This is a genomic window from Acetomicrobium flavidum (assembly GCF_900129645.1).
In the GTDB taxonomy this organism is placed as follows: domain Bacteria; phylum Synergistota; class Synergistia; order Synergistales; family Acetomicrobiaceae; genus Acetomicrobium; species Acetomicrobium flavidum.
Genome location: NZ_FSQZ01000001.1, coordinates 804326 through 915955, shown reverse-complemented (window position 1 = coordinate 915955; position 111630 = coordinate 804326). Strand labels below are relative to the sequence as shown.

General features: G+C 48.8%; 129 protein-coding genes, 10 tRNA genes, 5 riboswitches and 1 other annotated feature (1 of these 145 running past the window's edge). Of the genes, 106 read left to right on the top strand and 33 right to left on the bottom strand.

Annotation, left to right across the window (positions count from 1 at the left end):
• Positions 1-112: 112 nt before the first annotated feature.
• A complete protein-coding gene (locus BUQ78_RS04790; protein WP_074199452.1) occupies positions 113-1306 on the bottom strand; it encodes a DUF3798 domain-containing protein in 1194 nt (397 codons plus the stop codon).
• Positions 1307-1480: 174 nt separating this feature from the next.
• Here BUQ78_RS04790 and BUQ78_RS04785 point away from each other — a divergent pair, with 174 nt between their 5' ends.
• Complete coding sequence (locus BUQ78_RS04785) at positions 1481-1996, top strand: hypothetical protein (protein ID WP_074199451.1); 516 nt, start codon at positions 1481-1483, stop codon at positions 1994-1996.
• A 175-nt stretch (positions 1997-2171) separates the two neighbouring features.
• Here BUQ78_RS04785 and BUQ78_RS04780 read toward each other — a convergent pair whose 3' ends face one another.
• From BUQ78_RS04780 to BUQ78_RS04760, 5 genes are all read right to left on the bottom strand, one after another.
• Entirely contained in the window at positions 2172-2525 is a 354-nt protein-coding gene (locus tag BUQ78_RS04780; protein WP_074199450.1) for a zinc ribbon domain-containing protein, read from the bottom strand.
• Between the two features lie 12 nt (positions 2526-2537).
• Positions 2538-2921 carry an RNA-guided endonuclease InsQ/TnpB family protein gene (locus tag BUQ78_RS04775; RefSeq protein WP_318259646.1) on the bottom strand — a complete coding sequence of 128 codons (384 nt, stop codon included), beginning with the start codon at positions 2919-2921 and terminating at the stop codon, positions 2538-2540.
• A 167-nt stretch (positions 2922-3088) separates the two neighbouring features.
• The gene (locus BUQ78_RS10175; protein ID WP_084532219.1) at positions 3089-3361 is read right to left on the bottom strand and encodes a type II toxin-antitoxin system RelE family toxin; all 273 of its coding nucleotides are present in this window, start codon (positions 3359-3361) and stop codon (positions 3089-3091) included.
• A complete protein-coding gene (locus tag BUQ78_RS04765; protein WP_074199448.1) occupies positions 3358-3636 on the bottom strand; it encodes a helix-turn-helix domain-containing protein in 279 nt (92 codons plus the stop codon). Before BUQ78_RS04765 ends, BUQ78_RS10175 begins: the two co-directional genes overlap by 4 nt.
• Before the next feature lie 276 nt (positions 3637-3912).
• Complete coding sequence (locus BUQ78_RS04760; protein ID WP_074199447.1) at positions 3913-4212, bottom strand: DNA polymerase; 300 nt, start codon at positions 4210-4212, stop codon at positions 3913-3915.
• Positions 4213-4692: 480 nt separating this feature from the next.
• On the opposite strand from BUQ78_RS04760, the gene BUQ78_RS04755 reads away from it, so the two are divergent.
• From BUQ78_RS04755 to pssA, 14 genes are all read left to right on the top strand, one after another.
• Positions 4693-5184, top strand: a complete 492-nt coding sequence (locus BUQ78_RS04755; protein ID WP_074199446.1) for a ParA family protein — start codon at positions 4693-4695, stop codon at positions 5182-5184.
• Positions 5185-5472, top strand: a complete 288-nt coding sequence (locus BUQ78_RS04750; protein WP_074199445.1) for a hypothetical protein — start codon at positions 5185-5187, stop codon at positions 5470-5472.
• Complete coding sequence (locus BUQ78_RS04745) at positions 5444-5653, top strand: hypothetical protein (protein WP_074199444.1); 210 nt, start codon at positions 5444-5446, stop codon at positions 5651-5653. Before BUQ78_RS04750 ends, BUQ78_RS04745 begins: the two co-directional genes overlap by 29 nt.
• A 225-nt stretch (positions 5654-5878) precedes the next feature.
• Positions 5879-6370: a glycine betaine ABC transporter substrate-binding protein gene (locus BUQ78_RS04735; protein ID WP_318259502.1), complete on the top strand. Its 492-nt coding sequence runs from the start codon at positions 5879-5881 to the stop codon at positions 6368-6370.
• 13 nt (positions 6371-6383) lie between these two features.
• Entirely contained in the window at positions 6384-6503 is a 120-nt protein-coding gene (locus BUQ78_RS10110) for a glycine betaine ABC transporter substrate-binding protein (RefSeq protein ID WP_318259501.1), read from the top strand.
• 122 nt (positions 6504-6625) lie between these two features.
• A riboswitch (cobalamin riboswitch) is annotated at positions 6626-6788 on the top strand.
• A 108-nt stretch (positions 6789-6896) separates the two neighbouring features.
• The gene (locus BUQ78_RS04730; RefSeq protein WP_074199443.1) at positions 6897-8807 is read left to right on the top strand and encodes a TonB-dependent receptor plug domain-containing protein; all 1911 of its coding nucleotides are present in this window, start codon (positions 6897-6899) and stop codon (positions 8805-8807) included.
• Positions 8808-8976: 169 nt separating this feature from the next.
• A complete protein-coding gene (sdaAB, locus tag BUQ78_RS04725) occupies positions 8977-9648 on the top strand; it encodes an L-serine ammonia-lyase, iron-sulfur-dependent subunit beta (RefSeq protein ID WP_084532217.1) in 672 nt (223 codons plus the stop codon).
• Positions 9645-10529: an L-serine ammonia-lyase, iron-sulfur-dependent, subunit alpha gene (sdaAA, locus tag BUQ78_RS04720; protein WP_074199442.1), complete on the top strand. Its 885-nt coding sequence runs from the start codon at positions 9645-9647 to the stop codon at positions 10527-10529. The genes sdaAB and sdaAA overlap by 4 nt, the downstream gene beginning before the upstream one ends.
• Positions 10530-10567: 38 nt before the next feature.
• Positions 10568-11350 (top strand): ATP-binding protein, encoded by a 783-nt coding sequence (locus tag BUQ78_RS04715; protein ID WP_074199441.1) that lies wholly within the window; start codon positions 10568-10570, stop codon positions 11348-11350.
• A complete protein-coding gene (locus BUQ78_RS04710; protein ID WP_014806076.1) occupies positions 11347-13314 on the top strand; it encodes a methyl-accepting chemotaxis protein in 1968 nt (655 codons plus the stop codon). The genes BUQ78_RS04715 and BUQ78_RS04710 overlap by 4 nt, the downstream gene beginning before the upstream one ends.
• A 17-nt stretch (positions 13315-13331) precedes the next feature.
• Positions 13332-13862 carry a nitroreductase family protein gene (locus BUQ78_RS04705; RefSeq protein ID WP_074199440.1) on the top strand — a complete coding sequence of 177 codons (531 nt, stop codon included), beginning with the start codon at positions 13332-13334 and terminating at the stop codon, positions 13860-13862.
• A 118-nt stretch (positions 13863-13980) separates the two neighbouring features.
• Positions 13981-16422, top strand: coding sequence for a DNA gyrase subunit A (gene gyrA, locus BUQ78_RS04700; RefSeq protein ID WP_014806078.1), 2442 nt, complete (start codon positions 13981-13983; stop codon positions 16420-16422).
• A gap of 1 nt (position 16423) precedes the next feature.
• Positions 16424-17077, top strand: coding sequence for a phosphatidylserine decarboxylase (locus BUQ78_RS04695; RefSeq protein ID WP_074199439.1), 654 nt, complete (start codon positions 16424-16426; stop codon positions 17075-17077).
• On the top strand, positions 17058-17804 hold the full coding sequence (gene pssA / locus BUQ78_RS04690; protein WP_084532215.1) for a CDP-diacylglycerol--serine O-phosphatidyltransferase: 747 nt from the start codon (positions 17058-17060) through the stop codon (positions 17802-17804). Before BUQ78_RS04695 ends, pssA begins: the two co-directional genes overlap by 20 nt.
• Before the next feature lie 28 nt (positions 17805-17832).
• Here pssA and BUQ78_RS04685 read toward each other — a convergent pair whose 3' ends face one another.
• The 13 genes from BUQ78_RS04685 to BUQ78_RS04625 form a co-directional block, all read right to left on the bottom strand.
• On the bottom strand, positions 17833-19116 hold the full coding sequence (locus tag BUQ78_RS04685; protein WP_014806081.1) for a dicarboxylate/amino acid:cation symporter: 1284 nt from the start codon (positions 19114-19116) through the stop codon (positions 17833-17835).
• Between the two features lie 194 nt (positions 19117-19310).
• Entirely contained in the window at positions 19311-20078 is a 768-nt protein-coding gene (locus BUQ78_RS04680; RefSeq protein WP_074199438.1) for an energy transducer TonB, read from the bottom strand.
• Positions 20075-20467, bottom strand: coding sequence for an ExbD/TolR family protein (locus tag BUQ78_RS04675; RefSeq protein ID WP_074199437.1), 393 nt, complete (start codon positions 20465-20467; stop codon positions 20075-20077). Before BUQ78_RS04675 ends, BUQ78_RS04680 begins: the two co-directional genes overlap by 4 nt.
• Positions 20464-21342, bottom strand: a complete 879-nt coding sequence (locus BUQ78_RS04670; RefSeq protein ID WP_074199436.1) for an ABC transporter substrate-binding protein — start codon at positions 21340-21342, stop codon at positions 20464-20466. Before BUQ78_RS04670 ends, BUQ78_RS04675 begins: the two co-directional genes overlap by 4 nt.
• A 5-nt stretch (positions 21343-21347) precedes the next feature.
• Positions 21348-21968 carry a MotA/TolQ/ExbB proton channel family protein gene (locus BUQ78_RS04665; RefSeq protein WP_084532213.1) on the bottom strand — a complete coding sequence of 207 codons (621 nt, stop codon included), beginning with the start codon at positions 21966-21968 and terminating at the stop codon, positions 21348-21350.
• A 47-nt stretch (positions 21969-22015) separates the two neighbouring features.
• Positions 22016-22528 (bottom strand): energy coupling factor transporter S component ThiW, encoded by a 513-nt coding sequence (gene thiW / locus BUQ78_RS04660; protein WP_074199435.1) that lies wholly within the window; start codon positions 22526-22528, stop codon positions 22016-22018.
• Between the two features lie 27 nt (positions 22529-22555).
• Positions 22556-23482, bottom strand: coding sequence for an ABC transporter substrate-binding protein (locus BUQ78_RS04655; RefSeq protein ID WP_074199434.1), 927 nt, complete (start codon positions 23480-23482; stop codon positions 22556-22558).
• A gap of 36 nt (positions 23483-23518) precedes the next feature.
• Complete coding sequence (locus tag BUQ78_RS04650) at positions 23519-24265, bottom strand: ABC transporter permease (RefSeq protein WP_074199433.1); 747 nt, start codon at positions 24263-24265, stop codon at positions 23519-23521.
• On the bottom strand, positions 24258-24992 hold the full coding sequence (locus BUQ78_RS04645) for an ABC transporter ATP-binding protein (RefSeq protein WP_318259645.1): 735 nt from the start codon (positions 24990-24992) through the stop codon (positions 24258-24260). The genes BUQ78_RS04650 and BUQ78_RS04645 overlap by 8 nt, the downstream gene beginning before the upstream one ends.
• Before the next feature lie 74 nt (positions 24993-25066).
• A riboswitch (TPP riboswitch) is annotated at positions 25067-25176 on the bottom strand.
• 38 nt (positions 25177-25214) lie between these two features.
• A complete protein-coding gene (locus tag BUQ78_RS04640; RefSeq protein ID WP_074199431.1) occupies positions 25215-26300 on the bottom strand; it encodes an ABC transporter ATP-binding protein in 1086 nt (361 codons plus the stop codon).
• Positions 26287-26928, bottom strand: coding sequence for a molybdate ABC transporter permease subunit (locus BUQ78_RS04635; protein WP_074199430.1), 642 nt, complete (start codon positions 26926-26928; stop codon positions 26287-26289). Before BUQ78_RS04635 ends, BUQ78_RS04640 begins: the two co-directional genes overlap by 14 nt.
• A complete protein-coding gene (gene modA, locus BUQ78_RS04630) occupies positions 26925-27686 on the bottom strand; it encodes a molybdate ABC transporter substrate-binding protein (protein WP_014806092.1) in 762 nt (253 codons plus the stop codon). Before modA ends, BUQ78_RS04635 begins: the two co-directional genes overlap by 4 nt.
• Before the next feature lie 104 nt (positions 27687-27790).
• Positions 27791-28987, bottom strand: coding sequence for a coenzyme F420-0:L-glutamate ligase (locus BUQ78_RS04625; protein ID WP_014806093.1), 1197 nt, complete (start codon positions 28985-28987; stop codon positions 27791-27793).
• Positions 28988-29243: 256 nt separating this feature from the next.
• Between BUQ78_RS04625 and BUQ78_RS04620 the strand changes: the two genes are divergently transcribed.
• The 6 genes from BUQ78_RS04620 to BUQ78_RS04595 all read left to right on the top strand — a co-directional run bounded on the left by BUQ78_RS04620 (position 29244) and on the right by BUQ78_RS04595 (position 34968).
• Positions 29244-31250 (top strand): oxidoreductase, encoded by a 2007-nt coding sequence (locus tag BUQ78_RS04620; RefSeq protein WP_074199429.1) that lies wholly within the window; start codon positions 29244-29246, stop codon positions 31248-31250.
• 5 nt (positions 31251-31255) lie between these two features.
• Positions 31256-31813, top strand: a complete 558-nt coding sequence (locus tag BUQ78_RS04615) for a hypothetical protein (protein WP_074199428.1) — start codon at positions 31256-31258, stop codon at positions 31811-31813.
• 132 nt (positions 31814-31945) lie between these two features.
• Positions 31946-33031 (top strand): pyridoxal-phosphate-dependent aminotransferase family protein, encoded by a 1086-nt coding sequence (locus BUQ78_RS04610; protein ID WP_074199427.1) that lies wholly within the window; start codon positions 31946-31948, stop codon positions 33029-33031.
• Between the two features lie 87 nt (positions 33032-33118).
• Entirely contained in the window at positions 33119-34018 is a 900-nt protein-coding gene (locus BUQ78_RS04605) for a lysophospholipid acyltransferase family protein (RefSeq protein WP_014806097.1), read from the top strand.
• Entirely contained in the window at positions 34018-34458 is a 441-nt protein-coding gene (locus tag BUQ78_RS04600; protein WP_041459721.1) for a RuvC family protein, read from the top strand. The genes BUQ78_RS04605 and BUQ78_RS04600 overlap by 1 nt, the downstream gene beginning before the upstream one ends.
• A 24-nt stretch (positions 34459-34482) precedes the next feature.
• The gene (locus BUQ78_RS04595) at positions 34483-34968 is read left to right on the top strand and encodes a chemotaxis protein CheX (RefSeq protein WP_014806099.1); all 486 of its coding nucleotides are present in this window, start codon (positions 34483-34485) and stop codon (positions 34966-34968) included.
• 11 nt (positions 34969-34979) lie between these two features.
• Here the strand turns inward: BUQ78_RS04595 and BUQ78_RS04590 are convergent, their stop codons facing one another.
• Together BUQ78_RS04590 and BUQ78_RS04585 are read right to left on the bottom strand one after the other, a co-directional pair.
• Positions 34980-35534: a chromate transporter gene (locus tag BUQ78_RS04590; RefSeq protein ID WP_074199426.1), complete on the bottom strand. Its 555-nt coding sequence runs from the start codon at positions 35532-35534 to the stop codon at positions 34980-34982.
• A complete protein-coding gene (locus tag BUQ78_RS04585; RefSeq protein ID WP_014806101.1) occupies positions 35527-36060 on the bottom strand; it encodes a chromate transporter in 534 nt (177 codons plus the stop codon). The genes BUQ78_RS04590 and BUQ78_RS04585 overlap by 8 nt, the downstream gene beginning before the upstream one ends.
• Before the next feature lie 121 nt (positions 36061-36181).
• Between BUQ78_RS04585 and BUQ78_RS04580 the strand changes: the two genes are divergently transcribed.
• Positions 36182-37252 carry a hypothetical protein gene (locus BUQ78_RS04580; protein WP_074199425.1) on the top strand — a complete coding sequence of 357 codons (1071 nt, stop codon included), beginning with the start codon at positions 36182-36184 and terminating at the stop codon, positions 37250-37252.
• Here the strand turns inward: BUQ78_RS04580 and BUQ78_RS04575 are convergent.
• Both BUQ78_RS04575 and BUQ78_RS04570 read right to left on the bottom strand, forming a co-directional pair.
• A complete protein-coding gene (locus tag BUQ78_RS04575) occupies positions 37249-37959 on the bottom strand; it encodes a cysteate racemase (protein WP_074199424.1) in 711 nt (236 codons plus the stop codon). The genes BUQ78_RS04580 and BUQ78_RS04575 overlap by 4 nt on opposite strands.
• 21 nt (positions 37960-37980) lie before the next feature.
• Positions 37981-38715: an SDR family NAD(P)-dependent oxidoreductase gene (locus BUQ78_RS04570; protein WP_014806104.1), complete on the bottom strand. Its 735-nt coding sequence runs from the start codon at positions 38713-38715 to the stop codon at positions 37981-37983.
• A gap of 95 nt (positions 38716-38810) precedes the next feature.
• Between BUQ78_RS04570 and BUQ78_RS04565 the strand changes: the two genes are divergently transcribed.
• The 6 genes from BUQ78_RS04565 to BUQ78_RS04540 all read left to right on the top strand — a co-directional run bounded on the left by BUQ78_RS04565 (position 38811) and on the right by BUQ78_RS04540 (position 42735).
• Positions 38811-40892, top strand: a complete 2082-nt coding sequence (locus tag BUQ78_RS04565; RefSeq protein WP_074199423.1) for a patatin-like phospholipase family protein — start codon at positions 38811-38813, stop codon at positions 40890-40892.
• Between the two features lie 74 nt (positions 40893-40966).
• Positions 40967-41052: transfer RNA gene (locus BUQ78_RS04560), tRNA-Tyr, on the top strand.
• Between the two features lie 4 nt (positions 41053-41056).
• Positions 41057-41132: transfer RNA gene (locus BUQ78_RS04555), tRNA-Thr, on the top strand.
• Between the two features lie 114 nt (positions 41133-41246).
• Positions 41247-42452, top strand: a complete 1206-nt coding sequence (tuf, locus tag BUQ78_RS04550; RefSeq protein WP_014806106.1) for an elongation factor Tu — start codon at positions 41247-41249, stop codon at positions 42450-42452.
• Positions 42453-42481: 29 nt separating this feature from the next.
• Positions 42482-42631 (top strand): 50S ribosomal protein L33, encoded by a 150-nt coding sequence (gene rpmG / locus BUQ78_RS04545; protein ID WP_009201747.1) that lies wholly within the window; start codon positions 42482-42484, stop codon positions 42629-42631.
• A gap of 27 nt (positions 42632-42658) precedes the next feature.
• Positions 42659-42735: transfer RNA gene (locus BUQ78_RS04540), tRNA-Trp, on the top strand.
• A 154-nt stretch (positions 42736-42889) separates the two neighbouring features.
• Here the strand turns inward: BUQ78_RS04540 and BUQ78_RS04535 are convergent.
• Entirely contained in the window at positions 42890-43792 is a 903-nt protein-coding gene (locus BUQ78_RS04535; RefSeq protein ID WP_074199422.1) for a hypothetical protein, read from the bottom strand.
• A 174-nt stretch (positions 43793-43966) separates the two neighbouring features.
• Between BUQ78_RS04535 and BUQ78_RS04530 the strand changes: the two genes are divergently transcribed.
• The 5 genes from BUQ78_RS04530 (at position 43967) to BUQ78_RS04510 (ending at position 46940) form a co-directional block, all read left to right on the top strand.
• Positions 43967-44197, top strand: a complete 231-nt coding sequence (locus BUQ78_RS04530) for a helix-turn-helix domain-containing protein (protein ID WP_074199421.1) — start codon at positions 43967-43969, stop codon at positions 44195-44197.
• Positions 44194-44550, top strand: a complete 357-nt coding sequence (locus tag BUQ78_RS04525) for a hypothetical protein (RefSeq protein WP_074199420.1) — start codon at positions 44194-44196, stop codon at positions 44548-44550. Before BUQ78_RS04530 ends, BUQ78_RS04525 begins: the two co-directional genes overlap by 4 nt.
• A 47-nt stretch (positions 44551-44597) precedes the next feature.
• Positions 44598-45530: a hypothetical protein gene (locus BUQ78_RS04520; protein ID WP_074199419.1), complete on the top strand. Its 933-nt coding sequence runs from the start codon at positions 44598-44600 to the stop codon at positions 45528-45530.
• An 84-nt stretch (positions 45531-45614) separates the two neighbouring features.
• Entirely contained in the window at positions 45615-46031 is a 417-nt protein-coding gene (locus BUQ78_RS04515; protein ID WP_074199418.1) for a sigma-70 RNA polymerase sigma factor region 4 domain-containing protein, read from the top strand.
• 402 nt (positions 46032-46433) lie between these two features.
• Entirely contained in the window at positions 46434-46940 is a 507-nt protein-coding gene (locus tag BUQ78_RS04510; protein WP_074199417.1) for a hypothetical protein, read from the top strand.
• Between the two features lie 56 nt (positions 46941-46996).
• Here BUQ78_RS04510 and BUQ78_RS04505 read toward each other — a convergent pair whose 3' ends face one another.
• Positions 46997-47206 (bottom strand): hypothetical protein, encoded by a 210-nt coding sequence (locus BUQ78_RS04505; protein WP_074199416.1) that lies wholly within the window; start codon positions 47204-47206, stop codon positions 46997-46999.
• Positions 47207-47227: 21 nt separating this feature from the next.
• Complete coding sequence (locus BUQ78_RS04500) at positions 47228-48115, bottom strand: tyrosine-type recombinase/integrase (protein WP_318259499.1); 888 nt, start codon at positions 48113-48115, stop codon at positions 47228-47230.
• Positions 48116-48590: 475 nt separating this feature from the next.
• Between BUQ78_RS04500 and secE the strand changes: the two genes are divergently transcribed.
• From secE to nfi, 7 genes are all read left to right on the top strand, one after another.
• Positions 48591-48773: a preprotein translocase subunit SecE gene (gene secE / locus BUQ78_RS04490; protein WP_014806107.1), complete on the top strand. Its 183-nt coding sequence runs from the start codon at positions 48591-48593 to the stop codon at positions 48771-48773.
• Between the two features lie 62 nt (positions 48774-48835).
• On the top strand, positions 48836-49396 hold the full coding sequence (nusG, locus tag BUQ78_RS04485) for a transcription termination/antitermination protein NusG (RefSeq protein ID WP_014806108.1): 561 nt from the start codon (positions 48836-48838) through the stop codon (positions 49394-49396).
• A 34-nt stretch (positions 49397-49430) separates the two neighbouring features.
• The gene (gene rplK, locus BUQ78_RS04480; protein WP_014806109.1) at positions 49431-49856 is read left to right on the top strand and encodes a 50S ribosomal protein L11; all 426 of its coding nucleotides are present in this window, start codon (positions 49431-49433) and stop codon (positions 49854-49856) included.
• A 59-nt stretch (positions 49857-49915) separates the two neighbouring features.
• Positions 49916-50626, top strand: a complete 711-nt coding sequence (gene rplA, locus BUQ78_RS04475) for a 50S ribosomal protein L1 (protein WP_014806110.1) — start codon at positions 49916-49918, stop codon at positions 50624-50626.
• A gap of 63 nt (positions 50627-50689) precedes the next feature.
• Positions 50690-50834, top strand: a sequence feature (ribosomal protein L10 leader region).
• 13 nt (positions 50835-50847) lie between these two features.
• The gene (gene rplJ, locus BUQ78_RS04470; protein ID WP_014806111.1) at positions 50848-51381 is read left to right on the top strand and encodes a 50S ribosomal protein L10; all 534 of its coding nucleotides are present in this window, start codon (positions 50848-50850) and stop codon (positions 51379-51381) included.
• A gap of 33 nt (positions 51382-51414) precedes the next feature.
• Entirely contained in the window at positions 51415-51798 is a 384-nt protein-coding gene (gene rplL, locus BUQ78_RS04465) for a 50S ribosomal protein L7/L12 (protein ID WP_074199414.1), read from the top strand.
• A 64-nt stretch (positions 51799-51862) separates the two neighbouring features.
• Positions 51863-52540 (top strand): deoxyribonuclease V, encoded by a 678-nt coding sequence (nfi, locus tag BUQ78_RS04460; RefSeq protein ID WP_318259644.1) that lies wholly within the window; start codon positions 51863-51865, stop codon positions 52538-52540.
• Here the strand turns inward: nfi and dcd are convergent.
• Together dcd and BUQ78_RS04450 are read right to left on the bottom strand one after the other, a co-directional pair.
• The gene (gene dcd, locus BUQ78_RS04455; protein ID WP_014806114.1) at positions 52522-53130 is read right to left on the bottom strand and encodes a dCTP deaminase; all 609 of its coding nucleotides are present in this window, start codon (positions 53128-53130) and stop codon (positions 52522-52524) included. The two genes, nfi and dcd, sit on opposite strands and share 19 nt — an antisense overlap.
• A 6-nt stretch (positions 53131-53136) precedes the next feature.
• A complete protein-coding gene (locus BUQ78_RS04450; protein ID WP_074199413.1) occupies positions 53137-54012 on the bottom strand; it encodes a hypothetical protein in 876 nt (291 codons plus the stop codon).
• A gap of 91 nt (positions 54013-54103) precedes the next feature.
• Here BUQ78_RS04450 and BUQ78_RS04445 point away from each other — a divergent pair, with 91 nt between their 5' ends.
• The 18 genes from BUQ78_RS04445 (at position 54104) to BUQ78_RS04360 (ending at position 66569) form a co-directional block, all read left to right on the top strand.
• Positions 54104-56527, top strand: a complete 2424-nt coding sequence (locus BUQ78_RS04445) for a homocysteine S-methyltransferase family protein (RefSeq protein WP_074199412.1) — start codon at positions 54104-54106, stop codon at positions 56525-56527.
• Complete coding sequence (gene metF / locus BUQ78_RS04440; RefSeq protein WP_014806117.1) at positions 56524-57438, top strand: methylenetetrahydrofolate reductase [NAD(P)H]; 915 nt, start codon at positions 56524-56526, stop codon at positions 57436-57438. The genes BUQ78_RS04445 and metF overlap by 4 nt, the downstream gene beginning before the upstream one ends.
• Positions 57425-58285: an amidohydrolase family protein gene (locus tag BUQ78_RS04435; protein WP_074199411.1), complete on the top strand. Its 861-nt coding sequence runs from the start codon at positions 57425-57427 to the stop codon at positions 58283-58285. Before metF ends, BUQ78_RS04435 begins: the two co-directional genes overlap by 14 nt.
• Positions 58286-58312: 27 nt before the next feature.
• Positions 58313-58414: riboswitch (SAM riboswitch) on the top strand.
• A gap of 84 nt (positions 58415-58498) precedes the next feature.
• Positions 58499-59782, top strand: coding sequence for an O-acetylhomoserine aminocarboxypropyltransferase/cysteine synthase family protein (locus BUQ78_RS04430; RefSeq protein WP_074199410.1), 1284 nt, complete (start codon positions 58499-58501; stop codon positions 59780-59782).
• Positions 59783-59805: 23 nt separating this feature from the next.
• A complete protein-coding gene (gene metX / locus BUQ78_RS04425) occupies positions 59806-60918 on the top strand; it encodes a homoserine O-acetyltransferase MetX (protein ID WP_074199409.1) in 1113 nt (370 codons plus the stop codon).
• 38 nt (positions 60919-60956) lie between these two features.
• Positions 60957-61031 (top strand) — tRNA-Val (locus BUQ78_RS04420).
• A gap of 15 nt (positions 61032-61046) precedes the next feature.
• Positions 61047-61123 (top strand) — tRNA-Asp (locus BUQ78_RS04415).
• 22 nt (positions 61124-61145) lie between these two features.
• Positions 61146-61221: transfer RNA gene (locus BUQ78_RS04410), tRNA-Phe, on the top strand.
• Positions 61222-61251: 30 nt separating this feature from the next.
• A tRNA-Gly gene (locus BUQ78_RS04405) sits at positions 61252-61326 on the top strand.
• Positions 61327-61334: 8 nt separating this feature from the next.
• Positions 61335-61409 (top strand) — tRNA-Cys (locus tag BUQ78_RS04400).
• Positions 61410-61422: 13 nt separating this feature from the next.
• Positions 61423-61498 (top strand) — tRNA-Asn (locus BUQ78_RS04395).
• 90 nt (positions 61499-61588) lie between these two features.
• Positions 61589-62071, top strand: a complete 483-nt coding sequence (gene rnhA / locus BUQ78_RS04390; RefSeq protein WP_074200165.1) for a ribonuclease HI — start codon at positions 61589-61591, stop codon at positions 62069-62071.
• Between the two features lie 115 nt (positions 62072-62186).
• A riboswitch (TPP riboswitch) is annotated at positions 62187-62286 on the top strand.
• Between the two features lie 113 nt (positions 62287-62399).
• Complete coding sequence (locus BUQ78_RS04385) at positions 62400-63179, top strand: sulfide-dependent adenosine diphosphate thiazole synthase (protein WP_074200164.1); 780 nt, start codon at positions 62400-62402, stop codon at positions 63177-63179.
• Positions 63180-63324: 145 nt separating this feature from the next.
• Entirely contained in the window at positions 63325-63732 is a 408-nt protein-coding gene (locus BUQ78_RS04380; protein WP_074199408.1) for a thioesterase family protein, read from the top strand.
• A 68-nt stretch (positions 63733-63800) separates the two neighbouring features.
• Positions 63801-64049 carry a 4Fe-4S dicluster domain-containing protein gene (locus BUQ78_RS04375; protein ID WP_014806127.1) on the top strand — a complete coding sequence of 83 codons (249 nt, stop codon included), beginning with the start codon at positions 63801-63803 and terminating at the stop codon, positions 64047-64049.
• Positions 64042-65181 carry a 2-oxoacid:acceptor oxidoreductase subunit alpha gene (locus BUQ78_RS04370; protein WP_143228327.1) on the top strand — a complete coding sequence of 380 codons (1140 nt, stop codon included), beginning with the start codon at positions 64042-64044 and terminating at the stop codon, positions 65179-65181. Before BUQ78_RS04375 ends, BUQ78_RS04370 begins: the two co-directional genes overlap by 8 nt.
• Positions 65178-66020 (top strand): thiamine pyrophosphate-dependent enzyme, encoded by an 843-nt coding sequence (locus tag BUQ78_RS04365; protein WP_074199406.1) that lies wholly within the window; start codon positions 65178-65180, stop codon positions 66018-66020. The genes BUQ78_RS04370 and BUQ78_RS04365 overlap by 4 nt, the downstream gene beginning before the upstream one ends.
• Before the next feature lie 6 nt (positions 66021-66026).
• Entirely contained in the window at positions 66027-66569 is a 543-nt protein-coding gene (locus tag BUQ78_RS04360) for a 2-oxoacid:acceptor oxidoreductase family protein (RefSeq protein ID WP_074199405.1), read from the top strand.
• A 92-nt stretch (positions 66570-66661) separates the two neighbouring features.
• Here BUQ78_RS04360 and pdxS read toward each other — a convergent pair whose 3' ends face one another.
• On the bottom strand, positions 66662-67507 hold the full coding sequence (pdxS, locus tag BUQ78_RS04355; RefSeq protein ID WP_074199404.1) for a pyridoxal 5'-phosphate synthase lyase subunit PdxS: 846 nt from the start codon (positions 67505-67507) through the stop codon (positions 66662-66664).
• 193 nt (positions 67508-67700) lie between these two features.
• Positions 67701-67799: riboswitch (TPP riboswitch) on the top strand.
• 60 nt (positions 67800-67859) lie between these two features.
• Here pdxS and thiC point away from each other — a divergent pair.
• Positions 67860-69143: a phosphomethylpyrimidine synthase ThiC gene (gene thiC / locus BUQ78_RS04350; RefSeq protein WP_318259495.1), complete on the top strand. Its 1284-nt coding sequence runs from the start codon at positions 67860-67862 to the stop codon at positions 69141-69143.
• Positions 69144-69182: 39 nt separating this feature from the next.
• On the opposite strand, the gene BUQ78_RS04345 is transcribed toward thiC, so the two are convergent.
• Positions 69183-69725 (bottom strand): type 1 glutamine amidotransferase domain-containing protein, encoded by a 543-nt coding sequence (locus tag BUQ78_RS04345; protein WP_074199403.1) that lies wholly within the window; start codon positions 69723-69725, stop codon positions 69183-69185.
• Positions 69726-69799: 74 nt separating this feature from the next.
• Positions 69800-70276 (bottom strand): ferritin family protein, encoded by a 477-nt coding sequence (locus BUQ78_RS04340; protein WP_074199402.1) that lies wholly within the window; start codon positions 70274-70276, stop codon positions 69800-69802.
• Between the two features lie 175 nt (positions 70277-70451).
• Here BUQ78_RS04340 and BUQ78_RS04335 point away from each other — a divergent pair, with 175 nt between their 5' ends.
• Positions 70452-71849: an MATE family efflux transporter gene (locus BUQ78_RS04335; protein ID WP_074199401.1), complete on the top strand. Its 1398-nt coding sequence runs from the start codon at positions 70452-70454 to the stop codon at positions 71847-71849.
• Here the strand turns inward: BUQ78_RS04335 and BUQ78_RS04330 are convergent.
• Together BUQ78_RS04330 and BUQ78_RS04325 are read right to left on the bottom strand one after the other, a co-directional pair.
• Positions 71832-72728, bottom strand: coding sequence for an ROK family protein (locus BUQ78_RS04330; RefSeq protein WP_074199400.1), 897 nt, complete (start codon positions 72726-72728; stop codon positions 71832-71834). The genes BUQ78_RS04335 and BUQ78_RS04330 overlap by 18 nt on opposite strands.
• A 29-nt stretch (positions 72729-72757) precedes the next feature.
• Positions 72758-72845, bottom strand: a tRNA-Ser gene (locus BUQ78_RS04325).
• Between the two features lie 131 nt (positions 72846-72976).
• Between BUQ78_RS04325 and BUQ78_RS04320 the strand changes: the two genes are divergently transcribed.
• From BUQ78_RS04320 to flhA, 46 genes are all read left to right on the top strand, one after another.
• A complete protein-coding gene (locus BUQ78_RS04320) occupies positions 72977-73363 on the top strand; it encodes a hypothetical protein (RefSeq protein WP_074199399.1) in 387 nt (128 codons plus the stop codon).
• Positions 73360-73851: a CoA-binding protein gene (locus BUQ78_RS04315; RefSeq protein ID WP_074199398.1), complete on the top strand. Its 492-nt coding sequence runs from the start codon at positions 73360-73362 to the stop codon at positions 73849-73851. The genes BUQ78_RS04320 and BUQ78_RS04315 overlap by 4 nt, the downstream gene beginning before the upstream one ends.
• A 127-nt stretch (positions 73852-73978) precedes the next feature.
• Positions 73979-74392, top strand: coding sequence for an acyl-CoA thioesterase (locus tag BUQ78_RS04310; RefSeq protein ID WP_014806139.1), 414 nt, complete (start codon positions 73979-73981; stop codon positions 74390-74392).
• 21 nt (positions 74393-74413) lie between these two features.
• Positions 74414-76273, top strand: coding sequence for an indolepyruvate ferredoxin oxidoreductase subunit alpha (iorA, locus tag BUQ78_RS04305; RefSeq protein ID WP_074199397.1), 1860 nt, complete (start codon positions 74414-74416; stop codon positions 76271-76273).
• On the top strand, positions 76273-76833 hold the full coding sequence (locus BUQ78_RS04300) for a 2-oxoacid:acceptor oxidoreductase family protein (RefSeq protein WP_074199396.1): 561 nt from the start codon (positions 76273-76275) through the stop codon (positions 76831-76833). Before iorA ends, BUQ78_RS04300 begins: the two co-directional genes overlap by 1 nt.
• Positions 76834-76882: 49 nt before the next feature.
• Positions 76883-77353, top strand: a complete 471-nt coding sequence (locus BUQ78_RS04295; RefSeq protein ID WP_074200162.1) for a type II secretion system protein — start codon at positions 76883-76885, stop codon at positions 77351-77353.
• 92 nt (positions 77354-77445) lie between these two features.
• Positions 77446-77952 carry a signal peptidase I gene (lepB, locus tag BUQ78_RS04290; protein ID WP_014806143.1) on the top strand — a complete coding sequence of 169 codons (507 nt, stop codon included), beginning with the start codon at positions 77446-77448 and terminating at the stop codon, positions 77950-77952.
• Positions 77952-78779 (top strand): YlqF/YawG family GTPase, encoded by an 828-nt coding sequence (locus BUQ78_RS04285; RefSeq protein WP_318259494.1) that lies wholly within the window; start codon positions 77952-77954, stop codon positions 78777-78779. The genes lepB and BUQ78_RS04285 overlap by 1 nt, the downstream gene beginning before the upstream one ends.
• Positions 78776-79342, top strand: a complete 567-nt coding sequence (locus BUQ78_RS04280) for a ribonuclease HII (protein ID WP_014806145.1) — start codon at positions 78776-78778, stop codon at positions 79340-79342. Before BUQ78_RS04285 ends, BUQ78_RS04280 begins: the two co-directional genes overlap by 4 nt.
• Entirely contained in the window at positions 79327-80322 is a 996-nt protein-coding gene (locus BUQ78_RS04275) for a hypothetical protein (RefSeq protein WP_318259493.1), read from the top strand. The genes BUQ78_RS04280 and BUQ78_RS04275 overlap by 16 nt, the downstream gene beginning before the upstream one ends.
• Complete coding sequence (locus tag BUQ78_RS04270; protein WP_074199393.1) at positions 80319-80627, top strand: EscU/YscU/HrcU family type III secretion system export apparatus switch protein; 309 nt, start codon at positions 80319-80321, stop codon at positions 80625-80627. Before BUQ78_RS04275 ends, BUQ78_RS04270 begins: the two co-directional genes overlap by 4 nt.
• Positions 80617-80985, top strand: coding sequence for a YraN family protein (locus tag BUQ78_RS04265; protein WP_041459864.1), 369 nt, complete (start codon positions 80617-80619; stop codon positions 80983-80985). Before BUQ78_RS04270 ends, BUQ78_RS04265 begins: the two co-directional genes overlap by 11 nt.
• On the top strand, positions 80986-82488 hold the full coding sequence (locus BUQ78_RS04260) for a YifB family Mg chelatase-like AAA ATPase (protein ID WP_074199392.1): 1503 nt from the start codon (positions 80986-80988) through the stop codon (positions 82486-82488).
• On the top strand, positions 82478-83584 hold the full coding sequence (gene dprA, locus BUQ78_RS04255; protein ID WP_074199391.1) for a DNA-processing protein DprA: 1107 nt from the start codon (positions 82478-82480) through the stop codon (positions 83582-83584). The genes BUQ78_RS04260 and dprA overlap by 11 nt, the downstream gene beginning before the upstream one ends.
• Before the next feature lies 1 nt (position 83585).
• Positions 83586-85661 (top strand): type I DNA topoisomerase, encoded by a 2076-nt coding sequence (gene topA, locus BUQ78_RS04250; protein WP_318259492.1) that lies wholly within the window; start codon positions 83586-83588, stop codon positions 85659-85661.
• Positions 85633-86973, top strand: a complete 1341-nt coding sequence (gene trmFO / locus BUQ78_RS04245; protein ID WP_074199389.1) for a methylenetetrahydrofolate--tRNA-(uracil(54)-C(5))-methyltransferase (FADH(2)-oxidizing) TrmFO — start codon at positions 85633-85635, stop codon at positions 86971-86973. The genes topA and trmFO overlap by 29 nt, the downstream gene beginning before the upstream one ends.
• Before the next feature lie 159 nt (positions 86974-87132).
• Complete coding sequence (locus BUQ78_RS04240) at positions 87133-88026, top strand: tyrosine-type recombinase/integrase (RefSeq protein WP_074199388.1); 894 nt, start codon at positions 87133-87135, stop codon at positions 88024-88026.
• Entirely contained in the window at positions 88019-88555 is a 537-nt protein-coding gene (gene hslV, locus BUQ78_RS04235) for an ATP-dependent protease subunit HslV (RefSeq protein WP_074199387.1), read from the top strand. Before BUQ78_RS04240 ends, hslV begins: the two co-directional genes overlap by 8 nt.
• On the top strand, positions 88548-89969 hold the full coding sequence (gene hslU, locus BUQ78_RS04230) for an ATP-dependent protease ATPase subunit HslU (RefSeq protein WP_074199386.1): 1422 nt from the start codon (positions 88548-88550) through the stop codon (positions 89967-89969). Before hslV ends, hslU begins: the two co-directional genes overlap by 8 nt.
• Positions 89970-90000: 31 nt before the next feature.
• Complete coding sequence (codY, locus tag BUQ78_RS04225; protein WP_052312726.1) at positions 90001-90825, top strand: GTP-sensing pleiotropic transcriptional regulator CodY; 825 nt, start codon at positions 90001-90003, stop codon at positions 90823-90825.
• A gap of 73 nt (positions 90826-90898) precedes the next feature.
• The gene (gene flgB, locus BUQ78_RS04220; protein WP_014806157.1) at positions 90899-91306 is read left to right on the top strand and encodes a flagellar basal body rod protein FlgB; all 408 of its coding nucleotides are present in this window, start codon (positions 90899-90901) and stop codon (positions 91304-91306) included.
• Positions 91306-91716 (top strand): flagellar basal body rod protein FlgC, encoded by a 411-nt coding sequence (gene flgC, locus BUQ78_RS04215; RefSeq protein ID WP_074199385.1) that lies wholly within the window; start codon positions 91306-91308, stop codon positions 91714-91716. The genes flgB and flgC overlap by 1 nt, the downstream gene beginning before the upstream one ends.
• 207 nt (positions 91717-91923) lie before the next feature.
• The gene (gene fliE / locus BUQ78_RS04210; RefSeq protein WP_084532211.1) at positions 91924-92226 is read left to right on the top strand and encodes a flagellar hook-basal body complex protein FliE; all 303 of its coding nucleotides are present in this window, start codon (positions 91924-91926) and stop codon (positions 92224-92226) included.
• Between the two features lie 15 nt (positions 92227-92241).
• A complete protein-coding gene (gene fliF, locus BUQ78_RS04205; RefSeq protein WP_074199384.1) occupies positions 92242-93798 on the top strand; it encodes a flagellar basal-body MS-ring/collar protein FliF in 1557 nt (518 codons plus the stop codon).
• A 22-nt stretch (positions 93799-93820) separates the two neighbouring features.
• Positions 93821-94834 (top strand): flagellar motor switch protein FliG, encoded by a 1014-nt coding sequence (gene fliG / locus BUQ78_RS04200; protein WP_084532210.1) that lies wholly within the window; start codon positions 93821-93823, stop codon positions 94832-94834.
• Positions 94827-95696, top strand: a complete 870-nt coding sequence (locus tag BUQ78_RS04195; RefSeq protein WP_074199382.1) for a FliH/SctL family protein — start codon at positions 94827-94829, stop codon at positions 95694-95696. The genes fliG and BUQ78_RS04195 overlap by 8 nt, the downstream gene beginning before the upstream one ends.
• Positions 95686-97026, top strand: a complete 1341-nt coding sequence (gene fliI / locus BUQ78_RS04190; protein WP_074199381.1) for a flagellar protein export ATPase FliI — start codon at positions 95686-95688, stop codon at positions 97024-97026. Before BUQ78_RS04195 ends, fliI begins: the two co-directional genes overlap by 11 nt.
• Positions 97023-97472 (top strand): flagellar export protein FliJ, encoded by a 450-nt coding sequence (locus tag BUQ78_RS04185; RefSeq protein WP_074199380.1) that lies wholly within the window; start codon positions 97023-97025, stop codon positions 97470-97472. The genes fliI and BUQ78_RS04185 overlap by 4 nt, the downstream gene beginning before the upstream one ends.
• Positions 97469-98029 (top strand): lytic transglycosylase domain-containing protein, encoded by a 561-nt coding sequence (locus tag BUQ78_RS04180; RefSeq protein WP_074199379.1) that lies wholly within the window; start codon positions 97469-97471, stop codon positions 98027-98029. Before BUQ78_RS04185 ends, BUQ78_RS04180 begins: the two co-directional genes overlap by 4 nt.
• Positions 98029-98715, top strand: a complete 687-nt coding sequence (locus BUQ78_RS04175; RefSeq protein WP_074199378.1) for a MotE family protein — start codon at positions 98029-98031, stop codon at positions 98713-98715. Before BUQ78_RS04180 ends, BUQ78_RS04175 begins: the two co-directional genes overlap by 1 nt.
• Positions 98716-98726: 11 nt before the next feature.
• The gene (locus BUQ78_RS04170; RefSeq protein ID WP_143228325.1) at positions 98727-100088 is read left to right on the top strand and encodes a flagellar hook-length control protein FliK; all 1362 of its coding nucleotides are present in this window, start codon (positions 98727-98729) and stop codon (positions 100086-100088) included.
• Positions 100089-100101: 13 nt separating this feature from the next.
• Positions 100102-100533: a flagellar hook assembly protein FlgD gene (flgD, locus tag BUQ78_RS04165; RefSeq protein WP_074199376.1), complete on the top strand. Its 432-nt coding sequence runs from the start codon at positions 100102-100104 to the stop codon at positions 100531-100533.
• A 46-nt stretch (positions 100534-100579) separates the two neighbouring features.
• Positions 100580-102499 carry a flagellar hook protein FlgE gene (locus BUQ78_RS04160; RefSeq protein WP_074199375.1) on the top strand — a complete coding sequence of 640 codons (1920 nt, stop codon included), beginning with the start codon at positions 100580-100582 and terminating at the stop codon, positions 102497-102499.
• A gap of 26 nt (positions 102500-102525) precedes the next feature.
• Positions 102526-102741, top strand: coding sequence for a flagellar FlbD family protein (locus tag BUQ78_RS04155; RefSeq protein WP_074199374.1), 216 nt, complete (start codon positions 102526-102528; stop codon positions 102739-102741).
• 2 nt (positions 102742-102743) lie between these two features.
• Entirely contained in the window at positions 102744-103523 is a 780-nt protein-coding gene (locus BUQ78_RS04150; protein WP_074199373.1) for a motility protein A, read from the top strand.
• Between the two features lie 17 nt (positions 103524-103540).
• Positions 103541-104260 (top strand): OmpA/MotB family protein, encoded by a 720-nt coding sequence (locus BUQ78_RS04145; protein ID WP_074199372.1) that lies wholly within the window; start codon positions 103541-103543, stop codon positions 104258-104260.
• A gap of 119 nt (positions 104261-104379) precedes the next feature.
• Positions 104380-104754 carry a flagellar basal body-associated FliL family protein gene (locus BUQ78_RS04140; protein ID WP_318259489.1) on the top strand — a complete coding sequence of 125 codons (375 nt, stop codon included), beginning with the start codon at positions 104380-104382 and terminating at the stop codon, positions 104752-104754.
• A gap of 16 nt (positions 104755-104770) precedes the next feature.
• Positions 104771-105796, top strand: a complete 1026-nt coding sequence (gene fliM, locus BUQ78_RS04135; protein WP_074199370.1) for a flagellar motor switch protein FliM — start codon at positions 104771-104773, stop codon at positions 105794-105796.
• On the top strand, positions 105789-106898 hold the full coding sequence (gene fliN / locus BUQ78_RS04130; protein WP_074199369.1) for a flagellar motor switch protein FliN: 1110 nt from the start codon (positions 105789-105791) through the stop codon (positions 106896-106898). The genes fliM and fliN overlap by 8 nt, the downstream gene beginning before the upstream one ends.
• 19 nt (positions 106899-106917) lie before the next feature.
• The gene (locus tag BUQ78_RS04125; RefSeq protein ID WP_074199368.1) at positions 106918-107280 is read left to right on the top strand and encodes a response regulator; all 363 of its coding nucleotides are present in this window, start codon (positions 106918-106920) and stop codon (positions 107278-107280) included.
• A gap of 22 nt (positions 107281-107302) precedes the next feature.
• Positions 107303-107686 carry a hypothetical protein gene (locus BUQ78_RS04120; protein WP_074199367.1) on the top strand — a complete coding sequence of 128 codons (384 nt, stop codon included), beginning with the start codon at positions 107303-107305 and terminating at the stop codon, positions 107684-107686.
• Between the two features lies 1 nt (position 107687).
• Positions 107688-108455 carry a flagellar type III secretion system pore protein FliP gene (gene fliP / locus BUQ78_RS04115; RefSeq protein WP_014806178.1) on the top strand — a complete coding sequence of 256 codons (768 nt, stop codon included), beginning with the start codon at positions 107688-107690 and terminating at the stop codon, positions 108453-108455.
• Between the two features lie 2 nt (positions 108456-108457).
• Positions 108458-108727 carry a flagellar biosynthesis protein FliQ gene (gene fliQ / locus BUQ78_RS04110; RefSeq protein WP_318259488.1) on the top strand — a complete coding sequence of 90 codons (270 nt, stop codon included), beginning with the start codon at positions 108458-108460 and terminating at the stop codon, positions 108725-108727.
• Positions 108724-109509 carry a flagellar biosynthetic protein FliR gene (fliR, locus tag BUQ78_RS04105; protein ID WP_074199365.1) on the top strand — a complete coding sequence of 262 codons (786 nt, stop codon included), beginning with the start codon at positions 108724-108726 and terminating at the stop codon, positions 109507-109509. The genes fliQ and fliR overlap by 4 nt, the downstream gene beginning before the upstream one ends.
• The gene (flhB, locus tag BUQ78_RS04100; RefSeq protein ID WP_074199364.1) at positions 109500-110633 is read left to right on the top strand and encodes a flagellar biosynthesis protein FlhB; all 1134 of its coding nucleotides are present in this window, start codon (positions 109500-109502) and stop codon (positions 110631-110633) included. The genes fliR and flhB overlap by 10 nt, the downstream gene beginning before the upstream one ends.
• Positions 110620-111630: the 5' portion of a flagellar biosynthesis protein FlhA gene (flhA, locus tag BUQ78_RS04095; RefSeq protein ID WP_074199363.1), read on the top strand. It continues 1062 nt past the right edge of the window; only the first 1011 of its 2073 coding nucleotides appear in the window; it begins with the start codon at positions 110620-110622; its stop codon lies beyond the right edge, outside the window. The genes flhB and flhA overlap by 14 nt, the downstream gene beginning before the upstream one ends.

Here is a 111630-nt window from a genome sequence, read left to right as displayed (position 1 = left end):
TCACCTCTTACCTGTCACCAATTTAACTAAAAATACTGCGTTATAGAACCGCTTGGGGGGAAGCTGCAGCTTCCCCCCAAGCGGTATTTACTAAAGACAATAGCGCAGGGAATTACTTAATCTTCAGGTATTTGTCGGGCACCTTTACCTTGGTCATTTCGAGGAAGCCCTTTCCGAACACATACGTATCTTCATATACCAACATGTGGTTGGTCTTCTTGATGCCGGTATTGAGGTCCACGTAATATCCGCAGTTCCATGTTGCACCTGGTGTAAACTTCTCGTAGCAAGCCACCAGGTCATCCAAGGATATCTTGGCCTTGCCGTCGATGATGCGTTTCGCCAATTCTCCGAGACCCGCCGTGGTCGTATATCCGTAGGAATATACCCAGGTTCCGAGCCGTCCGGAGGCACCCTTTTCCTTGAGGACCTGTTCGATCTTCTTCGTAATGGCCTGGAAATCTCCCTTCTCAGCAGACAGGTCTATTCCCAGCGCTCCGGGGTATCCCATGAGAGGGGAAGGAAGATCGGCCTCGACGAAATAACCACCGTAAGCCACTATCTGTCTGATCAAAGGTTCGGTATGGGCATCGTTGGTGCAGAAAAATGCCGTGTTTTTGCCGTACTTCTGCAGCCATGCAGGGACCTTCTCGAGTATGAACTGCTGAGCTCCGGCTACTCCTACGTCGCTGACCGGGTCCGGTGCCGTCTCGAAGTGGAACTTGAGGCCTAGATCATTACATGCTACCTCCATGATGTTGCGCCTTCTTGAAAGAAGCTCATAGCTCATGTGGCGGGGGAAGGAGATGTGGACGAAGTCGGTCGCGCCCATCTTTTTAGCTGCCAGCGGGATAAGGTAGCCTCTGTAAATGTTGTGTACGTTTATTGCCAAGTCGGCAGATGACTCGATGACTCCCGGATCCTCATGGGCTTCGCCGGCGAAACACAGGATATCAGGCCTTTTTTCCTTTACGCGCCTGAAGGCCTCGGTAGTACCGGGAATGGCCTGGTTAACTATTATGGCCTTCATCATTGGGTCGTCTGCAAGCCCTACGATCTGGCTAATGGTGGTCTCCATCTCCTGCATGAAGTTATCGGGATATGTGATGTGTTGGATCATGCCGCCCTTAGCTGCATCGCCGTACTCCTGGATGAGCCGCTCCGCTCCTCGCAGGTCATCTTCCGATTGCGAAACCGTTCCTGTAACAATGCCGATATGGTACGGTGCCTTCGCGAATGCATGTCCTGCGCCGAGCATGAGAAATGCGACCAATGTTAAAACTAACAAGCCCCCAACCTTCCTCATTTACTGACCCTCCTCCTTATTTTAAGCTACATTACTCGAATAAAATTATCCCATTATGTTAAGATGAGGTCAATCGTTCAGGGCATCTTAAACTCTTTGACAAAGATATGATCTTGCGTTTATATTTAAAACGATTAATCATATCGGCTTGAGTTTTCTTTAATTAGGCTCATCGTGACTGCAATACTGCTGCCAAATGAAGAAAAAATCGAAGAAAGAAGACGTATCCCGCTGCAGGAAACGGGCAAGTACGTGATGCTCGTCAGCCTTCATCTGACGGGCTTTCCTTTGAACGCGGTTACGGGAAGCCTGATGGACGCTGTGAAGGGAAAAGACCCGGAACTCGTTGTTGCCTTCTGGATTTACGCCAGGACGAGCGCGGGCAAGATTAAGTCTCCGGGTGCGTATTTGATGAAGGTCCTTGAAAACAACGACACGGGAAGCCTGTCGGGCGAGATCATGGAGAAGGCAAAGATATGCGTCATGGCGGCTCAGACGATCGTTCACGAGACGTACGACGAGCCGGAACTGGCCTTTCTTAAGAACCTTGCACAGAAGTTGTCGCTAACCGATGCATACTACAAAGACAGGACGTCGCTTACGGCGGAACTTAAAAGCGCGGGAAGAAAGCTGATCGACGAGTGCGAAGAAATATTAAGGAAACTGCCAAATGGCAAAAAGCAATCCTGATTGCTAAATTTACACTGGCCTGTTGTCTTCGGATTGCTTGCAACCCGTCTGAGACGGCGCATAATGTATGTAACTTATCTCGGATATAGTTTTTTTGGAAAAAGAAGACACAAAATAAGGCATCCTGGAAGCAGGTTTGTGAACTACCCTTTCCTTACGGAAAGAGCTTCCTGTTTCATAGTGGCCCTAATAGACCAGCTCCACAGGCGCAACTTTCCGTGGTTCCCACGGTAGGAAAGTATTTAGGCCGCTTCCAGAGCCAACACCTTCTACAAAATATTCCGGCAGCGTTTACATCCCTGTCTAGAGTCAACCCACAATAAGCATAATGGTGAGTCCGCTCGGATAATTCTTTAGACACGGTCATCTCACACTTACTGCATTCCTGCGAAGTGCCGGAAGGGTTCGTTTTGACCAGCCTGCTACTGGTTTCTTCCGCTTTGTACTCAAGCATGGTCATGAACTCACCCCAACCAGCGTCAGAAATTATGTACAGATCTTCTATGGCAACCAGGCTGTAAGTGTTCACCAGCCTACGGGATTACTTGTGTGGAAAGTCCCTTCGCTGGCTATGGATGTTAGTGTATAGCTTCGCCAGCTTTTGTCTGGCCTTTTTCCAATTGTGGGAACCCTTCTCCTTGCGGGAAAGGACACGTTGGGCATGTTTTAGGCGTTTTTCCGTTCTTCTAAGGTACCTAGGATTTTCGATGATACTACCATCAGAAAGGGCTGCAAACTTTTCTAGACCAGCATTAAGACCTATGACAGATCCGTTATTAGTCTGTGATTGGGTTAGTTTTATTTCTACAGCAAAAATAGCCCACCACCTGCCCGCAGCATCCTGTTTGATGATTAGGGTCTTGACGATACCGGATATTTCCCGGTACAGTTTTACCTTCATCAGGCCGATTTTTAATAGTTTCAGCTTGCCGTCTTATAAAGAAGCACCTTTCCCTTTCCGAAACTGGGTGAATGTGATAGATTTATGCCGTCTTCTGCCCCTTGAAAAGGGGATATCCCGGCGTTTCTCCGTCCCTGACCCTGCAGAAGAAGGCAGCAAAGGCCATTCTACCCTAAACAATACTTCTTGGGCTACCTGTGTAGATTCCTGTAAGCCTGCCCGCGCGGTCGCACGGCTATTACAATTACCGCATTAGCGGAGTTATCTATTGTATAAAGTATTCGCCACCCGCCCACGCGGGACGAACGCAGTCCTTCCATATCCGTCAACGGCTTGCTTAACCGCGGATCGAGCGGATCATCGGACAGTTCGTGCAGCCGACTGCGGATACGTTTTTCGGTTTTAGAGTCCATGCGATCCAGAGTTTTTACGGCTTCACGGGAGAGCCTTACTTCATAGCTCACGGCCTTTTATCTTGCTCGTACTCTTCCAGTGTTACGTACCTGCCGGCTTTGATGTCTTCCAGGCCGCGTTTTACAGCTTCCAGGTCATCCCTGCTCAACTTCTCTTCATCGTCATTGCCTGTCCTTAGAAATGCCTTTAGATCGCTTTCTTTGATCCGCCATACGCTGCCCACTTTGATTCCTTTTAATTTTCCCTGCCAAAGCCATTTTTTTATCGTCACAGGCGAAAGCGAAAGGATTTCGGCCGCATCCTTGGGTGTAAGCAGCTTTTCCATTTCTATCACTTCCTAATGATTTATATTTACTGTTAATAATTGTTATTTCCATCTTTTCAAGTATATCATATCATATATCGATTTGCCATTAATGACGCAAGGTATTCACCGTACCGGGGCAACAGCGCTGCTTATGACAGCGGTGTGTCCCATGTATTCATATAAAGATAAAGACCCGCGGTCTGCGGGTCTTTATTATCCGACATTTGAACAGAATTTCACTCCTACTGCAAAACCCTTTCCGCAGGCTTAACAGGTTATAGCGCGCAGGCCGGGTTAATGAGCATCAGCCCATGTAGGGCCTATCTTTGCTTCGGCTTCCGCAGGCACGACGGTCACATACTTGCGTTCCACGTCAAGCATAATGGTTTTTAGAACTTCCTTTGCCTGCTGCGCTTCATCTTCGGGAACTTCGAGCAGAATTTCGTCATGCACCGGCAGAATGATCCTATAGTCGGTCTCCCGGTGCAGGCGCGTTAGTGCTTCCTTCAGCATATCTGCACCGGTTCCCTGATCGGAGTGATTCACGGCGTTATTGACGTACTCCCTAAATTCATTTACGGGATTCCGGTTCATCGAAGGATGCCCATGCAGGTCTTACGTCCTTCCCCCCGCAGGTTGATGCCCCAACCAATGTTTAAAAACCTGGGCTTTCCCGGTTTCTGTGGTAAATGATCTATCGCCATTATGACTAACTTGGTATATTTGTCCCTGTGATAGAAATGAGATTCTCTTGTTTTGACGAAAAAGCCTTAAATATGCAATAACCATGCGTATCTTTTTATATTTACGTACTAGGAATACCTCTTTTTAAGAATCTAAGAATTTGACTGTCGTGTTCGAGTTTATATCCTTCCAGTCAAAGATGTAACAACAGACTCCATAGACCAAACATCTCTTCGTTTGAAGGGATTTTGTCAAAACTTGTCCCGTAAACTGGCAATTTTTTGAACGTGCCGTTCTTGTAGGCCATTTCGTCGTAATATCCCGATATTTCCTGCCAGTCGAAGGCCTTCACCTGCACCAGAACCTTACGTGCACAGGCTGGCGGGAGAGATGGACGGAGCCATGAGACTCTCCGTCGTCGTAAAACACCTGTCCGACAGGTATCCCCTGATACTCGTGGACACCCCGCCCAATCTGGGACTTTTCACGCAGAACGCCCTTGTGGCCGCCGACGGGGTGCTCGTGCCCATATCCCTGAGCAAGCATGCCATCATGGGGATACAGAACCTGATGAGCATAATCGCCACGGCACGCCGTTTCAGGACGTCTCGCCTGCCCGCCCTTCTGGGATATCTCATCGTCGGTCTTGACAGAAGGTACAACCTGCACCAGTCCCTTGAAGTGGTCGTCAGGCAGACCTTCGGGTCCGACGTGTTCGACGCCGTCATACCTACGCAGGCTAAGGTCGCCGAAAACATCAGCAAAAGGAGAAACATACTGCACAGCCTTACCCTGCAGCAGAAGGACGAGTGGTTTTCCTTCCTGAAGGAGCTTTTCGAAAGGGCGGAAAGGACGATCTTTGCCGAAAAGAAGGCGGTCTAAATGGCTAAGGCAAGGAAAAGGAAAAAGGACAAGGAAGACGAAAAACTTGCCTTTGAGATCGCCGAGATAGCGGGCGTCGTCAACTACATGCAGAAGGTCTCGGGCGAAGAAGTCGAGAAAAAGGGAGACCTGTATCTCAGTCAGGGCAGAATGATCGCCGAGATGAGCAGGCCCAATGCACTTATTTCCGAAAAAAGTGCAACACATGTACCTATTCCGGAAGACACGGAAAAAACAGGTGCAACAGCTGAACCTGATCATGAACATTCTGTATGCTCCCGGCATTGACAACAGAACCAAGACTTTTCTCATTGCCGTCCTTTACAAGTCGGCGCTGACGGGAGAAAAGACGATAAAGGTGCGGAGCAACGACATTTTGAAGGCTCTGGGCATACACAAGAAAAACCAGAAAAAGATACCCGAAGAAGCGGAAAAAGCGGGCCTTGCCGTCTTTAACGTCAAAAGATAAGGCTGGACTGAAGTAACGTTTAACGAAGAAATATTTAACCCTGACGGCAAATATGGTTCAATCTATCTATCAAAAAAAATAATAGCGAATATATTAGTTGCATGCTCGAGAGACAGGATCAAATAATGGAATTAACGGCTCAACATGTATATCTTACGTTTATAGCCGTCATATTTGCGATTTTGGTGGCTGTGCCGTTGGGCATATTTATAACCAGGCACGGGCTTGGTCAACATCCTCAAAATGGAGACGAAAAAGGACCCCGAGGAAGTGTATGAAATAGTCAAGAGGGAGTTTCAAGATAGATGGAACTTGATTTGGCTTGAGCCTTGGGGTTTTAACAATACTTACACCCTTGCCGTTAAGGAAGAATTTGCAAAAAAACACAACATTGAGACCTTTTCCGATCTGGCTAAACTCGCCGACAAAATCGTTTTCGGTTGCACCATGGAATTTGCAGAGAGGCCAGACGGATATCCCGGCTTCCAAAAGGCATATGGCTTTTCTTTTAAAGAAGTGAAAGCAATGGATCCGGGCTTGATGTACTCGGCGATCGACAACGATTTGGTGCAGGTGATAAGTGCCTTTGCGACGGACGGATTGCTCATAGCCCATAAGCTTAAAATCCTAAGGGACGACAAAAATTTCTTCCCTCCCTACTATGCGGCTCCCCTTGTCAACGGCGATGTTTTTGGAAAAACATCCGGAAATCGCTGAGGCCCTAAATAAATTGGCAAATTCCATAACCGATGAGGACATGCAGAAGCTGAACTACCAGGTCGATGGCGAGGGCAAGGACCCTGCCAAAGTTACTAGGGAATTTCTGAAGGAAAGAGGGCTGATTCGGTAAGTTGGGGCATAAAGCTTAAAAATTGCCTGAAAAGTTTCATAGATTTGTTTTTTGAAAATATTTGAATATTATGGTCAAAGTTGATTTTTCCAGTCTCAAAAGTTAAGATAGCAGGCAAGAGAAAATAATATAGTCGTTTCGGTGTCGGGAAATCCGGTGAGAGACCGGTGCGGCCCCGCCGCTGTAACCCCGATGAAATCGCAGGTTTGCCACTGCCTTTTGGTGGGAAGGCGCGAAAGTAAGATGAAGGGAAGCCAGAAGACCGGCCGAAACGCGTGAGTGCTAGCGTCATGCGAAGGGCATGGCTTGGCAGGGAAAAAGGGGTAACCTGTCCGTTTAGGCAGGTTACCCCTTTTTAATATCAAAAAATAATTAACGAATGGAGGCAGAGGAATGAAGTCGGTCACGCGTTTTCTCGTTTTAATAATATCTTTATGTGCATCTTTGTTTTTTGCACATGCGCTTTTTGCTCAGGAAGGCCCTGTTACGGTAGCTCCGGAGCTTGTCACGGGAAGCAGGCTGGCAGAGTCGCTCGATGAGGTTCCGCAGGCAACATACGTGATTACGGCAGACGAGATAGAAAGAAGCGGGGCTAAGAGCTTAAGCGAGGTATTAGACAAAATTCCAGGTATATCCACTTTAAGGAAAAATTCGTGGGCACAAGATGATTCGTTGAGAATGAGGGGCGTTGCGACGGAAATATTGGTATTGGTTGATGGCGTTCCATATTACAACGCAAGCTACGGAGCGGATATGTTCAATGTTGATTTAAGGTCCATACCCTTAGAATCGGTCGAACGGATTGAAGTCGTCAAAGGTGCGGGATCTGCACTTTACGGTTCAATGGCTGCAGCAGGCGTCATCAATATCATTACGAAGACGCCTGACAAATACAAAGCGTCCATATTGGCCGAAGGCGGCAGCAACGACTGGCGCAGGTATTCAGCCTCGGCAGGAATTAAAGGAGATATTTTTGATGTCGGGATTCGCTACAATCACAGAGAAGAAGGCGAAGTGCCTGTTAGATACGATGTTTTTTCTAATAAAATACTAAAAGCACTTGATTACGACGAAGATTCGGCAAGCGTAAATCTTTCTAAGGGCAACTGGCGCTTTGGAGCCGATTTCGGTTCCTACGATTCAAAATGGGAAGCTGGTAACCCCTTAATTGATAAGCAGAAAAATGATTACAAGAGGTTTTATTTGAAGTACGCAGACCTCAGGAATGAAATCGTAGCCTATGCCCATTTCCTTGATAAGGAATATGATCAAGGGGGAACTGAAGTTTTTTATGATGATTTTACTTCTGAAAAAGTAAAAAGATTACTTCCATATGATTACAATGAAGACATTTGGGGGTTAGAGTTTACTCAAAAATCTTCGATTGGAGAGGTGCCGCTTGCCTGGGGAGTTGCCTATCGCTTTGAAAAACTTTCCGCGAATGGTGATGGTTTGATAGTTGATAATGACAAAAAAACTTATTCAATAGACAAATTTTCTTACAAAGGGGAACGATATAATATAGCCCCCTTTGCGCAGTTTTCCTTTGCGTTAGGCGATGTGCTCATGGACATAGGTTTAAGATATGAAAATTGGGATGTTGATGGCGGAAAAGACGAGTCTGAATTTACGCCGAAGATATCTTTTTACAGGCAGGATGACAGTGGAAAGCTGTGGTATTTGACGGCGGGCAAATTTTTTGCCATGCCAAGCTTGTATCAATTGTATGCAAAAGAGGCTATGGTTGAACCCAATCCTAATCTAGTCCCAGAAAAAGGCTATGCATATGATTTAGGTCTCAAAGACCCCAACAATAAATGGAATATAGGTTTATTCTATGTTGAAATAGATGATAAGATAAAATGGGATGATGGTAAATATATTAATTTAGCTGAGTTTCGCTCTTGGGGCATAGAAGGATACTTTGAAAAACCATTTACTTCTAACCTAAAATGGGTTAACGGGATAACCTGGCAAAATGCAGAAGAAAAGCGCACCTCAAATACCCCATGGCAAAAGGGCGGCACGCCGCAACTGGAGCTTTACAGCGAGCTTAATTACGACAGCGGCCCGTGGTTTGGAAGCTTGAGCGCTCATTATTACGGAAAGCGCGAGAAAGATGGATACGATGGCCCGGCAGATGATGATTTCGTAATAGTCGATGCCTTGCTTTCGTACAGCGCGAAGAATGATAAGATTAGCTTGGTTGCCTACAACATTTTCGATAAGGAATATATAGTTGATACTTATGGGTTCATCGGTCCAGAAAGAAGGGTCTATTTGACCTTAGAGCATTTGTTTTAGCTAAAATTAGGCTCCCACAAAAGTCCATCGTCCCAACCATAAAGGGCCCTCAAGTTGAGCGGCCCTTTATGGTTTATAATTTTAACCATAATGTGGTGGCTTTTTATGATAAAATTCACAATATCAGAAAACGATTATAGATAAACTTTTGAACGGAAGGTGAAAGGTTGTGCTTTCTGACATAATAGGACCGGTCATGGTTGGCCCATCATCGAGCCATACGGCGGGGGCAGCTAAGCTGGGCAGGCTCGCAAGAAGGGTTTGGAACGATGAGGTTTCCAAGGTCGACATATATTTGAGGGGCAGTTTTGCCGCGACCTATTGGGGACATGGTACGGATAAGGCCCTGGTAGGTGGATTGCTTGGATTTCTGCCACATGACGAACGGATAAAGGACGCATTGAACATCGCTCGCGAAAGGGGAATGGAATATCGATTTTTTGCGGAGAATATAGATGGTGCGCACCCCAATTCCGTTAGGTTTGTGCTTTACGGCAACGACAGGACCATGGAGGTCGTCGGTGCTTCTTTGGGTGGTGGGGTCGTCGAACTTCAGGAAATAGATGGTTTTAGGTTGTCCTTAAAAGGAGACCTCGCTGCTTTGGTCACATTTCACGTGGATAGGCCCGGAGTGGTTGCAGCGGTTACCGGATTGCTGGCCAAACATGACGTCAACATCGCTACGATGCATCTCTATCGTCAGGGAAGAGGTGGCAAGGCCGCCATGGTGATCGAGATCGATGGAGACCTGAAACAAGAAGCTAAAGAGGAATTGCAGCGTTCCCATCCTGCCTTGATGCGGGTCATCTTCATCCCGCTTGCGGAAGGTGATTTGATATGAGGTCGTTTGAAGAAATTTTGAAACTTTGCGATGTGGACCTTGAATTTTACGAAGCGGTCATGGAGCTCGAAAGCCGTGAAAGCGGCAAAGACTTTGACTCCATATACTCCTTTATGGCTTCTATGCTCGATGCCATGGAACAGTCCGTAGATTCGGCATTGAATACCGAATTTAAGGGTCGTCTAATGGAAGACGAGGCAAGAAGGTTTGGCAAATATATATCCCAGACCGAGGATCTTTTATCCGGAAAATTTATCGCAAATGCATCTCATATTGCGTTGGCGGTATCTCAGTACAATTCAAACATGGGGCGCATCGTGGCTGCCCCTACGGCAGGAAGCTGTGGGATACTACCAAGATTGCTCTTTGCCTATAAGAATTTATATGCGCCCTCCAGGGATGCGTTGGTAAAGGCCCTAATCGTCGCAGGAGGCGTGGGGGAGGTCATTCAAAAGCGAGCTACATTGGCTGGAGCTGAAGGGGGATGTCAAGCCGAATGTGGTGCTGCTGCTGCCATGGGGTCGGCTGCCTTAACTTACCTTAAAGGGGGCAGTGCCGAAGCCTCCGCGCATGCGGCTGCCCTGACGATAAAGTCCGTAATGGGCTTAGTGTGCGATTCGGTTGCCGGTTTGGTCGAGGTGCCTTGCATAAAACGAAACGGCACGTTGGTCGCCTTGGCGTCCATATGTGCCGATATGGCTTTAGCCGGAGTCAGGTCCGTCATCCCGCCTGACGAAGTGGTGGATGCCATGAGGCAGGTTGGTAAGGCCTTGCCTGAAACGTTAAGGGAGACATCAAAGGGAGGGCTAGCTGTAACTCCAAAGGCCAGGGCCATTGAAAAGAAAATATTTAGCCAGATAACTCCTCTGACGGAGAGCTAAACCCAAGACAATAAGAGAAAAGGGGTGCCTCTGCAATCATGACAAAGGTGTTCGTTTGCGGTCGGGGGGGAAGCGGTAAAAGCACGCTGACTGCTATATTGGCAAAGTTTTTGATCTCCGAAGGCATGCGCGTGCTAGTGATAGACGCCGACGAAAGCAATCGTAGTTTGTACAGGATGCTGGGCCTGCAGGCTCCCTACAGCACCCTGATGGAAGATTTGGGCGGTAGGGTCGCCGTAAAAAAGGCGGTGTTTGAGAGGCAAAATGGCAGTGATTCCGAAGATGCCAAGTTACACGTTGATGATCTGCCGCGATCTTGCGTCAGCAGGCGCGATGATCTGGCTTTTTTGGCGATAGGGAAGATCTACAAGCCGGATGAAGGTTGCGCCTGTCCCATGAGTGCTCTTGAGAAGGGTTTCTTGGAGAGGTTGTATGTACCCGGATGGTGGGTTTTGGTAGATTGCGAAGCCGGTGTGGAACATATTGGACGCGGGGTGTGGCGACATGCCGATGTCTTTTTGGTAGTGTTGGAGCCTTCCCATGAATCGATGGAAATGGCCAAGTTTATGAATGGTCTCGCAAAAGAAGTAAATCGTCCCATTGTAACGGTGGTGAATATGGTAGATGAGGATATAGCAGAGGACGTTAAAACGTCCGTGGAGTCCCTCGGCATCAGCGTTGACGCCATTTTCCCCCGTGACAGGAGGGTCGCTTCTGCAAATCTAAGCGGACAACAGGTGCCCTTGTTGCCCGATTTCGTGCCATCGCTTAGAGCTTGTACGGAGGCAATTTTAAACAAGGTCAAGGAGGGTGCATCGTGAAAAAAGAAGGCTCCTTCGCATGGCTCATGTTTGGTACGTCTGTTGCTTCGTGGGCAATAGGGTTGTGGCTTTTCTCTCGCCTTGGAGGTGGCCGCAAGGCCATCCTTTGGCCGGCTGTCGTGTTTGCCGTAGCTACGGCAGCCTTGTTAGTGGAGGCTTACCTCAGTAAGCGCGAAAGGATAAGCTTGGTTCGAGTGCTTTTGAGCCTAAATCAAAAGCTCAGCGCTAAGGACTTAAGCGTCGATAAGGGCAAAAGCTTTTTATCCTGGGTGGCTGACGGCTTAAATAATACGATACAAGCTATTTTAGGGGTTCGCATATTTGCCGGCAAGGTGGGTATAGCTACGGAAGATGTTGTAGAATCCGCAAAATTCAGCAGTGACACCATGCATAGCATTGCCGCTTTTGCTTCTGAGATAGCCCAAGCAGCGAGCGAGATAAGTTCACTGGCAAACGACGCCAGCTTGCGTATACAGACTTTTTCGGCGGGCATTCAGGAGTCTTCGTCCACGATTGAAAACATTGCAGCGCAGGGCAAGTCCGTCGAATCGGAGGCCGGAGAAAACGTGAGACTGGTCCAAGAGACGACGCAAGGGATAGGAGCCGTGGATGAGGCAACAAAGCGTGTTTCCGAGGCAATCGGTCAAATGCAGAGGGTTTCTAAAGACATAGTCGATATAGTCGGCAGCATCAAGGGGATTGCAGCGCAGACCAACTTGCTTGCGCTCAACGCTGCCATTGAGGCAGCCAGGGCAGGCGAGCACGGAAGGGGATTTGCCGTTGTCGCTGAAGAAGTTCGCAGCTTAGCCGAAGAATCTTCAAGGGCGGCGTCAAGCATAGAGAACCTGGCAAACAATATCAGAGCCTTGGCTGAAGAGGGCGTTAAAAGTATCGATGTAGCAAGCAGGAAGGTAATGGAGGCCAACGAAAAGGCAAGGCGCATGGATGAGAGCAATAAAAAGGTCCTGTCCATCGTTGGAGATTTGATCAGGGAGATAGGGCTTACTTCGGAGACCTTCCAGACTCAAGCCGAATCAAGCGTAGAGATGGCCAACTTTATAGCAGGCATAACTGAAAAGGTGGATCGTCAGACCAAGAGGTTGGACGAGATGAACGCACTGCTTCAGGATGAGGCAATCTCCTCGGAAGCCATGGCCGAGAAAGTAGAGGTCATCCTTTCTTCGGCCAATGCAATGGAAAAGGCGTTATTTAAGTTTAAGCTTAAGGAAGAAGAGCTATCGTCATCCCTGGTAAAAGAAAGAGCCGTGATGCGAATAGGCATCGAAAACCGCGATTGGGGACGTTTTCACTTCTGGAGGGGTGGCAAGGTTCAGGGGCTCGACGTCGACCTGGCCAACGAGATAGCAAAGGCTTTGAACGTAAAAGCTGAATTTGTGCCCACCACGTGGGGCAACGGTGAAAAGGGCACACTGTCTGGTACCTGGCTGTCAGAGGATTGGAGCGAGTTTGATATGGTGATCTCGGCCGTTACCAAGCTCCCATCAAGGGCTGAGAGGGTGGTCTTTTCAGTCAGCTATGCAGCGGTAGGACAAAAGATCCTTTTCAGGAAGCAAGACGAATTAAACTCATTGAAGGATCTTGTTGGCAAAAAAGTTGGGGCCCAGAAGGGTACCACCAGTGAAGCCATAGCCAGGAAAAAACTTACGGGCTCTACTGTTGTGCCTTATCCCAGTTGGCAGGATGCCCTGCAGGCACTTAAAAAAGGCGATATCAGCGCAGCTGTCATAGATAGTCCTACCGTACAGAGTTGCCTGGACGAAGATCCTTCGCTATCATCTCTAAGGACAGTCCTGACGTGGGAGCATTTCGGTGTAGTATTGCCCAAGTTTGTCTCAGGGGAGTTCAAGGAGATCGTCGATGACGTGGTCATGAAAAACAGGGAGCAGTTGGCCAATAAATGGCTAAAATCGACGCGTGATAGCTCTTATTTGGCTACTTTATAACTTAGGAGGTGTTCGATATGTCGTTGCGCGAAGATCGTGCTATACAGGTTATCTTGGGCAGAAGGAGCATAAGGAAGTTTCAAAAGGACAGGAAAGTCGAGCCCGAAAAGCTTGACATCATTTTGGAGTGCGCTCAAGCTGCTCCTACAGCTGGGGGTGGAAGGCCGTGGCATTTCGTGGTCGTTGAGGACAGGCATATGTTAGATGCCTTGGCGGAAGCCCATCCCTACGGAAAGATGCTACACGAGGCGCCCTTAGCCATCGTGGTGTGCGGAGATCCCAAGTTAAATGATTTTGCGAAGCGGTATTGGGAAGAGGATTGCTCGGCAGCGATGCAGAACATATTGCTTGCATCTCATGCTTTGGGTTTGGGATCTGTGTGGCTTGGAGTGAGCAACTCCTCCGGACGTCCGGAAGCCGTTAGAAAGGCTTTAGGAATTCCGGATGACATTCAGGTTTTGGCCATAGCGGCGATCGGCTATCCTGCCGAAACGAAGGAGCCTCACAGCGGTTATGACCACAGCAGGATCCATCGCAATAGGTGGTAAAAGCCTCGCTTAATGTGGAATATGTGCTATAATCAATAAATAAGCGACGGGCCCTCAGTACCGTCGCTTATTTATTGTTTGACATATCATATTCATCGACTTTGTTGGAGGTATAGGCATGACAGAAAGCGGCAACATTGGCAAAGTATTAAGGCTACCACTTGAAGAAGAGATAAAATACAGTTACCTTGATTATGCTATGAGCGTCATAATCGGCCGTGCGCTGCCCGATGCCAGGGACGGACTGAAGCCTGTCCAACGCAGGATACTTTACGCGATGATGGAGCTGGGCTTAAAGTCAAGTCAACCGTACAGAAAATCGGCAAGAATAGTCGGCGAGACCATGGGTAAATACCATCCTCACGGGGATGCTGCCATCTATGATGCCATGGTGAGAATGGCCCAAGAGTTTTCCATGCGATATCCTCTCGTGGACGGACAGGGGAACTTTGGCTCTATTGACGGAGATCCCCCTGCAGCCATGCGTTACACAGAGGCTCGTCTTTCCCCTCTTGGAGAAGAGATGTTAAGGGACATAAACGAAGACACGGTAGATTGGGGGCCAAACTTCGATGAGACCTTAAAAGAACCGCTGGTCTTGCCTTCGCTGCTTCCAAATCTTTTGGTGAACGGCAGCTCCGGTATTGCTGTAGGCATGGCTACCAATATGCCCCCTCACAACTTGGCCGAGGTGGTCGATGCGGTTTGCTTGCTCATCGAGAAGGGTGAGGACATAGAGCTTGGAGATATAATTGAGGTCTTGCCTGGCCCCGATTTCCCCACGGGTGGAGCCATAGCAGGCAGAGATGGGATTATAAGCGCTTACAAGACCGGACGGGGCAAGATCATATTGCGGGGCAAGGTCTCCATTGAGCAGATGAAGCGCGGCAGGACAAATCTTCTCATAACGGAGATTCCCTACATGGTCAACAAAGCCTCGCTGATCGAGATCATAGCAAGAGGCGTACAGGAAGGTTACATAACTGGCATAGCTGACCTTAGGGACGAATCCGACAGGGATGGCATCAGGATAGTGGTCGAATTGCAGCGAGACGCCGATCCCCACTTGGTCTTAAGGCAGCTTTACAGCAGAACGCCTCTTCAAACTACCTTTGGCGTAATAAACCTTGCCTTGGTAAATGGCGTACCAAGGGAACTCAGCCTTATAGAGCTGCTTAAGATATTTTTGGATCATCGTAGAAATGTAGTCCGTCGCAGGACAAGTTATCGACTGGGTAAAGCGCAAGAGAGGGCCCACATAGTTGAAGGCCTCGTCAAGGCGTTAGACGTCATAGACGAGATCATCACCCTCATAAGGGGATCGCAGGATATCCAGAGCGCTAAAGTCGGCCTGACGGAAACCTTTGGCTTTACCGAGGTCCAGGCGCAGGCCATCTTGGACATGAGGCTCCAGCGTTTAACTAACCTGGAAAGGAACAAACTGGAAGAAGAATTAAAACAGCTATTGCAAGACATAGAGAAATACCGTACCATCCTTGACAATCCCTCTGCCCTCGATTCTGTCGTTCGCGAGGAATTGTTGGAGCTGAAAAAGCAATTCGGCGATGCGAGGAAGACAGAAATTATAGACGAAATTGTCGATGTGGATGAAGATGAGCTCATCCCCGAGGAAGACATAGTAGTAGTATTGACAAAGGATGGCTATCTGCGACGGGCCCCATTGGGCGACTATCGTTTGCAGGCCAGAGGAGGCAAGGGCATCAAGGGCTTTAATCCGAGAAACGAGGATGAGGTGGCGATGTTCGCTGCAACCACGACACATCATGACATCTTCCTGTTTACGAACAAAGGGCGCGTATTTGCCATAAAAGGATACCTGCTTCCTGAGCCCAAAAACGGCAAGGGCAAACACGTGAGTTCCTTTTTTACGCTGGAGGAAGGCGAACGCGTTGTGGCTATAAAAGACGATACGATGCATGGGGCGAAATTCGTGCTTTTCGCCACTAAAAATGGTATCGCCAAGAGGGTTGACGTAAGAGAGCTCGGCAACCTGACTCGTGCCGGCAGGCGCATCATAAACCTGGATGAAGGTGACGAAATTGCTAGGGTCAGGTTTACATCCGGGAGCGATGACCTGCTCTTCGTCTCTGCCAAGGGACAGGCATTGAGGACCAGCGAAGAGGAATTCAGGCCCATGGGGCGGCAGGCCAGGGGAGTGAGGGCCATAAGGCTTTCGAAAGGTGATATTTTGGTTGGCTGCGAACCTCTGCGTGAGGATACGATGATATTGCTCATAAGCGAAAAGGGAGTTGGCAAGCGCACCTCCTCCGATGAATTTCCTTTGCATCATCGTGGCGGGTCGGGCGTAAGGGCAATGAGGTTATCTGGGCGCACGGGGTTGATAGTGGGCGCCTGGAGCGTTACCGAGGATGATGAATTGATGATAGTGACGAGCAAAGGGCGTGTAACGCGCATAACTGTTAAAGACGTTCCCGTGCTGTCTCGAACGGCGACGGGGAACATCCTAGTTAGGCTTGATCAGGGCGACGAGGTGGCTGACGTCACCGTAATTCGCGAGGATGCCATGGAGGAGATCTGATATGGGTTTAGCTCGCGAGGGGGTTGTGCCTGTAGTTACAGCTCTTTTTATGACGATGGGAGCCTGGTTAATATCTCCTGTGTTAGGGGTCATTTTGGGCTTGTGTACTGCCTTTCTGGCATGGTTTTACAGGGAACCTCACGTCGATGTTCCGACGGATCCCCTTTCCTTCGTGAGTCCGGCAAACGGGAAGGTCGTCGAGCTCGAAGTCGTCGACGCTCCCTTTGCCGGCAAATCTACCAAGATAGGCATTTTCATGTCTGTCATGGACGTGCACGTTAACCGAATACCTTACGATGGGAAGATATCCTTTTTGGATTATAAAAGAGGCAAACACCTGGTGGCCTTTGCTCCCAAGTCGTCTGAGGTCAACGAAAGGTTATATGCCGGCCTTGAAACTAAGTATGGCAACGTGTTATTGGTGCAGATAGCTGGATTGCTGGCCAGGAGAATAGCATGCCGCGTAAGGGTCGGTCAAAGGGTGCCAAAGGGGGATGCCTATGGCATGATAAGGTTCGGTTCTAAGGTTGACGTATATCTGCCGCTTGCAATAAAGCCCATGGTCAAGATTGGAGATAAGGTTAAAGCCGGAAGCAGCGTCATAGGTTTAGCTTCAGACGAAGGGAGTGAGCTCAGTGGGCAAGAAAGTATATAGAAAACGAATGATAAGAAAGCCGATCCCCATCCGCAAATTGTTACCTAATATGATAACCAGCGGAAGCATCTTGTGTGGAGTGATGTCTTTGGTCTTGGCTTTTCATGGCCATTTAGTGCCGGCTACTTGGTTGACCTTCATGGCTGCATTCTTCGACCTGATGGACGGCAAGGTAGCTCGATCGCTTGGCGGAGACAGCGCCTTTGGAGTGGAATTTGACAGCCTTGCAGATGTGGTGAGCTTTGGGGCTGCCCCTGGCATGATATTTTATATCTCTTATTTATATGCCTTTGGCGGAGTTTTGGGAGCATTGGCCACGGCATTTTACGTCCTGTGCGGGGCGCTGAGGTTGGCTCGCTTTAACGTGGTACATTCGAGCGGGAGATTTCAAGGGCTCCCAATCCCTGCAGGTGGATTATTTTTGATGTCCTTCATAGCATCGGGAGTGGTTTTACACCCCCTAATTGCAATGATCATCGCCATCATCGCAGGGTCGTTGATGATCTCAAGCATTCCCTACGGCAACCTTAAACATTTAAGCAAAGATAACATCAATATTCTCAGGCTTTTATTTCTTATCGGTTGTTTTGTTACCATATCGGTAGTTTTTAAGGAAAAGATTGCGCTTGTTTGTGCATCGGTGTATGTCTTAAGCGGGCCCCTGGGAATTGATTGGGGAAGGTGGCTTGCCTTAAGGGACGAAGAGGAAGTAGCAGACAATCAGTAAATAATTAAGGGGGCGCTTGCCCCCTTAATTATTGCCATTTCGAGATATCCAGCTCTCCTTCGCTTTTGGCAACTACGCTCGTTCCCACGAGATCGCCGGTTACGTTTATACAGGTCCTGCCCATGTCAAATATGGCATCGACTCCAAGGACCATAGCATAAGCAGCAGCTACAGGAGTGCCCGGTTCAACTGGTAGCCCGATCGAATCTAGGACCAACAGCAACATGATGGCTCCGGCTCCGGGGACCCCGGCAGTTCCTATTGACGCAAGCAGTGCAGTAAGTATGATGATGAGCTGATCCGAGAGGGTCAGATCATGACCTACGGCAAATCCTATGAACAAGGCGCAAACTCCCTGATAAATGGCCGTTCCGTCCATGTTGATGGTTGCCCCAAGCGGGAGCGTAAAGGAATATATGCCTTTGGGTATCCCCATATTTTCTGCACATGCCATGGATACGGGAAGGGTCCCGTTGCTGCTCCTGGTGACGAAGGCGGTTATCATGGCCTCCTTGGCATGGGATAAAAATTTTGTCAGACGTAAGCCGAAAAACTTTAAGATCAATCCATAAATTACTGCCACATGCACAACTATGGCTAAATACTCCGCTGCAACTGCCGTAGCTAAAGGTCCAATTACGCGCGATCCTTCCTTGGCCAGTATCACCGCTACCAAGGCGAATACGCCGATAGGAGCATACTCCATTATGCCGCGCACGATCTTGTACATTACCTCGGCTGCGCCGTTCGCAAATCCGTAAACTATGTTGGCAGAATGTTTTAGCTCCTCGTTTTCGCTCTCTCGAAGGAAGGAAAGCCCTATGCCGAAAAGAAGCGCGAAGAAAATGATGGGAAGCACGTCACCCTTGGATAAAGATTCGACCGGGTTTGTGGGCACTATGTTAAGAAGCGTGTTTGTCAGCGACGGTTTAGACAAGGTGACTCCTGCCACTTCGCCTCCGGCAAGCTCTAAGCCCAATCCGGGCTTAAACAGGTTGCCGAAGATCAGGCCTATGGCGACGGCAAAGACGGTTGTGAGCAAGTAGTAGACGATTATCTTGACGCCAACCTTGCCCAAGCGGTAAGGGCTAATGCTTGCCGTACCTACGATCAGGCTGAACAGTATCACAGGAACGACTATCATCTTTAAAAGTCGGATGAATAAATCCCCAAAGGGTTGAACCCAGAGTATCTTTTCCTTCAATAAGAGACCCGCGATAACGCCTAATATGAGCCCTGCCAATATCCGCTTCAGCAAATTTGACCCGAAATACCAACTCATAAAACCGCTTTTCTTGCTCTCTTCCTCCATCGATCCAATCCTCCTTTTCCAAGTTTTATTGACCGCGCCTAATCTTAATTATATTAATTATACATCTTAAAAATCAAGGGCACTGTTACGCCTATAAGATCAAATTTTTTGAAATTGGCAAAAAGGGGATTTCGTTAGATGATACTAACTTTTAACGTGATAATTTCGCATTAATTGTAATGATTTTACATAATCTAAGGATTTAGCTTGAATATCACTGGCACCAGCAATTCACTTTCCTTCGAGGTCTTGAAAACCCACCTTTTGACGGCCTTAAGAGCACTTTCGTCCAGTTGTTCGTATCCGCTGGATTTGTATACCTTGGCCTCGACGACGGCACCGTCATGCGAAAGGCGCACATATATAAGTACCGTTCCCTCTTCTCCGCGTCGCCTGGAAGCCAGGGGATATACCGGCTTGGCGCCTCGAACGATATCGAGGTCGCTTGCAATTGGAGGCACTTTCTCTTCCTGCTCAAGCGATCCCTCGTTTGCAAAATTTAAAGCATCGGAGGGTCCGCCCTTGCCTTCTTCGTATTCTGCAGAGGCACTAAGATTTTGTCCCCTATCCTTTAAGTCGCTATCCGCGTTCCCTAAGGCTATCTGATCGCCTTTGTTTTGATCCGTTACGTGAGTCTCGGAAGGTATTTTTTTATCGTCGGTCTTGACTGGAGGCTTTGGCTTGTCGATGCGTTTTTCCTTGTTGATGGCAGCTTTAGGGGCTTTATCGGTTGCCACGGCAGGAGGGTTGTTCGTCTTTCTTGACGGCAGGGTGTTTGTGGCAATGACTTTGCCTTTTGCAGCGTTCGTCTCTATCGATACGAGTTTGACGTTAATCGTCTTTGCAGGCGTCGAAGATCTGACCTGCAGTTTTGGCGGAACATTGATCGCTAAAACTGCAGCGCAATGGATAATGAGGCTCAACAAGATGGGAAGCGCCCATCTTCTGACATTATCGCTCATTGGCCGTTCCCTTCGCCTCCTCCTACCGCAAGGGATACTTCATCGATGCCGGCTTGTTTTAAGGCATCCAAGACGTTAACTACCTTGCCGTAGGTCGCGCTTTTGTCTCCCGCAAGAAGTATCGTCCGCCCCTTGGAATTGGCATCCTGAGCCAACTTTACCGCTTCGTCAATGTCTACCGCTTTGCCGTTATGCACTATAGTTCCGTCATGGTTGACGTTAATGACAAGAGGGGTGTTCTTTAGGGGATCTCCCTTGCCCTTGGGCAGAGCTACGGTAATGCCCCCTTCGACGAAAGTGGTGGCTATGACGAAAAAGAGGATGAGTTGAAATATGATGTCCACTAAAGAGGTCAATTCGACCTCGGGAATATCCCTCTTTGACCTCATTTATTTGCCTCCTTGGATGCCATATCAATAGCTTTGATTAAGACGTCTGCACTTTCAAGGACCCTTGGCCCGGGATGAAGCAGGACTTCCGATTCAAATGAGACTATTTTTGCCTTTAACGGCAGATTTCCGGTGACCTTCATGAATTCCTCTGCATTTATTGACATTCCCTTCTTAGTCTGAACCAGGAGTATGACATCGGGGTTCCAAAGCAACAACTCCTCCCTGCTGATCACCGGAAAGGAGAACTTTTTGCTGTCGGCAGCATTTTTAATGCCTATCGCATTCATTATATCGCCGATGTAGCTCCATCCTCCGGCCACTATCAAAGGGTCATGCCACACTATTACCAGCATGGATGTCGGCTTATTGATCCTTGCCGCAAGTTGCGACCTTCTTTGCCCCAATCCACTATCGATGTCTTGCCATACCTTTTTTGCTCTTTCGATCCTGTTAACTTTTTCTGCTATCTTAAAAAAAGCCTCTTTAACGTGGCTTAGCCTATGGTGCAACGTTAATTCCAACGTATCTATATTGAAGGCCTGAAGTCGATTTAGTAGATCATGGTGAAAAATTTTCTCTCCTATGACGAGGTCCGGCTTTAGGTTGATTATTTTTTCAAGGGAAGGGTCTACGTTACCTCCGACGCTTGGCTTGTTTGAGACGTCAGGCGGGAATGTATCGTAGTCGGTCACTCCTACTACGGAATCAATGGAACCCAGAAAATACAGAGATTCCGTGACGCTTGGTGCTAAAGAGACTATCCTTTTATAAGTTTTAAACGCAAAAGCTGAATTTGGAAAAAGTAATCCCAAAATCACCCAAGATAGGAAAGCTAACAGCAATGTCGAGCTGATTTTTTTTAGACCGACCATGCCCCTTAGCCTCTTAAGATCTTTTCGCGGAGGATAAAATCGCTTCCCCTACATAAAGCCTCTTCTGCTGCCTCGATCTTGGAGGAAAACCACGTGTAACACAACACGGCAGGTATGGCCACGACCAGCCCTGCAACTGTCGTAAGTAAGGCCTCCCAAATTCCCGAGGCAAGCATGGCCATGTTGGCAGAACCTTCAGCGGCAGCAGCAACGGCCCGAAAGACCTCCACGATTCCAAGCACCGTTCCAAGCAACCCGAGCAGGGGTTCCACCCTGGCAACGGCGGAAAGCAACATGAGGCCCTTTTCCCACCTGTATATCTCGTGACGTACCTCCTGTTCGAGGAGCATCTTGAGCGCATCGGGAGGTGCTTGCCAATGATCCACTGCTGCACGAAACAGACGATGTAGGGAGGTCTCCCTTTCGCGGACTAGCCTGGAGGCCCCTTCTGCGTCTCCTTTGTAAAGAAGCTCTCCAAGCTTGCGCTCGAGTGGTCCGGGATTGACCCAGGATTTCTTGTAAAACCACAGGCGTTCTATGACTACCGCCAGCCCCACTATGGAAAGTGCGATTATGGGATACATGCAGGGTCCGCCAAGCTCTATGATAAGCATAAAGTTCTTCAACGATTACCACTCCTAATAACGACCGTTTTATGCAGATAAGATTAGCATTACACAGGGGATCTGCCAACGTTTTTTTGAAGCCAATGTGTCTTGTTGAGCGCGACAAGAAGGGCGAATCCCATAATGGAACCGGGGATGCTGCTCAAAAGAAAGGCGGACATTATGAGCCACAGGGTCGTCTCCCTTCCCATGGCCGGTGCCAGTATATAAACGCTTATCGCAGCTCCGATAAACCCCGTGCCCAACGGCTCCGTCAACGCTGCGTAGCGCCTTTTGTCCTTAAACAATCTTGCCATGAAGCCCACCACTAAAGCTCCGGGGATGCTTCCCGGAAAGGCAAAAAGCGTTCCCGTTCCCAACGTGTTTCTTATAAGGCTTGCAGTAAAAGCTGCACCGGCTGCCCACCATGGACCGAGCATTACCCCTGCTATTGCGTTGACCGCATGTTGAAAGGGAAAACAACGGGTTGGTCCTACGGGGATGCTAAAGCCCGAAAGCAGCACTGCCATGGCGGCGAACAAAGCCGCCATGGCCATGTTTTTTGTGGCAGTCCTCGTCATGTTTCATACCCCCTAAATTTTTAATTTTCATTCCGTCCACAGTATTGGTTCTACCTCAACCGGGCGGCTTATGAGTCCGACTTTAAGGGCAAAATCAGCGAAGGTCTTCCATCTATCGACACTTAAATTTTGGTCTTCTGCATAAAACGGCAATGTCTTTTCCAAGGCGAGCCTTTCAAGCTTTTTGTCGGATTCCGGTATGGCTTTGAAGTAATCCGTCAATGCGCTTTGGGGGTCTTTTTTGATCTCGGCGATGGCCTTGGATAGGGCATTTCTAAATGAGACTATCGCCTTTTCGTTTTCTTTGACAAATTGGGGGTTGGCTATCACCACGAGCTCGTCGTAATCGGGAAAACCGTGTTCTTCCAGGGCAAAATAGCCGGGCTTGTAGCCTTGAAGCTCAAGCTCCACGACTTCGTAGTTTCTAAAGCCGCCCATAACTGAATCAACCTTTCCGGAGATGAGGGATGGCACTATGGCGAACTCGAGATGGACCAACTTATAATCTTTAATCCCGTTCAGGTCGCAAAAGGCCTTGGCCAATACGTCCTCCATCCCGGCTACGGTGTATCCCATGGGCCTTCCGCTAAGGTCTGCAGGTTTTCCTATGCCGCGGCCCTTTATGTAAAGGACGGTTGACAGAGGGTGGCCTATGAGCCTTCCAACGACGGTCACGGGAACTTTTTCGGACGTGGCGACCAGGACCTGCGGTTCATAGCTTATTCCAAGCTCCGATTTGCCTGCAGCCACCAGTTTCAGGGCATCGGCAGTTTCCGATGGCGATACTATGTTTACCTTCAGGCCTGCTTCGGCAAAAAATCCCCTTTCTTGGGCTACGTAAAGCGGCAAATGGTCTATATTGGGGAACCAATCGAGCACCAATGTCAAGCTTTCCCCGCATGCCGGAACAGAGAGAAGAATAACCACTAGCAATGCCAAACCTACTCGTTTCACTTTAAGATCGCCTCCCCTTAAATTTCTCCTTTTTGCCTAACCCTTCGTGTTGTTGAGCCAAAACAGGAAACGCTTTTCCAGCTTGCTCACCACAAACCAAAGCCCCATGCCCATGGCACTTAACCATACCAGGGCTGCAAAGAGCATATCCGTCCTGAGCCTGGCGTTCATCTGGATCATCAGGTACCCTAAGCCCCTTTGAGATCCCACCCATTCCCCTAGCACTGCTCCGATAGTTGCGACGGCGACGGCCATCTTAAGGCCGGCAAAGAAGGATGGCAGCGCGGCAGGCCAATAAAGCAAGCGCATCTTCTTTCGGAAGGGCGCGTCAAGCAAGTCAAATAACACCCCGTAATCGGGATCGACCTGCTTAAAGCCGGAGTGCAAAGAGACGGTGAGAGGGAAAAATATGACTATCGTTGCCATTACAACCTTGCTTATGAGGCCGTATCCGAACCATATCACTAGCAGCGGAGCCAGGGCAAATATGGGGATGGCCTGGGATATCACCAAAAAGGGAGTTACCGCGGCTTCCATGCCCGGAAAGCGAAACATCGCTATAGCAAGCGGTATGGATATGGCAAGGCTTATAAATAGCCCGAGGAAAATTTCAACAGCGGTGATTAGCGTATTTTCAAAAAGCAAGGGCGCTTGATAAAAGCAAGTGGATAATATGAGGCTTGGAGGAGGAAGGATGAACTTGGGGATTCCCAAAGTCCTTACTAGAGCTTCCCAAGCCAGGAGGACTACAACCACTACCAAAAGGGAGGTTCGCCTATACATCGACGAGCTCCCCCTTTAGCGTGGAAAATATATCCTCTGCCATCTCGGCCAGTTTTGAGTCAAGATGATATCTGGGTTTCGGCAAGTCTCTCAGGTTGATCTCTTTTATGATGCGCATTGGCAGATGAGAGAGCAAAAATACCTTATCAGCCAGCATCAAGGCTTCCATCACGTCATGGGTGATCATCAATACGGTCTTGTTAAATTCGAGTTGAATGCGCATGATTTCGCTTTGAAGCATTCGCCTGGTTAAGGCGTCAAGGGCAGAGAGCGGTTCATCCAGCAAAAATACTTCCCTGTCAAAGAGCAATGTTCGCACTAAAGCAGCTCTTTGGCGCATACCACCCGAGATTTGATTGGGAAAGTAATGTTCGAACCCCGACAGGCCAAATCGCGAGAGTAACCGTTTTGCCTCTGATTTTCCTGTATTTAAGTCTTTGTTCAAGGTCTTTATGGGGATCAAGACGTTATCCAAGATGTCGAACCAGGGAAGCAGCAGATCCTTTTGAAGCATCATCGCGGCATTTTCTTTCAAGTTTTGTACCCTTAAGCCCTTCCATTCCATGGAGCCTCCGTCAAAGGGCTCTATGCCCGCGATTACGCGAAACATGGTGCTTTTGCCACACCCTGAAGGGCCAAGAAAGGCGGTAAAGCTTCCGCTTTCTACCGTGAAGCTTAAGTTCGTAAATACCGCGAGATCTGGATAAATCTTGCTTATATTACACACCTTTAACAAACTTAAGCCGACCTCCTTAATGATAAGGATCAGTCGGCACATCGGGAAAGCAACTCATTTTAGAGGATTAAAGCTAGTACCTTCCCTACGCCGGCATGACCCGGATCAGGTTCTAGGGGTCGAAGCAGCCTCAAGCTTCCTCTCAGTCGGTTAACCGACTCCCCCAGGATACTAGGATTTTACCACAAATTCTGCTAAAAAGAGAAGTTCATTTTAACTTACTGAATTAAAACATGGCGTCAATAGGGATATCTTGGACGGCGCTATGCTGAACAGCACGCTTTGGCCCTCTTTAATCTCAAGCATCAAGTAGGAATCGCCTGGATATTCTGCATGCCACTCTATGCCGGAACCTTTTATGTAAAGTCGCACCGAACCGTTGATCTCTATCTTTTCGATTATCTTCCCCTCTATAACGTTAGCCTCAAGCTCGGGGTCGACAGGAACATCAGGATATAGAAGCTTAACGTGGTTGGGGTGTATGAAGACGGACGCCTCTCCGATCAAGTGACGAGAACACGACACTTTAAGCCTGCCCTTGTCCCATTTGAAATAGAGGCTTCCTCCATCTTCTTCGATCTTGCCGTGTATCAAAGTCCCCCATCCAAGGGAATGCCAGATGCTTTCCTGAGCATGAGGATCCCATAGCTTATCGACGTCAATTGAGGCAAGCGTCTTGCCGTCACGTATCAAAAATACCCTGCTTGCCAACGAGCATACATCTTCTATATCGTGGGTGACGTATATGGTCGGCGTCTGACTTTCTAGTGATAATTTTTTAAGCTCCCTTCTCAGGGCCCTCCGCATGGGGCCATCCAGTGCGCTAAAGGGCTCATCTAACAGCAGAAGATCCGGCTTAGGGGCCAGGGCCCTGGCCAGTGCGACGCGTTGCCTTTGCCCGCCCGAAAGCTGGTTTGGCATCCTGTCATAAAGGCCTTCAAGTTTTACCCTATCCAGCCACTGTCTTGCAATCTTCCATTTGTTTGGCCCTTTAAGTCCATAGGCAACATTTTCAAGTGCAGTCATGTGGGGGAATAACGCCAACTCCTGGAAGACCAACCCTATCCTTCTTTGGCATGCCTTGACGAAGACGGAAGAAGCGGAGTCATACAGGACGCGGCCGTTTAGGACAATTCTGCCCTCTTTGGGACGATCCAGTCCGGCCAATATCTTTAAAGTTAAGCTTTTGCCTGCGCCGCTTGGGCCAAAGAGGGCAGCTATTTCCTCTCCCAACTCAAAGGAGATCCTTAAAGAAAAGCTTCCCAAATCCTTTGAGAAGCTTGCTTCAAGACAGTTCAATATGCCTTCCCTCCAGTTTCTTTACGATCAATAAACTTGCTATCCCAAGAATCGTGAGCAGCAAAGCTGCTATGTTTGCTTCAAGAAAATTCATGGCTTCCACGTTGCTGTATATAAATAGCGGCAAGGTCTGCGTCCTGCCGGGGATGTTGCCAGCTATCATCAGGGTAACCCCGAAGTCCCCAAGGGCCCTCATGGATGCCAGAGCCAGTCCTGCCATGATGGAAAGGCGCGACAGGGGAAATGTTATCCTCCAGAAGATCTTGAATTCGCTGTCACCCAGCGTCCTTGCTGCCTGCTCAAGCTGCCTGTCCACCGATGAGAACCCGGACCTGGCGGCCTGTATCATTATGGGCAACGACGGAAAAAGCGGGGCCAAGGCAGCTGCAGGGAAGGAAAAAAGGACCTCCGCTTCTCTGATGAAGGGGATATGGCTTAAGGTCATCAGAAGATAAAGTCCAAGAACGGAGGGAGGCAGGGCTATAGGAAGTATTACCAGCACGTCGAGGAGGTCCTTTCCCTTAAATTCGGTCTTGGCCAGGATCCAACCCAAAGCTACGCCTATTATCAACAGCAAGGGGACATCTATGGCCAAGACCTTTAAGCTGATGATGAGGGAAGATATCATTTGCCGTGCACGGGCTCAAAGCCCCACTTCTTCCATATATCGTCGGCGGCTTCAGACCTCATGTAGCTCCAAAAATTCTTGAGATTCTCCGTGTCCTTGCCCTTTACGAGCCCGCCGCTGTTTTCCAGCGGATCTACGGGAAGGATCACATAATTTCCCCCGTTGAGCTTCTTGGCTATGGAAAGCGAGAATATCCCAATGTCGGCTCCGCCGCTTTTTGCAGCTAAAGCTGCCTGCTCGACGCTTCCCATTATTACCAGCCTTTTTTCTTTCATGAGATCATCGTAAATTCCTTGGGATTTGAGGTATTCTACGGCAGCCTTGCCAAAGGGAGCAGACGCAGGATCGGCAATGGCTATATGAAGACCCTTGTTCTTCAACGTATCGGTCGAGATGGGCTCATCCTTCTGCCACCAGGCTACTACTGGAGCTGTCGCCATTGGGTGTACATCATAAAGGTGTCCCTCATCTGCAAGCTTCTTGGTCCATTCGGGACTTGCGGACAAAAACAGCCCGAAGGGTGCACCTGCAATTATCTGTGAGGCAAGTTTGCCCGATGCTCCAGAGACGACTTCGGGAGCTTTCCCCAGGCCCTGCTTTTCGTATTGAGAGGCCAAGTCGTTGATGCACTCATGGATGCTTGCCGCTACGGCCACGACGTCTTTGTATGAAGCGGCAAAGACGAAGGACGTCAGAAGCGACGTGATAAACACCACTCCTATTGCGATCAGAAAGCCCTTTTTCATGCCCGATAACATTAAAGATACCCCCTTGTTTGAATGGATGGCATTCGACCTCTTTAGTATAGGGAATTCGAGAAAAAATGCAACAGTGTTGCAAGGAGGTATTTATCCTAATATGCCTACCATTCTTTGGTGTAATCGTCGAAATACCCCTGCACGAGCACTATGGGTGTGCCTTTGTCTCCGCTTCCGCTGACCAAGTCACACAGGCTTCCTATGAGATCTGTATACATGCGCGGTGTGGTGCCCAAGGACTCCTCTTTATCTGTTGAGATTCCCCTCTTTTTTTGAAGTATGCGGCCTAACACCGCGTCTTCTACGGCGTTGCTTTTACCCCGATCAAGCTCGCTATCTATCAGATACTTTAGCTTGAGCTCATTGGGTGTACCTATTAAGCCCTTGGTGAAACCGGGTGAGACCACCGGGTCGGCCAACTCCCAAATGCCGGTCTTGGGGTCTTTGAAGGCCCCATCGCCGTAAACCAGGACTTCCACATCGACGCCGTATTCTTCCCTGATCCTTCGCTGAATTTCCGCGCATATTTGTTCGCAGTCATGGGGAAAGAGCTTGAGCTTTTCGCCAGAGGCCATATTGGAGCCCAGGAGGCCGTATTCGGGATTGTAACCGCTTCCGTTAATGGGCTTTGTAAGCAGGTCATCCAGCCCCAATACGTTGCTGGCGCCCGCTTGCCTTAAGATTTTCTTGGTCCAAGCCCTTTCGTGGATATTGGCAACAAGTATTTCTTTGCAGTATTTTAGGGCAATCCTCGGGTCGTTGGAAAAGTATATATGTACCCTTCCTTCGGGAAATACACCTTTGTATAGCTCTACGTAATCGACGCTAGTGAAAGGATGCCTGATGGACAGCCCTTCGATGGACCTGTAATCGTGCTCGGATAGCAAATCGTTGTAGGGATTTATGCCCCTTTCGTACATCACGTTTCTGTCCATCAGGGGATTGCCCACCTCGTCGTTGGGGTAGTTCAAAAAGAGATGGACAGTTTTTCCCGTGAGCGCAATGCCCTTTAGGATCAAATAAAAACGGTTACGGCTCAAGATGGGGAATAGCACCGCAATTTCCTGTCCGGACATCTTGGCCGATAAGTCATGAGCTATGTCGTATATCGTAGCGTAGTTTCCTTGCGTTCTGGCAACGAATGACTCGGTGATGCCTATCACGTCTTTATCTCGCAGGGAAAAACCCTCTTCCTTGCATGCTTTTCCTATGGAATCCATGACGACTGAGATCACATCGTCACCTGCTTTTACCAAAGGTGCTCTTATACCTCGCGCTATGGTGCCAACCCTACGCGCCATGGCGATCACTTCCTTTCGTCTGATTCAAAACCGTTGGATAATATAGCATAATTTGCCTCCCTTTGTTATCTCGAGCGACAAATTTGAGGCAACGCAGCTTGGGTCGTTTGGCGCTATTTTAGATGCTCAAACGGTTAAGTGTGTCTATGCTATAATAACTGTAAAAGCAATGATCGTGAAATATTGTTTAAGCTTCCAAATCTTCTTTGTTTAGCCCTATCTGAATTTAATATATAAGCCTAAGGAGGTGCTCTAAATGACTAAAGGGCGTGAGAGGCTCTTTGAGCCCATGAGGATCGGAAGCGTGGAGATCCCAAACAGGATCGCCATGGCTCCCATGGGCATCATAGGGCTGGTAACCGAGGATGGCTGTTATACGGAACGCGCCGTAGAGTATTATGTTGAGCGAGCACGCGGCGGTACGGGGCTTATAATTACCGGGGCGGTGAAGCTTGAAAACGAGATAGAAAAGCTTAAGATGCCTACCTTTCCGTGTATAACGTTAAACCCGCTTCATTTCATCACCAGGGCTGCCGAGCTCACCGAAAGGGTCCATGCCTACGGATCCAAGATCTTCATTCAAATTACCGCGGGACTGGGGCATAACGCACATCCCATAATGCTCGACGGCCAACCCGTCGCCCCTTCTGCCATCCCAAACTACTGGGAACCCAACGTAACATGCAGGGAGCTTAAGACCGAGGAAGTGGAGCGCCTGGTCGAGAGGTTTGCAGAAGCGGCAGAGATCGCCGTGGCTTGTGGTTTCGACGGCATCGAGATACACGCCATGCATGAAGGCTACCTCCTGGATCAGTTCACCATGAGCTTCTTCAACAGGAGGACCGACAAATACGGCGGAGACCTGGAGGGAAGGCTTACGTTTCCCATCGAGATAATTAAGGCCATTAAGTCCAAGGTGGGCAGAAACTTCCCTGTCATCCTTAGGTTCAGCGTAAAAAGCTACATAAAGGGATGGAATAAGGGAGGTCTGCCCGGAGAGCAGTTCGAGGAAAGAGGAAGGGACTTAAAGGAAGGCCTCATAGCGGCCAAGATACTGCAGGAAGCAGGTTACGACGGCTTTAACGCCGACGCAGGTTCCTACGAAGCCTGGTACTGGGCCCATCCGCCGAACTACATGAAACACGGCTGTTACATGGACCTGATTAAAGAGCTTAAAAAGGTGGTAAGCGTTCCCGTGCTCATGGCCGGAAGGATGGAGCTGCCGGATCTTGCCGTCCAAGCTTTGGAGGAAAAGACCGCCGACGCTATAGTCTTGGGAAGGGGTCTGCTTGCGGACCCCGAGTGGCCAAACAAGGTAAGATCAGGCCAGGAAGAAAGGATCAGGCCCTGCTTGGGATGTCAAGATGGCTGTCTGGGCAGGATATTTGAGGGAAAACCGCTGTCCTGTGCGGTCAACCCCGCCTGCGGCCGAGAAAAAGATGCGGCCATCACCCCGACTACGACTCCCAGGAAGGTTGCCATCGTGGGCGGCGGCTTAGCCGGTATGGAATCGGCAAGGGTCGCTGCTTTAAGGGGACATAAGGTGACGATATATGAGAGGTCAGGACATCTCGGGGGCCATATCATCGAGGCCTCGGTGCCCGACTTCAAGAAGGACGAGGAAAGGCTGCTTAAGTGGTACGAAAATGAGCTTCAAAGGGCAGGCGTCACCGTGAAGCTCAACACGACGGTAACGCTTGATCTGCTTCGAGAGGAAGCTCCCGATGTAGTTATCGTGGCCACGGGCTCAAGCCCCAGGGATTTAAACGTTCCCGGCGTCGATAAGAACAACGTCGTAAAGGCAGAGGACCTGCTCCTGGGCAAGGGTAAGGCAGGACAAAACGTATTGGTCGTCGGAGGTGGCCTCGTGGGTTGTGAGACGGCCCTTTGGCTGGCCCAGCAGGGCAAGTCAGTCACGATAGTTGAGATGCTGGACGAGCTGATGTCGGCAGGCATGCCGCTGTGCCATGCCAACAAACAGATGCTGTTAGACCTGCTCTGCTTCCACAATGTAAAAGCCATAACCGGCACAACCGTAGCCGAGGTTACTTCCAAGGGGGCTGTGCTGATCGACAAGAACTTCAGGAAGACGGAGCTTGAGGCCGACACCATCGTCGTAGCCATAGGCCTTAAGGAGGAAAACAAGCTCTACGACTCGGTGAGGAAGGAATTTCCGAACTCCTACCTCATAGGAGATGCCATGAAGGTGCGTAACTTCATGTTCACGATATGGGATGCCTTCGAAGTGGGGAGGCACATATAGGCAAGTTGCATGATGCAAAAGGGAAATTTGCCTTTCTATGCGAGGGCTCAAATGACGTATTGGTAGTCAAAAGCATCATAAGGCAATTGATGCCGGATGGCGTCTTTGCCATGACAAAGCAACTTGGAGGGGTGAATAGGCTTCTTAAGGAGGCTGTCAGCGTAGCACGCAAACTGATTGCCAAAGGATACGTCGTAGTAGTGGTCTATGATGAAGCGGACGAGAAGGACGACAAGGCCATTGAGGAACTTGAGGGTCCAAGCTTAATTGTGGCGCCTGCAAAACGCAAGATAGAAGCCTGGCTTTTGGCGGATGGAGATGCCGTTTACAGGGCCTCGGGGTTAACCTTCCGAGGCCCTTTCCCTACTGATTTGATCGAAGATCCCAAGTACGCATTTCTGCATCATTTTCATCGGGCCGTGCGCGAGAGGAAACGATCATACATATTCAGAGAGCGTGACTTCTTTAAGGCCACTTTGCTTTATTGGGATGTAGGCAGGGCAAGACAACACAATGAATCCCTCAATGAACTCTGCAGGAAGATCGATGCCTTAAAGAGATAATGTTGTGGCTAAAGATGGGTAGGGATGCCAGATTTGTCCCATTTTGTGCGAAATAGGTCCTGGACAAAGAAAGCAATACTGTCAATGATAGCAATGGACTTTATTCTGAAGGTTTAGGAGGTTGAGGGGGACATGAAAACCTATCCCATCGGACTGGTGCCGGGACCTGTATCGGTGCCGCAGGATATTAGGGATATTTACACGATCAATTTCGGGAGCGCAGACCTTGAAGACGATTTCTTTGAAACTTACGATGAAGCCGGCAATTTGCTCAAAGAAGTTTTATCTACGAAAAATGACGTGGTCATCATGTCAGGAGAGGGAATGCTGGCGCTTTGGGGGGCATTAAAAAGCACGTTGCCCTCGGGCAGCAAGGTGCTTGCCGTCTCAAATGGGGTATTTGGCTCAGGCGTAGCCGACATGGCAAGGGCCTTAGGGTGTGATGTCCGCGAAGTCAAGTTTGATTACGATCGCGTGCCCGATATCGACGTAATTCGAGGCGAAGCCCTGGATTTCAGGCCCTTTATGATTACGGCTGTTCACTGCGAGACGCCCAGTGGCATTTTAAACCCCATTGAATCCATTGGGGAAATAGCCCGCGAAGTTGATGCACTATTTTACGTGGATTTTGTCTCAAGCGCCTGCGGAGTTGAGGTCCTTGTGGACGACTGGAATATAGATTTGGGCTTGCTCGGAAGCCAGAAGGCCTTAAGCCTCCCGCCTGATCTGGCGATGGTGACGGTAAGCGAAAAAGCCTGGGACGCCATAGCATCAAGGCGTTACGATGGTTATGATGCCCTGCTTCCGTGGCGATACGGGCCGAAAAAGAAAGAATTGCCCTATACTCACAATTGGCATGCCGTAGCCGCGCTTGCGATGTCGGCACGAAAATTGCTCGATGAGGGCTTAAAAAACGTCTACATGCGCCACGAAAGCGTCAGTGCCTACTGCATAAGTCGAGTCGTGGATATGGGGCTTAAGTTGTTTCCTCGCGATGAGGGTTATTCCTCGCCAACGGTTACGGCAATATATGTGCCTAATGGATGGAGTTGGAAGACGCTTGACGGCAAACTTCGAGAAAGAGGCGTGGTCTTCGGTGGCAGCTACGGCATCCTGAAGGACAGAGTTTTTAGGGTGGGTCACATGGGTAGCCAGGCCGATCTCGATCTTGTCTCTCGTGCCCTAGACATACTGGAAGATATTTTAACCTCTAGGTAAACTCACGTTTGTTCGATACCAGGGAAATTGCCGATATATCTATCGCTGATTTTGAGATAATCTACGTGTATTAAATTTAGAGGATATATGGACGGTGATAAGAGCTTAATGCCCAATGAACTGATATGGTTAAGCATACAATATTTGAGCATTCAACTACGGATGTTACCTCACTCTATTGCATTATCACTAGGAGGCAACCTGGGGCGCATGGTATTCCTGCTGAGCGGGAAGAGAGCTTCTAAGGCTGTATGCAGATGTTCCAAGATTTTGGGATGCAGTTTAGCTGTTGCAAGGGATATCGTTGCTAAATCCTACATCAATTTAGGGCGAAGTTTGGCGGAATTCCTGAGCTTGTCGAGGCTGCGGGATAGAATTGATGAATTGGTAACTGTCCATGATATAGAAAATCTAAACGATGCCCTGGCTTACGGCAGAGGCGTGATATTGCTTACGGCCCATCTGGGCAATTGGGAGCTGGCTGCGGCTTACTTGGGACTGAAGGGATATCCCATGAAGGCGATAGGTGCCGATCAAAGAGATCCTCGCATTACTCAGTTGATCGCCGATATACGATCTTCGTGCGGGGTCGAAACTATCGGAAAGGGCTTCGACCTGAGGGGCGCCATTCGATGCCTCCGGGAGGGCAATATCTTAGGCGTACTTTTGGATCAAGATGCCAAGGATAAGGGAATAGTCGCGCCTTTTTTGGGGCAGCCGGCTAGCACTCCCTATGGTCCCATAAAGATGGCCTTGAAGATGCGATCCCCCATAGTGCCCCTGTTTATAATTCGCAGAAAGGACAACGTCCATCACGATTTGTATTTCTTGCCCTCTTTGGAGGAGAGCGTGGAAAATTTTTATGAAAGACCTCTTGAAGAGAACGTGTGTATATGTAATGATATCTTGTCAGACTGGATCTCGAGGCATCCCGAGCAATGGCTGTGGCTATATCCCCGATGGGCATCTACGTTAGGTGACAAATGATGTATCTTGGTCTAGATCCTGGAAGGGATAAGGTGGGGTTTGCCTTCGTAGATGAGGAAGGCAAACTTATTTATTCGGGCATTTTGCCGGCCTCAGACATCGATTTGTTTTTGTCGATCCTTATGAAGGATGATTGGGAAAGGCTAAAGCCATACGGGCGCGAAGGCGAAGTTAGCTTGCTTTACGATGAGAGGCTGAAAGGCATATTGCTTGGCGGGGGAACCACCTCCGAAAAAGTTGAGCTTGCACTGAAGAGATTAGGCTTAAATTACGAGGTCGTAGACGAGTCATTCTCGACGGAGAGGGCAAGGGGTTTATATTTTCAAATTCATCCTCCAAGGGGATTACGCAAATATTTGCCACGATCCCTTTTGGTTCCTAATCGCGATGTAGATGACCTGGCAGCGTGGGAGCTCGTAAAAATGTGGCTGCAGAGATAAATCTTGACGGAAGGTGCGTTATACATGGATCCTAAGCTTTTTACGAAGATCGTTAACGGTTTTGCTGGGGCTTTAGTATCTGTTTGCAAGAGCATGGGCCTGGAGATCACCCTTGATAAGGAGGCCATCACTTCCGATGTCAACGTCGGAGGAAGTAGAGCCGCTGCATTGGTTGGCTTTGTAACTACGACAGTAAAGGGCACGGTGGCCATAATGGTCGACGATGATGGATTTAATGAGCTTGTAACGGCAATGTCGGGGGGCGCTATAACTCCCAAGTTAGGCGATCCGTTGGCCATGAGCGCACTGGGCGAATTGGCCAACATGGCAAGCGGTCAAGCTTTCATTAAGCTCAGCGAGCTGGAGGGTTTGAACTTAACCCCTCCGCAGTTGCTTGTGGGCGAGCACATAAGATCCATTCCTTCCAAGGAAAAATCCACACAAAATTTTACCCTCCCTTTTAGGCTAAGCAAGAAAGGGACTTTGTACATGGTCTTGGCGATGAGTTGAGCAAAATATCTCTACCCTTGGAATATCTGCAGCATGAGCGTTATTATAGCGGCTGCCAGTCCACAGGATACGATTGCTAGGGAAGGGTTTTTGCCTGTCCTGCCGTTTAGCAACATGAAGAAGGCCAATGGCACTAGCAATAAGTAAATCGGCCTTTCCAATGTCGATGAAAACAGCCTCAGGGTGCTGGCAGTCAAAAGCGCTGCTACGCCTGGTCGAAGCGAAAGCCGGGCCTTTTGTTTCGTCTCTTCCCTTAGCGGAAGGAAGCGTATGGTTGACGACACTATGAACAACAAAATCAAGGGGGTGGCGACTACTGACGTCGTTGCCACAAAGGCGCCAGGAAATCCTGCGAGCTTTTTGCCTACATAGGTAGCGGCATTGACGGCGATTGGGCCGGGAGTCATTTGGGCCAGGCTGATCATCTTGCTGAATTCTTCATCGGTAAACCACTGATAATGTACTACAATTTCATGATATATTAAGGCTATTGAAGCCAATCCGCCGGCAAAACTCCCCAATGCAATTCTGCCGAAGGCAACAGCTAAGAGAAAGAGCTCACTCATTTTCTGTATTCCCTTTAAGGAACATGTTCATCGAAAAACCTACAAGAAGGGCGATGAGCGGATGGATGCCAGCCAGCATTAAAATTGTCATAAGTGCAAAGCTTGCAAAACTTACAATGCCAAAATTATATGCTCCCCTTATCCATCGATAGGCCGTTAAAAAGACGAAGACCATAACGCCAACCAGGCCACCGTAGAAAAAGGAGCTCACAAAGGCCTGCGAAGACCCTTGATCCAGCAGAAACGGAGCCAAAAGGTATATAATTATAAAAGGTGGCAGGACAGCTCCTACAACGGCAGTAAGGCCTCCAACCATTCCAGCCAGATTCTTGCCGATTAAGAACGACAGATTAGTAATTATGGGGCCGGGCAGAGAAGTAGCGATTGTAATCAGAGAGTTTACGTCGCACAACGAATCCCAGGACTTCTTTTTGATCTCGATCTCTATTAGACCCATGAAAACAAAGCCTCCACCCAAGGCCCATAGGCTCGCTTTCAAAAAGAGAAAGAAGATATCTGTTAGCATGGCGTACCCGCTTTCGTAAAAATTTATCGATCGTATCGACATTTTGGCTTTAAGTTTAGTTTAAAATACCCTGTAAGGCAAAGGGGAAAATATAGAGATCAAAATGACGGGGAGCCCAAAAATGTCCGAATGGTATACGAAAGGCTTATTGGCTTATATGTTAGGCCTCAGCGAGGATGAGGTAGACAGGCTGATGAAGAAGTACATAGACGAGGGTGGCAAGGAAGACCCCAGGGCTTTATTTGCTTATTTGATGCGAGAAAGCAGGGAATATATCGTCATGTGGGCTATAATGTCCTATTCTGACCAAATTTCCCTGCTCCAGGTGGCCATAATAGGTCCGGATGGCAATATAGTATGGACATCGCAAGCGGCTTTACCTTATGCCGCGGAAAGCATCTCATCGAGCGGATGGCCAACCATATCTAACATTTTGACAAAAGGAACAAGTCCGCTTCCTGAGTCGGTAAACGATGTGGAGTTCATAGCTGCCCAACATGTCAATCAGCAATTAAGAAAGATATGGCCTGATATTGCAGGCGATGCTTACGGCGAGTTCCTGCGAAAGGAGGAGTCCGATTTATCGGATAACGATGAAGAGTGCCTCTCAAGGGAGAGGTTAATGGAGTTCGAAAGAAGATTTCGCGAAGCCACCGGGAGAACTTTGCCTATCGTTGCCTTTAAATTTGTTAAATTGTCCTTACCTGATCTTAGGGAAAAAAGCGTCAATTTAATCTCCCTCGATAATGCCATAACTAGATATTTAACGCAGTTGATGAGAAAGGAAGAGGACAGTTCAACCGCAGAAAGGGAATCAATGGATTTAATGGGATCTACAGATGATGTAACCCCGCTTGTTGAAGTTGACCCCTTTGTTGATCCCGTTGACGGGGTGCCCTTGTCCGAGCTTCACCCCGGAGATGTCATCTATGTAATAAGAGATGAAGTTGAAGTACCCGCAACGATATACATGTTGAGGCTGCTTAAGGACGGTCAGTACGAAGCTCATGGCACGATAAAAGAAGCTGACGAACCTGAATCTAAGGAGTCATACTTCAGATTTATCTCGCCGGGAGACATAAAGGTAAAGGTGCATGAGATGCACAAGCAAAGAGGGCCAAGCAGGGCCTTGGTGGTAGCTTTACTGATCGTAATTTTCATATTTGCGGCGATCCTGTTTTTACCATTTTAATAAGGGTTATAGACGTCAGAATAAATGACGGAAATGCACTTCACTGCCAGAGCCTCCAAACTTGAGATCATTAAATTGTTCCCAAGGCCCGTCGCCTCGAACGCTAAAGGTATTTCAGTGCATGCTGCTATGAACGGCACGTCGTTTTTCTTTTGCAGGGAGGCAAGGATCTCCTTCAATGCCCGACCAGCTGCCTGAGAGTCGTTTTTCTTGACAAGCTCGATGCAACTCTGTATCTTGTCCTGCTCCTCTGAATCGGGCAAAAGAAGCTTAACTCCCATTTGATTGGCGTATCTTTGATATAGCCCTGTCCTTATGGTCCCCTTCGTGGCTATAAGCCATGCCCCCGAAGGTGACTTTTGTTTGGCCTGTTCCAGAGTTGACTCTACTATGTGTATTAACGGCCTAGGTATCTGATCTTTCATTTTATCGATGAAGTAATGTGCTGTGTTGCAGGGCACGGCCAAAACATCAGCTCCCCATGCTGCGAGCTTATTAAGCCCTTCAAGCAGATAAGCAGAAGGATCCTCTCCGCCTGAAAGTATGGCCTTTGTCCTGTCGGGTATTTGTGGCCAAGAAAGCAATATTACCTTTGGGTGCTCCTGATCACAACTTGCCGGAGCAAATCTTGTCAAAAGCACCATAAACTCAGCCGAAGCCGCAGGTCCCATCCCGCCCAATACACCAAGAGTTTTCTTAGGTATCATCGCAAACCCTCTTTTCGTCTGTTAGTCCATATAACGGCCGGCATTGATGTCCAATACCTCGCCGTTAACATAATCGTTTTCGATTAAAAACCTGACGGCATGGGCTATCTCCTCCGGATTCGCCAGCCTGCCGTTGGGCGAAAGGCGTGCAAGCCTTTCCTTGTCTTCAGAGCTTAAAAGATCGGTATTCACTGGTCCGGGGGCGACTGCGTTTACTTCTATGTTATGTTCCATCAATTCCCTGGCCAGGTGGAAGGTCATACCGATTAAGCCTGCCTTGCTGGCGGCATAGTGCACCCCCATGGTGCCCCCGTCCTTGCCCGCGACGCTGCTTATATTGACGATCTTTCCTCCTCCGTTGCTAATCATGTAGGGTAGGACGCATTGGGTTATGAGAAATGCACCCTTTAGGTTCACGGTTAAAACTTCGTCCCACTCATCTTCATCTATCTCGAGTAAGGTGGAATTTTCTCCTATAGTGCCGGCGTTGTTGACAAGTATGTCCACGATATCGAAATCGTCGATTATCCCTTGAACGGCTTTGCTTATCTCGACCTTGTCGGCGAGGTTGACCTTATAACAGCCCGCTCTTTTACCCAGGTCTTCAATTTCTTTGACAGTATTTAAAGCCTTTGTCTCATTTTTATTGTATGTGAGTACGACATTGGCACCATGCCTTGCCAGCTCCAGACAGATGGCTCTTCCTATGCCCCCACTTCCGCCCGTAACTAAAGCTACCTTATTCAGTATATCCATGATCTTCTTCCTTCCTTTTTTGAAACGGAAAAATATGAATTACAATCATACATATGATAAACCAAAGTATCAGCTTTGAGTTGGAGGATGACGTCATGTTCTCAGGAAAAAAATTTGTGCAGATTTTCATGCTCGTCCTGTTTTTTACCGCGTCTTTTTTGCCTACGGTGGCTTTGGGCAATGACGGAGGAGTTGTCTTGGTGCTTTCGGGGGGAGGTGCTAAGGGCTTGGCCCACGTGGGAGTCATTAAGGCCCTTGAAGAAAGGGGAATAAAGATATCCGGGATCGTTGGCACTAGCATGGGCGCGATAATCGGGGGCCTTGCCGCGAGCGGATATGATGGAGCCGAGCTAGAAAAAATATTTCTTGAGCTCAACATGTTCGCGCTCTTTTCCGATGCGGAAGACAAAAATCTGCATGCCCAATCCTCAAGTAAGCCCGTCATAAAGTTATCCTACGATGAAAAGGGCCGACTCATCGGCAGGATGGGACTGATGGAAGGAAAGAAAATATATGAAGAAATGTTAAAATACACGTCCCACGTCAAATGTTATGATTTCATGAGCTTGCCTGTACCATTTGCTGCCGTGGCTACCGACCTCGAAACGGGCGAGGCCGTCGTTATTACGAAGGGAAATCTCGCATCGGCCATGAGGGCATCCATGTCCCTGCCAGGCATTTTTGCCCCCTGGCCATATGAGGACAAATTGCTGATCGATGGCGGTCTGGTGGCAAACCTACCCGTCAGGATAGCAAAAGAGCTATTCCCGGATTGTCCCGTTATAGCCGTAGATGTGACCGGAAAACTGATGCAAAAAGAACAGGTAAGGTCGATGATAGACGTATTGGATCAAACGGTAAGCATGATGACTGCGAAGAATGTACAAGAGGATTTGCAGTATGCCGATGTCGTCATCAGGCCGAATGTGGAGGATGTATCGCTGATGAGCTTTGCAAATACCGGGGAGATAATGGACCGTGGATTTAAGGCAGCCCTTGAGCAGATGGATACAATAACGGCGCTTGCCCCAAAGGCTACCGGAGTGGAGAGGGCTCATAAAAGTTTGATCGTAAAAGATGTTAGGCTTACCGGATTTCCCGATATGGAGAAGTCATTTTTGGAAGAAAGGAGGTCTTGGGTGGGTCGGCCGCTGGACATGGCAAAGGTCAACGATTCCGTTCTGGAGCTCCTATCGAATGGCAGAGTTGCCATGGCCGATTATCTTCTTGTAGAAGAAAATGAATGGGTGATTATCGAATTTGTTGTAAAAAGGAAAGCTCAAAGGGAGTATTCCCTTTCTGGTTACAGCACCAATATATCTTCGAATGACAGATGGATATCCCTGGAATACGGCGAGAGAGACTTGTTTGATTTGGGAGATGAGGCCAAATTGCAAGTCTGCCTTGGGGAAAACAGTTCCGCAAGGGTCGATTATATGGGCAAAGAGGGTAGCAATTGGCAGTTCGAATCAAGTTTTGCCTTTCAAGATTGGGAGATAAGTCCGGAAAATTACGGCAAGGTCAGCTGGAAGAGGTATTTTGCCTATCTTGGGTTTGATAACGTCGGAGAGGACAATATGTCCTTTGGCGGCGGTATTGCCTTTGATCGCACAGACGATGGCCGAGACGAGAGCCATTGGGGACCCATGGTCAAATTTGCCTACGAAAATAAAAGGGACGACAAATTAGAAAGCTATTTCGAGGCTAGCGGGTTGTTGTGGTACCCAGAGGGGGAAACGTTACTCGGGCGGATGGTATTTGCTTCTTCTTTACCCGTGGAAGACAAATGGCGCATCGTACTTTCCGGCGGAGTTGAGAAGGGCGACTCAAGCAATCCTGCATGGGCTGCATATTTGGGTGGATACGGAGAGTTTCTAAGCAGGATGGGGCATCCGGTCATGGCAGATAATGCAGCTTGGGTCAGAGTAGGCGTGCGAAGCGCCTTGGTCAGGGGATGGTGGGGTAGATTGGAGCCGGAGCTTTTCGGTGTTTTTGGTTACGCAATGGATGACAGTTGGAGCCGCACCCAGGAGCTGTGGGAGATTGGAATTGGATTAAATATTCCCAACAGGCTTATTGACTTGAGCGTATTTGCTTTATATGATGATCGTGACGACTGGACCTTTGGATTTTCGGTTGGTAAGCCGCCTGTTTCATATGGACCGGTTAGACCGTGATTTTACTTTCAAGTTGACAAACTACCTAGTCCTTGTATAATCATTGACGCGAGCCGGTGTATGTGGTTGGCAGCGGGGGGATAGCCAAGTGGTCAAAGGCAGCAGACTGTAAATCTGCCGGCGGACGCCTTCGCAGGTTCAAATCCTGCTCCCCCCACCATAGAGCCGACTTAGCTCAGCAGGCAGAGCACTTCCATGGTAAGGAAGGGGTCGCCGGTTCGATTCCGGCAGTCGGCTCCAGGATGCTAGAGGTCCGAGACGTGCGATATGTTTCGGATCTCTTTTAGTATGTTATATCATATTACCCGAGGGCTATGTTGCAGTGCACGATTAGGATAAGGGAGGCTGACAAGCATGGCAAAGTCTAAGTTTGAAAGGGTAAAACCGCATCTAAACATAGGAACCATAGGACATATCGACCACGGCAAGACCACCTTGACCGCAGCCATAACGAGGGTACTGTCCACGGCAGGGTTTGCCGACTTCACCCCCTTCGACCAGATAGACAAGGCCCCTGAGGAGAGGGAACGCGGCATAACCATTAGCATATCCCACGTGGAGTATCAGACCGAACACAGGCATTACGCCCACATCGACTGCCCCGGACACGCCGACTACATAAAGAACATGATCACCGGAGCAGCCCAGATGGATGGAGCCATACTCGTCGTATCTGCCGCAGACGGCCCCATGCCCCAGACGAGGGAACACGTCCTTTTGGCAAGGCAGGTAAACGTCCCCGTCATAGTGGTCTTCATGAACAAGGTGGACATGGTTGACGACGAGGAATTGCTCGACCTGGTCGAGATGGAGGTAAGGGAGCTGCTTTCAAGCTACGGATTTCCCGGAGACGAAGTGCCCGTGATAAGGGGCTCTGCATTGAAGGCCCTCGAGTGCGGTTGCGGCAAGAGGGATTGCCCCTGGTGCGGAAAGATATGGGAGCTCATGGACGCCTGCGACAGCTACATACCTCTTCCCGAGCGACCGGTGGATCAGCCCTTCCTGATGCCCATAGAGGACGTATTCTCCATAACGGGCCGCGGCACCGTCGTGACCGGCAGGGTTGAGCGCGGAAGGATAACCCCCGGCGAGGAAGTAGAGATCGTGGGGATGAGGGAGGACAAGATAAAGACCGTGGCCACTTCGCTCGAGATGTTCAGGAAGGTCTTGGACGAGGCCATAGCCGGAGACAACATAGGTATACTTTTGAGGGGCGTCGACAAGGAGGACGTGGAAAGAGGGCAGGTCGTCGCAAAGCCCGGCACCATAACCCCTCACAAGCACTTCAAGGCGGAGATATACGTCTTGAAGAAGGAGGAAGGCGGAAGGCACACCCCCTTCTTCAACGGATATAAGCCGCAGTTCTACTTCAGGACCACCGACGTCACCGGCGAGATAACCCTTCCCGAGGGAGTCGAGATGGTCATGCCCGGCGACAACGCCAACATAGAGGTAAAGCTGATAGTCCCCGTAGCCCTGGAGAAGGGCTTGAGGTTTGCCATAAGGGAAGGCGGTCGTACGGTAGGTGCCGGCGTAGTGACCGATATACTGGATAAGTAATCCCCTAAAAGATGAAAGGGGGGATATAAATGGCCGATGTAGTTGGATTGGAGTGCACCGAGTGCAAGCGCAGAAATTATGTGACGACGGTAAACAAGAAAAAACAGTCCAAGAAACTCGAAAAGAAGAAATTTTGCCGTTGGTGTAACAAACACACCTTGCACAAAGAGACGAAGTAGGCTAAAATAATTGCACAATGAATGAGCAGGTCCGTAGCTCTAATTGGCAGAGCACCGGACTCCAAATCCGGGGGTTGCAGGTTCGAATCCTGCCGGGCCTGCCATGATTCAGTCTCCGACGGCCTTCTTGGCCTGTCGGGATTTTTTTTGTGCAAATTTAGGAGCGTCGGACTAACTCTTTTGATGTGCTGTGTCAGCTCCCCAAATTGCCTCTTTTTGTAAACTGCAGGGCTTCCCTCCTTTCAATTTTTCTCTTTTTTAAGAGTTTAAGTTCGCATTCTTTTTTCGTCGGTAATATGCCCGCTTTGCCCCTTTTTTCCCGCATTGTGGGCAAAAATTGAATTTCCCCTCCGCAGGCTTCTTTAAAGCTCGCACATAAACATCACCGCAACCGTCACAAACGTAAATCCCACGCATGGCCGTCATCGCCTGTGCCAGCTGCAGCCAGGCTGCACGTATAAATCCCAAATCAGAGACAATCTGCAGTTTCAAATCCTGCGGGTCAATTGAAAAGCCTACTTCGCTTAACCTGCTTTCAACAAACCCGCAAAGAAACATTTTTTTAATAAACTTCTTTTCTTCAGCCGATGCGGTGTCAGCAAATTTAAGCTTGCCCGAAAAGCCCAAAGTGGCCCAGTCGGTTGGGTCTTCCTCTTTTTCGAGCTTAAGGCAGGTGTAAATGGAAAGGGCTGCCTTGGCACGCTTGGCCTCTTTAACAAAATTTGAAACATCTTCGGCAGGCACCCAGCTGCACCAAGAAAAGCCCAAGGCAGCGTCGCCGTGGAGGGGGCCAAGGGGATGGATGAAAGAAACAATTTCAACGCCCATCATGCCCGCTAAGTCGGGGTTATGGGTGCTGTGCGAGACACAAACCCATAAAGGCCCCCATTTTTTGACAAACTTTAAAACCCTGTTTGGCGTGGCATTGGCCAACTTTACGAAGTCATCCAAAAGCTTGTCGGTGCTTTCTTTATAGGTCCAGCCAAGTTTCTTCAACTCCTCGAAGTTAAGTTGTTGGATTGAAATTGTTGAGGGCCAATTTTTGGGCACGGGGTAGAAAATATAAGGTTTTCCCTCCACAAAATCCAGCTTGGCATCGGGAGGCACCCAAATACCCCCTCTTGCCCCCACGGGGCTTGCGAGCCGTCCCTCGTCGTCCATAAGTCCTGCTTCCCCAAAGCCAACATCTTCTGCCGTCTCAAACTCCCCCTTTTTAGAACTAATTGGGACCGTACCGCCTTGATTGTGTTTGCAATAGATTATACCCTAAACCTTAGAGTGTCAAGGGCTACTTTGGCCCTTGGCTGAAAATCCAAAGAGGGGGGGTAATCGAAAATGGCAAAAACTATTTTGACTACTTTAATGGCCAAGAAAGGTATTCGGAATGGGGATGTAGCGAGAAGTCTCAATATAACGGAAATGGAAGTCTGTCGTTGGAAGGGGTGTCGAAGTTATGTCCCGCCCAAACACCGTCAAAAACTTGCCGACCTGCTTGGGGTCAATGTCGAGGACATTCTCGATGAAAGAGGCATCGCCAAGCTTGCCGAGGAGGCAACCTTGAAATGAGGCACAAGGTCGAAATAGCTTCGCAAAACAAAACGGTCGGCATTGAAATCTTGAACGAGGGCGACAAGGTAGTTGCCGTTAGAAGGGCGTTGCCCAACCATATGCTTAAAAAACCGCCTGCGTGGGCATTTTCCGAGGAAGTAATAAAATTCCTGCAGGAACGTGGCGTGGAAGAAATAAAAATTGTTTGCAACAACATGCTTTATGCCTGCAAGATGAGCGACTTCCTGAAACTTGCCGTTAAATTCTCGAGGGGCTTCGGCCCTCAACGACATCTCCCCTTACGTTACTGGACGACGACAAAGCTTGGGACGCAAAGGCCAAAGGAAAAGCAATTGAATTTGTTCGCCTAGGGGGTTGGCCAACTTGGCCCGCCCCTTCTTTTAAAGGAGGTGTAAATATGAACAACACACCAAGGATTGGAGTTTTCCCCTGCAAGCTGTGGCGTGAGGCATCCAAGGAGCTCGACTTAGAAACGCTTTGCGTTTTGGCCTACCTGTGGACCTGCCCGCATCGAAAAATCGAAGGTTTATTCGAACTGCCACTAGGCTACGTGGCAAGCGACTTAAATGTTTCCGTTGCCGTCGCAGAAGAAAAAATAAAGCTGCTGGAAGAGAAAGGCTTCATCGTCTACGAAGATGATGTAATTTTCGTCAAAGGCTACATGGGCGTTCAAAGCAAATTACAAGGTAAGGTACCTAATGACACAATAAAGGGCATCATAAACAATCTGACGGAGCTTCAGCCTTCAAAGAAACTTTTAGAGCTTTGGGCCAATGAGGCAAAAAACATCCCCCAATTATGGCAAGGACTGCAGGAAAACGGCCTAAAATTACAAGAAGTCAGTCCAGGACTGGAATCTGAGTACATACTCAGTACATACCCAGTAAGTACCGAGTACGTTCGGGGTGGAAGTGGAAGTGGAACTGGAATTGGAACTGGAACTGGAAATGGAAGTTACAAAGGCTCATCTGTCGATGAGCGTACGCCTGCTTCAAATCCTTTAAACATTCAACAACACAACGAAAAATGCATAAATACTCTTTTAGAGCAAGGACTAATAAGCAAAGACCTTGCAGCTAGAGCACAAAGGTTTGTACCAACTACAACGCTGCCTCTGTCCAAAGAACGATGGCTTGAAGAAATAAACAAGCTTGCATACATCCCAGCGGATGTGTACAATCACTTTGACTGCAACGTGGAGCTTGACGAACTGGACCAATTAATAGACCGCTTTTTTGAGATTGATTTCGACAGCAACGACAAGAGTATTTGTTTGTTCAACGACGAGAAAGTCAAGCAACGGCTTGCCTATAGGCTGGGTATTACCTAACCATTACTTGCAACGGAAATTCCACGGCTTGCCGTGAAAAGGTATTGCATGGCAACGGAAACATAAAAGTTAAGGAGGCCAAACATGCGAAATCTGCGTCGCAAGAAGTTGGAGGGCTTATTTTACACCTACCCCCGCAACAAAAAGGCCTTACAGTTTAAGCAAGAAAAGATTGAGTCATTAACAAGCTCTGTACCGTCGGGTTGGAAACTCGAGGTTTTACGCAATAAGACCCATGCAGAACCCGACACTTTCATGGTCAACAGGGTTAGCTTGATTGAAAAGGTCGAGGAGGAGTTTAAGGAGTTACAAGAACGAGTTGAGTTAGTGGAGACGTTATTGTCCCTGCTGGATGATGACTACAAGGAATTCGTAAGGCTGAAGTACTTTGAAAACAAACGATGGGATGTTGTCGCCGATGAGCTATGCATAGGCGTTAGGACCGCCTTTCGTTGGAGAGACCGCATTCTTGAAATTTGCAGTCCCTTTTTGACGCTCTAGGATGCCCTATATTCAATTTGAAAACGTGGGGTAAGTGTTTTATACCTGCAAAACAAGTTTGATGCCTTGTAGGGCCTATAAATGGCCTTGTAGGCGAAAGGAGGAGCATAGATGAGCAATGACGAAAGAATAATCTGTCCTAAGTGCGGACGGGATTTAGGGCCAAAGCAACCATTACCGCATACACTCACGCTTTGCAAAGCTTGCCGTTTGTGGGTAAACAATGACGGCCAAGAGGCGAGAACATAGGAAATACGATGCAGGCACCGTACAAGCACTGTGCTGGCACCATGCTGGCTAGCGGGTCCTTCCACGAGAAAAAGGTGAAGCGATGGCGTCGAGCCCCGAACAAAAGTTAGGCATGACAAACAAAAACTCGCTTTCTTGGAGGTGTAAGGTGAAGTGAAAGAAGAGCAAGAATTCATAAACGACATTCAAGAGCTAAAAACTCGCATGGTCAACGCCCAAGAGCTTGCCAACTTGTTGGCCTGCACTACGCAATATATTTATTTATTGGCCAAGCAAGGAATATTGGTCAAAGAAGGCCCTTCGCAATTTCCGTTAGCTGAAAATATTCAAAAATACCTGCAATACTTGTTGAAAAGTGAGAAGGGGAGCGACAAAGTGTTGTATTGGTCGGAAAAGGCCAAACACGAACGAGCGTTGCGTCAAATGAGCGAACTAAAACTTGAGCAACTGGACAACAAGCTCCACGATGCCAAGGCCGTAGAAGTGGTGATGAACGACATGATGTCATACTTCAGAAAGAGGACCTTGGCCATTGCTGACGAGACGCCCTCAAAGCTCGTCGGCATAAAAAATCCTGCCGAAATCTGCGACATCCTTACCGACGCCGTAAAGGAGGCCTTAAGCGACATGAGTAATTACAAGTTTCACGGGGAGGTATAAGACATCCTTTTTGGAAACTTAAGGGCCTCCTGGAGGCTCCTAAGAGGCCCTTTTTGTTAATCTTCGCAGTGGCGGTCCATGAATTCTTGGAAATTAGCGGGTTCGTCGGGTAATGTTTCTAAGGGGATGCCTTCCTCCGTCTCCACGTCGGCGTCGGGGTACTGCACAAAAAAATTACCCCTTCCCAAGTATTGGCCCAATAAATACAAACCAACTTCGAAATCCCCTTCATACCCCGACCACATAAGAAATTCCCTAGCTGTCATATTCCATCCCTCCTTTGTGCCTTACCTGACTCGTTTTTTATTGCCTATGAACTTTTTTATAGGCGATGCCGTCTCGTGGGCCTCTCTTATGTCGGACTCGGCAAGAGCTATATAACGCTTCGTCATGTCAAGCGTGGTGTGTCCCATGATTGTTTGCAACGCAAAGGGGTGCATGCCGTTTCTAAGAAAATGAAGGGCTGCGTCATGTCGCAAATCGTAAGGAGAAAGCCTTTTTAGGCCAAGTTTAGGTGCATAGTTTTTCTGTAATCTCTGTCTCCAGCCAGAGACGGTCAGCCTGTCTCCTTCGTAATTGGCAAAAAGCAGGGTAGTTTCCCATTCCCTTGGCCTGGAGGCGATTAACGCCTGCAACGCCTTGGCCGTCTCCAGAGAGAAGGGCAATGTCCTGCTTTTTCTTGTCTTTGCGATTGATGCTCTGATTAGCACAACCATTTCTTTTAAGTTGACGTCGTCAAGCTCCAAGGCCAAAGCTTCGCTAGGCCTAATGGCCGTGTCTATTGAAAGGCACAGCAAGGCGTAGTCCCGCTTTCCACAGTAAGTTGTCTTGTCTGGTAGCTTTAAGAGCTTCGTCAATACTTCCGCCGAATGCTGCACGATTCTTGGCTCGGCCTTTCTGGTTTTTATTCCTTCAAGCGGGTTTCCTGTGTAAGCTCCTTCATTTACCAGCCAGGAAAAGAAGGATTTGAGGTACCTCAATCTTATGTTAAACGTAGCTGGTGCGATGTCATCTTGACCGAGGAAGGACAAAACGGCCATTCTCGTCTTGTTTGCGTCTTGAGGGTCCCAGGCCTGCGGGCATTCGCTAAAAAATAAGGCCACATGGTAGCGGTAATCCTTTATGGTGCGGGGCGAAATCCCGTTGGCCTTCTTCAAAAATATAAAGGCTTCCAATGCCTCTTCCCATGAAGGAAAAACCTCTCTAAACAAAACTACTCGACTTGTTTGATGCATAACTTCGCCTTGCAGTTTCCAATAAAAGTTGCAATTTAGGAGCTTCGGACACCACGGTTTTTTATGCGATTTTGGCTAAGAGCTATTGAACATAAACATGCATATATGCTATATTTAAAGTTTAGTAGCTCAACTGGGCAGAGCACCGGACTCCAAATCCGGGGGTTGCAGGTTCGAATCCTGCCGGGCCTGCCAGTTTTTAGCGGTGTTTAACAATGCCCCTTGCCCTAAATGGCAAGGGGCATTGTTACGAACGTTGCCTGCCAATATGACTTAAGCCAGGACAAGGCCCGACTCCGCTTGACTTGTAAAATATATGCATGATAATATACAGCGGCATGTAGGGTATTTATTGCCAACCTAGTGGATGTCGGGGTTCGTTGTGTCTTACTTTGTGCGTCAGGGGGCAAAAGGTTTGGATAAGATAATGAATTTTTTGAGAGAAGCACGGGCAGAGCTTAAGAGGGTTACGTGGCCTAATAAAAAGCAAGTGTGGATATCCACGTTACTGGTCATTGGAGTAACGTTGTTGGTTTCGGCATATTTAGGTATTTTGGATTTGATATTTACTGCGTTTTTCTCTAGGGTCATAGGTTAAACTATTTAATCTCTTAAAAGTGCCTGTTAAGATATTACAATCAGGGGGGTGAGGGGGCCCGAATGGCCCCCTTTTCGGTGATGAGTGACAAAAACGAACGTCGGTGGTATGTTATTCAAACGTACGCAGGATATGAAAACAAGGTCAAGGCGAATTTGGAACAGCGCATAGCCACCATGGGCATGGAGGATAAGATATTTAGAGTCCTGGTGCCGACGGAGGAGCGCGTTTATGTCAAGGATGGGAAGCATAAAAAGGTCAAGAGAAAAGTGTTTCCCGGATATGTGCTCGTGGAGATGATCCTTGACGATCAGTCTTGGTATGTGGTGAGACATACTCCTGGCGTTACTGGTTTTGTCGGTGCGGGAAACAGCCCCATTCCCCTGTCCGAACGAGAGGTGCAGGAGATATTCGCCAAGATAGGCAAGGAACAGATGAAGCCCAAGGTGGAGATTGACCTTAAGCCGGGAGATGTCGTCCGCGTTAAGAGCGGACCCTTCGAAGGTCAGGCAGGGACGGTAGTCGAGGTTGTCCCCGAAAAGGGAAAGGTCAAATTTTCGGTCACCCTTTTTGGGCGTGAAACTATAGTGGAAGCGGACTATAACGATTTGACAAAATTATAAAAGTAATCGAAGGTCATTTAGGAGGGAAATTTATATGGCTAAAAAGGTGGTAGCACAGATAAAGTTACAACTTCCTGCCGGCAAGGCAACGCCGGCACCGCCTGTCGGCCCGGCGCTGGGCCAGCATGGCGTGAACATCATGGAGTTCTGCAAGCAGTTCAACGCCAGGACCGCAGACAACGTGGGCATGATAATACCCGTCGTGTTGACCGTCTATGCCGACAGGAGCTTTACCTTTGAGTTGAAGACGCCGCCGGCTAGCATATTGCTCAAGAAGGCTGCGGGCGTCGAAAAGGGTTCCGGTGAGCCGAATAAGGTCAAAGTCGGCAAGATCACGAGGGAGCAGCTAAAGGAAATTGCTAAGACCAAGATGAAGGATCTGAACGCCAACGATATAGAGGCGGCCATGCGCATGATCGAGGGTACCGCTCGATCCATGGGAATAGAAGTCGTGGGCTAACGCCCAGAACTTAGTGGCAGGGCAAAGGCCCGTTACAGACCACAGGGGGGTATTTAGATATGGCAAAGAGGTCTAAACGTTATTTAGCTATGTTAGAGAAGGTCGATAAGACCAAGCTTTATGGCCTTCGCGAAGCTGTAGAGCTTTTGAAGGAGCTGCCACCTGCAAAGTTTGACGAGACAGTGGAAATGCACATTCGTTTGAACGTGGATCCCAGGCATGCCGATCAACAGGTCAGGGGAACCGTAAGCCTTCCCCATGGCACAGGTCAGGAAAAGAGGGTCCTCGTTATAGCATCGGGCGAAAAGGTCAAAGAGGCCGAGGAAGCAGGAGCTGACTTCGTGGGCGGAGAGGATATCGTGCAGAAGATAGAGGGAGGATGGCTGGATTTCGATGCTGTAATAGCCACTCCCGACATGATGCGTGTAGTTGGGCGCCTGGGGCGCATCCTGGGTCCTCGCGGCCTCATGCCCAGCGCCAAGACGGGTACGGTCACCTTCGACATAGCCGATGCGGTGAAAGAGATCAAGGCAGGACGTATAGAGTTCCGCGTGGATAGGTATGGTATAATTCATGCCGGCATAGGCAAGATGAGCTTCTCTGCCGATATGTTGTTCGATAATGCCAAGGTGTTACTGCGTGCCGTGTTGCGCGCCCGCCCTGCAGCTGTCAAGGGGCAATATGTAAGGAGCCTTGCCATGGCGCCCACAATGGGCGTTGGGATCAAGATAGATCCAGCGAGGGCTCAGAAAGAGATAGTGGAAGAATAAGACGGCAAGGCGTCGGTAGTCTATCGGCGTCGAGGATATTTAGCTAGATCCAATCAATAATATAATTAGTTTACCATTGGGCTTAAGACAGCGGGTGATATCTTAAATGGCCTTACGGTCGGCCCGCCGAGGTCCAGGAGAGTGCATTATGCCTTATATTGCAAATAAAGCTCCTGGGTGGAAGCCCGGGAGCTTTATCTTTTTAAAAAGGAGGTGAAGGGATGCCATCTCAAGCTAACGTCCAAGAGTTACAGGAATTGGTAAAAGTACTCGAGGGAGCGCAGGCAGTGTTCTTCTGCGAGTACAAGGGCTTGACCGTCGAACAGATTGGTGAGGTCAGAAATAAGATAAGGGAAGCTAAGGGCAATATGAGAGTTGCAAAGAATACGCTCTTTAAATTGGCTTTAAAGGAACATGGATTGCCCGTTCCCGAAGAGGTGTTTTCGGGGCCTAACGCTTTTACCATAGCTTACGGAGATCCCGTCGAGGTCGCGAAGGCTTTGACAAATTATGTCAAAGCTTCGAAAAGCGAAGCTTTAAAGCTCAAAGGAGCCCTGCTAGGCAGAAGGTTTATCGATGCCAATGGAGTCGAGGTGCTCGCAACATTGCCCGCGAGGGATGTCCTGTTGGCTCAAGTGCTGGGCACCATGGAAGCGCCCATACGAGGTCTGGTTACCGTATTGTCCGGAACCGTGCGCGGTTTGGTGACCTGTTTGGACCAGATAGCAAAGGAAAAGGAAAAACAAGCAGCTTAAAAATACTTTAGATTGAAGGGGAGGAATTTGACAATGACCAAAGAGGAAATCATTAAGGCTATAGAGGAAATGACTGTTCTTGAGTTGTCGGAGTTAGTCAAGACTTTAGAGGAGCGTTTCGGCGTGTCTGCTGCAGCTCCCGTGGCAATGATGGCAGCAGCTCCCGCAGCAGCAGGAGCTCCCGCCGCTGCCGAGGAGGAGGAAAAGACGGAATTTGACGTCATCCTTAAGGCAGCCGGGCCCAACAAGATCAATGTAATAAAGGTAGTTCGTGAAGTGACCAGCCTTGGACTAAAGGAAGCCAAAGACCTCGTGGATGGCGCACCTAAACCCGTAAAGGAGGGCGTCTCCAAGGAAGAGGCCGAGCAGATAAAGAAGAAACTGGAAGAGGCCGGTGCCGAAGTAGAGATAAAGTAAGCTATCTAAAAAGATGCGAGATGGAGGAATTTCATCTCGCATCTTTTTGTCTATTCATTTAGGAGTGAACGATTTGCATCAATTGCCAAATGATCCTGGAGAAGCTATCAAATTACAAAATGAAGTTCGTAAACTTGTTAAGATAGGAGGCTATATCGATATCGCAAGCGTTAGGCTCGTAGGCGGTGTAGATGTGGCCTATCTCGGCAAGGGGGCCTCACAGGCCTGTGCCGTGGCCGTCGTGTGGGATCGTCTGTCGGGTGAAGTGTTGGAAAGCGTTTACGCTCAAGATGAGGTTATTTTTCCCTATATCCCCGGCCTGCTTTCGTTTAGAGAGCTTCCCGTAGTGATGAAGGCATGCGAGGGATTGTCAAGCAATGTGGATGTCTGGATGGTGGACGGAGCAGGCATAGCCCATCCGCGAAGGTTGGGCATAGCAGCACATTTTGGCGTCTTACTGGATCGGCCATCGATAGGAGTGGCCAAGAGCCGGCTCATTGGAAGCCACCTGCCCGTCCCTAGAAGCAAGGGGTCATGGGTGCCCTTACGTCATGACGGAGAAGTGGTGGGACATGTCCTTCGAACGCGAAACGATGTAAAGCCCCTCTACATAAGCCCTGGACACAAAGTGTCTTTGAGGCAGGCAGTTGAACTTGTCTTGGCCTGTTGCACCAAGTACCGGCTGCCTGAGCCGACGCGGATGGCACATAATTTGGTAGAACGCTACGCCCACTTTTCGTGATCGTTCCTTGTCAGCTTTGCTATCTCCTCGTCCTCGTATGCCCTGCTTGCCGTGGCCTTAGTGTCAAAGGCGTACTTGCCCTTGTAGGGTTGCACCTCTTCTTCTAACTGGTGAAATACCAATTGGGCGATGCGCGTTCCGGGATATAAAGACAATGGTACCTCTCCCTCGTTGACCAGTTCTAGTGTGATGACACCTTGAAATCCAGGGTCGACAAACGTCGCGGTAGCTATGACGAGCCCAGCTCTCCCCCAGGAAGACCTTCCAATGACGTAAGCCATTACGTTGCGTGGCAAGCGCAGGAATTCCAGGGTCGAGCTTAAGACGAACTGTCCAGGATGAAGGATGAAGGGCTGTCCATATTCTGCTCTAATGTGGTCGTAATAATCTGCCCAAGAAGCATTGCCCAAACTGCCCTTAACATCCATGACAGGTATCTGCCCTTTGCGAAAGAGAACGAAATCCTGCCCAAGCCTCACGTCAAGGGAGGCCCTTCCAATCTGACGATTCAGGTCAAGTAAAGGCGTGACTATAAGTTCGCCATTTTCCAGCATTTGCCTTATCGCGTTTGAGCCCAATACACCTTTCACGCGCCATCAGCTCCTCTTTTGATATTGAGATAAAAACAGGCTGCCGTCGCAGGCAAAGGCTATCAGCCTTTCAAGAGAGATCATCTCCTCGAAGGAAGTGCGCAGGTAAGTCTTGTAAGAGCCCACGATGGCCCCGGCAATGAGGATGTCTATTATATCCAAAGCTTTATCCTTAATCTGGCAGGGTGGAATGTTTTTGAGCAACATGTCGACAGCGTAGCAAATTTGGTTCCAATTCCATTCTTGACCCGTTTGGCCAATTTCGCTTTTTTGTGAGCCCACTACGACCTCCTTTATCCATTCCTTTATTTCATCCGGCCAGTTCATTTCTGTAACGGCTGCCCAGTTGAAGGCGGCATAGTCGGATGTCAAAAGAGAGATCGCCGGAGCAAACATAAGGCTAAAGCGGCTTGAAGGTTTTTGATCGTACATGCTCCATCCTTCATCCAGAAGCCTTGAAAAAAGCTCAACGTTGAAGGGAGAATCTCCCTCTCCTGCACTAAAGGGAAAGAAATACCACTCGCAGGGTTGTCTCCACTGTGGCAGATATTGTCCAATGTCGCTCATGGCCATGTGCTTAGATACGAAGGGAATGACGATGTACTTGACTGGCGGCCCATATAATTTCAGCACTTTGTTTGGCCATTCCGGCTCTCCGTAGTCTATTCCCGAGATTACCTCGTTTATTAGGGATAATCCCTTTGTCAAATCAAATGGCATATCTCCCGTTATTTTCATGCTGCTCAAATTATCGTATATGATATCTAAGACCTTTCTGCCCCTTGGGGAAATTGAGGGCTTTTCCAAAGTGCTTTTAAGTTTCTTTAAGGCAAAGAATATATGCCATGGAAGGGCCTTTTCGTCATCGTTTGTGTATTTCATGTAAAAATCTCCCTTCATTTAGAGTAAAATACAACTCACCATAGGGTCTTGATCGAGTATATATCATAACAGGGAAAGGTGTGATTTTGTCTTGCCGTTAGGGCTTTCTGGCAAAATTTTCGCTGGTCGTAAAGTGCTTATATTGGACGGTGCCATGGGCACGATGCTTTCCGACAAGGGATGGCAACCCCCTGCATTGCCTGAGGAGATGAATCTGACAAATTCGGACGTGGTGGCAGACATCCACAGGCAATATCTGAAATCTGGGGCAGATATAGTTGAGACGAACTCCTTTGGCTCCAATCCGATCAAACTATCATATAGAGGCCTTGAGGGCATGACGCAGCGAATAAACGAAGAAGCTGCCCGCATAGCCAGACGTGCTGCCGACGAGTTTGGCGCTTACGTCGCAGGTTCAATGGGGCCCTTAGGGGAATTGATCGAACCCTTAGGCCGGCTCACCTTCGATGAAGCCTATGAATCCTATAAAAAACAGGCATTAGGGCTTATAAGCGGTGGGGTTGACTTCTTTTTGATCGAGACCCAGCTTGATATAAAGGAAGCGAAGGCGGCCGTCTTGGCCGTAAAGGACGTTGCACCCCATATTCCATTTGTCGTTTCCTTTACTTTTGAAAAAAACGGGCGCACTGTCACTGGAAGCTCGCCTGACGTCATCGCCCATTGGGCGCGCATGATAGGCGCCAGCGCAGTAGGGCTAAATTGTGGCTTTGGGCCTGATCTCGCAGAAAAGGTAGTCAAAGACCTTTATGACAATGCCGGCATCCCGGTATTTGCCTATCCTAACGCCGGCACCCCGGGTAGCAAAGACCTCGAACCTCATGAGTTCGCAGAAAAAACTGCAGCTCTCATAAAAGCCGGTGCCTGTGTGGTCGGCGGATGTTGCGGCACTACTCCTGAGCACATCGCCTGCCTAAGGAAAATGGCAGGTGGCTTAGAGCCGCCTTGCCCGGTAGAAATAAAAAAGGCAGCCTTGGCAAGTAGAAGCCGGCTTGTCTTGGTCGGTGACGACGAGCCAATAGCCGTGATCGGCGAGAGGATAAACGTATCCAGGAAGTCCCCCATAAGGGAAGAGGTGGCCCGCTACAAGTGGGATGCCTTATCCGAGGAAGCGCGCAGGCAAGCCGAATGCGGTGCCAGCGTGATAGACATAAACGTGAGCCTTCCGAACGTAGACAGGAAGAAAGCCATGCGTGAGGCAGTAAAGGCCGTAGAAAATGCCTGCATGCTTCCCCTTTCCCTGGATAGCGACGAACCTGAGGTATTGGAAGAAGGCCTCATTCATGCTTCTGGAATTCCCCTGATCAACTCGGTCACGGCAGAAAGGCAAAAGCTTACGAAGGGCATCGAACTTGCAAAGAGGTTTGGAGCTTGCCTGGTTGTGCTTGCCATCGACGAGGATGGTATAGCCGAGACTCCCGAAAGAAGGCTGGCAGCCGTCAGGAAGGCTTGCAACATAGCTGATGAGCTTGAATTCCCGAGGAACAGGATGCTCGTCGATCCTCTGACGATGTCGGTGGCGGCAGACAGGTCTTCCGGGATAGTGGCTCTTGAGGTCTTGAGAAACTTAAGAAAGCTTGGCCTTTTTACCGTAATGGGCATAAGCAACGTCTCTCACGGCCTTCCCGAGCGATCGCTTTTAAACAAGACGTTTCTTACCATGGCAGCAGGAGCAGGGCTTGATGCAGTCATCGCAAATCCTTTAGACGATGGATTTACCCCCATGATGATGGCTTGCAACCTGCTTGCCGGACGCGACGAAGGAGCTCTTCGCTACATATCGTGGGCGAACTCGTTAAAAGGAAAGGTCGAGCACATCGCCCGGCAAGGGCAAGGAGATTTGCTCGGGCCCATAGAGCAGATGAGACGATGCATAGTTCAAGGCGATAAAAGCGGTATTTTGGAAAAGGCAAGCCGATTTCTTGCAGAAGGAGGCGACCCTCTAGGCCTCATAAATGACGTCGTCCTTCCGGCATTAGAGGAAGTGGGCAGGTTGTATGAATGCGGCGAATATTTCTTGCCTCAGCTTATCTCCTCCGCGGAGGCCGCTCAAGGGGTATGCGACCTCGTCGAAAAGACGGTCTTAAGCAGGGGGGGTAAGCTTAAAGACAGAGGATGCATCATCATGGCCACCGTCGCCGGCGATATCCACGACATAGGCAAAAACATCGTCTCCATGGTATTAAAAAGTCACGGATTTCGGGTGATAGATCTGGGCAAGGATGTCCCCCTAGAGCGGATATTGCAGGAAGCCAAAAAGGGAGAAGCCCAGATCGTGGGATTGTCGGCCTTGATGACCACTACGATGCGCGAGATGGAAAGGGCTGTAAAGACAATAAAGCAAGAAAATTTACCCGTGAAGGTTATAATAGGCGGGGCAGCTGTATCGCAAGGCTATGCGGACGCCATAGGTGCGGACGGTTATGCCCCCGATGCTTTGAGCGCAGTTCGCTTAGTGGAGAAGCTGTTAACTGGAGAGGAGGTAAAAGGCAGTTGAAAATAAAAGAACTATTCGAGAAAAAGAGGTTCGTCTTTTCTTTTGAAATTTTTCCGCCCAAACCCACTACTCCTTTGGAAAGGATATATAACACTTTAGACGAACTAAAAGGGCTCAAGCCTGACTTCATAAGCGTTACCTATGGTGCGGGAGGATCTACACGCGACAGGACGCCGCAAATAGCTATAGACGTTAAGAATAACTACGGCATTGAATCGCTGGCCCATTTAACCTGTATCGAGGCTACTCGAGAGGAAACGTGCGATCTGATAAATTTCCTGATAGGCAACGGCGTGCACAATATTCTGGCCCTCAGGGGCGACCTTCCTCAGGGTCAAAGCGCACCGAAGGGGGATTTCAGGCATGCCGTGGACTTGGTCAGTTTTTTAAGGGAAAAGTATGGACAGGCCATTTCCATCGGAGGGGCCGCATATCCCGAGGGGCATATAGAGTGCGAAGATCCCATTAAGGACCTGCGCTATCTGAAACAAAAGGTCGATGCAGGTGTGGATTTCCTGATAACCCAACTTTTCTTCGATAACGAACTGTTTTATCGTTTCATGGAAAGGGCAGATATAGCAGGTATAAACGTTCCCATATCGGCCGGCATAATGCCCGTGGTCAATAAAAACCAGATAGAAAGGATAGTAACCCTGTGCGGAGCGTCGCTTCCACAGAAATTTGTTAGGATACTTCACAGGTACGCCGACGAGCCGCGCTCCTTAGAGGAAGCAGGCATCGCCTATGCGACCGACCAGATAGTGGACCTCATTGCCTTCGGCGTCAGGGGAATCCATTTATATACAATGAACAAGGCGCACGTTGCTCGAAGAATAGTATCGAACGTCTCGACCTTGCGCGAGACGATGCATGGCCCAAAAGGAGAGGAGGCCCTTTATGAGGGTCGTTGATAGTCATGTTCACATCTACCCTCCCGAGGTGATATCCGATTGGGAGAAAATAGGCGAGAAGGAACCTTACTTTAACGTGTTGGTACGGGGTAAAGTTCATAAGTGGGCAACGGTCGAGGACCTGATCGCCCAGATGGACTCAGACGGCATATCGCAAAGCCTGATCTTTGGCTTTGCCTTCAGCGATTTGGCGCTTTGTAGATTGTGCAATGATTATGTTATATCTGCCGTAAAACGATACCCCGATCGCCTTAAGGGGTTGGCCGTCGTTCCTCCCCTTGTCAGGGGCGCCATAAGCGAGATAGAAAGGTGCAGGCAAAATGGCCTTATAGGCGTGGGAGAGCTGTTTCCCGAGGGGCAGGACTTTGACCTGGCTGATGCCAGAGAAACGTGGAGGCTTGTGGGTGCCTGTCATGAGATGGGGATGTTTTTGCTCGTCCATACGGCAGAACCAGTGGGTCATGATTACCCCGGAAAGGGCAATGTGGGGCCGAAGGAAGCTGCTGCCTTTTGTCTTAACCATCCTGAGATCACGGTCATATTTGCCCATTTCGGAGGCGGGCTTTGGATGTACGAGCTCATGCCAGAGATGAGATTGGCCCTGTCCAACGCTTATTACGATACGGCTGCTGCGCCGTTTTTGTACGAGCCGCAGATATTTAAGGCCATAGAAGCAAGTGGTCTTGCTTATAAATTCCTTTACGGAAGCGATTACCCCATACTTTCCTTGAATAGATATAAAAAACTCTTTAAAGGGATCGATATAGGTAATAGTGTATTAAAGTCCATCTTTTCCGACAATTTCGAGCATGTATACCAAGACGATGGACTTTCGATGAAAAGATGATATCATTAGGCAACGTATATTAGACGACTCTTATCCAGAGCGGCGGAGGGACTGGCCCTACGAAGCCCGGCAACCTGCCCTAACAGGCGTGGTGCCAACACCTGCAACCGAAAGGTTGGGTGATAAGAGGGATTGGCAGAGGCCTTTTTCCTCTTGAGCGGGAAGAAGGCCTTTTTGTTAACGTTACTTTATCGAATGAGGGGGTCATCTGACTTGGAGAAAAGATATAAGGGATTTTCGACGAAAGCACTACATGCCGGTTGGGATCATGACCCGACCACGGGAGCATTCGGGCTTCCGATTTACTTGACGGCCGGATACAAGTTTGATTCGGTCGAGGACGCAATTTCCCTTTTCGAGTTGAAAAAAGAGGGATTTACCTATTCCAGGATTGGTAATCCTACAGTAAATGCCTTTGAGAGCGTCATCTCCGAACTGGAAGGCGGAGTTGCTGCCGTTGCCACATCCTCGGGGCAGGCGGCTTTCAATCAACTCCTTGTTCTGTTGTGCAAAAAGGGCGATCATGTGGTAGTGGGACGCAAGGTTTACGGTGGCACCCTGACGCTTCTTTTAAACACAATGTCAAAGTTCGGTGTGGAAGTAAGCGTTGTCGACACCGACGACCCAAATGAAGTGGAAGAAGCAGTGCGCGCAAGCACCCGTTGCATAATTACGGAGTCAGTGGGAAACCCCGGACTTAACGTCGCCCCCTTTGAGGAATTGGCCGCTATCGCAAGGGATAAGGATGTATTGTTGGTCGTGGATAACACCTTCATGTCCCCTGCTTTGTGTCAGCCCATCAAGTGGGGCGCAAACGTGGTGGTTCATTCTGCAACTAAGTATTTAAGCGGCTTTGGTAATATCATAGGCGGAGTCGTGATTGACGGAGGAAACGTAGACTGGCGTGCTTCGAATAAGTGGCCGGAGTTCACCGAGCCGGACGCGGCATATCACGGCGTGGTCTTTGCGGAGCACTTCGGCAACCATGCTTTGGCCGCTAAACTTCGTGCGTGTACCATGCGGGATTTAGGGGGATGCATGTCACCCTTCGAGGCATACCTTCTTTGGATGAGCATGGGGACTTTGTCGCTAAGGATGAAAAGGCATAGCGAAAATGCCTTAGCCGTGGCTCAGTTTTTACAAACCCGCAAGGAAGTTGCCTGGGTCTCATACCCGGGACTTGAAGATCATCCCCATCATGCAAGGGCCAAAAAATATTTTCAGGGCGGCTTTGGCGGGATGGTCGCCTTCTGTCTGAAGGGCGGCATAGAAGCCGGGAAGAAGTTCTTAAATAATTTGAGCCTCTTTTCCATAGTAGCCAATCTGGGCGATGCCAGGAGCATGGCCATACATCCGGCCTCGACTACCCACAGTCAGCTGTCCAGGGAAGAACTGCAAAAGGCCGGCATAGAGGAGGGCTTGGTACGGCTGAGCATCGGCCTTGAAGACGTTGAAGACATTTTGGAAGATCTGGATAATGCTTTAAACTCAATTTAAAGAGAAAGCGAGAAAGACCTGCGGTGTTGGGAAAAGTTGTGGAAGAGACTATAGGGGCTGTAGAAATCCCTGAACTTCATTTGGAATCGGGCAAAGTCTTAAAAAACGTGAAACAGGTTTACGCGATGTACGGCTCCCCGAATGCGGATGAGACGATCCTGGTGTGCCATGCCTTGACGGGTAGCCATCACGCAGCAGGCTCCGATGTGCCTGGTTTGCCAGAGGCGTGGTGGGATCCCTTGATAGGTCCTGGCAAGGCAATAAATACAGATAGGTTTCGCGTGATGTGTTTCAACGTCCTGGGAAGCCCCTACGGCAGCACGTCGCCCTTAAGCATCCATGACGACGGGAAGCCTTATGGGATGCGTTTTCCAGTCATATCCGTAAGGGATATAGTGAAAGCGCAACGCGAAGCCCTAAAGATTTTGGGGATAGACGAGCTTACGTGTGTAATAGGCGGATCTTTGGGCGGGATGCAGGCATTGGAGTGGGCGGTAAGCTATCCGGAAGCTGTAAAAAGCGCCATAGTAATAGCGGCTCCTGCCTATACATATCCGCAGGCCATCGCCTTCAACGAAGTGCAGCGGCAGGCCATTATGGCGGACCCCAGATGGAATGGGGGAGACTATTATGGCGGTTCTCCTCCGGAAAGGGGGTTGGCCATAGCCCGTATGCTAGCGATGATAACCTACAGGAGCGAGGAGAGCTTCGTAAAGAAGTACATGAGGGAATTGGCCTTTGGCGCCCCGTGGGATTGGAACGGCAAGTTCAAGATAGAGACATATATCCATCACCATGGCAAAAAGCTGGTCCAGAGGTTCGATGCCAATTGCTATCTGTATCTTACGAGGGCCATGGACTTGCACGATATCGGCCAAGGAAGGGGCGGCGTTAAAGCTGCACTTTCAAGGTTTAAAGGGCGTCTTTTGGCCATAGGGATATCGAGCGACCTGCTTTTCCCTAACTGGCAGGTGGAGGAGATTGCGCTTATGGCGAAAGAGGTAGGGCTGCGGGCCTGTTACGACGAGATAGAAAGCGGCAACGGTCATGACGCTTTTTTGATAGATTTTGACCAGCTCGATGAGATGATCCGCGGCTTTTTGGCCAGGTGTACCAAAAATGACCGTCGAGATTGACAGAATTAATGAATCGTGGTTATACTAGTACGCGCCTAGGGCGGATAGCTCAGCGGAAGAGCACCTGCCTTACACGCAGGGGGTCATAGGTTCGAACCCTATTCCGCCCACCATGAGTAGCGTTAAGCGGGGCTGTAGCTCAGTCGGTTAGAGCGCTGGCCTGTCACGTCAGAGGTCGCGGGTTCGAGCCCCGTCAGCCCCGCCAGAGATTACGTCAGGTGGCGAGAGGCGAGATAGCTCAGTAGGTAGAGCAGCGGACTGAAAATCCGCGTGTCCCCAGTTCGATTCTGGGTCTCGCCACCATCGAAAAGGTTTAGGTTAGTTTTGATAGATGCGGAAGTAGCTCAGGGGTAGAGCACCACCTTGCCAAGGTGGGGGCCGCGGGTTCAAATCCCGTCTTCCGCTCCAGAATATCCGGCGGCATAGCCAAGTGGTAAGGCAGGGGACTGCAAATCCCTTATACCCCGGTTCGAATCCGGGTGCCGCCTCCAAATAAAAGCCCATTCCGGCGTAGCTCAATCGGCAGAGCGGGTGGCTGTTAACCACTAGGTTGCAGGTTCGAGTCCTGCCGCCGGAGCCAGATTAAACGATTAGGCCTCCCTGAGTTCGATCAGTGAGGCCTTTTATATTTATTGTCAAGTTGGGATTGAGTGGGGTTATCGATTTGGAGATGAAAAAGGTGACAATTTATACCGATGGAGCATGCCTGGGAAATCCAGGCCCCGGGGGATATGGTGTTGTTTTGCTTTATAACGACCATAGGAAAGAAATATCTGGCGGCTTTAGGCTCACCACCAACAACAGGATGGAGATATACGCAGCCATAGCAGGGCTAAGTGCCCTTAATTGCAGTTGTGAAGTGACGCTTTTTACCGACTCCAGATATCTCGCCGACGCCATGAACAAGGGATGGGTCAGGCGTTGGAAGGCCAATGGCTGGATGCGAAACAACAGGGACAAAGCCTTAAATGTAGATTTGTGGGAAAGGCTGTTGGAGCTGTGCGAGAGGCATAAAGTCAAGTTTGTTTGGGTTAAAGGTCATGATGGCAATCCCGAAAACGAGCGCTGTGACGAGTTGTCCACATCAGCGGCAAGGTTATCTGATTTGCCGGCGGACGAAGGATATGAGCGTTCGGCGAAGGAGGGCAAGTAATCCGTCTGATAGAGGTATTTGGCTACCAAAGAACCCTTTTGGCAGTTTAAAAATATGGCCTCAGCTTGCTTGACTATAGTGCAAAAAGTAGTAATATTTTTAACGAAAAGTTAAATATATCGCCAGGGGGTGCTTCGGTAAAACCGAGGCTGAGAGCATACCCCTACTACTTGATCCAGGTAATGCTGGCGGAGGAATTGGCGAGCAAGAGAAGTTGCACGAAAGATTTTCTAGGAGAACTTTGAAGCCGCCAACAGGCGGCTTTTTTGTTCCCTTAGCTCCCGTCACTTCCCTCGCCAAATATCAATATATAGGGAGGCTGTTGGCAATGAGGTTAGATGAGCTTGTGATAACTAGAGCAATAGTCGACGGGTATTTCAAGAAGCTGACCGACAATCTCGATGTTGATGTGGCCGTGGTTGGCGGTGGGCCGTCGGGCTTGGTGGCGGCCTATAAGCTTGCTAAGGCCGGCAAAAGAGTGGTCATTTACGAGCGCAGGCTCAGCGTAGGCGGCGGAATGTGGGGAGGCGGAATGCTTTTTAATGAAATAGTCGTACAGGAAGAGGCCAGAAAAATTTTGGACGAGCTCGATGTGAGGACTGCTCCTTATAGGGTTGCGGGTTACTATACTGCAGATTCTGTGGAAGCGGTAAGCACAATTACCAGTAAAGCGGTCAAAGTTGGGGCCATCGTGTTTAATGGCATTAGCGTAGAGGACGTCGTGGTCCATGAAGATGGCCGCATTCAGGGCCTCGTGATAAACTGGACGGCCGTGGAGATGGCGGGCCTTCATGTCGATCCCCTGTCGATTCACTGTAAGTATGTCATTGACGCTACCGGACACGATACCGAAGTGGTCAAGGTGGTTGCTCGAAAGATGCCAGGTAAACTGTTGACCCCTACCGGCAATATAGAAGGCGAAAAGTTCATGTCGCCTGACAGAGCAGAAAAGCTGACCATAGAAAATACCCGCGAGGTCTTCCCAGGGCTTTACGTCGCGGGAATGGCCGCCAATGCCACGTTTGGAGGTCCTCGGATGGGTCCCATCTTTGGAGGGATGCTGCTTTCCGGAGCAAAGGTTGCGGAGGAAATTTTGAGCAAGCTATGACCTGAAGGTGTGTAGGTTGGGGGCAAGCCATATTTCACTAGAAGGCTTGCCCCCAATTTTATGCTTGGTTAAAGATTAATCGATTGGAAGAATTACGCTGTTGTGGTAAATTTAATAGGAAATATAAGCATAGGAGGTGTGAGAGATGCTAGATATAACGAAATATGTCTCGCCCGGTATGGAAAGGACCGTCAAGAAGGTCGTATCAGCTGATGATACTGTGGGCAATTCGTCGCTATATCTTGAGCAGTTCTTATCAACTTCGGCTTGCATAAACATGATTGTGCGAATGGCGACGGACATGGTGGACAAAGCTCTGCCTCAAGGTTTTATTTCTGTCGGCTATCATACGGAAATTACCCACGAAGAACCGACGATGATGGGCGCTGAAGTGTCATATAAAGTTGCCCTTGAGGAGATAAACGGGAATAGGTTGATCTTCAATTTTCAGGTGACCGACAAAAGAGGCACAGTTGGTTACGGAAAGCACGTTAGGGCTGTTGTTAATTATCCTAAATTGCTCGAAAAGGCAAAGGAAAGAATGGAAAAGTAAAGTTTTTTGTTCTCGTTGAAGTCCAAGCGGGCAGTTTACGGGGTTTCAAGACAGGGGGGGAATCTATTTTGACGTTACCTGAGGGCGAAGTTGAGGTGGCTGAGGGGAAGGCTTTCCGAATAGAGATAAGACGAGATAGGTGCAAAGCATGCGAAATTTGTGTGGAATTTTGCCCCAAAAATGTCTTTGAGCCGGACGAGCTGGGTCGCCCTATTCCCAAGAGAGTGGATGATTGCATAGGGTGCGGTACTTGCGAATTGCGCTGTCCTGATTTCGCCATTGAAATAAAGTCGAAGGAGTGTCATGACGTTGATTGAAAGAAGAAGGTTTATGCTTGGAAACGAGGCCATCGTGGAGGGGGCGTTGATGGCAGGTGCCAGGTTTTTTGCAGGTTATCCCATCACGCCTTCCTCCGAGATTGCTGAAGGGGCCTCCAGGAAGTTGCCTCAAGTTGGAGGTTACTACCTTCAGATGGAAGACGAGTTGGCCAGCATTGCTGCCGTCATAGGCGCCTCCATAGGCGGACTTAAGGCCTTTACAGCCACCTCCGGTCCCGGCTTTTCTCTCATGCAGGAAAATATCGGGCTTGCCGTAATGGCCGAGGTGCCTTGCGTGATCGTAGACGTTCAAAGGTCCGGTCCAAGCACGGGATTGGCCACTCGTCCTGCACAGGCCGATATGATGCAGGCCCGCTGGGGTCGACACGGGGATCAGTCCATAATCGCCCTGTCTCCCTCTTCGGTGCAGGAATGTTTTGACCTCATTATATATGCCTTTAATTTGGCAGAAACTTACAGATGTCCAGTGCTTTTTATGGCAGATGAGACGGTCGGTCACTTGCGCGAAGATTGCCTTTTGCGCACGGAAGCCGACATCGAGATTGTAAACAGAAAATGCCCGCCAGAAGATATAGATGAATATCTACCTTACAAGCCGGACCATGACCTTGTTCCGCCGATGGTTGCACCTGGCGGGAAACATTTGACGAGGTTTCATTCTTCAACCCATAACGAAAGGGGCTTGCCTACCAGTTCTCCGGAGGAAGCGGACAAGTTGGTAAGGAGGCTTTACGATAAGATAGAAAAAAACAAGGACAGGATCATCAAGTACAAGCAATACGATGTGGATGAGAGCGAATATTTGCTCGTAGCCTTCGGAGGGGCGGTTCGTGCCGCAAGGCAGGCCGCTGCAGACATGAAAAAACAAGGGCTTAAGGTTGGCGTTTTGGAGCTTCAAACAGTATGGCCTTTTCCGACCGAATATGTAAGCGAGCTAGCCAAGGGCAAGCGTGGGATTGTGGTGCCTGAGATGAACCTGGGGCAAATTATCGGAGAGGTCAAAAAGGCCGTCTGCGGAAGGGTTCCCGTCGTTGGAGCAAATAGGTGTGACGGTGAGCCGTTGAGCCCGCAGGAGATAGTAAAAGCCCTGGGCGAGGTGGTATCTCGATGAATAAGAGATCGTGCGAAGTAAGTTGGAAGGCCTTCTTGAGGGAAGAAAACCTTCCCCACCAATGGTGTCCCGGTTGCGGGTACGGCGTTATATTGAAGAGCATGCTTTTTGCCTTCGAGAAAGAAGGCCTTGCCCCAAAGGACGTGGTCGTAGTCACGGGTATCGGATGCTGGGGAAAGGCTGATGATTATCTCTACACCAACACGGTGCATGTGACGCATGGAAGGGCTTTGCCTGTGGCAACCGGCATAAAGGTAGCAAATCCCTCTTTAAAAGTGGTGGCTTTGATGGGTGACGGCGATAGCGCTACGATCGGAGGAAATCACCTGATTCATTCGTCTAGAAGAAACATCGATGTTACGGCAATAGTAGCGAATAACCTTAACTACGGGATGACTGGCGGTCAGTATTCCTGTACTACCCCGCTTTATTCCAGGACTTCTACTTCCTGGTACGGAGATCCCGAGCCGGCGCTGGATATATGTAGGGTAGTTGAGGCGGCGGGGGCAAGCTTTGCCGCCAGGACGACCGTCTATCATGTGGCCATGATAGAAAAATACGTCTCGATGGCCGTAAGTCACGAAGGTTTTTCTCTGGTCGAGGTGATATCCCCATGTCCCACGTATTTTGGAAGGTATAACAAGGTGGGCAGTGCCCCGGCCATGCTCAACTGGCTCAAGGAAAATGCCGTGCCTGTTGAACGCGCGTCCAAGCTATCCGACGAGGAGCGTAAAGAGACCTTTGTAACCGGCATATTTGCGGACAAAAAAGGGCAATCCTTCTTGTCGCGTTATGGGGAGATACAGTCTCGGGCAAGAAGAGAGCTTGAAAGAGAGTGATCATCCGTGAGATTTGAAGTTATCTTTGCGGGCATTGGCGGACAGGGCGTGATTTTGGCCGGCACACTTTTAGGCGAGGCTGCGGTACGGTGCGGCTTGAAGGCCACACAGACGCAGGCCTACGGTGTATCTGCAAGGGGCGGATTTACCAAGACCGACCTCATCGTATCAAGCGAAGAGATTTTGTACCCCTACTCGCTAAATCCGGACCTTATCATTGCCTTGGCAGAGGAAGCTTTCGTGCGCTATATCGATGTCGATAAGGATACTTGCAAAGTGATATACGATTCCGGTCTCATCGATGTCGATTCACTGGGCCTTGGCCTCGACAAAAGGTTCGTCGGAGTTCCAATTACAAATATGGCCATAGAGCTTGGCTCTCCAAGGAGCGTGAATATACTGTCTTTAGGCATTGCTGTTAGCTTTATAAAAGATATCTCCTTCGATGCATTGCGTGAGATTTTATCTGAGACATTTTCTGCCAATACCTTGGAGAAAAATATCGAAGCGTTGAGCAAGGGAATGGAGTTGGGCAAATCTATTTTTTAAGCGGTATCGAGGCATCTTAGTGGCGCATATATAGATAGGTGTTTTTGCGTTGGGAATTGCTTTCTAAGATGCCTCTATTGTTTGGTATTTTGCTAAACTAATACAACTCCTTCCATTGCTTCACCTAATCCCTTGGAGACCTCCGCTAGCACCTTGGGATCCCTGAAACTTGCCACTGCTTTGACAATTGCCTTGGCACGGGCAGATGGCCTTTCGGATTTAAAGATACCGCTTCCGACGAAAACACCATCGCATCCAAGCTGCATCATCAGTGCTGCATCTGCCGGTGTCGCTATTCCGCCGGCAGCGAAGTTCACCACGGGCAATCCCCCCGCCGCTCGACAGGTTTCAAGTAATTCTAAAGGGACGCACAGTTGACCCGCAATAGCTGGCAAATCCGATTGCTTTGCTGACAGTAACCTATTTAGCTGTGCCGTTATGGTTCTAATGTGTCTTACCGCTTCTATTACGTTACCGGTTCCTGCCTCCCCCTTTGTCCTTATCATGGTTGCCCCTTCAGCTACACGACGCAACGCTTCGCCCAGATCGCGCGCTCCGCATACAAAGGGTGTCTTGAACTCCTTTTTGTTTATATGGTATTCATCGTCTGCGGGCGTGAGCACTTCGCTTTCGTCTATGAAGTCCACGTCCAGAGCTTCCAGGATATGGGCTTCCACGAAGTGTCCTATGCGTACTTTGGCCATTACGGGTATTGACACGGCATCCTTGATCTCGAGTATCTTGGCCGGATCAGCCATGCGAGCTACTTTGCCTTCCTTTCTCAAATCAGCAGGGACCTTTTCGAGGGCCATGACCGCTACCGCTCCTGCGTCTTCTGCAATGCGCGCCTGCTCTTTGTTCGTCACGTCCATTATGACGCCACCGATAAATTGTCTTGCCAGAGCCTCTTTTTCCGTGACTTTTTTGCTGCCTTCCATTTTAAATGCCTCCTCAAATTGATCGATATCCTTTATTTTTATTTTAAAAGGTAAATATAACTTCTATCAGTGCCAAATAAATGTTGTATTATACATATTCTGGTACGTACCAGATTTAATTAAATTTTAATTATACTGGACTGGCTATTTCATATGTTCTTTAAAATAACCTTAGAATTTTATGTTATACTGGAAAACAACCAGGGGGTGCTCCGACAAAAACGGGGCTGAGATAATACCCCTTGAACCTGATCCAGGTAATACTGGCGGAGGGATGGTAAAAAGATGTGTAAAGGTCAAAACAAGCCCTACTTTCCCTCCAAAGGACGTAAACATTAAGGAGGGATTGTTGTTGTCAACACAGCTTGAGATGGCAAAAGCAGGGATTGTAACTCCGGAAATGCGTATTGTAGCTATGGAAGAGGGATTATCACCCGAATCAGTTTGCTGTCTGGTTGCGGAAGGAAAGGCTGTAATACCGAAAAATGTAAACCACGATATCAAGCACGTTAAGGCGATAGGTAAAGGCCTTTCCACGAAGGTAAACGCCAATTTAGGCACCAGTGACGAGTGCAGCAACCTGGAGCTTGAGGGCAAAAAATTACAGGCAGCCGTTGCAGCCGGGACCGATTCAATAATGGACCTCTCCACGGGCGGCGATTTGGATGCCATAAGGTCCTTTTTTCTGGAGCGCTCGCCCGTAATGGTGGGTACAGTCCCAATATATTCGCTAGCTACTCAAATGCTAAGAGTTGGTAAACCATTAAAACAATTAGATGCAGATGATCTCTTCTCGTCCATAGAAAAGCAATGCAGTCAGGGGATAGACTATATGACTGTGCATTGTGGCATTACCAGACAATCTGTAGCTTTTCTTGAAAGCAGCGAGCGGATAATGCCTTGTGTAAGCCGCGGAGGATCTATTATCTTGCATTGGATGAGAGAAAGAAACGAGGAAAACCCGCTTTACGAGTACTTTGATGATTTACTTGCCATAGCTAAACGCTTCGATGTTACATTGAGCTTAGGTGACGGGTTTAGGCCCGGCTCGATTGCCGATGCCATAGATGCTCCCCAGATATCCGAACTCATGATCCTGGCTGACTTGGCCAGGAAGGCAAGAAACTTTGGTGTGCAGGTTATGATAGAAGGACCGGGCCATGTTCCCATCGAGCACATAAAATCACACGTTGAGCTTGAGAAACGGTTGAGCGATGAAACTCCCTTCTACGTCCTGGGTCCGCTTCCTACCGATATAGCCGCCGGGTACGATCATATAACTGGAGCCGTTGGCGGTGCCATAGCCGCTGCAGCAGGCGCTGATTTTCTGTGCGATGTGACGCCTGCAGAACATCTGGGCCTCCCGGACGATACCGACGTATATTTGGGCGTGATCGCCTCAAGGATAGCGGCCCACATAGGTGACCTTGCCAAGGGCGTAAATGGCGCAAGGGAAAAGGACAAGCGGATGTCTATAGCTAGGGCGCGCCTTGATTGGAAAGCGGTTATTGAGGAAGCTTTAGATCCCGAGCTGGTTCGGGTAAAGTCACACCTTGCTGAGGATAGGGAGGCCTGCACCATGTGCGGTAAGCTCTGTGCCGTCAAATTGAGCAGGCAGGTGTGGGAGTCAAATTAATGAATAAAGGGGGCTAATTTTAGCCCCCTTTATTCTAAGCTAGCAGCAAGAGTGGCAGCTCGAAGAAGCTTTTTCGATTATGGCCTTGCAGAACTGAGGAAGATCGTCAGGTGTCCTGCTGCTTATCAAGTTTCCGTCCACTACCACGGCTTCGTCTATCCAATTAACTCCGGCGTTTACCATGTCGTCCTTTATAGCTCCGACTGAAGTGGCCTTCCTCCCTTTAAGTATTCCGGCCGAGATGGGTACCCATCCGGCATGGCAGATGAAGGCGACGATTTTATTGCTGTTGTTCAGTTTTTTGACGATATCGAGGGCCTTCTTGTGCCTCCTGATTTTATCGGGTGCGTATCCTCCCGGAATCACGATGCCGTCAAAGCTGTCGGGGTTAACTTCGTCGAAGGAGACATCGCTTTTGCACGGGTAGCCGTGTTTGCCTCTATACAATTTGCCCTTTTCGGGACCGGCTACCACGGTCTCTGCACCTTCCTCTATGAGCCTGATCTTGGGATACCAAAGTTCTAGATCTTCATACTCGTCCTCCACGAAGAGGATGAAACGTTTTCCGTTGAGCTTGGACATCAAACTCACCTCCCGGTAAATATTTGGTATAACTTATTTTATTCGTTATACCAAACATTTGCAAGGCCCTTATTTTAGAGCATGAGTCTCCCTTCGAGCTCCCCGCGAAGTTCGTCGTATTTTTTTCGGATAAAGGCCATATGGCCTCTTTCCATATTTGCCAAATCCTGAAACATCTGCTTCGTCTCGTTTGGCTCAACCTTTTGTGAGAGGTTCTCGTAAAACTCCGCTGCCCGCAGCTCCGATAGGTATGCCGTGGAGATCAAACGCAGTTGGGAGTAATAATCTTTAAATTCGTCGGCTTGAACGCGAAGTGCCGGATCTACAATTACATTTGGGTCAGCCGCGAAGGGCTCTCCAAAAAGTTCCAAGTAGTATTTTGATAAGGTGTTTTTATGCGTTTCCTCCCAATCGGCCAGCTCCTCGATCTCCTTCCTCAAAGCGGGCTTTTGCGTGTTTTGTGCCCACATTTTATAAAACTCGTTTGCCTGGATCTCAGCGTGTATTGCATAAGACAAAGCACCCTTTAGATCGAATTTTTCCTCCGCCATCTTCTACCCCTCCTTTGGGATGTATCTATGCTATTGTGTTTCATTCATAATAACATATTACATTAAAACTAATCAACGACGACGATGTAAGCCTGGTCGTATATCTGTATATGGTATAATAGAATTATGGCGACGACGGTTATTGTATGCATTTTAGCGCGAAAGGGGGAATACGATGACGAATATCGACAACAAAACGGAGCGCTTGGGCAGAGAACCCGTCGGGAAATTGCTTCTTTATTTTTCTTTACCGGCCATAGCCGGTTTGTTTGCGAATGCGCTTTATAACATAGTAGATAGGATATTTATAGGTCAAAACGTTGGAGAAATAGGGCTTGCAGCTGTGACTGTGGCGTTTCCTCTCTTTGAGGTAAGCATTGCTCTATGTGTCTTAATATGTGTCGGCGCAGCTTCGATAGCCTCTAGGAGCCTTGGGGCGGGCAAGAAAAAAAGGGCGGAGTTGGTTTTGGGGAACGCCTTAGCTCTTTCTTTGATCTTTATGCTGTTCGTATGTCTGGGCATGCTCTTTTTACTCAATCCAGCCTTAAAGTTTTTTGGCGCAAGCGAGGCAGTGCTTGGGCCGGCCCGCGATTATATGCTAATAGTCTTGCTCGGGATGCCCTTTTTTATGATTTCCTTCGTCCTTAACTCCCTAATCAGGGTCGAAGGGTCTCCCAGATGGGCTATGGGTACCTTGATTATAGGAACGATAGCCAACATATTCTTGGATTGGCTTTTTATATGCGCCTTTGGATGGGGCGTAAAGGGGGCCGCTTGGGGCACCTCGATAGCGGAATTTCTGTCGTGCCTGTGGGTCGCATTGTATTACGCCAAATACAGCGTATTAAAGATAAGCTACAAAAATCTGAAAATCAGGATGCCTTTGGTTGCGAACATGCTGGCCATAGGGATAACGCCCTGCATTACGTCCATATCCTTTGCCGTTTTGTTAGTCATTTTAAATCAGACGGCCCTAAAGTTGGGCGGAGACTTGGCCGTATCCTCGGTTGGGATATTTCTCACCTTGGACACCTTATTCTTTTTGCCGGCATTGGGAATAAGTGAGGCTGCTCAGCCCATCATAGGCTACAACTATGGCGCAGGCTTTTATCATCGCGTTAGAAGAGCTATAATGCTGGCGCTTATTTCCTGCTTGTGCGCCTTCTCTCTGTCGTGGGTCGCCACCCAATTCTTTGGCTGGCAGATCGTTCGGATTTTCTGCAACGATCATAAGGCCTTAATAGATATGACAGTACGAGCCTTAAGGATCGGCTACTTTTTCTTGCCTGCGGCTGCCATATTCGTCGTAACTTCATATACGCTGCAGTCATTGGGAAGGGCAAGGGAGGCCCTCATCATCCAGCTTGTGCGCCAGCTTGGAATTTGCTATCCTGCCATGTTGATAATGCCGCACATCTTCGGCTTGGACGGCATATGGATGGCCTTTCCCGCTACGGATTTGGGCGGCTCGATTCTGGCCTTTTTTGCCATGTATAGAGAACTGGGCAAGTTAAAAGAGGAGAATGTTGTCGCGCTAAAGGTTGCTTCAGACCGTTCAAGCGGCTGTCGTTGATCGGTCCTGCACAAGCGAAGCTGCACCCAGTAAGGCTGCATCGTTGCCAAGAGAGCTTATTTCTAAACGAAAGGTATCCCTAAAGTGGGGAACCAGATATGACTGAACCAAAGGTTTCAATTCTTGGAGCAACCCTTCTGCCCTGCTGAATCCGCCACCTAAAATGATCATTTCGGGATCCAAAAGGTGTACTATGGAGGCAATAGCCCTGGAGATGGAATCTAGGGAAGGCCTTATTATTTCGGCGACTGCAGCTTCCTTCCTGCGTGGCCATAGAACCTCCATATCGTCGGGCAATCCTAGGCGGATTGCCCGTCTTTCCATTGCGTCAGTTCCGCTTATGGCCTCAAGATGACCACGACATCCACATCCGCATGATTCATCTTTGCCAAATACCATATGGCCTGGTTCTCCTGCGTATCCGTGGGCACCTTGAAGCAGCTTGCCGTCTAAGACTATACCGCCGCCTATTCCGGTGCCGAGGGTAATTGCTACAAAGTTTTTTAATCCCTTGGCCAATCCGGCAAGTCCTTCGCCCAGGGCAAAACAATTGGCATCGTTTTCAATTGCAACGTTAGTCTTTAGCCTATCTTCAAGCATGCACTTTAGGGGTAAGCCTTCCCAATTGGGAAAGTTGGGCAAAAGCACAACATGTTGCCGCCCCATGTCCAAAAAACCAGGCACGCCCACCCCCACGGGAAGGGCATTATCCGAAGGTTGAAGCTGTTTTATAATTCTTTGAAGTTGGTCGATTACTCCTTCAGGGGCCCTTGTCTTGGACGTTGAAACCTTGCATCTTTTAAGGATCTTTTTTTCTTCAATCAGGGCAGCCTTAATGTAGTGCCCCCCCATGTCTATGCCTATCGCGAGTTTATCCATGTTTTATCCCTATTGGCAATATAATAAAATGGCGGAGGACGAGGGATTCGAACCCCCGGTGCCTTTCGGCACAAGTGATTTCAAGTCACCCGCCTTCGACCGCTCGGCCAGTCCTCCGCGAAGATCATTATAGCAACTACACCGACTTTAGTGAAGGCAAATAAGATTTTTCTGCGGCAATGTTGATGCTGTAAATTTCACGAGACAGATCGTAAAATAGTTTTAGGACCTATTTGGGGGTGATATTGGTGAGGGGAAGGAGAAAGGGACTAAAATATGGTTTGCTATTTTTGATCGCAGTAACGTCTCTGTTTGCCTTTTCAGGACGCTCCTTTTGCGAGGAGGAAGCTGTAAAGATAGCCTTAACGACTTCGTCCTTCCGTTATGACGCTGACAGGAAGACGCTGGAATTGGACGTCACAGTAAAAAACATGACATCCGTTGAACTGGAGGGGCCGGGCGTCATGGTAACTCTTTATGGTCCGGGAGATAAGTTGATCCTGCAACGTTCATTTAGGGCTAGAAGGGTTGCCTTGCTTCCGGGAGAGGAGTCCGAAGTTAAGGCCTCCTTTTTCGTAGAAGGGCCATTTTACGACGTGCGCCTTACTGCCCTTGAGGGTATGGGCGGTGGTTGAAGGTAAGCATAAATGCCGTGGGCATTTGCCACCTGCATAAGAAAGGAGATGGTCGGGTGGAATGGGAGAAGATAATTCAGAATTACGTATGCTCGCCCTGTAGGGTTGGGGTGTTGGGCGCAACGGTCGAAACCGGCAGGCCGGTATCGGGCGTCATGTCCTATCTGATGTTGCAGGGTTTTAAGCTCTATCCCATCAATCCCAAGTACGTTGGCCTTAAGATATTCGGGCTTGATTTTTACGCCACGATACGCGATGTACCGGATGTCCTCGATATCATTTCTGTGTTTATAAGCCCTCAAAATCAGGCCTTCTTGCTGGGTGATTTAGAGAACCTTACATATAAGCCTATTGTTTGGATGCAACCAGGTGCTGAAAATCCCGAACTTGAAGGGAGATTAAAGGCCTTGGGCTACTCCGTGGTGAGCGGACAATGCCTAATGGCGATACACAAGCTCCATTGTGGAAAGTCGAGAAGAAGGCCTTAGCAAGGAGGGATTGCGATCCCCTCGATATTGCTTGATGCCTATGGATTTAGTATATGCCGATATGTTATTATAGCCTTGCTAAGTTTTTATCATGCGTACATCACATTTTCGTCGGGAGATGAAATAGATGTCTTTGAGTTGCTCTTTGACTTTGAGGGTTCCCTATGGCGCCACGGACCAAATGGGCGTTGTATATTATGCCAATTATTTAACGTGGTTTGAAATGGGACGGACGGAATTTTGCAGAAAGTTCGGGATGCCCTATATAGAATGGGAGAAAAACGGAATATTCATGCCGGTTGTGGAAGTGAGATGCAGATATAAACATCCGGCCCGCTATGACGACATCGTGAGGGTTGAGACCTATCTGAAAGAGGTAAAACCCCATAGCCTTTCCTTCGAATTCAAGATCTATCGCGACTTGGACGACAAGCTCCTTGCAGAAGGGTATACAAAACACGGCTTTTGCGACAGTCGCGGGAAGCTGCTAAAAAAACCCGAGCCCTTTTACAGCATGTTGACAAATATATTGCAACAATAAAATCTAGAGAGGTGGATGTTAATGGCGAATGAAAAGGCTGTTCTTCTTGGCAATGAGGCCATTGCCAGGGCCGTTGTCGAGGCAGGCTGCGAGGTGGCTTGTGCATATCCGGGTACTCCCTCCTCTGAGATATTGCCGGCCATAGCCAAGTTTGCCGATTCGCTCGGCACTAAGACGGTCGTAGAATGGGGCACCAATGAAAAGGTTGCCTTTGAAGTGGCGATGGCGGCTTCATTCACGGGCAAAAGGTCCTGTGTGGCGATGAAGCACGTAGGCCTAAACGTAGCAGCCGATCCCTTCATGAGTGGGGCACAGTTCGATATAGAGGGCGGTTTACTCTTGATTGTGGCAGATGATCCCGGCCCCCACAGCTCCCAGACCGAGCAGGATAGCAGGTTGTTCGGCTTGTTTGCCAAGGTACCCGTATTCGACCCATCATCCGCAAGAGAAGCCATGGAAATGGTAAAAGATGCCTACGATCTCTCTGAAAAGCATAAGATACCTGTCATGCTGCGTCCCACGGTTAGGGTGGATCATTGCAGGCAAGACATAGAATTCGGCACCCCGATAGAGCTTGACAGGCCCGCGAAGTTCTCCAAGGACGTAAAACGTTGGGTTTGTCTTCCCGCCCACGTCAAGATAACCCATCCTAAGCTAAACCAAAAGATCGATGCCGTAAGAGATGACTTCACACATAGCTTTTCTAAGTATAATTACGAAGTGCCGGCGCAGGAAAAGGCCAAGCTTGGCATCATTGCCGGAGGCATATCCTTTGCCGTAGTGATGGATTTGTTGGCCAAGATGGGAAGAAGGGATATTTCGGTCTTGAAGATAGGCACTCCCCATCCGCTGCCTGTGGATATCGTATCGGATTTTATAAATCGACACGAAAACGTACTGGTGTTGGAGGAAACCTATCCCGTCATAGAGATGCAAATTTTGGATCGCACGAAGGTCAAGGGCAGATGGAACGGGTTTGTGCCCAGGGCCGGCGAGCTCGTCCCCGAGGTGGTCGAGGAGATCATCCATAAGGCCCTTGGCGAAGAATTTTCGATAAAGGCCGACGAGGACCTCAAAAAAGCGATCGAAGAGCTCAAGGTTACGCCTAAGCCGCCCATGCTTTGTCCTGGATGTCCGCATCGGGCAAGCTTTTTTGCAATAAGGAAGGCCTTTCCCGATGGAATATATCCTTCCGACATAGGTTGTTATACCTTAGGCGTAAATCAGAAGACCGTGGATACCTCTCTCTGCATGGGAGCATCGGTTACTCAATCTTCAGGCTTTTATCTCGCCCACAAGATAGACGGCAAATTGCGTCCCGTGATTGCCACCATAGGAGATTCCACCTTTTTCCATATGGGCTTGCCCGGGCTCGTCAATGCGGTTTACAACAAGCACGCCTTCGTCCTGGCCATTTTGGACAACAGGATCACGGCCATGACTGGCGGCCAGCCTCACCCGGGAACCGGCGAGAAGCCGCGGAAGGGTGATGCTGGTAGAGCCATTCCCCTTGAAAGGGTCGTCAAAGGTTGCGGGGTCGAGTTCGTGCGTACCGTGAGATCTTACGATATAGAAGAAAACGTAAAGGTCCTGCAGGAGGCATGGGAGTACGCCAAAGATCACGAAGAACCTGCCGTAGTGATATTTAGCCATCCCTGCATGTTGCTCAGGCAAGAGCAACCCAAGATACCTGTGCGGGTAAATCACGATAAATGCATAGGCTGCAAGTTCTGCATAAACTTCTTCAACTGTCCCGGTTTGGTCTTTGATGAGAGCGCGAAGAAGGCGTTCATAGACAGTCGCTTTTGCGTGAAGTGCGGCGTATGCCTGAATGTATGTCCTCACGGTGCTATTGAGGTCATATCGGAGGAGGGAAGATAATGCAATACATCATCGTCGGTCTTGGAGGGCAGGGAATTCTTTTTGCCAGCCGCGTGCTGGGGCAAATAGCGCTGAAGAGGGGAGAAAACGTGATAGGCAGCGAGGTTCACGGCATGGCCCAAAGGGGCGGTTCCGTGATAAGCCACTTCAAGGTGGGGCCTTACAAGTGTCCCTTAATAAGCGCCGGAGATGCCGATGTATTGCTGGCCTTCGACCAAAACGAGGCCATAAGAAACCTGCATTTTCTGAAGGATGGAGGACATTGCGTCATTAACGTGCACAGGCGCGAGGCCTTTCAAAACGAGAGCTTAAAGACATATCTGGCCAAGAGGAAAATCGACGCCTTTTTGTTGAACGGATACGAGATACTTAACGAACATATGGGTGGCAATTACCTTTTTCTCAATGTATTGATACTTGGTGCGATGGGCGGCTTAAACATCGGTGGCATTTCCTTTGAGGAGATTAAAGAAGCCGTTTCCACGTTGAGCCCCGCGAAGTTTAGGGATGATAACTTAAAAGCCCTGGAGCTTGGTAAGAACGCCGTTCATGCATCATAAGCCCTTAAAGGTAAATAAGGCCCCCTCCAAAGGCGAGAGGGCCTTATTTATGGCTCAAGAAAGCGGGTTGACTTTAGTAGAGCTTTTAATAGTCATATTTATATTTGCCAGCGGCTTTGGATGTTTTGCCCTTGCCTTTCGTGCCGCCGATGAGTTTTTTGCCATCATCGAATTGAAGAAGGCGCATGCCTGGCTTCAGGGGACCTTTATAGAGGCATGCCAAACTGGCAGGCCCTTCATGTTGAAATACACTACCCGTTCGGCTTCCACGAGCAAGTTGTACGTTCAGTGGCTGGACACGCTGGAGGAAGATGTCTTTGACTCCTGTGGAGGGTGTTATTTTAGGGGCATGAGCGCTTCGGAAAGCTTTTCGGTCTATTCACCTCAGTGGCACACCCTTTCCCCTGGGGTGACCATAAAGGTGACAAACGGATCGAAGGGAAGCGCCAAATCCCTGGGTTATATAATCATATCCCCCTACTGTTATATAACGGTCAGAAAACATCCTCCCGATAAATGACTCTTTCCTCTTGATTTTGAATGCTAAATGGGGTTATAAAGACATGCATGTGATGAAAACTGAGCAATTTGCTTGCAGGGGGCGTTTTTAGGATGAAACCGTGGTGGAAAGAACTTGTCGAAACATTGATATGGGCCTTAGTCTTGGCATTGGTGCTTAGGACTTTCGTGGTTCAGGCCTTCTGGATACCTAGTGGATCAATGATACCTACGCTCATGCCCGGCGATAGGGTATTGGTGGCCAAGTTTTGGTATCATTTTACCGAGCCGAAAAGGGGACAGGTAGTGGTCTTTAAATACCCCATGGATCCGACCAGGGATTTCGTGAAGCGCTTGATCGCCCTTCCTGGAGAGACGATTGAGATAAAAAATGGGGTAGTTTACATCAATGATTCGCCTCTGGAGGAGCCCTACGTGAAAAATAGGGATTTCTTGAGCATGGAGAAGGTCACTGTTCCGCGAGGGCAGTATTTCATGATGGGCGATAATCGCCCCAACTCTCAGGACAGCAGATTTTGGGGGTTCGTTCCCAAAAACTACTTGCGGGGGCCGGCCTTTTTCCGCTATTGGCCCTTGAGCAGGATAGGAGTGCTTAAATGATGCCCAGGACCGTTTGGTATCCGGGCCATATGGAAAAGGGGAAAAAACGGCTTAAGGAATTGGCTTCCCAGGTCGATGTCTTCGTGGAAGTTAGAGACGCTAGGGCTCCAAGATCGAGTTCATCCCCGTTGATTCATGATTTAGCCAAACTTAAGCCGGTCTGTGTGGTTTTGAGCAAGAAAGATCTGGCCGAAGATGACAAGACGAAGCTTTGGATCGAAGAGTTGTCGTCTTGTGGTATGCCTGCCTTTGCCGCCAATTTAAGATCGGGAATTCCTGGAGGTTTGCGCGGAAAGCTGTTTGGGCTCAGCGGACATAAGCCTAAATGGAGGGAATTGAGAGTTGCCATAGTGGGCATACCTAATGTCGGCAAGTCCATGCTGCTAAATGCCCTGCTTGGCAAAAGGGCATCGAAGGTAGGAGGAATTCCCGGCATAACCAAGGGCGTCTCCTGGTATAGGGCAAATGGGTTACTCCTGTTGGATTCTCCGGGCATATTGGACCCAAAGGCTGACAGGCAAACTAATATGATCCTAGCATGGCTTGGTTGCCTTAGGGTGGACGTCATAGGAGATTATGAGACCTTGTCGATGCAGCTTTTTGAATTTTTGCGTTCGCTCGGGCTTATGCCCAGATTGCTGGAGAGGTTATCGATTGCTGCAGATGAGGAAGTAAAGGCCGAAGAGTGTTTAGCAGCTTTAGCCCGTAGGATCGGAGCCCTTCTGCCGGGAGGTAAAGCTGACTTTGAGAGGGCCGGCCGATTTTTGCTTGAAAGCTTTGCGACAGGGAAATTAGGCCCCTTTACCTTGGAGTTGCCACAAGGATGATTATCGTAGGTGTCGACGAAGCGGGAAGAGGGCCTTTGGCTGGTCCTGTAGTGGCGGCAGCCGTAGCGATTGATCGCAATGATGTGTATGCTTTAAAGCAACTTGGCGTAAGAGATTCAAAGGCCCTATCTCCCAGGATGCGGGAGAAGGTGTTCGAAGAGCTTGCAAGCAGAGATATCATCTATAAGGTCCAGGCCGCAAGTCCAAACCGCATAGATAGGGATAATATATTGCAAGCTACCCTGTGGGCCATGGGAAAGGCCATTTGTGGTTTGCCTGTCGTCCCCGATGTCGTCATCGTCGATGGCAGTTTTGCCGTTCCGGGTGTGCCCTACCTTCAAAGGGCGATACCGAAGGCGGATAAACACATCCTGGTCGTAAGTGCGGCTTCCATAATTGCGAAGGTCATAAGAGACAAGGTAATGGAGATCTACGACAGGTTGTATCCGGGTTACGGCTTTGCATCCCACAAGGGCTATCCCACAGTGGAGCACAGAAGGGCATTGATGGCGATGGGGCCATCTCCGATCCACAGAAAGACATTTAGATGGAAGGAAGTTTAGCATCTATGGCCTTGAACATGCAGGGACCTGAATCGATAAAATTTCAGGACCAACAGGCGCTCTCCGGGCGTTCGTTAACCTCCATTCCGAACGGTTCTTTGGTTAGGGGCGTGGTGCTTGAGGTCAAAGGGGACGGCTATATCGTAGAAATATGGGGCCAAAGGATGTTTGCCGTCTCTTCGCTTAATCTGGCAGTAGGAGATCGCTTTACCGGCATATGGGATTCCACGAGCATGCCACCCGTACTGAAACTAAAGCCGGAAGAACTCTCCTCATACGAGAGGCTAAACGACAATGAAAGGGTCATCGTAAATGCCTTGATCGAAAGACAGCTTCCCGTTACGGATGACCTGGTGAAGAAGCTGTCTTCTTTCTTAGTCAAGTCCGGACTTGACTTGGATAAATTGCCCATGCTCGTGGAGCTTTATGCCAGAGGCATGCCCTTGGACGAATCTTACGTGAAGGTTCTTTTTTGGTACTTCAATTTGACTGACGATCAGATAAAAAGGTACTTTGGCTCGGTAAGGGAAAAGCTGAAAAACAATAGGGATATGGAGAATGTCCTTCAAAGCGACCGTGAAGAAGGCCTTTACGCAAGATCCCTCGCGTTGCTGTCTCGCCCGTTAAAAGACGTGATATATCCCTATCACTTCATTCCCCTTCGCTTTTGCCTAAAGGACGGCGAAAACATAAGGGTCTGGGTTACATCCCAAGAGACACCCAAGAAGGTAATTCGACTGATATTTCATTTTGAGGGCGTCAATGTCGGCTTGATCGAGGGCGAACTGGTCTTCGACGCAAACTCCTACGGCGTGACGTTGCGCTCCAAATCCGAAGAGGTGACTGCATTGCTTTCAAGGGACTTGCCGTCGCTTGCCGCGGCGCTTTCCGAGTTGCCAATAAAGTTAGCCTACATCAACTTGGGTCAGATAAGGGACGTTAAGGAAACGATGTATTTTGGGTTTGAGGCGAAGGCATGATGGAAGACAAAAGGAATAAAGAGATCAGGAAAGCCGCTGCTTTGCGTTACGACAGAAAAATCGACGATGCGCCCAAAGTAGTAGCTTCGGGGCGAGGGGTGATAGCGGAAAAGATCCTGGACGAGGCCAAAAAGGCAGGAATTCCCATAGTCGAGGATCCTACCTTGGTTGCCGTTCTTTTGGGCGTTGGCTTGGGAGAGGAAATACCCGAGGAAGCTTACCTTGCCGTTGCGCGAATATTGGTCTTCCTTCACAATGTCGACATGGGAAGGAGAGGCGGAGCAGATGGGGGAAATGTCCCGTAAGGATATAGGGAACTGGGGCGAGGACGTTGCATCTTCGATAGTTTCGCAAATGGGCTACCGCATCCTGAAGAGAAATGCGACCTTTCGAAGGGGGGAGCTTGACATTGTGGCCCTGGATGACGACGAGCTCGTGATCGTCGAGGTCAGGGTGCGCTCCAGATGCGATGTTCAATCCCCCATAGAAAGCGTAGGGCCTCGAAAGATCAAATCGCTCATTCGTGCCGGAAGGGCATTGGTGGAGCAGCTGGAGTGGGAAGGCCCGTGGAGGATAGATATTTTAGGCATAACCTTGAAGCCTGAAGATGTCGGAGGATATGGCTGGGAATACGTCAAAAACATTACGTTAGGGATGATGTAGATGAGTCGTATTTACGGGCTTACGCTTAAGGGCATAGATGCCCTTCCCGTGGAGGTGGAAGTTTGCCTTACGGGGGGTCTTTTTTCCATCTCCATAGTTGGTTTGGCGGATACTGCAATAAAGGAAGCCCGGGAAAGGGTGAGAATTTCCCTAGGCACCCTGGGCATAAAGCTCAAGGGGCACGTATCGGTTAACCTGGCTCCCGCAGATCTGCCCAAGGAGGGTTCCCTGCTGGACCTGCCCATCGCTGTGGGCATAGCCAGGGAGGCCGGTTTTATCCCCGAAGGCGTAGGCGGCATTTTTATGGGCGAGCTCGCCTTGGATGGAAGGTTGCGCCAAGTAAGAGGCGGAGTCCCTGCGGCTTTTTTGGCCCGACAAATGGGGCTTCCACTCTTTGCGCCAAGGGGAAACGCAGTGGACGTGTCGATGGTTGAGGGAGTTGAGGCTTATGCCTGTTCCAACATCGCCGAACTGTTTTACCATTTAAGGGGTGAACGCCCCCTGCAAAAGTTGGACTTTGCCCTGCCTGAGGCTAAAGATTTGGCGATAGAGCCCGATTTTGCCGACATAAGAGGCCAGGCTGCGGCAAAGAGGGGCTTAGAGATTGCAGCTGCAGGAAGCCATGGCGTCATTTTTGTTGGTTCACCGGGATCGGGCAAGACCATGTTGGCAAGGGCTATCCGTGGCATCCTGCCTCCCTTATCTGACGATGAGCTCATAGAGGTGATGAGGATTAGGAGCGCACGGGGCATGCATCTTAACGTTGATCGAACAAGGCCCTTTAGGGCGGTGCACCACACTGCAAGCGTTGTCGCCATTTGCGGAGGCGGGGTTGATCTTAAACCTGGAGAGTTAAGCCTCGCGCATAGAGGCGTCTTGTTTTTGGACGAGATAACGGAATTCAGGAGAGATGTGCTTGAATCCCTACGTCAACCTTTGGAGGACGGAAGCATAACCGTTAGCAGGGCTTCGGGTACAGTTACTTATCCGGCCTCCGTATTGCTGGTGGCGGCCTGCAATCCTTGCCCCTGCGGGTATCTTGGGGATGTCGTAAAAAGTTGCAGCTGTTCGCCAAGCGATATAGACAGATACGCGAAAAAGCTTTCCGGCCCAATATTGGACAGGATAGACATTCATTTGCAGGTGCCGCGGCTTACTCCTGAAGAGTTGCTGGAACTTGGCGGAGATGCGGAAAATAGCCTTTCCGTGAAAAAGCGAGTGATGGCGGCCAGAGCCATTCAACTTGAGAGATGGCATCCCTTCGGCATCAACTACAACGCAGAATTATCCGAAAAGATGATCAAAAGGCACCTTGGATTGACGAGAGAGGCTAAGATGTTCATCAAATCTGTAGGTGTCAATTTTAATTTGACGGGGAGAGGCTTAAGCAGAGTGCTTAAAATAGCCCGAACCATAGCTGATTTGGCCGGTGAAAAGAATGTGCGAGATGCCCACTTGGCCGAAGCATTGACCTATAGGGGAGGGACTGTCCTTGAAAGATGAGAATTTATTGGCCTTTATTGCCCTTAATTTCCTAAGGTATTTTGATGGCAATTTCGTTCAATCCCTGCGCTTAAAGTCGCTCCTTCCCGGTGATTTGTTAAGCACGCCATCTCTGCTTAAATCTTTTACAAGCTCCGAAAAGGTAATGGCGAAGTGGTACGAAGTCCTGTCCAGGGGGTTGCATTTAAAGGAGTTCGAGGCATGTAAAAATATGGGGATCGACTTACTGGCCTTCGGCGATGACAGTTATCCTTCTTCTTTATGTCGCCTATCTACCCCTCCGTTGCTGCTCTATTGGTGGGGCAATCAAAAAACACCAGGTAAGGCTGTGGCCGTCGTCGGAACTAGGCGCTGCAGCAACTACGGACGACGCATTGCAAGTTTACTCGGGGTTAGACTGGGTCGCGAGGGCTTTACGACGATAAGCGGCGGTGCCTTTGGCGTAGACGAAGCATGCCATGAAGGATCCATAAAAGCTGAAGGCATCACCATGGCCGTATTTGGGACCGGCGTTGACCAATTCTATCCGGCCAAAAACGGCCCGCTTTTTGAGAAGATCAAGGAAAGGGGCGCACTCGTATCGGAATATCCCTTGGGAACGAAGGGGATGCCCTGGAACTTCCCGCAGCGTAACAGGATAATAGTGGGATTGGCGGATGTAGCGATCATCGTCGAGGCTCCCCTGAAAAGCGGAGCTATGATAACCGGGCGAATTGCAATGGAACACGGCATAGAGACTTGGGCCGTGCCGGGAAGGATAGACGAAGGCGTCGCCAAGGGCTCTAACCTGCTCATATTCGATGGCGCCTACCCGCTTGTAGACGTGGATTCCTTCATTTATTTGATGAAAGGTTCGCCACAGGGTTTTCTGGTAAGCTCTGAGGAAGACAAGCTTGCAATCTTAAGCCCCGAGGAAGGGCAAATCTATAAGATCTTAAAGGAAAGGGGAGATAGGACTGTTGACAATATCGCCGGAGAATGTAAAATGACGCCTGCCTCGGTCTTGGAATGTCTTGGAAAACTGAAGCTGCATGGGCTAGTTGCGATGAGTGGTCCGGGCAGATGGGTAATCAACGAGATGACGGAAGGTGAATGAGGTGTCAGATAAAACTCTAGTGATAGTCGAATCTCCTACTAAAGCAAGGACCTTAAAAAAGATACTGGGTCGCAAATACGACATTAAGGCGAGCAATGGACACGTGAGGGATTTGCCCAAAAGCAGGATCGGCATAGATATAGATAGAGACTTTGAGCCGGAATACATTCTGGTGAGGGGCAAGGGGCCCATAGTCAGGGATCTAAAAAAGGCAGCGCAAAAGGCCGAAAGGGTTCTACTTGCCTCTGACCCCGACAGAGAAGGGGAAGCAATCGCCTGGCATTTAGCACATTTGCTGTCCATTCCGGAGGATACTCCCTGCAGGATACGCATGTACGAGATCACCCCGAGAGCCGTAAAGGAAGCAGTGAGCAGGCCTGAGATCATTAATATGGACAAGGTCAACGCCCAGCAAGCGCGGAGGTTGGTCGACAGGCTGATGGGATATAGCTTGAGCCCTTTGCTTTGGAAGAAGGTCAAATCAGGCCTTTCGGCAGGACGGGTTCAATCGGTAGCCTTGAGGCTCATTTGCGAGAGGGAAGATGAGATTAAGGCATTCATCCCCGAGGAGTACTGGGTTATCTCTGCTTTGGTAAGGGGCAATAATGGACAATTTACTCTGAAATTGGCAAAAAAGGACGGCAAGAATATCAGGATCACCAATGCCCTTGACGCACAGGCGATATATAACGACCTGCTTTCTGCTTCGTATAAAGTATCGAAATTTGACGTGAAGGAAGGCAAAAGAAATCCGCTGCCGCCATTTAAAACTAGCACATTACAGCAGGAAGCAGCGAGGCGGTTGGGGTTTACCCCCCAAAAGACCATGCGCATAGCCCAGAGCTTATATGAGGGCGTCGACCTTCCGGGACATGGCCCCGTGGGCCTCATCACTTACATGCGCACGGATAGCCTGCGTATAGCTCCTGAGGGCATATCTATGGCCCGTCAGTGCATAGAAGAGAGGTACGGCGATAAATTTCTGCCCGATAGTCCACATCAGTATGTGTCGAAGGAGCGCTCCCAGGATGCCCATGAGGCGATCAGGCCCACGAACGTAAGGCTAGAGCCCGATGAGATAGCCCCGCATTTGACAAAGGACCAAAAGGCATTGTACGAGTTGATATGGAGTCGCTTTTTGGCCTCCCAAATGGCACCGGCTGTCGTTGCCAGGACCAATATCGAGGTCCAGGCAGGCCCATATACCCTGAAGCAAAGCGGAGTGACCTTGATATTCGAGGGGTGGAGCAAGCTTTGGCCGCTCGACATGAAGGAGGAAGTTTTGCCCGAGGCTGCGGTTGGCGAGGAGCTTAAGTTGATGAAGTTAGAGAAAGAACAAAAATTCACGAAGCCGCAGTCCAGATATACTGAGTCAGGCTTAGTAAAGGTCATGGAAGAGAAGGGGATAGGTCGTCCGTCGACGTATGCCACCATCATACAGACCCTCTACGATAGGCATTACGTGGAAAAGGATGAAGCCAAAAAGCTCTTTCCCACTGAGCTTGGCGTCACTGTCAATTCGTTTTTGGTCAAGCACTTTCCATCGATAATCGATGTGGAATTTACTGCCAAGATGGAAGAGGAACTCGACAAGGTCGAAAGAGGAGAGATGCCGTGGCTTGCTGTCGTTAAGGGATTTTGGAACCATTTCTCAGATATCCTCAAAAGCACCGAGAGCGTTGCCCGTGTCGAGGTGCCGGTTGAAACGATCGATGAAACATGTCCCAAGTGTGGGGCACAGCTAGTCGTAAAGCACGGTCGTTACGGTAAGTTCATCGCCTGTTCGGCATTTCCCGAGTGCAAGTACACCAGGAACTTCAAAAATAGCTTGGATATAAGCTGTCCGCAATGCAGGGAAGGCAAGGTTGTGATGCTTCGTTCCAAAAGCGGAAGACCTTTTTACGGATGCTCCAGATATCCTAAATGCAACTTTGTCAGTTGGAACAAGCCCACAGGCGAGATTTGTCCCAAATGCGGCGGCCCCTTTGTGGTAAAGAGGAAAGCGATCAAATGTGCCAATTGTGGATATGAGAAGGAGGAAGTAATCGATGACGCCGGAGCGGTCGGCGAAAAATGACGTAGCGGTGACCATAATAGGAGGCGGCCTTGCCGGGAGCGAAGCGGCTTACCAGCTCGCACGAAGGGGCGCGAAAGTTAGGCTTTTTGAGATGCGTCCAAAGGCGTTTACGCCCGCCCATAAGACGTCGAAACTCGCCGAGCTAGTATGCAGCAATTCGCTTGGCTCCGATATGTTATCAAGCCCTGCCGGCATCCTTAAGGCCGAGATGAGAAAACTCGATAGCTTAATATTGGCCTGTGCGGATAGGCACAAGGTTCCGGCCGGTTGGGCCCTGGCTGTCGATAGGGAGGCCTTTTCCGAGGAGGTAACGTCAACCATACGATCGATGCCCTCAATCGAGGTCGTCACGGAAGAGGTCACCCATTTAAGCGAAGGTCCTGCGATAATAGCGAGTGGTCCCTTAACATCGACCGCACTGGCCTCGTGCCTGAGGGATATGCTTGGCGAGGATTTCCTATATTTTTACGATGCCGTTGCTCCCGTGGTACTGCGGGAGACCATAAATATGGGCGTTGCCTTCTTCGGAAGCCGTTATGGTTACGGCGAGGACTATATAAACTGTCCAATGAATGAGGAGGAATATGAGCAGTTTTACGAGGCACTCGTCAACGCCGAAGTGGCGATGAGGCATGACTTCGAGGAAGAACATTTCTTCGAAGGATGCTTGCCGGTAGAGGTGATAGCCAAAAGGGGACGGGATGCCCTTCGGTTTGGGCCAATGAGGCCCGTTGGTCTTGCAGATCCCAAGACCGGGCGTGAGCCTTATGCCGTAGTTCAGCTGCGCCAGGACGACAGATATGGCAGGCTCTACAACATGGTCGGATTTCAGACGAACCTTAAGTGGTCGGAGCAGGACAGGGTTTTTCGTCTCATACCGGGCCTTGAGGAAGCGGAGTTTGCAAGATACGGCGTGATGCACAGGAATATCTACGTCAATGCCCCGGCAGTATTGGACGAGTGGTTGAGGATAAAGGGCTTTGACGACATCTTCATGGCGGGTCAGATCGTTGGAGTTGAAGGTTACATCGAAAGCACAGCGATGGGGTTGGTCGCTGCTTTGAATTTGTTCTGCGTCATCAATGGACTTCCTCTCCTGTCGTGGCCGAGGAATACTGCCATAGGCTCGCTTCTTTGGTATATGAAGAACGCAAACCCCTCAGGTTTCCAGCCCATGAACATAAATCTGGGACTGTTTCCGCCGCTGCCTAAAAAGATAAAGGACAAGAGGAAACGCTGCGAGTTGATAGCCGGCAAAGCATTGAGCGAACTTGAAGCCTTCATGAAGGCGCGCCAGGATGTGTTTTGTTAAAGCATCATGCGATCTGGCAAATAGATTAAGTTGACTTTAGTACTCCCCTGTAAAGCTTAGTGGTATTATGTGTAAGAAATCATAAAGTTAAGATTTACTGAAAAAGCTTAATTAGTCAGAATACACTTTTATTTTTAAAGAATATGATATAATTCACATATGAGCGAAAATATTTCTACATTGGTGGATTCCTTTTTAGAGCATCTTAAGTATGCCGGCGGAAGGACGGACAATACGGTCATCAACTATGCCGTCGACCTGTCGCAGTTTGTGGACTACCTTTTGGGCGAAGGCATAGAAGACGTTCGAGGGATAGATCAATCGCATGTGAGGGGATTTTTGAGGGAGCTTTTAGCCTACGGCTACTCCAAAAGTTCCGCCTTAAGAAAGATGTCGTCCCTACGAAGCTGGATGAAGTTTTTGCTGCAAGGCGGATATATAACTTCAGACCCGTCCAAGAACGTGCGGGGACCAAAGGAACCGAAGAGGCTTCCCAGGGCCTTGGCCTATGAAGATGTCAAGTCAATGCTTGAAAAGGGCCCTTCCGGCAAGAATAAAGTCCGAGACAGGGCGATACTTGAGCTTCTTTACGGAAGTGGCTTGAGGGTGGCTGAGCTGGTAGCTCTGGATTGGGAAGACGTCGATATGGAGGAAAGATGGCTGCGCGTAAAGGGCAAGGGCGAGAAAGAGCGATTGGTTCCCATGGGAAGGTTTGCCCAGGGGGCATTGGCGGAATGGCAAAGGCTTTCCGGCAAAAACAGTGGCCCGCTTTTCCCCGGGGAGGACTGCGAGCGCATTGCCGTTAGGACCGTACATAGGGTAGTGGCTAGAGCGGCAAGGCGGGTCGGGCTTGTGGGCGTAAGCCCTCATGTCCTTCGCCACAGTTTTGCTACCCACATGTTAGAGGGGGGAGCGTCGTTGCGGGTATTGCAGGAATTGCTTGGTCATCAGAGCTTAGTGACCACCCAAAGATATCTCAAGATAAGCTACGATCAGCTGAAAAAAAGTTACGCGAATGCTCACCCGAGAGGGAGGGATGAAGGTAATGTTTAAGGGCACCACTATCATCTGTGTTAGAAGGGAAAAAGAGGTGGCGATGGCCGGTGACGGGCAGGTCACTTTGGAAACCCAGGTCATAAAGAGCGGGGCAAAAAAAGTCAGACGCTTGAGCGGTGGAAATGTCTTGGCGGGATTTGCGGGAAGTACGGCAGATGCCATGACTTTGCTCGAGCGTTTCGAGAAGTATCTGCAAAGCCATAGCGGAAACTTGATGCGTGCAGCGGTTGATCTGGTTAAGGAGTGGCGTACCGACAAGGCCCTGCGAAGGCTGGAGGCTTTAATGCTTGTGGCTGACCGGAATCAAACGCTTTTGCTTTCCGGGGCCGGAGACATCTTGGAACCTGACGATGATGTAGCCTCCATAGGGTCTGGAGCCGGTTATGCCTTGGCTGCCGCAAGGGCTTTTTTGCAGGTTTCCGATATGAGCGCAAGTGAAATAGCAAAGAGGTCCCTGCAGATAGCATCGGAGATCTGCATATATACCAACGACGTAATCACGCTAGAGGTGATAAAAGATGAATGAAGCAGCTATAAGAAGGGATGAGCTTACGCCTTCTCAGGTTATGGCTTTTTTAGATAGATATGTAATAGGTCAAAGCAAGGCAAAGAAGGCCGTTGCAGTTGCCTTGCGCAATCGTATCAGGAGGAAAAGGCTTCCTGAAGAATTGGCAAAGGAGATAATTCCCAAAAACATCCTCATGGTTGGGCCTACCGGCGTTGGCAAGACCGAGATCGCAAGGCGCCTGGCTCAACTTGTCGATGCTCCCTTCATAAAAGTCGAAGCCTCCAAGTATACCGAAGTGGGCTACGTCGGAAGGGATGTGGAATCCATAATTCGCGAGATGGCGGACATCTCCGTTCACATGGTCAAATCGAAGAAGATCGAGGAAAATAGAGGTGTTGCCGCCCTTTTGGCAGAAGAGCGGGTCTTAGATGCCTTACTTCCATCGAAATCCAAGGTCAGGCAGCCGCAGGATTTTATGAGGATTTTGTTGGGCAGCTCTTCGGATGATGAAGAGAGGACCGCGGATGAGTATGAAAATGAAAACGAAAGCAGGAGAACCACCAGGGAGAAGTTCAGAAAGCTGCTAAGGGAAGGCAAGCTGAACGACAGGGAAATAGAGATAGAGGTGACCGAAAGCCCCCTGTCCAACGTTCCCTTCATAGGAGTGGGCATGGAAGAGATGGGGCTCAATTTGGGGGAGATGCTCGGAAACATACTGCCCAAAAAGGTCAAACGCAAAAGGGTCACCGTTGCAAATGCCCTAAAAATCTTTCAGCTCGAAGAGGCCGAAAAGCTAATCGATATGGACGCAGTCGTCAAGGAGGCCTTGGATAAGGTCCAGGAAGAGGGGATCGTCTTCATCGATGAGCTTGACAAAATTGCTTCGGCCGACGGCCAAAAATATGGTCCAGACGTGAGCCGCGAAGGAGTGCAACGGGATCTGCTTCCCCTCGTAGAGGGCACGACAGTGCAGACCAAGTATGGCCCCGTCAAGACTGATCATATACTTTTCATAGGAGCCGGTGCCTTTCATTCCGTCAAGCCCTCCGACCTGATACCGGAATTGCAGGGCAGGTTTCCCATAAGGGTGGAGTTGGATCCCTTGGGGGAGGAAGAGCTGTTGCGCATACTTGTGGAGCCCGAAAACAGCCTGGTTAAGCAATATAAGGCGCTGCTTCAAACCGAGGGAGTTGAGCTCATATTTACTGACGCGGCGCTGAGGGAAGTGGCCTCTTTGGCGGCAAAGATGAACAGGGAGATGGAAAATATAGGCGCAAGGAGACTTCATACGATGATGGAGCAGCTCTTGGAAGATATAAGTTTTAGGGCACCCGAGATGACGGAAAGGGAAGTTCGAATCGACGATATCTTTGTTCGGGAACGCCTTGCTCCTCTCGTGGAGAACACGGATTTGCGGAGATATTTATTATAAATTAAAGAAGTGAAGGTGAAGATATATGACGATGGAAACACCTCGCGAATTGATCGAATCAAGACCTAAAATCGTGAATCCTACAGCAATGGAGGATTTACTGGACAAGACGCGCATAATAAGTCGAACGCTTCAGTCCGCGGGCATGACCCCTCACCCGGACTACCAAAAGATAGCAAGGTTATTATGTGACCTGTCTACTGCCAACGTCTATATAATTAATGGAGAGGGCAAGATCTTGGGTTACGCCTGGATAAGCGATTACCGGTGCGATTACATGGAACAGCTCCTCAAAGACGGCTATATGCCCAAATCCTATACGGAGAGGTTGAACCAGCATCACGAGTCCGTCTTAAATCACAGCGATCACGGGCATTGTGCCTACTCCGATGAACCATGCAGGTATTTCAACAAGCATGTGGTATATGTTCCTATTTACGGTTGCGGGGAGAGGCTCGGCACCCTTATCCTGGCCCGTTTCGGTACCCCCTTCGATACGCGCGATCTCGTGTTGGCCGAATATCTTGCCACAGTAGTCGGCATCGAAATATTGTATGACAGGACGCATCATATCGAGGAAAGAGCCAAAGAGAGGTTTATGGTGCAAATAGCAGTTCGCGCCCTATCGTACTCGGAGATGGAGTCCATAAAGGTCATCTTAAAGGAGCTCGACGGCTTTGAAGGCGTTGTAGTGGCAAGCAGGGTAGCAGACAGGATAGGCGTCACCAGAAGCGTGATAGTCAACGCCCTACGCAAACTTGAAAGTGCAGGCCTTATAGAAAGCAGGAGCTTGGGCATGAAGGGGACCTACATCAAGATACTGTCTCCCATCTTTTTAGATGAGCTGAACAAGTAAAAGGATAACCCTATCTTTTTACTTTAAGGTCAAGGAAGTTTTGGCCGATCTCTTAATTGGGGGTGTCATTGCCATGGATGACATGACGTGGAATGCGCTGGTAGTCGGCATGAATGGTTTGTCAAAGAGATTTAAGGCGGTTGCCCAAAACATTGCGAATGTCAACACGCCAGGCTATGCGAGAAGCGAAGTGACATTTGAAAACGAGCTTCGCGAAGCGCTGAACATGAAGGATGATGAAAAATTGGCCCTGACGACCACCGATGATGCCCATATTTCAAATGTGCCCCGCGATGTGGCCTCCATAACCCCCAAGGAACATCGGGCGGTAGGAGAGTTGACCAGATGGGACGGAAACGGTGTCGACCTGGATATCGAGATGTCGAAGCTTGCTCAAGCTCGAATGACCTACACGGCCCTGGCCAGCTTGATGTCCAAACGCATAGAGTCTTATAAACTTGCCATAGGAGGCGGTAGATGATGCGCCTTTTCGATTCGCTGGAAATTGCCGGAAGCTCCTTGACGGCGCACCGGCTGTGGATGGATCTCATCTCTCAAAACATGGCGAACGTAAACACCACGCGAACGCCTGAGGGTGGCCCTTACAAACGCAGGGTTCCCGTCTTTGCAGAGCGCCTGCAAGGCATGAACAATGACTTCAAGGGTATTGGGGTTGAAAGAATAGAAGCTGACGACCTGCCTCCACGCATGGTTTATCAACCGGAACACCCTGACGCAGATGCTCAGGGTTACGTGGCCTATCCAAACGTCAACGTAGTAAGGGAAATGACCGATATGATGGTGGCAACGAGAGCTTACGAGGCAAACCTTATGGTCGTCGAATCTGCAAAGGAAATTTGGGGTAGCGCCATAGATGTATTGCGATCTTGATGCGTTTTGCCTTCACAAAATCAGTACCTGTTAAGTTTCGAAAGCTGCACAAGACAACTTGTGCAGCCATATTTTAATTTACTGTCCTAAACCTCAAATGTCCCAATCCTCATTTAAAAAAGTCAGTCTTTTTGATAGACTCATATATGATATTACTAAAATAAGTGTAAAATTCTAATAGACTTCGATGAATAGGAGGTATAAAGATTGCCCATTTCGCGTATTGATTTAATGAAGTTATATTATAATGATTTTAGTGACAATGAGAGCAAAGTCCAGAGGCAGGGTAAAGAATCCTTCGGTGAATATCTGAAGCAAAGCGCCTCAAGGGTAAACGACCTCCAATTAAAGGCAGAAGATCAAATTCGCCATCTTGTTACGGGTGACGTCGAAGACATATCTCAAGTGGTTACTGCCGTGGGCGAGGCTGAGGTAGCCTTACGCCTGTTTGTGGAAGTAAGGGATAAGTTGATCGATGCCTATCAGCAATTAGCCAGAATACCGGTTTAGGCGTAAATTATAATTGTGGAAAGAATTGCAAAGTTTTGGAATGATTTAAAGCAGTTTTGGGCCGGTCTATCCAGGTGGCAGCGTCTGTCCATTGTGGGGGTCGTTGCTGTTGGGGTGTTGACAGTATTTATCCTTTTACTTGTTACGGGAAGGCAAAAATACGAGCCCCTTTTCTCTAACCTCAATATTGACGATCAGGCTGCCATTGTGAATTACTTGAAGGACAAGGGTATCCCGTATAAGGTTGACCCGTCCTTCAATGCCATACTGGTCCCCGACGACGTGGTCTACGAGACCAGGCTTTCCCTTGTCGGGGAGGGATTGCCGAAGGGTGGGATCGTAGGCTTTGAACTCTTCGACAAGGCCAAGATGGGCATGACCGATTTTCAACAGAAGGTTAGCTACCTTAGGGCACTTGAGGGCGAATTAATCCGAACGATTCAAGCCATTCAGGGCGTTCAATCCTGTAAGGTCAACATTGTCATTCCGGAACAGAAATTGTTTTTAGAGGAGCAGTCTCCTGCCACAGCATCGGTGCTTCTTGAGCTAAAGCCTGGATTTGAAATGGGATCCGAACAGGTCAAAGCTATCGTACATTTGGTGGCCCACAGCGTAGAGGGACTAAACCCCGATAACGTGGTGGTTGTAGATAGCAAGGGAAGGATATTATCCGATATGTTGGATGAAAACTTCCTGGTAACCGGGGCCGAGGGCAGGACTCTGACTTCCCTCCAAAGAGAAATGGAGCGCCAGCAGGAAATAGAGATGGAACGAAAAGTAAGGCAGATGTTGGAACGCATATTTGGTCCCGGCAAAGCCGTGGTGAGGGTCAGGGTCGTATTGAACTTCGACAAGAAAAGGACGGCAGTTAAGGAATATGTTCCAGGGCCCTCCGGCAAGGGAGTTCCAAGAAGCACGCAGAGCCTTGAGGAGACGTATACCGGTCCCGGAGTTCCTCCAGGAGGCGCTCCGGGCACCACAACCAATATCCCCGGCTATGTTATCACATCGCAAGCTGCAGGGCCGAGCACTTACGAGCGCGCGGAAGGAACGACCAATTACGAGATCAGCACCAGGGAACAGGAGGTTGTCTCTACTCCTGGGACCTTGGAAAAGATATCGGCTTCAGTATTAATAGACGGCGAGCTGGATCAAGGCGTGCTTGAAGAGCTTAGGCGGGCCGTAGCGGCTGCAGTTGGAATAGACGAAGCAAGGGGCGACGAACTTTACGTGATGTCGATGCCCTTCACGCCGATCGAAGCTCCACAAGCTCCGGCGGCAGCCAGGCGATGGCCACTGTACGTGTTAATCGGTGTTGTTTCATTATTGGCGATCGGGGGCGGATTTATGCTCTTGCAAAGGAGAAGAAAAAAGCTACCTGCTCCTGTAGAAAAAGCTCCCAAGTCGGAAGAAGAGGTTCCTTCTCTCGAGGAATTGCTCAAGCATCCGGAGCTTTTAAAAGAAAAGGGCGAATTGGCCATTTTAGAACAACAGTTGAGGGAATACGCTTCAAAAAAGCCAGAGGAGATAGCAGCCATAATCAAAAATTGGCTGCTTGAAGACCAATACTGATTTTTGACCGGGGGGCATGGAAGTGGAAAGGAGAGGCAGGGGCTTAAAAGGTCGGGAGAAGGCTGCAATGCTGCTGGTGTCTTTAGGCCCGGAGGTGGCATCTAAGGTATATAAAAATTTAGACGAAAGCACCATCGAAATGTTGACAATGGAAATAGCAGGGCTTCGCAAGATCCAAAGCAGTCAGAGGGAAGAGGTGCTAAGGGAAGCCCAAGAGTTGTTATTGGCAAAGGAATACATGACTCAAGGGGGAGTCGATTATGCAAAAAAGCTCTTGGAAGCTTCGTTGGGGCCCGAACGGGCCCAGGAGATCTTGCGCCGTATAACGGCCAGCCTCCAGGTCAGGCCCTTCGATTTCATCAGGCAGACAGATCCCCAGCAGATATTGGCCTTTGTCCAAAATGAACATCCCCAGACCATAGCCCTCATAATCTCATACATGGAACCTAAACAGGCAGCCCAGGTCATGAGTGGGTTGCCCCCTAACCTTCAGGTAGAGGTTGCAAAAAGGATAGCGTCGATGGAGAGGGTAACTCCTGAGGTGCTCAGGGAAGTCGAACGCGTCCTGGAAAGAAAGGTATCCACTGTATTGAGCCAAGACTTCACCATAGCAGGTGGGTTAGATGCCTTAGTGGCCATCATAAATAACGCCGATAGGGCTACTGAACGCAACATTATGGAAAAGCTGGAGGAAGAGGATCCCGAACTGGCCGAAGAGGTCAAAAAGAGGCTGTTTGTCTTCGAGGATATATTGGGTTTGGACGACCGTTCCTTGCAGCGTGTCCTTCGCGATGTGGATATGAAGGATGTCGCTTTAGCCCTGAAGGGTGCATCCGAAGCGCTTAGGGAAAAGTTCTTCAAGAACCTGTCCAAGAGGGCCGTAGAGATGCTGAAGGAGGACATGGAATACATGGGACCGGTCCGCGTCCGAGATGTGGAGGAAGCCCAACAAAAGATCGTCAACGTTATAAGGGCTTTGGAAGAGGCCGGAGAGATTGTGATCGCGCGGGGAGGGGAGGAGGAACTGATTGTCTAAAGAGGGCAAGCTTTTGAGGACCGTGCGCCTTGTTCCCCATGCCGTAAAGATTGTTTCAAAGACGGAATCAGAACACTCCTCTGGATTGAGCAAAGATCAACAGGATGGAAAGGTTTCTCAACACAAGACAGAAAGCATGCCTGATTCTGGAAGTCTAAAAGAACAGTTGGATAATCTTAAGAGGCAATATGATCAGCTTTGCAAGAAGTACGATCAGCTGCAAGGCAAATATAGAACGCTTGAAAATTCCGTAGAGCTTGAAAAGAAACGTTTCTTTGAAAAGGTGCACAAAGAAGCAGAGGAAGTTAAAAGGCAGGCTGAAAAAGAAGGTTACGATAAAGGCTTCAAAAGAGGCCTAACAGAAGGAAAGGCTGAAGCAGAGCGCAAGGCTAATGAGGAGATTGTCGAGCAGGTTTCAGGGCTAATTCGCATCTTGGAAGATTGTCATGATGCCATTTCAAGCTCGATGGATAGCTTACTTAAGCAGAATACAACAAAATTGATCAGGCTTTGGGAGAAGGTTTTAAAGAGGCTTCTTTACAGAGAAGTAAAGCTAGATGAGCATGTCCTTGAGCGCTTGCTTGGGCAGGTATTAAGACGTTTAAGCGATAAGGAAAAGATCATAATATACCTGCACCCCACGGAAGTGGCATATTTGCAGGAAAAGCTAGATCAATATGGTGACCTTCTCCGCGGATCAAGGCATGTTGAGTTTGTGGCTGACGATCATGTAGACAGAGGAAGCTGCATGGTTGAGACGAACCTGGGGATATACGATGCCAGATGGCGAACTCAACTGGAACGCTTATCCGAGGAGATAGATCGTCTTTTGATGGAGGGGCAAAAGGAAAATGGCCTCTAAGGAAGGCAAGGACCTTTTATCGGAGTTGGAATCTAGATTGGATAACATGGACTTCATCCGCCTTAATGGCCTAATAGCGAAGGCCATCGGCATCGTCATAGAATCCAAGGGCCCCGATGTTCGCGTAGGCGATTTATGCGAAATCAGATATCGCGATAAGTCTATGTCCCTTCCCGCTGAAGTCGTTGGTTTTAGCGAGAATAGGGTATTGCTGATGCCGCTGGGAGAGTTAACTGACATAGGTCCGGGATGCGACGTCGTTGCAGTCGGTCAAAAGCTTGGCGTTAGAGTGGGCCCGGGGCTTTTGGGCAGAGTCGTAAATGGCCTTGGGGAGCCCATCGACGACAAGGGGCCAATTATTGCAGGGGAAGTTTACCCATTATACGCAAAACCTCCCCATCCGCTTTTGAGGAAACCCGTTGCTACCCCTCTGCCCGTTGGGGTTAAGGCCATTGATGCCCTGTTGACGTTAGGGCGGGGGCAAAGGGTAGGAATATTTTCCGGTTCGGGCGTTGGCAAAAGCACCCTTATGGGGATGATGGTAAGGAATACTGAAGCCGAAATAAGCGTTATAGGATTGATTGGCGAGCGGGGAAGGGAGGTAGGAGAGTTTCTGGAAAGAGATTTGGGAAGCTCTGGGCTAAAACGCTCCGTTGTCGTTGTTGCAACCTCAGATCAGCCTCCGCTGATAAGGCTTAAGGCGGCTTTGACTGCAACGGCCATTGCAGAATATTTCAGAGACAGGGGCAAGGACGTCTTGCTTTTGATGGATTCCGTCACCAGGGTTGCCATGGCGCAAAGGGACGTAGGCCTTGCCATTGGAGAGCCGCCCGCCACTCGCGGTTATACGCCGTCCGTATTTGCCTTTCTTCCTAAGCTGCTTGAGCGAGCCGGAGCAGGAGAAAGGGGGAGCATAACCGGGGTTTATAACGTTCTGGTCGAAGGCGACGACATGAACGAACCCGTTGCCGATACAGTACGGGGCATCCTTGACGGACACATAGTGTTATCTCGAAAATTGGCTTCAAAGGGCCATTATCCGGCCATCGACGTACTAAGAAGTGTCAGTCGTGTCATGCCCAATATAACATCGCAGGAGCACCTCGAAGCGGCACGCAGGGTGAGGGAGTTGCTTGCCATTTACGAGGATGCGGAAGATCTCGTCAACATTGGTGCATACAAAGATGGGAGTAATATCAATATAGATTGGGCCTTGAGGTATTTAGATGATGTATTGGATTTCTTGTGTCAGCCTGTGGAGGGCCGGTTTAGCTTCGAGGAGACCGTCAAAAAGCTCATATCTCTGGCTCCAAGAGGCGATAGCAAATGAATGACAAGATTGTCAGATTTAATAAACTTGAGGACCTGAAGAAAAAGGAAGTCGAATCCCTGGAATGGGCGTTAGAGGAACAAAAAAAGGTAAAAGAAGGCATAAAAGAGTATTTGTCCAGTTTGAATCAGGAAAGGACTAAAATGCTTGCTGAATTTGGCCTAAAGAACAATGATGTCTTCGACATCGACGAGCTCTGGGATATCCGAAAGGAAATCGAACTGTTGGATGAAAAGACAACGTATGCCTCATCTGAACTAAAAAAATGCGAAGCGATGGTCGAAAATATCATGAAGGAGTTGCTTAATAAACATAAGGAAGCCAAGGTCATGGAGAAGGCAGCGAATCGTTTGGTTGAAAGAGAAAAAGCAGAGCAACTCGCAAACGAGCAAGCTGTGTTAGATGATATTTCCCAATCCCGCTACGGGAGGAATGACGTCTTATGAGGATTTGTCCTGATTTCGACAGGATTAAAAATATCGACAACAGGATAAATGAAATTCGAAAAAAGCTGGGGGAATATCCCAAGCCTCAAAAGCCGTTCATAGAAGTGTTAAGCGAGGCAGAACATGTTGAGGCGTCGCGCGATGCAAATGATGATGGCGCTAATTACGCCCTTGAAGAGGCGATTAAGGCGATATCTGCCAAATGGGGCCTGGACAGCTCCCTGGTTAAGGCTGTAATCCAGGCAGAATCCGGCGGCAACCCAAAGGCGGTGTCTTTCAAGGGTGCGATGGGACTGATGCAGCTCATGCCGACCACCGCAAAGGAGATGGGAGTTGAGGATCCCATGGATCCATTTCAAAATCTAGAGGGAGGAGCCAGGTATCTGGCATATTTGCTTAAGAAGTACCACAACGACATCGATTTAGCTTTAGCGGCATATAATGCAGGACCGACCAGGGTTGATCTGTATGAGGGGGTCCCCCCCTTCAAGGAGACGGCGAAGTTTGTGGGTAATGTCAAAGCATTATACGAAAGGTTCAAAAATGGTGATGGTTAATGGAGACCTTGGATGATCGCAAGATTGACGCAGAAGAGCAAGAAAATAAATCGGTCAAAGAAAAAGAAAGGCCACGCAAAGATAAGGGTAAAAACAAAAAATTGGGGTGTGGCCTTTTGTCTTTGTCCTTATTGGCCATCATAGTGGGCATTTTTTTGGGCTTACAGCTCTTAGGTATCGTTGATGTACGGCCGATAATATATAAAGCAGGCGGACATTTGCCAATAGTTGGTCAAAAGTTCTTCCCTTCAGGTCGACTTACTCTTTCCCCGGAGGAAAGAAGGCGACAGGAGCTTAAGGAATACGAAGAGCTGGTAAACAAAAAGTTTCTTGAGCTTCAGACCAAGGAGGAAGAGCTGAGCAAAAAGGAGCAAGAGTTGGCAAAAAAGGAGGCAGAGCTGGCTGCCGAAGCAGAAAGGCTGGCAAAAAAATCCATTGTTACGGCAAGCGCTAACGAAGACGTCGATGTAAAAGATGTAAGAGGGGAATCCTTTTCCACGTTGGTGTCTATATTGCAGGAAATGTCCGCAAGAAAGGCAGCACAGGTTTTAAACGGACTTTCTGAAGGACTGGCGGTGGAAGTTTTAAGAGCATTACCTTCGGATGTTGCGGGAGATATCCTTGGCCGCATGGATGCGGCTAAGGCAGCGGCGCTGATGGAGCAGCTTTCAACCGGCAAAAAGTGAGTGATCATGCCATGGGGTTTAGTCTTTCGCAGGTTAATCAGCCCGCGAGTCGTGGCTTTAGTTTCGAAGCTTGTGCAACCAATGACAAAGGCGCTCTTGAGTCGTCCTTGCTTGAATTCATGCCATTTTATGAACTTTTAGAAATGCTGGCGAATGAAAGTTCACCCCTATTGGCTGTTCCTGAAGGCGATAGCGAAACGGCCAGCGAGTCCTCTGATTCGGCAAAGGAAAAAGATCAGTTGTTAAGCGCTTGCGAGCCTAATCCCTCCCCTGAGGCTGTTGCATTAAATCAACAGATTGCTCTGTTTTTAATGTTGCATGATACATCATATCTTAGGGATAGCTTTGCAAAGCGTGATGTTTGCTTTGATTCGGATATTTTAGGATTATCTAAACCTGAGGATGTGGGGGAAGTCGCAGGCGCAATTGAAGATGACGTCAAGGATAACGTCCCGGAAAAAGCTTCAAGTGATGTGACCACGAGATATGAACCTCTTTCGCAAAAAGGCGCGGACATCGGTGCAGACGAAGCTGTATTGACTTTTTTGAGTAACGATCGAAGCACAGAAAAGATCAATAATACCAGCGAAGATGTGATCAAAGGTGGACCAACCATTAATTTGCCGGACCTAGCGACGAACGCGGCGGATCTAAGTGGCAAAGACGATGAAGGTTTTGGGAAGGGTGAATCGCGCCCCGTTGACGGTCCCGATGGACTTGTTGGTAAAGGCCAAAAGGGATCGCCACACCTCGTTGATGGCCTGTTGAAATATGCACCAAAAAAACATCTAGACGAAAATATCGGTGGCTTCAGGGATAGCAGCAACGAAGGAGTTGATCCTTCTTTACGAAGTCACCCCGTACATCCCTTTCGGATAAACGAGGGTTTGGATATCCCTGCGACTGTCAATGAGGACGCAACCCCGGTATATTTAAAAAATTACACCAGTGACGAAGGCGTCAAGCTAAAACAAGGGCTCAACGCTGTCATAAGTTTGATGCGCCGCGAAGGCGTTGATGCTGCCAGGATAACGGTGCATCCGCCCGAATTAGGGCACATAGATGTGGATTTAGACATAGCTCGAGATGGCGGTTTGAGAGTGGCTTTTAAGGTCGAAGGAAGTAATGTGGCGAACCTTCTGACTGGTCAATTGGATTCTCTAAGGCAGACCTTGAATGCCAGCGGTTTTCAGGTGTTGGGGCTTGACGTTTACGTTAAAGGACAAGGCGAAGAGCGCGATCAGCATCGTGGTGAGTCTAATCACAGGAGACAAAAGACTAAAAGCCTTGAAGCCGTAAACGGAAAAGATATCTTTGGAGAGATGGCTTTTGAGCTTGATGTGGAACGTGGATTACTTCAGTGGATAGCGTAAAGGAGGTAAGAACGTGGCGATAGATAGCGTTTCTTCTACAAATCAAAATTATACTTACAGCACCAGTAGGCAAATAAAGAATAACTTAGGCAAAGATGACTTTCTAAATCTTTTGATCACTCAGCTTACGCATCAGGATCCCTTAGACCCGATCGACGATACGGAATTTATCGCACAAATGGCACAGTTTTCTACGCTAGAGCAGATTACTAACGTTGCAAGCAGTATGGACAGTTTGCTTAAGATGGCTAGGCTTAGTGCCGAAAGTTACGTCGGGAAAGAAGTAATTTATTACGATGAAGATAAAGGTACATACCTTCAGTCCTCGGTTCGCTCTGCGATCTTCGAGGACGACAAAGTTTATCTGGAACTTAATGACGGCAAATACGTCCCACTTGAAAGCGTAAAGGCCGTTACTGCGCCCTCCAAGGATGGCGGGCAGTAAAGCAAGGGAAGGCCTGCCAAAATGCGAATAGCTGGAGGGGATATCTATGCTTAGATCTTTAAATTCAGGTGTAAGTGGAATTAGAAGCCATCAGACAATGCTCGATGTGATAGGCAACAATATCGCTAACGTAAATACTGCCGGATTTAAAAAATCAGTTGTCACATTTCAAGACTTGCTTTACGAGACAAGCAGAGGTGCTACAGCTCCTCAGGGAGACATCGGCGGGATAAACCCCATGCAGATAGGGCTTGGCACGACGGTCGCCGCGGTTGAGACCATTCATTCTGCCGGACCTTTGCAATATACGGGAAATCGCACCGACGTCGCCATACAGGGGGACGGTTATTTCGTCTTAAACAACGGCAGCGGTAACGTTTACTCCAGGGCAGGCAATTTCGTCCTGGACGGAAACGGCAACATCGTCCAGTCGGGGACGGGATATACTGTGATGGGATATCAACTTACCGTAGACCCTAATAACCCGTCCCAGTACATTAGGGGTACTCAGCTAGTGCCGCTTAACATTCCCGTCGGCCAGAAGCTAAGCGCGAAGGCCACCGAGGTATTGGGCATGCAGTGCAACCTCGACAGCAGGGTTCCCGCATATCTCCCGATGGGACTGACGAATCCCAACTTTACCACGATCGCCGAAATTGGGGGTACGGCTTATAACGTTTCCATCGCAGAAGACACAAGCGGTACCAACCTGCTGACTGTAAAAATAGGCAATGAAACTGTTGGATTAAAACCGAGCGGTATAAACGCGACGACAGGATTGCCAGTGTTTGATGACGCGTCTGTAAGCTTGGGAGGCAATACTTATACGTTGCACTTCGATGATGGCACGGGCGAGCTGCAGTTGCTTGATTCATCAAGTAACGTGACATGGAAGCAGCAGATATCCGGCATCATGGATTACGCGACCCTGTCGTTCAAGGGAAACGATAATATGACTAGGACTTACCTCGCCGAATTTACCGATAAGGGCGACGGGAACATGGCGATGACGCTTTGGGGACAAGACAGTTCAAACAATTGGTCTTCCTTTTCGGTCGATGTTCCCGTCAACGCAGACGGTACCTTTGCAATCCCAGCCGGAGGGCTGATCGTTCCCGAAACCTCTAATCAATTTGCTGGCAACGTCGATGTCAAGCTTAACGCAACGGGTGACGGAAAGGGACTCATCTTTTTGGCCAGCGTCGATAATGGGACTACATATGAAGTTGCTTCGACTTTAAACCAGCGAACCTCGTCAATTCATACCACAAAGATCGATATCTACGATTCTTTGGGTAACCCCCATACCGTTGAGGTTGCCTTTGAAAAGATAGGAGCTAACGAATGGCGATGGAGGGCATGGTTTCCTTCCGAGCCCGGCATACCCATTTCCAATAATACCGGGGTGATAAAGTTCGATTCGGATGGTAAACTTACCGGTAGCGGAGTGGCTAATGTCGATTTAGGATTTTCTTCCGTTGGTGCCATGGACTCCCAGGTTAAGTTTGATTTCTCCGGAGAATCTTTGGGAAAGAGCTTAATAGATGGCGTTACCCAATTTGGCTCGGATTTTACCACCAAGGCATACTATCAAGACGGCTATGCGATGGGCGTATTGCAGGATTATTCGATAGGCTCCGACGGTAATATAATGGGCGTATATAGTAACGGTAGGACAAATGCTTTGTATTCAATTGCCCTGGCACTTTTTCCCAACCCGGCAGGCCTAGAGAAGACGGGGATGACTAATTTTATCCCTACTGCCAACTCTGGTTTGCCGCAGCTGGTTACTCCGGGAAGCGGCGGTGCCGGTACGTTAGCGGGCGGTAACCTGGAGATGTCCAATGTCGATCTTGCCGACGAGTTTACCAAGCTAATCATCGCTCAAAGGGGATTTCAGGCAAATGCAAGGGTTATCACAACGAGCGATCAGGTGTTGGAAGAGTTGATAAACCTGAAGCGCTAGTTTTTGGCGAGGGGATGTGATACATTTTGATCGAGGTCACAAGGCTTAGGGGTAGCAAGTTCGTGATTAATGCTGACCTCATCGAGACTGTTGAGGCAACTCCCGACACGGTGATTACGCTTGTGAATGGTCATAGATATGTGGTCGAAGAACCTGTAGGTCAGGTCGTAGACCTGGTAGTGTCTTATTACAAGAGAAGATCAAGCGGCAATTGCATCGCTAGAATGGACGAGGAGGCATAACAGTGGATCTTGCCAGCTTTATCGGGTTGGCCCTTGCATGCATAATGGTAGTCGGGGGGATAGTTGCAGGCGGAGATGTAATGGCGTTCATCAACTTGCCTTCGGTGCTGATAGTGGTTGGAGGAGCTCTTGGCGGAACCATATTATCCAATCCCTGGAAGCGGGTTTTGTCCTTGGGACAAATATTGAAGAAGGCCTTCTTTGCCGAAAGCCCTGAGCTCATCTCCATAGTACAAACGCTAGTGAGTTTTGCGGAAAAAGCAAGGCGCGAAGGGCTCCTATCGCTGGAGGACGATGCGGAACAGCTCGACGATCTCTTCATGAGAAAATCCATTCAACTTGTGGTGGATGGTACCGATCCTGAGTTGGTCAAGTCGATCCTCGATACCGAAATAGGTCTCCTCGAGGAAAGGCATGCCGGCAATAAATTCATGTTTGACACATTGGCTGAATTGTCGCCAGCCTTCGGGATGCTTGGTACCCTCATTGGTTTGATACAGATGTTAGGGCATTTAGACGACCCCAACGCTTTGGGCCCAGGCATGGCGGTTGCTCTGATCACTACTTTTTACGGATCGATACTGGCAAACGTTTTTGGCATCCCCATTGCACGTAAATTGACCGTCAGGACTCAAGAGGAAGTAATGACAAGAGAAATGATAGTGGAGGGAATATTGGCTATACAGGCCGGGGAAAACCCTAGGCTTGTTGAAGAAAGATTGAAAGTATTTCTGCCCCCAAGAGCTCGTGATGAACTGGATAAAAAAAGAGAAACCGAATGAAGCAGGTGTAGCCTTTAATGGCCAGGAGAAAAAGAAAGGAAATACCTGAATTAAAGGGAAATTGGCTCACCACATACGGCGATATGGTGACATTGTTGCTGACGTTTTTCGTATTTTTGTACTCCTTTTCCAGCATCGATGTGCAGAAATTCCAAAAAATGATTTACTCCTTTCAAAGCGCGATAGGAGTGTTATCGGGTGGGGTTATCGGAGTACCTGAAGAAGAAGTTTCTGTTGGGGAACAGCCGGTTACCCCCAGTAAGGATGTATATTTCAATGCTATGAAGGCACAAAAAATCCATGAGATGATAGTAAAAATGCTAGAGGCTGAAGAATTGACTGAAGGTGTCGTCGTTCGTGTGGAGGAAAGGGGAATCGTGATTTCGATAATGGATGGCATACTGTTTCCAACTGGTAGTATCGATCTTTACCCATCAGCTAAACGTTTAATATATAAGATTGGTCAAATTATCAAGGAATTGCCCAGCCAAATTTCTGTTGAGGGCCACACGGATAACGTGCCGTTACGAGGAGGCCCATACAGGGATAACTTAGGTTTATCCGCTATGAGGGCGGCAAGCGTGGGTTCCTATTTAAGCGAAGTTGGGGTTGACCCCAAAAGGATTCGGACGGTTGGCTACGGATCGTCGCACCCTTTGGTTCCAAACGATACGGATGAGCATCGGCGAATTAACAGAAGGGTCGATATAGTTATATTATCGGATGTAGGTTATTAGAGCAGTTCAGTCTACTTAATCAGTGAGGTATAATTATAATGATAAAACGGTTTTTATTTATTATAATAATAGGAGTAGTTTGTTTAGCCCTTGGCATTGGTGGTGGCGTTTTTCTCGGAATGAAGTTTTTTGGAAGCCCACAACCGATACATGATACTTCTGGTGATTTCTCAAAGCCCGGTGCCATTCTTAATTTGGGTGACTTTACCGTAAATTTGGCGGACAAGGAACCTCATATAGCAAGGTTTAATTTGGCTTTAGAGTTAGCCGATCCAACTTTGATCACGGAGTTTTCCGACGAGGGATGGATTAGCAAGATGAAAAATGAGGTCATTTTAACCTGTAAGGACAGATATTATGATGATCTTCGCACTGCCGACGGAGTCATGGCATTGGCCCAAGACATAACCAAGCGCTTAAATGCCATTCTGCCGGCGTTTAAGGGCAGCCTTCCTGTAAGAAGTGCTCTTTTTCAAGAGTTTATACTTCAGTGAGCGGTGGTGAAGCCGGATGGGGCCTGAAGTACTGTCCCAAAGCGAGATAGATGCCCTTTTAAAAGCGCTTACGAGCGGCACCATTGATGTTTCTTCTTTGACGGAAGAAGAAAAGGAAAGAGCTGTCAAGGTCTACGATTTCAAGCGCCCGGATAAGTTCAATAAAGACCAATTAAGGGCAATTCAAATGATCCATGAGTTTTTTGCCCGTCAACTTACCACTGCCTTTTCATCTTTTGTCAGAGCCATGGTGTCTGTTGAGGTGGCTTCAGTAGAACAACTATCGTATGATGAATTTGTAAAATCACTTGTGCAGCCTACCGTAATAGTGATCATGGAGATGTACCCGCTCAGTAGCAATGCCCTTCTGGAGATAAATCCACGTCTTGTGTTTGCCATCATAGACAGGATGCTTGGAGGGCCGGGAAAGGCCGTCTATAAACCACGAGAGCTTACGGACATAGAACGTACTGTCACTGAACGTGTCGTCATGAGGATGCTGGAGTTGCTTGAGGAAAGCTGGTCCACGATTGTGGACATTAGGTTTAGGATACAGAACATGGAAAGCAATCCTTATTTTGCCCAAATTTGCCCGGCATCCGATATAGTCGTTGTGGTTACTTTACAGGTAAAGTTAGGAGAAGTTGACGGTTTCATAAATCTTTGTATTCCCTATTTTGCCATTGAGCCGATCATTGACCGTTTAAGCTCACAGCAGTGGTTCGTCTCTACGGGAACTAAAGAGGATGAGGCTTCAAGGGAACATCTAATAAAAAGATTGCTCAAGGTCAAGGTGCCCATTAGCGCGGAAATAGGACATGCAGATTTGGCATTAAAAGATGTACTTAAACTTCAGGTTGGCGATGTTATTAAGCTGGAAGAGCCTTATTCTCAACCAATTAAGATAATAGTAGGTAATCAAGTTAAGTTTCTGGCTCAGGCAGGCATTCATAATAAAAGATATTCGGCAAAGATACTTAGACCGTTCACTGAAGATGAAGACGTGGAATTGCAGACTGAGGAGGAATTGATACATGGCTGACGAACTGTTGAGCCAGGAAGAAATAGAAGCTCTCCTTAAGGGAATAGGGGCGGGAGCCTCGAAGGCAAAGGAAATCGAGGACCTAAAGGAAATTGCGCACATATATGCCCAAGCATTATCTAACGTTTTACAGCTTCTTTCTGGCGAAGAAGTAGTTGTCGATGTCAAGGAGAGCGATTTTTATGATCAAAAAGGCCTTGCCGAAAAATTTCAATCCCACAACGTGATGCTTTATCTTGTTGAATATGATGTCTTTGAAGGCTGGATCCAAGCCTTCTTGATGGAGGAAAAAATGGCCCTTTTGCTTGCCGACATAATGATGGGCGGTGATGGAGCCGAGTTGCCGGCCGAAATGAACGACCTGTACTTAAGCGCTGCCCAGGAAGGCGTTAGCCAGATAACCGGGGCTGCGGTATCCGAGATGGTAAATTTACTCAGAGGCAGGCGGATAGGCATTAAGAATACGTCCTGTGCCATGAAGTCCGGCGAATGGATACCATTTGATGCGCTAGCCTCCGATGAGAAGGTTTGGGCATTTTCAATGGAGGCTGACATTAAAGGTGTTGGTAAATTGTCCATGTGGAGCTTAATGCCGCAGAAGATCGCCCTTTTGCTCATGGATGAGATTAAAAAAACTGTTACGTTACAGCCTGGGATGGAAGAAAAGGCTCAGCAAAAGCCTCAACAAGCAAAAGTTGCCTCTGAGCCTGTGGAAAAAACTCACATGAGGCAAACTGTTAGGGATTCCGGCGCATTAAAGCAAGAATCAAGGGTTGTTGAGGCAAGGCCAGCCGAATTCGTGCCGTTGGATGCAAGTACATCACAAAGAGAGGACGTCGAACCTCAAAATTTCGATTTGATAATGGACGTGCCCGTGCGGATTACCGTAAGATTGGGACAAGCTTTCAAGACCATTGGAGAGATATTGAGTTTATCGCCCGGTTCTGTGATAGAATTAGACAAAATGGCCGGTGATCCGGTGGATATCTTAGTCAACGGAAAGCTTATAGCCAGGGGAGAAGTAGTCGTGATTGACGAAAATTTTGGAGTTCGCATTACAGAAATAGTAAATCGTTCTGAGAGAGTTAAATCATTACGCTGAAACAAAGGGGGATCCTTTAGTGCCTAAGGTGCTTATTGTTGACGATGCGGCCTTCATGAGAATGATGTTAAAGGACATTTTGGTAAAAAATGGGTATGAGATCGCCGGAGAGGTATCCAATGGCGTAGAGGCTGTTGCCGCCTATAAGGAATCCAAACCTGATATTGTAACTATGGATATAACTATGCCCGAAATGGACGGAATAACGGCAGTCAAGGAGATCAAGAAGATAGATCCTAACGCCAAGATCGTGATGGTAAGCGCTATGGGCCAACAGGCATTGGTCATAGAAGCCATCAAAGCTGGGGCTTTGGATTTTATAGTAAAGCCTTTTCAGCCTGATAGGGTTTTGCAGGCTTTGGAGAAGGCTTTATCTCAATAGATTCTTCAAGGGGACGATTTAGTTGTCATTAAAGTTAGCTAAGCGAGGTATTCTGTGGTGCCTCGCTTTCTTGTTATGTTCGAATGTCAAGGGATCTTTAGCCAATCAAGGGGGATATGAGTTTTCTGCCACTGCATATATTGTTAAGGTCATCGCGATTTTGTCCTTGATCGCCGTTGCGGCGATATTGTTTTATCGTTATGCTTCAAGGAGGGGATTGCTGAAGAGGTCCAATGAGTTGCAATTAGTCGCTCTTTTGCCTCTTGGAACCGATAAGGTATATCTTATTCGTTGCGGGAATGAAATGATCGGTGTCTTTGCGGGCAAATCAGGCGTGATGCTTTTGGGTAGATGGAAGTCTGATGAGTGGGGAAAGGGACATGGATCGGATATCCAGGTGAACTAAGGTGAAGATCAAATTCAGTTTTTCATTTTTTTTGGGATTTTGTTTTCTGCTATTGTTGTTGAGCAAAGGTGCATTTGCCCAACCTGAAAATATACCTTTTCCAGCCCTTGATGTAAATGTCAGGCCCAGCGGTTCTCCAAGCGATGTTGCTTTGACACTTCAAATCATTGCTCTAATTACAATACTTAGCCTGGCACCGGCTATAGTTCTTATGGTTACAAGTTTTACGCGCATCCTGGTGGTGCTGGGTTTCGTGCGTCAGTCCATTGGACTTCAGCAGTTACCGCCAAATCAGGTATTGGTCACCTTGGCGTTATTTTTGACCTTTTTTACGATGTCTCCTGTTTGGCAACAGATATATAATAACTCCATCACTCCCTATGTGGAAGGAAAGATGACCACTTCTGAAGCTTACGGCAAGGCCATTAAACCCCTAAGGGATTTCATGTTCTCGCAGGTTGGCGACGAGGAATTGTCGTTAATGGTCTCGTTGGCGGAAATGCCCCAACCGAAAAACCATGATGACGTCCCAACGAGGGTATTGATACCGGCATTTATGATAGGCGAGCTTAAAAAAGCCTTTCAAATGGGCATACTGATCTTTATTCCCTTTATAGTTGTGGATATGATAGTGGCAAGCATATTGTTGAGCATGGGCATGATAATGCTTCCACCGATGTTGGTATCTCTTCCGTTTAAAGTGCTCCTTTTCGTCGTGGCCGACGGGTGGGATTTGGTCATATACAGCGTTGTAAGCAGCTTTAAGTGAAGGTGAGGAAGTTGTCGGTAAGCGATGTATTTCAACAAGCCATATGGATAATCTTGTTATCAAGCATGCCGGTTCTGCTCGTGACCATGGTTATAGGATTGTTAATAGGGATACTCCAGACGGCCACCTCCATTCAGGAGCAGACTTTAGTGTTCATACCAAAAATTCTTGCGGTATTTTTGCTGCTTTTCTTGCTCGGTCCATGGATGTTTGGTCACGTCAGCGAGTTTGCAAGATATTTGTTCGGAAATATGGCTAACTTGGTGCCATGAATTTTCAGGAGCCTCTCGTACAATATTTATTTGTTATTTTTCTTAGCTCGTTAAGGTTTCTTGGAATGACCATTGCATCTCCGGCCTTTAGTCCGCCATCCTATCCTGTGCCTTTGAAGTTTTTGTTGGTTTTATTGCTTTCCCTCATAGTTGCTCCAATGCTTAACGTTTCCGATCTTAATACCTTGTTTGAGAGCAATATAATATTGCTGATCCTAGCGGCCGTCAGGGAATTTTTTATAGGCATTGGGATTGGATTTCTTGCATCTCTGCCGCTTTATGCATTTCAGGTTGCCGGGGGCTTTTTGGGAATTCAGATGGGGCTGGGAATGGTCAACATAATGGACCCCTTCTCCGAAGCCCAGGTTTCGATTTTGGGTCAACTCAAGTTTATGCTGGCGTTGTGGTTCTACTTGAGATGGAATGGCCATCTTTTGTTATTTCAGAGCTTAGTGCAAAGTTTTAAATTACTTCCCCTGGGAGTATGGAAATGGTCGTGGGCCATAGATCCGGGATTTGGCAAATGGCTGGCTCAAGTATTTTATCTGGCGCTTAAGATATCCCTGCCCTTTGCAGGGGCCATGGTGTTGGCAGATATAGGGCTTGGCTTTGTCGCAAGGACCGTGCCGCAGATGAACGTCTTCGTTTTGGGCTTTTCATTGAAGATATTGCTCGGGATGCTAATTTTGATGTTCATGGTACCATTGTTGGTGGATATACTTCAGGCCGAGATTGGTAAAGCGATAGTCTTTGGTTTGGAAGGTGTGTTGATTTGGCGGTAAACGATTTTCTTATTTTCAACATACAGCTTTTTGCCGAAGAGAGGACGGAGCCTGCCACTCCGAGAAAAAGAAGAAAGGCGCGTGAGGAAGGTCAGGCAGCCAAAAGCGTTGACCTGATAGCATCGGCAAGCGTGCTGGTTGGTATAATAGGACTTTTTTTCTTGGGCGGCTTTATTTTTTATACGTTAAAGGACTTCTTTGTCTTTGAATTTTCTCACATCTCCGATGAGGTCAATTTGACTGGTCAATGGATCTTTCGCGCAGGCGCCCAAAGCGTGATCGTTTTTCTTAAGACGTGGTTGCCCATAGGGTGTCTGTCTGCTTTGGCTGTGCTTGGAATAAGCTTTGCGCAAGTTGGATTTTTCGTAACTTCTAAGCCTTTGGCCCCAAAATGGGACAGGCTGAATCCGGCTTCAGGCTTGAAAAAGGTCTTGTCATTAAGATCGCTGGTGGAGCTGATAAAGGGCTTGCTTAAGGCTGCCGTGCTTTCTTGGGTACTTTACGCAGGACTTAAGGGAAGCATGGAAAAGCTCCTTTTGACCATGCAGATGCCTCTTCTAAGTGGCCTGGGGGTTTTGCTTAAAATGATATTCGACCTTTCTATAAAGCTGGCAATATCGCTATTTGTCATAGCGTTGTTTGATTATATATACCAAAGATGGGAATTCGAGAAGTCCATAAGGATGAGCAGGCAGGAGATAAAGGAAGAGTATAAACAGTTGGAAGGAGATCCGCAACTGAAGAGCAAGATTCGCCAAAGACAGAGGGAGTTGGCCAGGCGCAGGATGATGTCGGAGGTTAAGAAGGCCGATGTCGTCATAACCAACCCTACGAGAGTGGCCATTGCACTTCAATACGACAGCAAGCTTATGGATGCACCAGTAGTGATCGCTAAGGGGTTGGGCATAATTGCCGGAAAAATTAGGGAAGAGGCAAAAAAACACAACGTGCCTATAATTGAAAGGCCACCTTTGGCATGGGTGCTATACAACAACGTCGACATTGGCGAAAAAATCCCTGAGGAACTATACAAGGCAGTTGCTGAGATTCTTGTGTTCGTCTATAAATTGAAGCATAAAAGGTCGCTGACTTACAGCGTCGGAGGAAGATATGGGCACAGCTAGGGAAGGGACCTCGGACAAAAAGAGAATATTGCGCTTCGCAGATGTGACAATGGCAGTATTGGTCGTGCTGATAGTCGGGATGATGATCATTCCAATGCCGACGAGGCTTTTGGATGTGCTTTTGTCCTTAAATATAACTTTTGCCGTAGTTACCCTGCTTTCGACCTTTTACGTCAAAGAGGCCCTGGAAATAGCGGCTTTTCCTACCATACTGCTGTTGGCCACGCTTTATAGGCTAGCCCTCAACGTCTCAACGACCAGACTAATTCTTTTAAACGGATACGCCGGAGAAGTGGTGTTGGCCTTTGGAAATTTCGTGGTAGGAGGAAACTACGTAGTGGGTGCGGTAGTGTTTTTGATATTGGTTGTCATCCAATTTATCGTGATAACCAAAGGAGCCGAACGGGTTGCTGAAGTTGCTGCCAGATTTACGCTCGACGGCATGCCGGGCAAACAGATGGCCATTGATGCAGATTTAAACTCAGGGCTCATCGATGAGGCGGAAGCAAGACAAAGGCGTGCTCGCATACAGCGAGAGGCTGACTTCTACGGAGCGATGGATGGTGCATCTAAATTCGTAAAAGGAGATGCGATAGCAGGGCTTATAATCACCGTCATAAATATATTGGGCGGTCTTGCTATCGGAGTCCTGCAGAGAGGCGTTCCCGCATCGCAGGCCTTGCAGATTTACGGCCTTTTGACCGTTGGAGACGGATTGGTTGCCCAGATACCTGCCCTTATTTTTTCCACTGCAACGGGTGTTATAGTGACACGGGCTGCAGGGGAAGCGAGCCTTGGTATGGACCTGATAAATTCGCTGGTATCAAACCATAAGCCTTTGTTGATCAGCGCCGGAATGCTCTTTCTTTTGGCGATAGTGCCGGGGCTTCCCTTTTTGCCCTTTGCCACGATTGGAGGACTTCTAGCCTTCTTGGGCTATCGTATGATCAAGGAAAAAAAGCGTATCGAGGAGAGGCCAAAGGAACAGGCGCCGCAG

Excerpts from the sequence above, each read along its gene's own strand:
- flgC (WP_074199385.1), top strand. The coding sequence starts at position 91,306 with ATGCGCCTTTTCGATTCGCTGGAAATTGCCGGAAGCTCCTTGACGGCG.
- lepB (WP_014806143.1), top strand. The coding sequence starts at position 77,446 with ATGAAACCGTGGTGGAAAGAACTTGTCGAAACATTGATATGGGCCTTA.
- BUQ78_RS04365 (WP_074199406.1), top strand. The coding sequence starts at position 65,178 with ATGAATAAGAGATCGTGCGAAGTAAGTTGGAAGGCCTTCTTGAGGGAA.
- BUQ78_RS04750 (WP_074199445.1), top strand. The coding sequence starts at position 5,185 with ATGGCTAAGGCAAGGAAAAGGAAAAAGGACAAGGAAGACGAAAAACTT.
- BUQ78_RS04635 (WP_074199430.1), bottom strand. The coding sequence starts at position 26,928 with ATGATATCTTCCCTCATCATCAGCTTAAAGGTCTTGGCCATAGATGTC.
- BUQ78_RS04580 (WP_074199425.1), top strand. The coding sequence starts at position 36,182 with ATGTCCGAATGGTATACGAAAGGCTTATTGGCTTATATGTTAGGCCTC.
- BUQ78_RS04620 (WP_074199429.1), top strand. The coding sequence starts at position 29,244 with ATGACTAAAGGGCGTGAGAGGCTCTTTGAGCCCATGAGGATCGGAAGC.
- BUQ78_RS04755 (WP_074199446.1), top strand. The coding sequence starts at position 4,693 with ATGGACGGAGCCATGAGACTCTCCGTCGTCGTAAAACACCTGTCCGAC.
- rpmG (WP_009201747.1), top strand. The coding sequence starts at position 42,482 with ATGGCCGATGTAGTTGGATTGGAGTGCACCGAGTGCAAGCGCAGAAAT.
- BUQ78_RS04695 (WP_074199439.1), top strand. The coding sequence starts at position 16,424 with ATGGGTTTAGCTCGCGAGGGGGTTGTGCCTGTAGTTACAGCTCTTTTT.
- BUQ78_RS04730 (WP_074199443.1), top strand. The coding sequence starts at position 6,897 with ATGAAGTCGGTCACGCGTTTTCTCGTTTTAATAATATCTTTATGTGCA.
- BUQ78_RS04650 (WP_074199433.1), bottom strand. The coding sequence starts at position 24,265 with ATGTATAGGCGAACCTCCCTTTTGGTAGTGGTTGTAGTCCTCCTGGCT.
- BUQ78_RS04760 (WP_074199447.1), bottom strand. The coding sequence starts at position 4,212 with ATGAACCGGAATCCCGTAAATGAATTTAGGGAGTACGTCAATAACGCC.
- BUQ78_RS04595 (WP_014806099.1), top strand. The coding sequence starts at position 34,483 with ATGGATCCTAAGCTTTTTACGAAGATCGTTAACGGTTTTGCTGGGGCT.
- BUQ78_RS04790 (WP_074199452.1), bottom strand. The coding sequence starts at position 1,306 with ATGAGGAAGGTTGGGGGCTTGTTAGTTTTAACATTGGTCGCATTTCTC.
- BUQ78_RS04175 (WP_074199378.1), top strand. The coding sequence starts at position 98,029 with ATGGAGACCTTGGATGATCGCAAGATTGACGCAGAAGAGCAAGAAAAT.
- BUQ78_RS04715 (WP_074199441.1), top strand. The coding sequence starts at position 10,568 with ATGACAAAGGTGTTCGTTTGCGGTCGGGGGGGAAGCGGTAAAAGCACG.
- BUQ78_RS04380 (WP_074199408.1), top strand. The coding sequence starts at position 63,325 with ATGCTAGATATAACGAAATATGTCTCGCCCGGTATGGAAAGGACCGTC.
- BUQ78_RS04145 (WP_074199372.1), top strand. The coding sequence starts at position 103,541 with ATGGCCAGGAGAAAAAGAAAGGAAATACCTGAATTAAAGGGAAATTGG.
- BUQ78_RS04385 (WP_074200164.1), top strand. The coding sequence starts at position 62,400 with ATGAGGTTAGATGAGCTTGTGATAACTAGAGCAATAGTCGACGGGTAT.
- sdaAA (WP_074199442.1), top strand. The coding sequence starts at position 9,645 with ATGAGGTCGTTTGAAGAAATTTTGAAACTTTGCGATGTGGACCTTGAA.
- BUQ78_RS04745 (WP_074199444.1), top strand. The coding sequence starts at position 5,444 with ATGAACATTCTGTATGCTCCCGGCATTGACAACAGAACCAAGACTTTT.
- BUQ78_RS04765 (WP_074199448.1), bottom strand. The coding sequence starts at position 3,636 with ATGGAAAAGCTGCTTACACCCAAGGATGCGGCCGAAATCCTTTCGCTT.
- iorA (WP_074199397.1), top strand. The coding sequence starts at position 74,414 with ATGGCGAATGAAAAGGCTGTTCTTCTTGGCAATGAGGCCATTGCCAGG.
- BUQ78_RS04685 (WP_014806081.1), bottom strand. The coding sequence starts at position 19,116 with ATGGAGGAAGAGAGCAAGAAAAGCGGTTTTATGAGTTGGTATTTCGGG.
- fliR (WP_074199365.1), top strand. The coding sequence starts at position 108,724 with ATGAATTTTCAGGAGCCTCTCGTACAATATTTATTTGTTATTTTTCTT.
- modA (WP_014806092.1), bottom strand. The coding sequence starts at position 27,686 with ATGTTATCGGGCATGAAAAAGGGCTTTCTGATCGCAATAGGAGTGGTG.
- rplA (WP_014806110.1), top strand. The coding sequence starts at position 49,916 with ATGGCAAAGAGGTCTAAACGTTATTTAGCTATGTTAGAGAAGGTCGAT.
- BUQ78_RS04275 (WP_318259493.1), top strand. The coding sequence starts at position 79,327 with ATGGAAGGAAGTTTAGCATCTATGGCCTTGAACATGCAGGGACCTGAA.
- BUQ78_RS04140 (WP_318259489.1), top strand. The coding sequence starts at position 104,380 with ATGAAGTTTTTTGGAAGCCCACAACCGATACATGATACTTCTGGTGAT.
- BUQ78_RS04610 (WP_074199427.1), top strand. The coding sequence starts at position 31,946 with ATGAAAACCTATCCCATCGGACTGGTGCCGGGACCTGTATCGGTGCCG.
- BUQ78_RS04625 (WP_014806093.1), bottom strand. The coding sequence starts at position 28,987 with ATGGCGCGTAGGGTTGGCACCATAGCGCGAGGTATAAGAGCACCTTTG.
- BUQ78_RS04180 (WP_074199379.1), top strand. The coding sequence starts at position 97,469 with ATGAGGATTTGTCCTGATTTCGACAGGATTAAAAATATCGACAACAGG.
- BUQ78_RS04505 (WP_074199416.1), bottom strand. The coding sequence starts at position 47,206 with ATGACAGCTAGGGAATTTCTTATGTGGTCGGGGTATGAAGGGGATTTC.
- BUQ78_RS04675 (WP_074199437.1), bottom strand. The coding sequence starts at position 20,467 with ATGAGGTCAAAGAGGGATATTCCCGAGGTCGAATTGACCTCTTTAGTG.
- BUQ78_RS04280 (WP_014806145.1), top strand. The coding sequence starts at position 78,776 with ATGATTATCGTAGGTGTCGACGAAGCGGGAAGAGGGCCTTTGGCTGGT.
- BUQ78_RS04515 (WP_074199418.1), top strand. The coding sequence starts at position 45,615 with ATGCGAAATCTGCGTCGCAAGAAGTTGGAGGGCTTATTTTACACCTAC.
- BUQ78_RS04340 (WP_074199402.1), bottom strand. The coding sequence starts at position 70,276 with ATGGCGGAGGAAAAATTCGATCTAAAGGGTGCTTTGTCTTATGCAATA.
- rnhA (WP_074200165.1), top strand. The coding sequence starts at position 61,589 with ATGAAAAAGGTGACAATTTATACCGATGGAGCATGCCTGGGAAATCCA.
- fliI (WP_074199381.1), top strand. The coding sequence starts at position 95,686 with ATGGCCTCTAAGGAAGGCAAGGACCTTTTATCGGAGTTGGAATCTAGA.
- BUQ78_RS04185 (WP_074199380.1), top strand. The coding sequence starts at position 97,023 with ATGAATGACAAGATTGTCAGATTTAATAAACTTGAGGACCTGAAGAAA.
- BUQ78_RS04330 (WP_074199400.1), bottom strand. The coding sequence starts at position 72,728 with ATGGATAAACTCGCGATAGGCATAGACATGGGGGGGCACTACATTAAG.
- codY (WP_052312726.1), top strand. The coding sequence starts at position 90,001 with ATGGAAACACCTCGCGAATTGATCGAATCAAGACCTAAAATCGTGAAT.
- fliM (WP_074199370.1), top strand. The coding sequence starts at position 104,771 with ATGGGGCCTGAAGTACTGTCCCAAAGCGAGATAGATGCCCTTTTAAAA.
- BUQ78_RS04705 (WP_074199440.1), top strand. The coding sequence starts at position 13,332 with ATGTCGTTGCGCGAAGATCGTGCTATACAGGTTATCTTGGGCAGAAGG.
- gyrA (WP_014806078.1), top strand. The coding sequence starts at position 13,981 with ATGACAGAAAGCGGCAACATTGGCAAAGTATTAAGGCTACCACTTGAA.
- BUQ78_RS04585 (WP_014806101.1), bottom strand. The coding sequence starts at position 36,060 with ATGCTAACAGATATCTTCTTTCTCTTTTTGAAAGCGAGCCTATGGGCC.
- nusG (WP_014806108.1), top strand. The coding sequence starts at position 48,836 with ATGGCCCCCTTTTCGGTGATGAGTGACAAAAACGAACGTCGGTGGTAT.
- BUQ78_RS04525 (WP_074199420.1), top strand. The coding sequence starts at position 44,194 with ATGAGGCACAAGGTCGAAATAGCTTCGCAAAACAAAACGGTCGGCATT.
- tuf (WP_014806106.1), top strand. The coding sequence starts at position 41,247 with ATGGCAAAGTCTAAGTTTGAAAGGGTAAAACCGCATCTAAACATAGGA.
- trmFO (WP_074199389.1), top strand. The coding sequence starts at position 85,633 with ATGACGCCGGAGCGGTCGGCGAAAAATGACGTAGCGGTGACCATAATA.
- BUQ78_RS04300 (WP_074199396.1), top strand. The coding sequence starts at position 76,273 with ATGCAATACATCATCGTCGGTCTTGGAGGGCAGGGAATTCTTTTTGCC.
- pdxS (WP_074199404.1), bottom strand. The coding sequence starts at position 67,507 with ATGGAAGGCAGCAAAAAAGTCACGGAAAAAGAGGCTCTGGCAAGACAA.
- BUQ78_RS04240 (WP_074199388.1), top strand. The coding sequence starts at position 87,133 with ATGAGCGAAAATATTTCTACATTGGTGGATTCCTTTTTAGAGCATCTT.
- BUQ78_RS04310 (WP_014806139.1), top strand. The coding sequence starts at position 73,979 with ATGTCTTTGAGTTGCTCTTTGACTTTGAGGGTTCCCTATGGCGCCACG.
- BUQ78_RS04450 (WP_074199413.1), bottom strand. The coding sequence starts at position 54,012 with ATGAAATACACAAACGATGACGAAAAGGCCCTTCCATGGCATATATTC.
- BUQ78_RS04345 (WP_074199403.1), bottom strand. The coding sequence starts at position 69,725 with ATGTCCAAGCTCAACGGAAAACGTTTCATCCTCTTCGTGGAGGACGAG.
- BUQ78_RS04565 (WP_074199423.1), top strand. The coding sequence starts at position 38,811 with ATGTTCTCAGGAAAAAAATTTGTGCAGATTTTCATGCTCGTCCTGTTT.
- flgB (WP_014806157.1), top strand. The coding sequence starts at position 90,899 with ATGGATGACATGACGTGGAATGCGCTGGTAGTCGGCATGAATGGTTTG.
- BUQ78_RS04590 (WP_074199426.1), bottom strand. The coding sequence starts at position 35,534 with ATGAGTGAGCTCTTTCTCTTAGCTGTTGCCTTCGGCAGAATTGCATTG.
- BUQ78_RS04285 (WP_318259494.1), top strand. The coding sequence starts at position 77,952 with ATGCCCAGGACCGTTTGGTATCCGGGCCATATGGAAAAGGGGAAAAAA.
- rplK (WP_014806109.1), top strand. The coding sequence starts at position 49,431 with ATGGCTAAAAAGGTGGTAGCACAGATAAAGTTACAACTTCCTGCCGGC.
- rplJ (WP_014806111.1), top strand. The coding sequence starts at position 50,848 with ATGCCATCTCAAGCTAACGTCCAAGAGTTACAGGAATTGGTAAAAGTA.
- BUQ78_RS04670 (WP_074199436.1), bottom strand. The coding sequence starts at position 21,342 with ATGGTCGGTCTAAAAAAAATCAGCTCGACATTGCTGTTAGCTTTCCTA.
- BUQ78_RS04575 (WP_074199424.1), bottom strand. The coding sequence starts at position 37,959 with ATGATACCTAAGAAAACTCTTGGTGTATTGGGCGGGATGGGACCTGCG.
- BUQ78_RS04530 (WP_074199421.1), top strand. The coding sequence starts at position 43,967 with ATGGCAAAAACTATTTTGACTACTTTAATGGCCAAGAAAGGTATTCGG.
- BUQ78_RS04160 (WP_074199375.1), top strand. The coding sequence starts at position 100,580 with ATGCTTAGATCTTTAAATTCAGGTGTAAGTGGAATTAGAAGCCATCAG.
- BUQ78_RS04260 (WP_074199392.1), top strand. The coding sequence starts at position 80,986 with ATGAGTCGTATTTACGGGCTTACGCTTAAGGGCATAGATGCCCTTCCC.
- BUQ78_RS04605 (WP_014806097.1), top strand. The coding sequence starts at position 33,119 with ATGGACGGTGATAAGAGCTTAATGCCCAATGAACTGATATGGTTAAGC.
- BUQ78_RS04535 (WP_074199422.1), bottom strand. The coding sequence starts at position 43,792 with ATGGACGACGAGGGACGGCTCGCAAGCCCCGTGGGGGCAAGAGGGGGT.
- hslU (WP_074199386.1), top strand. The coding sequence starts at position 88,548 with ATGAATGAAGCAGCTATAAGAAGGGATGAGCTTACGCCTTCTCAGGTT.
- BUQ78_RS04170 (WP_143228325.1), top strand. The coding sequence starts at position 98,727 with ATGGGGTTTAGTCTTTCGCAGGTTAATCAGCCCGCGAGTCGTGGCTTT.
- fliN (WP_074199369.1), top strand. The coding sequence starts at position 105,789 with ATGGCTGACGAACTGTTGAGCCAGGAAGAAATAGAAGCTCTCCTTAAG.
- BUQ78_RS04680 (WP_074199438.1), bottom strand. The coding sequence starts at position 20,078 with ATGAGCGATAATGTCAGAAGATGGGCGCTTCCCATCTTGTTGAGCCTC.
- thiW (WP_074199435.1), bottom strand. The coding sequence starts at position 22,528 with ATGACGAGGACTGCCACAAAAAACATGGCCATGGCGGCTTTGTTCGCC.
- BUQ78_RS04520 (WP_074199419.1), top strand. The coding sequence starts at position 44,598 with ATGAACAACACACCAAGGATTGGAGTTTTCCCCTGCAAGCTGTGGCGT.
- BUQ78_RS04570 (WP_014806104.1), bottom strand. The coding sequence starts at position 38,715 with ATGGATATACTGAATAAGGTAGCTTTAGTTACGGGCGGAAGTGGGGGC.
- hslV (WP_074199387.1), top strand. The coding sequence starts at position 88,019 with ATGTTTAAGGGCACCACTATCATCTGTGTTAGAAGGGAAAAAGAGGTG.
- BUQ78_RS04265 (WP_041459864.1), top strand. The coding sequence starts at position 80,617 with ATGTCCCGTAAGGATATAGGGAACTGGGGCGAGGACGTTGCATCTTCG.
- BUQ78_RS04295 (WP_074200162.1), top strand. The coding sequence starts at position 76,883 with ATGGCTCAAGAAAGCGGGTTGACTTTAGTAGAGCTTTTAATAGTCATA.
- BUQ78_RS04335 (WP_074199401.1), top strand. The coding sequence starts at position 70,452 with ATGACGAATATCGACAACAAAACGGAGCGCTTGGGCAGAGAACCCGTC.
- BUQ78_RS04270 (WP_074199393.1), top strand. The coding sequence starts at position 80,319 with ATGATGGAAGACAAAAGGAATAAAGAGATCAGGAAAGCCGCTGCTTTG.
- rplL (WP_074199414.1), top strand. The coding sequence starts at position 51,415 with ATGACCAAAGAGGAAATCATTAAGGCTATAGAGGAAATGACTGTTCTT.
- BUQ78_RS04435 (WP_074199411.1), top strand. The coding sequence starts at position 57,425 with ATGAGGGTCGTTGATAGTCATGTTCACATCTACCCTCCCGAGGTGATA.
- BUQ78_RS04600 (WP_041459721.1), top strand. The coding sequence starts at position 34,018 with ATGTATCTTGGTCTAGATCCTGGAAGGGATAAGGTGGGGTTTGCCTTC.